Raw genomic sequence first — 113463 nt, forward strand, 5'->3', positions numbered from 1 at the left:
CGAGCTTCCGCAGCTCGGCAAGGACCTCAACCTCACTGAGGGCGTCCTTGAGGGCCAGCGGCTTGGCCTGGCGGATGGAGTCGGGGACGGCAACGTCCACGAGGCCGTCAACGCTGTCATAGCCAACGGCCTTGAGCATGGAGTCGATATCGGCCTGGCGGCGGGCACCAATATGCCGATCGGCAAAGGTGGAAGGGGACGACTGGATGGTCATGAAGGAACTCCATAATTCAGGTGGCGCGCTGGGTACGCCACATTGATTCGGGTTCCTCCCCGCTCTGTATTGGACCTGAGAGTTTCCGCGCCCACCTGCTTGCCGCAGGGTGACGCTTGCACCGTCGGTGAGCCCGTTGCCGGACTACTTTCCAGAGTTGCCTAACCGCGGCGGTACGTGGGCCTGAGAGATTCCCGGAGAGGATTTGCTCCTACGGCGCCTGCTGAACGTACCGGCAGGACTCTCCCGCCGCAGATCAAAAGCATGTGCCATTTTGTCCGTGACACGTCTCACAGGTTAGCCGGATTTCAGGCCGCGTGCAAGGCAGCGAGCGTGGATGCCAGTGCTACGTGCGCTTCCGGGGATGCGGTCAGAGCCCAGGCCTCGTCGGTCAGCGTAAACGTGCTGTACACCTTGGCGCCGCGGCCATGGACCCTATGCAGCGGGAAGGAGAGCGGATAGAAGACGTGCCGGAAGTTCACCAAGAATGCTGTGGCCGCGATGGACGCCAACGGCCCGACGGGGACCACCATTCCAAGGATGAGGAATTCCAGGGAGCCAGCGAAAATGACGGTCGCGAACACCGGCGCCCACCACCAGGCCAGCGGCGACTGTGCCACCACCACACCTAAAGCAATTCCCATCGGCACGGCGCCCAGGACCGCGGGCAAGGATTGGCGGATGGCCAGGCGGATGTCCCCGGCCGCGCCCTGCGAACCGACTCCGGGGCGGCCGCAGCCGTGGCGCTGGGCGCACTTTGTTATATTTCAACTTTCCCAGGACGGCCGGCTGAGCACCCTTGAGCTGGGCCGACGGGTAGGCCTGACTCCTGCACCGTGCCTGCGCCGGGTCCAGCGCCTCGAAGACGATGGCGTCATCGCCGGATACCGGGCAGTCATCAACCCGGGCGCCGCGGGGCGGGGGTTCTGCGTCATCATGTCCGTGGAGATCACCATGACAAACAGTGAGACAGTGCAGGAATTCGAAAAAGCCGTGGCAGCACTTACAGAAGTCACCGAAGTCCGCAGGGTCTACGGCGTCCCCGATTACATCGTCAGGGTGGACGTCGCGGACGGCAACGAATATGAACGCTTCCAGACGCAGAAGATGACAAAGTTGCCGGGGATCCACCGCATCATTTCGCATCCGATGATGAAACTGATCAAGAGCCTGACGTAAGCCTTGATGAGCTGGCTGAAGTTTCACTGCTTTCACTGGGCCGTGATCTCCCGGACAGCCAATCCGATGCGGGCCCGCATGGAACGGATTGATCGGCAGTTGCGGGCGTAAATTCGGCGCCGCCCTGCTACCGGACGGCGTCGTCGAGCAGCTGCCGGAACTGGGCTTCGGTGTTAAGGGTGAGTTTTTCGCCGTTGAGGAAGAACGTCGGGGTGCCGGTAACACCCAGGGCTTTCCCGTCCGCGATGTCCCGGCGGATCCGTTCCTTGGTGTCCTCGGCAACAACATCCTGATCGAACCGGGCCATGTCGAGGCCGAGGCCTTCAGCGTAGGTCCTGAAGAGGGCCGCCTGGGAGTCCTGCTTTTCGCCCCATTCGGCCTGGGTCGCGAAAAGCTTCGTGACCATCGGTTCGTAGTGCCCCTGGCGCGCGGCGGCTTCGACAGCGAGCGCTGCGGTGCCGGAGTTCAGGTGTCCGGGCAGGGGGAAGTAGCGGTGGGTGAACGTGATCCTGTCCCCGTACTCCTCCTTCAGCTCCGCCACCAGGGGCTCAGCGGCGCGGCAGGCCTCGCATTCGAAGTCCAGAAACTCGACCAGCTGGGCTTTTTCGGCCGGTGGGCTGGTGAGCCGGTGACTGTCGTCCCTCGCCACCTGGGAATCCGCGGGCGCCGGCGGCGCGGGCGTGGCAGGTTTGTTTGCGGTAAACACGGCAAACCAGATCACGCCCCCAGCCACTAGGACCGCCATGATAGTCCAGATAGCGACGCGGACGTTGCGCGCGACAGTAACGGCACTCATCAGCCAGTGTTCCCCCTCAGCTCAGAACCCAGTACCTCGATCATAGCCAGAGCGCAACCGCGCCGGAGTCTTTGACCTGCGGCTACTCCGATTCGCGCGACGCGTCGCCGAGGCATGGCTCGAGTGACCCGGCCGTAGACACCAATGCCGGTCCGGGCATGATCCGCTTCGCACATCACGCCCGGACCGTCTGGGTTGAGCCGTCAGAGAACTTTGGAGAGGAACTCCTGGGTGCGGGCCTGCTGCGGGTTGGCGATGATGTCACGCGGGTTGCCGCTTTCGACGACGACGCCGCCGTCCATGAACGTCAGGGTGTCTCCGACCTCGCGCGCGAAGCCGATCTCGTGGGTCACCACGATCATGGTCATGCCGGACTTGGCCAGGTCCTTCATCACGCTGAGCACTTCGCCCACGAGTTCCGGGTCCAGGGCCGAGGTCGGCTCGTCGAAGAGCATTAGTTCCGGTTCCATGGCCAGGGCACGGGCGATGGCCACGCGCTGCTGCTGGCCGCCCGAGAGCTGCGCGGGATAGTGGTTGGCATGGTTGCCGAGACCGACACGGTCCAGAAGTTCCATCGCGCGTGATCTGGCCTTCACCTTGGATTGCCGCTTGACCTGGGTGGGCGCCTCGATGATGTTCTGCAGCGCCGTCCGGTGCGGGAAGAGGTTGAAGCGCTGGAAGACCATACCGATCTCCCTGCGCTGGGCGGCGATCTCTTTGACGGTCAGGTCATGCAGGCGGCCGCGGGTCTCGCGGTAGCCGATCAGTTCTTCGCGGACGTGGATCCGGCCGGCGCTGATGGTTTCCAGCATGTTGATGCAGCGCAGCAACGTGGACTTCCCGGACCCGGACGGCCCGATCAGCACCGAAACCTCACCCTGCCGGACCGTCATGTCGATCCCGCGGAGCACGTGGTGCTCTCCGAAGTACTTATGGACCCCGTCAATCCGGACGAGGGTCTCCTTCGTCATGACGTCGTTGGTGATGGTCACGGTAGCTCATCCTCTTGTTTGGGTGCTTTGGCTGCGGCGGCCGCAGGGGTCGGCTTGACCGGGGCAGGGACGATGTTGTCCACGCCCTTTCCGAAGTGGCGCTCAACGTAGTACTGGCCCACCATCAGGATGCTGGTGATCACCAGGTACCAGAGGGCGGCCACAATCAGCAGCGGAATGGGCAGGTAGCTGCGGTTGGCGATGCCGTTGGTTGCGAATGTCAGGTCCAGGGTGAACGGCACCGCGAGCACCAGCGACGTGGTCTTGAGCATCCCGATGGTCTCATTGCCGGTGGGTGGCACGATGACGCGCATGGCCTGGGGCAGAATGATCCGCCACATGATTTTGGACTTGCGCATCCCCAGGGCCTCGGCGGCTTCCATCTGGCCGGAGTCGACGGACTTCAGGCCGGCACGGAAAATTTCGGCCAGATACGCTGACTCGTTCAGCCCCAGTCCCAGGATTGCTGCCATAAAGGCGGTGATCACGTCCTGGGTGCTGAAGCTGAACAGTTCCGGTCCGAACGGAATCCCCAGGGCGATCTTGGGATAAAGAACGGAAATGAGGCCCCAGAACACGAGCTGGGTGTAGACCGGTGTGCCGCGGAAGAACCAGACCCAGGTCCAGCTCACGCCGCGGAACAGGGGATTGTCCGACTGGCGCATGAAGGCCAGGAGAATGGCCAGCATGATGGCGATCGCCATCGAGAGGACTGTCAGCAGCAACGTCCAGCCGATGCCCTGGATGACGAGCACGTCCATGAAATAGGTGCCGACGATGTCCCAGCGGAAATTGGTATTGGTGACCAGGCTCTGGCCCAGCAAAGCGGCGAACAGCAGGATGAGGACGGCGCCGGCCCAGCGGCCGGGATGACGGACCGGAACGGCGTCGATCAGTTCCGGTTTCCGGTGCGCGGCACCGGTCCTGCGGTCGCTGGTATCGGTGGGTGCGAGGGTGCTCAATTGCCTACCGCCGGGTTCACTTCAGACTTCGTGACGGCGCCCTTGGTGTTGCTCCAGGTGTCCAGGATCTTCCCGTAGGTCCCGTCGCTGATGAGTTTGTTCATGACGTTTTTCATGAGCTCGGACAGGGCGGTGTCGCTCTTGGCGACCGCGATACCTTGCGGTGCCGCAGCGTAAACATCGCCCAGGGCCTCCAGCTTGCCGCCGGTCTGCGAGAGGGCATAGCCGATGATGGGGGAATCAGCGGCCATGGCGTCGATGCTGCCGTTCACCAGACGGGTGGTCACATCTGTCTGCGTTTTCAAAGTGACGACATTGACGCCCGGTTTTCCGGCATCCGTGCATGCCTTGGACCGGCCGGAGACGTCGGGGTCCTCCTGGGTGGTGCCGGTCTGCACCCCTACGGTTTTGCCGCAGATGTCATCGACGCTGAAATTCTTCGGGTTGCCCTTCTGGACGGCCCACAACGTGCCGGCATTGAAGTAGCTGACCATGTTGACGGCCTTCAGACGCTCCGCGTTGATTGTGAAGGAGGAGATTCCCAGATCGTACTTGGCACCGAGAGCGGGCAGGATTCCCGTGAATTCCGACGTCTGGACCTTGACCTTCAGGCCGAGGGTCGCACCGATGGCCTTGGCGAAATCCACGTTGTAGCCCACCGGGGTCTGGCCATCGGCGCCCCCCAGGGATTCGGCAGGTGCGTACGTCGTGTCGGCACCCACTGTGAGGGTGCCCTTGCTCCTGATGGCCTCAGGTACCCTCGCGGCGAGGGCATCGTCCCTGGCCACAGAGGCGGGATCAAAGCCAGTGGAACCCGGGGCAGCTCCCCCCGAGGTCTGTGATGCATTGGTGCAACCGGTCAGAGCAAGAAGGCCGATGGCGAGACTCGCCAGTGCCTTCGTCCTCTTGGACGGAGAAAACGACATTGTTTACCTCTTGGTTGGTGTGGCCCATGAATGGGATTGTTTTCTGACTGACTGACTGACTGACTGACTGCCTGCACGCAGGTCGGCGTGCAGGCAGGCCTGTACTGGCGTTTGGTCGATCTCCCTACCTGATTCCCTGTCGGGATGGGTGAAAGATCAGGCCAGGGGTAGGCGGGAACCGTTGAGTTCGGCGGCGGACCTGCTGAACAGGGCGGCCGAAGCGGCTCCGAGATCCTTCACATGGGTGAATCCCGGGAATTTCCGGTCGGGCTGGGAAGCCTTCATCTTGTCGTCGACGAGGGCCTTGACGACGAACACGACGGCAGCTGACCGCTGCGGTTGCCGGTGGTTCGTGCTGCCGGATTGTGAGCTGCGGAAGCCGTCGGCCACCGCCAGCGTCCAGGCCTCGGAAGCGGCCTTGATCGCCGCGTAGGCGGCCCCGCCTGCTGAGGGATTGGCGGCTGTCTGGGCAGACACGATGGCCAGTCGTCCCGCCGGGGACTTTTCAAGGTCGTCGTAGAAGGCGCGGCTGGTGTTTCGCAGTGTCGTCAGGACGCTGGTGTGCAGGAAGTCCCAGTCGGAGTCCTCCTGCCCCGGTATGCCGTCGCCGCCGCGCCAGCCGCCCACCAGGTGGATCAGGCCATCGAGGGGTCCAAGGTCGCGGCGGACCGTGGATGCCAGTTCCCGGACGGCCGCGGGTTCTGCGAGGTTGCAGGTGTAGCCGGTGACGTTGGGCCAGGACTGTGCGAGGTTCTGCACGCGTTCAGTGTCCAGGTCCACGGCGGCGACGCGGAATCCGGCGCCGCTGAGGGCCGATACGACGGCGGTCCCGGCCTCGCTGGTGGAGCCGGCCACCATCACGGTCCTGGGTCCGTCGGGAGCCATCATGCCGCGTCCTTGCAGCTGCTGCCGCCGTTGGGCTCGCCGGTGATTCCGGCCGTGGATTCGATGACGCTTCTCATCTTTTTCTCCAGTGCTTCGTAGAACATTGAAAGTGGGAACTCGTCATCAAGCACCTGGTCGGTCAGGCCCCGAGGAGGGCCGTCAAGGGCCAGCGACTCGGGCCCCTTGGCCCAGAGGGATGCGGGGTTCGGGGTGACTGTGGCGCTGATGAATTCATAGGCCGCAAGCCAGTGAGCGGTTTTCGGGCGGTCAATTGAACGCCAGTACAGCTCCTCGATCCGCCTCCCGAGTTCGATAACGACCTCGGGCGCTTCCGACCAGTCGATGGACAGTTTCGAGTCCGTCCAATGAAGCACCTTGTGCTGGTGCATCCAGGCGAAAAGGAGCTGACCGCCAAGGCCGTCGTAATTGCGGACCCGGTTTCCTGTCATCGCGAACCGGAAAATCCGGTCGAAGATGACGGCATACTGGACGAGTTTGGCGTGGTTTCGCGTCTCCGGCGGAGCGTTCTCATCCCTCTCGATCCGAACGGATTCACGGAATGCCGTCAGATCACACCGCAGCTCTTCCAGGGTGTAGAGAAAGTACGGCATCCTCTGCTTGATCATGAACGGATCAAACGGCAGATCCCCGCGCATGTGCGTCCTGTCATGGATCAGATCCCACATCACGAAGGTTTCCATGGCCAGCTGAGGGTCTTCAAGCAGCCGCCGCGCTCCGTCGGGGAGAGTGAGGGACGTGATGTCGCTGGCTGCGGCCACCACCCTCCGGAACCGCTCAGCCTCGCGATCCGCGAAAATACCGCCCCAGGTGAACTGCGGCGTTTCACGGACGGCTACGCTCTCAGGAAACAACACCGCCGAGTTCGTGTCATAGCCGGGTGTGAAGTCGATGAAGCGGATGGGTACGAACAGCGGGTTCGAATACTCCGCACCTTCGAGATCAGCGATGAACTCCGGCCACACTACTTCGAACAGCACGGCCTCCACGAAGCGGTTCGGGCTGCCGTTCTGCGTATACATAGGGAAGACCACCAGATGCGGCAGTCCGTCGATTCGGTGCTGCTGTGGCTGGAATGCGAGCAGGGAATCCAGGAAGTCCGGGACCCCGAACGAGGAGGCAGCCCACCGCTCGAAGTCAACTTCTAGCCGGGCCAGATACTCCGCATCGTGCGGGAACGAAGGGGCCAAATCCCTGAGTGAAGCCGTGATGGTGGCGACCTTGTACAGGGCTCGGTCATGGTCCCCCGGATCAGGTATGGAGCCGTCCTTCACCTGGATCTGCTGCAGTTCTCCGGCGGCCCGTTTCAGCTCGGTCCAGGACGAATTTGAGGCAAGCAGGGCACCTGTTGAGGAGCGGGATACGTGTTGTGCTTTTGTTGCAGTCATTGCTACGGCGTCCTTCCTTCTCTGTGACCCGCGTAACACTAGTGAACAGAAAGACATCTTTATCTAAAAACAATGGCACCGTAAGCAAGTCTTAGTCTAGATTCGGGAAATAGAGCTGGTGACCAAGAGTTTCCTGTGCCCCCGTTCGAGGCTGGCCCTGCATGACACTGCGGTTTAGCCGTCTACAATAGGTGCATAAGTACGCACACATTGTTTCGATTGGGGGATCCTCATGATCGAAGTTCTGTCCGTCCGCGCCTACCGGAAGCTCTTCTCAGCCCAGATTGTTGCGTTGCTGGGGACCGGTTTGCTGACCGTGGCCCTCGGACTGCTGGCGTTCGACCTTGCAGGAGGGCAGGCCGGGGCCGTGCTCGGGACGGCGCTGACCATAAAGATGCTGGCCTACGTCTTCGTCGCGCCAGTCATGGCGGCACTGGTGGAAAAGCTGCCAAAAAAGCCGGTCCTGGTTGCAGCGGACCTGATCCGTGGCGGAATCGCCCTACTACTGCCCGCGGTGGATCAGGCCTGGCAAATCTACGTGCTGGTATTTGTCCTTCAGAGCGCCTCGGCTACGTTCACGCCGGCCTTCCAGTCCCTGATCCCCGTGGTGCTGCCCGACGAACGGCAGTACACGCGGGCCTTGTCACTCTCCCGTCTCGCGTATGACCTGGAATCCCTGGTCAGCCCGGTCCTGGCCGCAGTACTCCTGTCCGTGCTTACATTCCACGAACTTTTTCTCGGCACCGTGGCGGGCTTTGTGTTCTCTGCGGCATTGGTGGTGACCACCAGACTGCCTGCAGCACCAGCGGCCCGTCAGGAAGGATCACTCTGGCACCGCACCACCCTCGGCGCGCGGATCTTCGCGGGAACGCCGGAACTGCGCGGCCTCCTGGCTTTGAACCTGGCCGTGGCGGCCGCTACATCCCTCGTGCTGGTCAACACGGTGGTCTATACCCGGGACCTGTTCGCAGGATCCAACGCCGACGTCGCCATTGCCCTGGCCTGTTACGGCGCCGGTTCGATGGCCGTCGCGCTCAGCGCACCCTGGGCGCTGGACCGGTTGGCCGACCGTTCGTTGATGATGTCCGGAGCTGCGCTTCTTGGCCTTGGCCTCGCCGGCACGTTTGTCCTGCTGGCGACAGCGGGTCCGTGGCTGATGCTGCTGGGGCTCTGGGCGGCACTCGGCGCCGGGACCTCGCTGATCAGCACCCCTTCGGCCCGGCTACTGCGCCGCTCCGCAACGGAAAGCACGCGGGCCTACATCTTCACCGCCCAGTTCTCCCTCTCCCACGCGTGCTTCATCATCACCTACCCGGTAGCCGGCTGGATCGGCGCGTCCGCCGGCCAGCCGGCAGCCGCCGCCGTCCTGGCAGTGGTGGCTATGATCAGTACAGCAGCGGCCGTGAACTTCTGGCCGGTTGCCTCCAAGACCGGCCCAGAACAGGCCATCATGAAAGGGTGATTTGGTGGAAGAGGCCCAAATCGTCACCACACCGAGCCTTCACCATTCCCGGCTCCCTGATGCCCGCCGACTGGATGCCGCCACGGCCACGTTCCGGATGCTCTCCGATCCCACCCGCCTGCACGTTCTCTGGCTCCTGACCCAGGAACCGGCCGACGTCACCACTCTGGTGGAACGCACCGGAGCCTCCCGGACCTCAGTCAGCCAGCATCTGGCCAAGCTCCGCTTCAGCGGCCTCGTCAGCACGCAGAAGATCAGTCGCAGGGTGGTCTACAGCATCGCGGACGGCCATCTGGCCCGACTTGTCCTGGAAGGCCTGAACCACGCCGACCACACCGTCACCGGGGAACCCAGCCACGGCTGACTTTCCTGGCGGTATGGCGAGCGCGCAGCCGCCCGCTCCCCCCGGAGCTGTGGGCGTCGGCACGTTGCAAGATATACCCCATGGGGGTATTCTTTGGGTGTTGCCAGTGAAGTGGTTTGTCCGGGCCCGTGCAATTCCGGCCCTTACAGCCGTTCAACCCCAGCACCTCATCACACCTCTCTTGCAAAAGGACAGAACTGATATGAGTGCACCCCAGGTCCGGACCGAACTGCCCATCGTTGCAGCTGAAACTGCAGGGTGCAGTTGCTGCTCCACCCCTTCAGCGAAGCAGCTGTCACCCCAGGCAGAAGGCACGGACTACTCCGTCACCGGCCTGACGTGCGGTCACTGTGTCCAGACTGTTGAAAAGGCCGTCACCGCGCTCGACGGCGTGACATCAGCCGCCGTGGAACTCGTCGCCGGCGGGACCTCACGCCTAAGCGTCTCGGGGCCGCACACGGAGGCATCCGTCCGCGACGCCGTCGCCGCCGCCGGGTACAGCCTCAGCAGCAGGTAGTCCGCCTCCCGCCCTGAGGACAGTCCTGCTGACGCCGTCAGGGAACACCCCCCAACAGGAGGGCACCAATGGAAAACCACCACAATCACGACGGCGGCGTGGACCACGCCGGCCACCAGGCCCCACGGCCCGTACCGGGCCAGGCAACGGCGGTGGCAAGCCCGCCCGTAGATCACGCCGGCCACGTCCACGAGCAGCATGGTGCCGCCGATGACCACGCGGTCCACAGCCATGGGCAGCACGCAGGGCACAGTACTGCCATGTTCAAGAACAGGTTCTGGCTCACCCTGGTCCTGTCCGTGCCGGTGGTCTACTTCAGCCCGATGGTCGGCCACCTCCTGGGCTATGAGCCCCTGAAATTCCCCGGCTCAACCTGGACCCCGGCTGTGCTGGGAACAGTGATTTTCCTCTACGGAGGACAGCCGTTCCTCAAAGGCGGCGTCCAGGAGTTGAAGAACCGTCAGCCGGGGATGATGCTGCTGATCGCCATGGCCATCACCGTCGCGTTTGCCGCGTCCTGGGTCACTAGCCTGGGCATCGGCGGGTTCGACCTGGACTTCTGGTGGGAACTGGCGCTGCTGGTCGCGATCATGCTGCTGGGCCACTGGCTTGAGATGCGGGCCCTCGGTTCCGCGCAGGGCGCGCTGGACGCCCTCGCGGCCCTGCTCCCGGATGAAGCAGACCGCATCACCAGCGCTGGCACGGAGACCATACCCGTCTCCGAACTTCGTGAAGGCGACATCGTCCTGGTCCGATCCGGCGCCCGTATGCCCGCCGACGGCACCGTCGTGGATGGGCAGGCTGAGTTCGACGAGTCCATGATCACCGGCGAATCCAAAACCGTGCCCCGCGCTCCAGGAGACAAAGTGGTGGCCGGGACCGTCGCCACGGACAACACTGTCCGGGTCCGGGTGACCGCCGTCGGGGAGAACACCGCGCTGGCCGGCATCCAGCGCCTGGTGGCCGAGGCGCAGGCATCCTCGTCCAGGGCCCAGGCGCTGGCCGACCGTGCCGCCGCGTTCCTGTTCTACTTCGCGGCCGGCGCGGGCATCATCACCTTCATCGTCTGGACCCTGCTGGGCAGCGTCCCGGAGGCGGTCACCCGCACCGTCACTGTGCTTGTGATCGCGTGCCCACATGCACTGGGCCTGGCCATCCCGTTGGTCATCGCCATCTCCACCGAACAGGCAGCGCGCGCCGGAGTGCTGATCAAGAACCGGATGGCCCTGGAACGCATGCGGACCATCGACGTTGTCCTCTTCGACAAGACCGGGACCCTGACCACGGGCGAACCGGATCTGAAGGACATCGCAGCCGTTGCGGGCGGGGATACTGACCGCCTGCTGGCCATGGCCGCTGCGGTGGAATCCGATAGCGAACACCCCGTCGCACGGGCCATCGTCCGTGCCGCACGCCAGCGGAACCTGACCATCCCGGATGCCACCGGCTTCTCGTCCCTCACCGGCCGCGGCGTCCGCGCCACCGTGGACGGACGGACAGTTCATGTTGGCGGGCCCGCCCTCCTGCGCGAGCTCGGCGCCGTCGAGCCTGAACCGCTGGCCCGCTCCACCCGCGCCTGGATGGACCGTGGCGCCGCCGTGCTGCACGTAATCGACGGGAACAGTGTCCTGGGCGCCGTCAGCCTCGAAGACGCCGTCCGCCCGGAATCCCGGCAGGCAGTGGCGGCTCTGCAGAACCGGGGCATCAAGGTTGCCATGATCACCGGTGACGCCCGGCGGGTGGCCCTGGCCGTCGCCGAAGAGCTGCACATTGACGAAGTCTTCGCCGAAGTCCTCCCGCCGGACAAGGACAAAAAGGTCGCCGAGCTCCAGGGCCGCGGGCTGAAAGTGGCGATGGTGGGCGACGGCGTCAACGACTCCCCGGCCCTGGCCAGGGCCGAGGTCGGCATCGCGATCGGCACGGACGTGGCGATGGAATCGGCCGGCGTGGTGCTGGCCGGCAATGACCCCCGCGCGGTGCTGTCCATGGTGGACCTGTCCCGCGCCAGCTACCGGAAGATGTGGCAGAACCTGATCTGGGCGACCGGTTACAACGTCCTGTCCGTCCCGTTGGCCGCGGGCGTCCTGGCCTTCGCCGGGGTGGTGCTGTCCCCCGCGGCCGGCGCTGTGCTGATGTCAGTGTCCACCATCGTGGTGGCGTTGAACGCCCAGCTGCTGCGCCGCGTGAAACTAAATCCCGCGCAGGTACGTTGAACCAGCGAACCACCCGGCAAAGGTCAACCCGGTACGGTTAAAACAATAAGGCCCGCCCACACGAGCAGGAGGAACGCCATGGCAGCAACAGCACCCGGCCCCTTCATGGCGCTCCTCCGGCGTGCAGGGCTGCTGACCGGGCTGCTCGCTGTCATCGCCGGGATTTTCGGGATGCACATTATGTCCGGCGCCCACACCATGCCCACGGCGGCCTCTGCCGGCACGGACATGACCCTGACGCAGATCCAAGGCTCCCATGCTGTACACGGGGGCCACCCGGCAGCCCAGTCCTCCACTGCCGACGCTCTGGTGGCACCGCTGGATCCGGCGGCACCGGTGTCCGGGACGGCGTCTCCCTGCACGTCTCCCGGCGGCTGCCCGGCGATGGCCGCCGGGGACGCTGCCTGCGTCCTGTCCCCGGCGAACACTTCCCTGTCGGCGCCGCTGCCCGGCACCACGCCGTTCCCGGCCTTCAACGTCACCGGCGCCGTCCTGGTGGCCACCAGCTATTCCTACCTACCGGGCAGTCCGTCCCCCGGCGACCTCTGCATCAGCCGGACGTAATACTGCCCTGCGCCGTGTCCTGTCCGGCGCACCCTGCGCAGCCACTGACGCTGCCCAGCCACCCCGCATACGCCGGGGCCGGCCACCCGGCCCCACCACCGCACGCATCCGCAACGGCGCCTGACGCCGGCTGATACTTCGAAGGACCCTGATTTTGATGAAAAAGACCCTGACTATTTCCACTCTTGCCATCGCCGCAGCGATTGCCCTGGCCGGCTGCTCCACCGGCTCTCCCGGTTCCGACGGAGGTAGCGTGCCGGGCATGAACCACGGCAGCTCCGGAATGTCCTCCAGCTCTGTCCCGGCAGCTGCCGACTTCAACGCAGCCGACGCCGTGTTCGCCCAGATGATGATCCCGCACCACGCCCAGGCCGTGGAAATGTCGGACCTGATGCTGAAGAAGGAAGGCATCCCGGCGACGGTGTCCGACCTGGCCACCAGAATTAAAGCTGCCCAGGGGCCCGAAATCGAGAAAATGACGAGCTGGCTTAAGAGCTGGAACCAGCCCACGGAAGTGCCATCTGCGATGGCTGGCGGACACAGCATGTCCGGCATGATGGGCGACGAGGACATGACCGCCCTCGGTGCAGCCCAGGGCACCGAGGCAGCCAGGCTGTTCCTGACCCAGATGATCGCCCACCACGAGGGAGCCGTCGTGATGGCCAAGACCGAGGGCACCGACGGGAAGAACCCCGAGGCGGTCCAGTTAGCCAACGACATCGTGACCGCCCAGGAAACTGAAATCCAGGAAATGAAGGACCTGCTGGCCACCCTGTAGCCAGCAACCCCCAGGCACCGGCCCGGCCACGGGCCGGTGCCTGACCACCCATACTTTTCGTTCCGCCACCTGGAGAATCCCATGCCCGCGCGCACATTCAACCGTTACCGTCCCGCTTCGGCCGCCGCCGCGACCGCACTTCTGCTCACTGTTGCCGCCTGCACGCCCGCTTCGTCGCCGGCCGCGAGCACCGCTGCCCCGACCAACTCCGCGTCCGGCCTGCCCAGCAGCCACATCCACGGCCTCACTGTGAACCGCGAAACGGACCAGGTTCTCCTGGCCACCCACGATGGTCTCTACGACGTCACCGCACATCCCGCCACCAAAATCGGCAGCACCAACGACCTGATGGGGTTCACTGCGGGCCCTGACCAGGGCGTGTTTTACGCCTCGGGCCATCCCGGGCCAGGCTCAGAACTGCCTAACCCAATGGGCCTGATCAAATCCACCGACGGCGGCAAGACCTGGGAGCAGCTTTCCCGCCAGGGTGAATCCGACTTCCACGCACTCACCTCGACCAAGTCCGGCATCGTGGCCTTCGACGGGACCCTGCGCACCAGCCCTGACGGGAAGACCTGGTCTGTTCAGGCCGCCGGGTTCAGCCCGGCGGCATTGGCCGCGGACCCAGACAGCGACACCGTCCTTGCGACCACCCGCGACGGGCTCCAGCGCTCCACCGACGGCGGCAAGACCTGGTCACTGATCCCGGCCGCACCGGTGATCCAGTTCGTGACCTTCGCCAGCCCCACCGAAGCGGTCGGCGTGGAACCGGACGGTTCCGTCCATTATTCGGCCGACGGCGGGGCCACCTGGTCCCGGACAGGACGGATCAAAGGGGCGGTGCAAGCGATAGCGGCGGTGGTAGGTCCAGGCGCGAACCCCTGGGTCTGGGCCGCCACCTCTGCCGGGCTGGTCGTATCCACGGACGGCGGAGCCACCTTCCGCGCCTCGGACGCCGTCTGACCCGGTCATGGGAAGGCAGCAGGTAGGGCCGGCCCGCACTCCGCGGATCGGCCCTATCTGTTGCCATTCATTGCCACGTTCAAGCCAAGCACGGCACTGGGGTTCAGCCTTGCTGGGCCCTAAGGGCGGGGAAGTGCTCCCTTAGTGCAGGAGGCCGCAGGCGGCAGGGTCGGTGGCCTCTGCCGGCAGGTTCGGGTCAAGCTCGCTGGCGCCTTCCGGATCGCTGAAGTTGTAGGTTCCGTTGGCGTCGTAGTCCTGCCCGTGAATCACCAGCACGCCCTCGCCGTCGCGGATGGCGTCAGCGATCTGCTTGGCGGTACCGAGCCCGCCGGCACCGGGGTAGCCGGTCCCGGCCACATCCGTGAATTCGATGTTGTCCCGGCTGTAGTCATAGCTGCCGTCATGGGAGACGGGGAACCGGGAAACGTCCAGGAAACTGGCCGGCGTGGTGTCGCCGGTGGTGTTGAGCGAGACCACAACAGGGCCGTAGGCCGGAACACCCTCGACAGTATTCAGCCGTCCGTCACCGTTGCTGTCCAGCGCCAGCGTGGGGCATTCGTTCAGGGCCTGCTCACCGTATTGGATGTGCTGGGCGTGCGGGGCATCGGGCGTCAACCCGGTGGCGTGGACCTCGATGTGCCGGATCTTCTGGTTGCGGACAACAGTGGTGGCTGTGCCCGAAGCCCCGGAGCCATTAAGCTCTGTGAGGTTGGCTCTCAGCGTGACTGTCTTCTCCTCCGACTTTGGGCTCTGAGCCATCACCGGTAGGGCACCCAGCGACGCAGCCGCCAGCAGTGCCACACCGGCACCACCAAAAACCAACTTTGTATTCCGTTTCACGATTCACTCCTTGGTCAGCGCCCGCGGGGGAATCCCGGTGGTCGAGTGTGATTCGTACCACCATGCCTTCACGGATGGGTCGTCACCCGAAAAAGCACGACGGCGGCATCCGGTGCTCAGCGGCGGCGGCACCGGCACGTGTTAAGTTGAAAGGTACGACGGGCCGCACCGGGTCCGGCGCATCGGCTGGAAAGAGAAGTTCCGTGGAATCCCCCGCATCTGCCCCCGCACCCGTGAGGATCCTGACGGTCTGCACCGGCAACATCTGCCGTTCCCCCGTGGCTGAGCGACTGTTGCAGGCCGGGCTGGACCAGGTGATGCCGGGCGGATTCGAGGTCACCAGCGCCGGAACCCGGGCCATGGTGGGCGACCCCATGCAGCCGCTGTCCGGCGACATTGTGCGCACCTTCGGCGGGAACCCGGACGGTTTCGTCTCGCGGCAGCTGACCGGCAAGATCCTGCGCGGCGTGGACCTGGTCCTCACAATGACCTCGGGTCACCGCGGCGAAGTGCTCCAGCTGGACGCCTCCCTGCTCAAGCGCACCTTCACCATCCGCGAGTTTGCCCGCATGCTCGACGTCCTGGACGAGCGTGCGGACAGTGCCGCAAACGTTCCGGTAGCGGACGACGGCGGCAGTCCCCTCAGTGCCAACACCGCCTTCTGGCGGGGGCTGCCCGTGCGCGCCGCGTCCGTCCGGCACCTGTCACTGCCCGCGGATTCTTCCGAAAACGACATCATCGACCCCTACCGGCGCAGCCCCGAGATCTACCACCAGATGGAGGACGAACTGGCCCCGGCCATCGTTTCCATTCTGCGGCACGCGCGCCTGAACGTTCCCGCCTAAACGCTCCCGGGCAAGCCGGCATCAGCGAGGGGCAGACCAAGAGCCTAGTCCGCCCCGCACTGCGGGGCATTCCACTGAACCCGGCCAGCCGCCGTCGTACGTTACAGCATGGAAACGACACGCTCCGCGTTGTAGCCGGAACCGGGTCGGAGGGCGGACACTAAGTCATGGCGAGCACCCCAAGCGGTCCTGATCCGATCGGCCCCGGCAATTCCGGCCCCGAGCCTGCTGCGCCTGCCGCACTGAAACGGCGCCGCTTGATCGCGGCGGTGCTGTCGCTGGTACTGGTTGCGGTCGTCGCCGTGTCCGTCCTGCTGTTCACCAAGCCTGCCGCGGAAGTTGCGGCCCCGGCGCCCACCATCACTGACACCGCCACCTCCACTCCGTCGGAGACGACACCGCCCCCGCCCCCGGCACCGGCCCCTCCCCCGCCGCCCGAACCCATCGCGGAACTCCCCGCGGCGCCCATGAACATCCTGGTGATCGGCAGCGACAGCCGCGCGAACGCCCGGGAGCAGGCAGCCCACACTGCAGCCACGGGCGAATCGCAGGACCACCGCGCCGACACGCTCATGCTGGTCCACATCCCGGCCGACCGCCGCAGCGTGCACGTGGTCTCCCTCATGCGGGACCTCTACATAAACATCCCAGACTACGGTTATGCCAAGATCAACACCAGCCTGCAGGTGGGCGGCATACCGCTCGCGACCCGCACGGTGGAGTCCCTGATGGGGACCCACATCGACCATACGGTGATGCTGGACTTCCACGGTTTCAAGACGCTCACCGACGGGCTGGGCGGAATCGACGTGAACGTCACCGTGCCGTTCCAGTCCACTCACGAAACGCAGCACGTCTTCACACCGGGGGTGAACCACCTCGACGGCCAGGCGGCACTGGAATTCGTCCGCGAGCGCTACGCCTTCGTAGACGGCGACTTCCAGCGGGTCCGGAACCAGCAGACGTTCCTCCGCGCCATCCTCGCCCGGCTCACCAGCGACGGCGCCTTGCGCGACGTGACTGCGGTGCGGGCCCTGGTGAATTTCGCATCCGGCTACCTCACGGTGGACCAGGGCTTTGACCCCGTGGGCGTCGCGATCCTGGCCTACGGCATGCGCGACATCGACTCCAACGCCATTGTTTCGCTCACGCTTCCGACAGCCGGGGTGGGCACGGCACCAGGAGGGGCGTCGGTGGTGTTCCCGGACTATGGCGGGATCGCCCAGGTGGCGGCTGCCATGCGCGAAGGCCGGCTGCCCGAGTACGCGGGCGGGTAGTACGCCGGGGGTGATTGCTTGGCACCAGCTGGCGGGCACCAAGTGAAACGGCCCCCGGCTGTGCCGTGGGCCGTTTCATCGGTGACTTAACTCCGAGTGGGGTCCGGGCGTAGCGGTGCAGGCCCCGGATCCGGGACGGGCAGCGGTCCGGGAGGTTCCGGCGTCGGGATGGGGCTGGGCCTGTCCGGTCCCGGGTGGCCGGGCTCCGGACTGAAGGGGTCCGGGCCTGGTTCCGGCGGGAACGGCTCTGGTTCGTGCACTGGCGGGATGGTCATGGAACTTCCCCTCTCACGCTGGGCGGGTACGCCTTTGCGTGATCAGGATACGCCTGCCCGCCATCAACGCTCTCTCACATCCTGCAGAAATTTCCCGAACGCTCTCTCACTCCGGCTGTGAGTGCGTTCTAGTCCGACCTGTTTCTAGGCCGGACGGCGCAGTCGGACCGGGCGGGAAACCGGCGCATTGGCTGCTTCGCCAGCTTCCCTCATCAGCGGGACGGCGAAGCTCACCACCAGGCGGGCGTTGGCGTCGTCCGTGGACCTGATGGTCAGGCTTCTGGTGCCGGGCGGCAGGGACGGAGTGAATACCTGCAGATTGCGGGAGCCGAGGCTGGCCGAGTCCCGGAACATGTATTGCGTGCCCCAATGGTCTTCGATGGCAATCTCCGGGATGGCTCTCCCGGCAGCGGACTCCACGTGGATGTTGACCACCAGGCACGTGCTCCAGACTTCGACGGAGAGCACCGTGAACTCTGCGCCGGGCGTCAGGTGCAGGCCGTACGTGGGCGGCAGGAGCATCTTCCGGAGGATGCCTTTCGGAATCAGGTTTCGCATCTTCGCCCCCAATATCACTAAGAGTGCTTCCAATTAGCCCGCGATTAGGACGCCCTGTCAAGGTCCCTGCTCAGCCTCCTGCGGCAACCCGCACCAGCATGGCCAGGGACGCAGAGAAGTGGTCCCCGGCAGGGCCGGGGACCACCGTATCGGAAGGGTCGCCCGCAGACTGCCGATGCGCTGTCTGGCGCTGTGGCGTGCCGAAACGGCTAACCGCCCTAAGAGGCAGATGAAAAAGAACGCGTCCGGATCCTCCCGGTAATGCCGTTTTAGCACCTGGCGGAGGGCGGTTCAAGGGGTTCCGGCCGGTAACTTAGCTACTTGTCCGACTGGCGGCTCCGTTGATCTATCACTTACAGTCGCCTTGCCCCCGGCTTAGGGACCAAAAGTGATAGATCAACGTGGCAGGAGGGCGCTACCCCGGTAGCGAACGGCGGCTATTTTGTCCGCCCGGCTCTATATATTGAAGGCATGACCCAGACTCCGCTGCAGGATTCCGCCACTTCGTCCGCCGCCTCCTCCCCCGCGCCCCCAGTGGCCAAGAAGGTGCCGCACGAGCGGACGCACCACGGCGACACATTCGTGGACAACTACGAGTGGCTGCGTGAGAAGGAATCTGCCGAAGTGGTTGAGCACCTGAAGGCCGAGAACGCCTACCAGGAGGCCGTCACCGCCCACCAGGAGCCGTTGCGCGAGGCCATCTTCCAGGAAATCAAGGGCCGCACCCAGGAGACAGACCTGTCTGTCCCAAACCGCAAGGACGACTGGTGGTACTTCAGCCGCTCGGTTGAGGGCAAGGAGTACGGCATCCAGTGCCGCGTCCGCGCCCAGGACACCGGCAACCCGGTGGCCGACTGGACTCCCCCCGCAGTGGAGGCCGGCGTCGAAATCCCCGGCGAGGAAGTGCTGCTGGACGGCAACATCGAAGCCGAAGGCAAGCCGTTCTTCTCGGTGGGCGGATCGGCCGTCACGGTGGACGGTAACCTTTACGCCTACGCCGTGGACAACGCCGGCGACGAACGTTTCACCCTCCACATCAAGGACCTCCGCACCGGGGAACTCCTCCCGGACGTCATCGAGAACATCTTCTACGGCGTCAGCTTCTCCCCCGACGGCACCCGCATTTTCTACACCGTGGTGGACGATTCGTGGCGCCCGTACCAGGTCAAGTCCCACGTCCTGGGCACGCCGGTCACCGACGATGAGGTGATTTACCAGGAGGACGACGTCGCCATGTGGCTGGGCTTTGAGCTCTCCGCTGACAGGCGCCACCTCGTGCTGGGCATCGGCTGCTCCGAGTACAGCGAGACCCGCCTGCTGCGTTTCGATGACCCGACGGCGGCCCTCACCACCGTGATTTCGCGGGACGAGCGCGTCCTCTACGAGGCCGAGCCGTTCCTGCTCACCGGTCCTGACGGCGAAAAATCAGAACGCATCCTGCTCACCCACAACCGCGGTGCCATCAACTCCATGGTCTCCCTGGCGGACCCCGCCGAACTCGCCAAGCCGCTGGCCGAGCAGCACTGGAGTACTGTCGTCGAGCATTCCGACGACGTCCGCGTCAACGGTGCCGGCGTCACCTCCACGCACCTGATTGTGTCCGTCCGCAAAGACACCATCGAACGCGTCCAGGTGATGGGACTGGCCGGCCTCGGTACGCCCGCTCAGGAAGCTCCGGTGGAACCGGCGTTCGACGAGGAGCTGTACACGGCCGGCGTCGGCGGTTCGGACTACGAGGCACCGGTGATCCGGCTGGGCTACACGTCCTACTTCACGCCGTCGCGCGTCTACGATTTTGTGTTGCCCACCCCGGCGCACCCCGCCGGCGAGCTGCTGCTCCGCAAGGAAAGCCCGGTGCTGGGCGGCTACGTCGGCAGCGACTACGTGGCCACCCGCGAATGGGCCGACGCCGCGGACGGCACCAGGATCCCCTTGTCAGTGCTGCGCCACAGGAGCGTCAAACAGGATTCGACGGCGGCGGGCCTGGTCTACGGGTACGGCTCCTACGAGCTGAGCATGGACCCCGGTTTCGGCATCGCCCGGCTGTCGCTGTTGGACCGCGGCGTGGTGTTTGTGATCGCGCACATCCGCGGCGGCGGCGAGCTGGGCCGGCACTGGTATGAGGACGGCAAGAAGCTCGCCAAGAAGAACACCTTCACCGACTTTGTGGACGCCACGGACTGGCTGGCCAAGTCCGGGTGGGTGGATCCGTCCCGGATTGCGGCGCTCGGCGGTTCCGCAGGCGGTCTGCTGATGGGCGTAGTGGCCAACCTGGCACCGGAAAAGTACGCAGCGGTGGTGGCGCAGGTGCCGTTCGTGGACGCCCTCACCACCATCCTGGACCCGGAGCTTCCGCTGTCCGCCCTGGAGTGGGAGGAGTGGGGCAACCCCATCACGGACCCCGAGGTGTACGCCTACATGAAGTCCTATTCACCGTACGAGAATGTGCGTTCCGTTGCGTACCCCAAGGTGGCCGCGGTGACGTCCTTTAACGACACCCGCGTCCTGTACGTGGAGCCGGCCAAGTGGGTCCAGGAGCTGCGGAACAAGACCACCGGCGCGGAGCCTGTGGTGATGAAGATCGAAATGGACGGCGGCCACGGCGGCGCGTCCGGGCGCTATGTCCAGTGGCGCGAGCGGGCGTGGGACTACGCGTTCATCGCCGATTCCCTCGGCGCCAAGGACCTGCTGCCCGGGGCCGGCCTCAAATAGCCATCGATTGCGACTCAGCCGTCATCCCTGCCGTATTCGGGGTGCTCGGCCAGCAGTTCCGCCAACGTCTCGAGGTTGGCGCGGACCGTCCTGGCCTGGGCTTGTTCCACGAACCGGTCGGCCAGTTTGCCGAACACCCCGCCCAGGCCAGACGCCGCATCGATCCGGAAGTTCAGGCGGGTCCCATCACCTTCAGGTTCCAAGACATTGGTGACAGTGAATTCCAGCTTTCCTTCCACAGAGCGGGACACAAAGCGGGTTGGAGGCTGGAATTCGATGACCTCCGTTGTCCAGTCGAATTTCCTGCCCACCACCTTGCTGGCGCCCTTGACCCGGGTGCCGACTGCAACAGGCTCGGTCCCGACCGTTTCGGCATGGACCGCCGAGGAGTCCCAGACTGGAATGTTTTCGCCCTTTGACAGGAAATTGAAGACTTCCTGTGGCGGGCGGGCAATGTAGACGTTTTCTTCCACGGTGGGCATCGGATTCTCCTTGGACACGCCTGTTGCCAGCGCGGCATGGCCGGCAGCTAGGCACAGGAAAAGTCTGTCCCCGGCGCTTGAGGCCGTCAATGGCCATTCGTTTCCCTCACTGGGACCGGGCGCGCCATTCGTCCTCGAGGATCGCGTAGCCCAGCTCGGTGGCCCACTGGCCTTTGTAGTGCCATTTGTTCACCAGCCGGGCTTCCAACCGCATGCCAAGCCGTTCGCATAGAGCGGCGGAGGCGGTGTTCAGGGCGTCGAGCTTTGCCTCGATCCGGTGCATCCCCAGTTCCTCGAACCCCAGTTTCAGCACCGCATCCGCGGCCTCTGCCCCGTAGCCCTTGCCCCGCGCGGCCGGCGCCAGGGTCCATCCGACTTCGCCCTGCCCGCGCCCCGGAAGCCACTTCAGCACCACTTCACCCAGCAGCCCCGGCGATCCCTTCGCCTCGATGGCCAGGCATACCCAGTCGTTCTCCTTCTCGAAGACGAAGTTGGCGTACTTCCCCACGGATTCCATGCACTTTGTGTAGCTCTTGGCTTCCCCCGGCAGGAAGCGGGCCGTTTCGGGCAGCGAATGGTAAGCGTGGAAGGCGTCCAGGTCCGCAGCGTCGAACTGGCGCAGGATCAGCCGCTCGGTGCGGATGGGCAAAGTGATCTCAGGCATGAACTGAGGCTACCCCGCAGCCCGGTGACCGAGCTTTTCGAGATCCGGGTTTCGACAAGCTCAACCACCGGGGCGGCCAAGCTCGATCACCGGGTTTCGACAGGCTCAACCACCAACGACGGCCGCAGTTGCCTCTGCGATGGCGCGCTCTTCGTCGGTGGGCACCACCAACACCGGGATTGCGGACGCTGCCGTGGAAATCACCCGCGGTTCCCTGGACCGCTGACTGTTCAGGCCGGTGTCGAGCTCTATGCCCAGCGCATGCAGCCTGTCAGTCACGAGGGCGCGGAACTGGTACGAGTTTTCGCCGATCCCCGCCGTGAACACGAGTGCCTTGGCACCACCGACGGCCACGTGGTATCCGCCGATGTACTTGGCCAGCCGGTAGGACGTGACGGCGAGCGCCATCGAAGCCTTGGCGTCGCCGGACTCTGACGCCTCCACCACCGAGCGCATGTCGTTGTTCCCGGCGAGCCCCTTCAGCCCCGATTCGCGGTTGAGCATGGCGTCGATGTCGTCCGGCGTCCACCCGATCCGGCCGAGAAAGACCAGAATGGAGGGATCGAGGTCGCCCGAGCGGGTGCCCATCACCAGGCCCTCCAACGGCGTGAAGCCCATAGACGTGTCCACCGATTGACCACGGCGGATGGCCGTGACGGAAGCGCCGTTCCCCAGGTGGGCGATCACGCCGTCGAACTCGTCCACGGGCAGATCCAGCAGCACCGCGGCGCGGTGCGTGACGTACTCGTGCGAGGTGCCGTGGAAGCCGTAGCGGCGGATGCCGTGGTTCGTGTAGAGCTCATCGGGGACGGCGTAGCGCCAGGCGTGCTCGGGCAGGGTGCGGTGGAAAGCGGTGTCGAACACGGCCACCTGCGGCAGGTCCGGCCACTTCCTGCTGATGGCGCGGATGCCCAGGACGTTGGCGGGGTTGTGCAGCGGCGCCAGTGGGTTGAGGCGCTCGATGGCGCGGGTGATCTCGTTGTCGATCAGCACCGGCTCGGCGAAGCGCTCACCGCCGTGCACCACACGGTGGCCCACCGCCGCCAGGTCCAGGTCCCCGAGCTCGGCATGGATAGCGGCATCTACCAGTTCCAGCGCCTCCGCATGATCTCGGGGGCCCTCGATTTCGCCGTCGCCATCACCGCCGTTGCCCATGCCGATCTTCTCGATCAGCCCTTCGGTCAGCACAATGCCGGCGGCCACGTCCCGGACCTGGTACTTGAGCGAGGACGAACCGGAATTGATAACGAGCACAAGCATGGGGCCTCCTGAAGCCTCGGTGCCGCGGGGCACAGCTGACGAGGGGTGGTGCCGGAGCCTGGTGCAGCGCTCCCTGGGATCCACTCTATAAGTTGCCCCCTGGGCACGTTGACTTGTAAATGATAATGATTCTCATTAGAGTGATCGGCATGCATATCACTGTGATCAGCTCCCTGGACGCCCTGTGCCGCCAGCAATCCTGCCAAGACGCGGCCGCGGCCAATCCCGGCGCCGCGGTGGTCCTGCACGACCTGTTGGAGAACGGCGTGGTCATCCGCAGGATCTCCAGCCAGTCCGGGCTTGTGGAGCGCACCGAGACGCAGCTGGAACACGGCTGCCTGAGCTGCACGGTACGGCTGGACCTCGTGCCCACCATCGAGCGGCTGCTGGAACGCGGGGAGACCCAGGCCATCATCGGGCTCCCTCCGGCCGTGTCCGCGGAGGCAGCGATCGGCGCCCTGCGGCGTGGCCTTTCCCGCCCGGTGACGATTGACTCCGCTGTCCTTGCCTGCGCCCCTGACACGCTGGAGGACCACATTTGGGACCACCACACCCTGTTTGAGTCCGGGTTCACGCCGGTCCCGGAGGACCAGCGCACTGCGGGTGAATTCCTCATCGGCGAGCTGTCGTTCAATGACACCGTCCTGCTGGCGGAGGTGGACCTGTTTCCGGCCGACCCCGCCCTGCGTGTTCGCGGCGTGCAACTGGTCAGGGAACTGGCCCCTCACGCTGACGTGGCCGAAAACGCCCGCCTCATCCGCCCGGGCCGCCACAACTACCACGACGCCCTGAGCCGGACGGTCCCCGGTTCGGTGCGGATCCCGGCGTCGTCCTCCACGTCACCGTTCACTACCGTCACCCACCGGGCCCAACGACCGCTGCACCCTGAGCGGTTCCGGCACGCCCTGGCGTCCCTCGCGGAAGGGTGCTGCTGGTTGCGGGGACGCCTGTGGATCGCCGCCGCACCGCAGTGCCGGATCGCCATCCAGGGCATCGGCCCGCGTGTCTGGCTCGAAAATACCGGACCGTGGCTGGCAGACCAGGACGCCGGTGCGGCGCCCGATCCCCTCAACCATGTGGACGCCCACCTGGACTGGCATCCGGAACACGGGGACCGCGGAAGCGTGCTGGCCGCGACCGGAGAGGGCATGGACCCGGCGGAAATTGCGCAGCTGCTCTCCGCCTGCGAACTCACCGACGCGGAAATGGAGGCCGGGTTCGCCGGACTGACCGACCCGTTCCAGCTCGACCCCGCCCCGTCCTGAACGGGCCCGGCTTCACGCTGCGCCAGCGGCCAAAACGCCACCCACCAACCGCCACCAACAACAAGGAGCAAGCCCATGAAAGTCAGAAACTCCCTCCGCGCCCTGAAGAAGGTTCCCGGCGCCCAGATCGTCCGACGCCGGGGCCGCACCTTTGTCATCAACAAAAAGAACCCGAGGATGAAGGCCCGTCAGGGCTGAGGCTGCGGACCGGCTCACCCCGCGTCTGCCGTTGCGTCAGCGGCCCGTTGCGTCAGCCGCGGCAGGCGCCTAGAGTCGGCGGACACGTTGCACTACCCAGAGAGGGACTTTCATGCCGAACGACACCACTCAGTCCGACAACACCGAGCCCGGGACAGCAGAACCCGCCTCCGGCACCAAGGACCCTACCGGCGTCGAGGGTTCCAACCCGGCCCTGGACGACACCGGAAGCCCCAAGGTGGACGAAGTGGGCGAGGCTGCTGAGCAGCCCAAGGATCCGCAAAACCTGGATCTCACGCCCGAAGGACTCTCCGACGAGCCCGCCAAGGAAGAAGACCCGGACAGCCTGGCCAAGCCGGAAAACAGCTAACCAGCGCGGCTCCGGCACCGGTGGTTGAGCCTGTCGAAACCGGGTCGAGGGGTTTCGACAGGCTCAACCACCGGTATTAGACCGCTGCCGGGGACGGCACCTGCGCCTGGATGGCCGTGATGGCCACCGTGTTCACGATGTCCTCCACGGTGCAGCCGCGCGAGAGGTCGTTGACCGGCTTGCGCAGACCCTGCAGGACGGGCCCGACGGCGACCGCCCCCGAGCTTTGCTGCACCGCCTTGTACGTGTTGTTGCCGGTGTTCAGGTCCGGGAAGATGAACACGGTCGCCTGGCCTGCCACCGACGAGCCGGGCATTTTGGAGGCCGCGATGGAAGCGTCCACGGCGGCGTCGTACTGGATGGGGCCTTCGACGGCGAGATCCGGGCGGCGTTCACGCACCAGTTCGGTGGCCTGCCGGACTTCGTCCACGGCCTCGCCGGAACCCGAGCCGCCGGTGGAGTAGGACAGCATGGCCACCCGCGGCTCCACCCCGAACTGCACCGCGGTTTCGGCCGAGGCGAGGGCGATGTCCGCGAGCTGCTCCACGTTGGGATCGGGGTTCACGGCGCAGTCGCCATAGACCAGCACCCGGTCCGGCATGAGCATCAGGAACACAGAGGACACGATCTTCACGCCGTCGCGCGTTTTGACGAACTCCAGCGCCGGGCGGATGGTGTGCGCGGTGGTGTGCGCGGCGCCGGACACCATGCCGTCCACCACGCCCAGCTGGACCATCATGGTGCCGAAGTAGCTGCCGTCCTGCATGATCTCCAGCGCCTTGGGCAGGTCCACGCCCTTGTGCGCGCGCAGCTCGGCGTACTTCTCCGCGAACCCCTGCCGCAGTTCCGAGGTAGCCGGGTCCACGATGTTGATCCCCGCTAGGTCGATACCGTTGGCCGCGGCCAGCTCGCGGACGTCGCTTTCCCGGCCCAGCAGGGTCAGATCGCAGACGTCGCGGCGGTGCAGGATTTCGGCGGCCTGCAGGATCCGGACGTCCGTTCCCTCCGGCAGCACCACGTGCCGGCGCTGCCCCCTGGCCCGTTCGATGAGGTCGTGCAGGAACCGCAGCGGGGTCATCCGCTCCAGTCGCGGCAGGTGGAGGCGTTCCACAAGTTCGGCCTCGTCCACCCGCCTGGACCACAGTCCCAGGGCGGAGGCCACCTTGCGGCGGTGCCCGGACCAGATCTCGCTGCGGACCTCGGAGACCCGCTTGGCGGTGGTGTAGGTGTCCTGGCTGGCGGCAAACACGGGGAACGGCGCCTGCGCCAGGAGCGGGTAGATGTTGGCGTCGGGGGACAGCCCGCCGGTCAGGATCAGCGCAGACGGCACCGGGAATTCCGGCGAGAACGACGACGCCAGGCAGGCCACCATCACGTCCGCCCGGTCGCCCGGAACGATCACCAGGGCGCCCTCTTCCAGCACGTTCAGGAAGTTGCCCACGTTCATGGCCGCCACCTTGATGTCCCGGACGTCGCGTTCCATGTCCGCGAGGCCGGCGATCTGGCGTACACCCAGCGCCGTGGCAACCTCGCCGGTGGTGGGCCGGGCGATCTCCTCCAGCTCCGGCAGGACGTACACGGGCCGGTTGGATGCGCCCGGTTTGATGGCGGCCGCGATTTCCTCCATCAGGTCCGGGTCCGCGCGGTTCACCATGATGGCCAGCAGCGTGCACTTTTCCGCTACCAGTTCCTTGCGGGCAACCTCGACGGCGGCCGCGGCCTCCGCGACGCTGAGCCCCTTGGCGCCCACCACCGCAACCACCGGCGCGGCCAGGTTGTTGGCCAGCCGGGCGTTGAGGTCAAACTCGACGGCGGCGTCCTGGCCGGTGAGGTCCGTCCCCTCCACGATCACCACGTCGCAATGCTTGGCAATCTCGGCGAAGATCTCCACGCAGCGCGCATCGATCTCGGCGCGTTTTCCGTCTGCCAGGAGGGCACGCACTTCGGTGGACGTCAGGCCGCCACGGCAACGGTCGTCGTCGAGCGCGAAGCGTGATTTCATCAGCGCCACCATGGGGTCGCTGGCGGCGTCCGGGCCGTGGACCACCGGTTTGAAGAAGCCGATCCGGTCCGCGTGCCGGTGGAGCGTGTCCGCGAGGCCCAGGGCCACGAGCGATTTGCCCGACCCCGGGGTGGTCGCGCTGACGTAGATGCCTTTGGCCATGGTCCGCCCTTTGCTGTGCGTGGTGCCGGTCCCTCCATCCTTGCACTTCCGTGCCGGGGGTCCCACCGATGAGGGGTACCCAAAGACCGGTCTGCCCTTGACACCGGACCTGCATATGGGATTACCTAATGAACATTCGGTATATAAAGCTGGAGGCAATGACGCATGGCTGAAGCAGCACTCTCCGGGGCCACCCACCCCATCCTGGAAAACGACTACGCCTCCGAATGGATGGGCATCGAAGTCCTCGCCGTCAGCGACGGGCACGCCACCATCCGAATGACACTCCGGCAGGAAATGCTCAACGGGTTCGGTATGGCCCACGGCGGAATGATCTTCGCCTTCGCCGATTCCGCGTTCGCCCTTGCCTGCAATCCGGTCAATCCCACCCCGGAAGAGGCCGACAGCATCACAGTTGCCGCCGGCGTCGACATCAACTTCCTCAAGCCGGCCTACCGCGGCCAGGTGATCACCGCCGTCGCGAACCGCCGGTCTAGCTCAGGGCGCAGCGGGCTGTACGACATCCAGATTTTCGCGGCCGACGCCGATACGCAGCACGGTGCCCAGCCCGATTCGATTCCCAGCTCCGGCAACCCGGGGGAACTCATTGCCGAGTTCCGCGGACGCAGCCGCACCATCCCCAAGAAGTAGGAAACCATGACCCTCCACGCCCCCGAAACCCCCATGCCGCAGTCCACGTCCCAGGGCACAGATCCCATCCTGGACCGCGAGGAAACCATCTCCCGCGACGAACTCGAGGCCCTCCAGCTCACCCGCCTCCAGCACACCGTGGCCTACGCCTACGACCGCGTGCCGCTCTACAAGCGCAAATTCGACGACGCCGGCATCCACCCCGCCGACCTCCGCGAACTGAGCGACCTCGGCAACTTCCCCTTCACCACCAAGGAAGACCTGCGCGCCGAATACCCGTTCGGCATGTTCGCCGTGCCCCAGAGAGAGGTAGCCCGAATCCACGCAAGCTCGGGCACCACAGGCCGGCCCACCGTCGTCGGGTACACCAAGCAGGACCTGGCCGACTGGGCCAAACTGGTGGCGCGCTGCCTCCGCGCGTCAGGCGTCCGGCCCGGAATGAAGGTCCACAACGCCTACGGTTACGGCCTGTTTACGGGCGGTTTGGGCGCGCACGCCGGCGCTGAAGCGCTGGGCTGCACCGTCATCCCGATGTCCGGCGGGCAGACCGAACGCCAGATCCAGCTCATCCAGGACTTCCAGCCGGACGCCATCCTGGCCACGCCCACGTACCTGCTCACCATCGCTGACGCCATGGCCCACATGGGCATCGACCCGACGTCGACCTCGCTCAAGTACGCAGTCCTGGGCGCCGAGCCCTGGACGCAGGAGATGCGGCACGAACTCGAAGTCACCATGAACATCAAGGCCTGCGACATCTACGGCCTGTCCGAAGTGATGGGCCCGGGCGTCGCCGGCGAGGCCGTGGAAACCCAGGACGGCAGCCACATCTGGGAGGACCACTTCCGCCCCGAAATCATCGACGCCTTCAACCCCGAAGTGGGCAAGGAAAACGTCCTGCGCGACGGCGAACACGGCGAACTCGTTTTCACCTCGCTCACCAAGGAAGCCCTGCCGATCATCCGCTACCGCACCAAGGACCTCACCCGCCTCCTGCCCGGCACCGCCCGCCCCGCACACCGCAGGATGGGCCGCATCACCGGCCGCAGCGACGACATGATCATCCTCCGCGGCGTGAACCTTTTCCCGTCCCAGATCGAGGAAATCGCACTGCGCATCCCCGAACTCAGCCCCCACTTCCAGCTCGAACTCACCCGCCCCGAAGGCCAGCGGATGGACCAGCTGACCGTCAAGATCGAACGCCGGGACACGGTGACAGCAGAGCAGAGTACGACGGCGGCACGCACCTTACAGGAACAGATCAAGATCCACGTGGGTTCCTCGTGCGCCGTTGACGTGGTGGAGCCGGGTTCACTGGAGCGGTCAAACGGCAAGCTGCGCCGGATCTACGACCTCCGTCCCAAGGCGTAGCGCGAACGGACACTTAAGGCCCCCGCTGCGCCGCTGCAGGGATTACCGAACGTTCATGGGAAAATAGCCGGTATGCCCACTACAGCAGCCCCCAGCAAGCGCGGCCGTCCCGGTTACGACCAGCAGTCGGTGCTGCTCATCGCCGTCGACGTCTTCAACCGGCACGGCTATGACGCCACGTCCATGGGCATCCTGGCCGAGAACCTGGGCATCTCGAAATCGGCCATCTACCACCACGTGCCGTCCAAGGGCGACCTCCTGAAGCTCGCCCTGGACCATGCGCTCGGTGGCCTGGAATCAATCCTCGAACAGCCCGGGGCGCAAAGCGGCGCGGCGGACGCACGGCTGGAATTTGTCCTGCGTCAGACCGTGGCCGTTCTGGTGGAGCGGCTGCCGTTTGTCACGCTGCTCCTACGGTTGCGGGGCAACACTGACATTGAGCGCGACGCCCTGGAACGCCGTCGCGCGTTTGATCACGAGGTGGCCGCCCTGATTTCCGCAGCCCGCGACGAAGGCTCGCTGCGCCAGGACATCGATCCGCGCACCGTCACGCGACTGCTGTTCGGCACCATCAACTCAATCGTGGAATGGTACAAACCGGGCGGCTCCCTCACGCCGGAAAAACTGGCCGACGACGTCATCACCATCGCGTTCGACGGGCTCCACGCGCAGCACTAGCATGAATTACGGCCATCCCCGGACCCCTCCACCGTGTGGATATCCGGGCGCGACGGTACTGGCCTGCCGGTCCTGTGCACCGCTACGGTAGATGGAAGAGCCAGCGTCCGCGGGGAGGTTGTCCATGAAGCCGTCAACCAGTCGAACACGCCGTTCAGCCAGATTCCGGACAGCGACATGGTGCGTCCTGACGGCCGCCCTCCTGGCAGTTACGGCCTGCACGGGCTCACCCGTTCCGCCGGGCCCCACCGAACCGACCCCGGGCGCCACATCCGCCATGGCCACCCCGGGCAGCAGCGGCCCTGCCAGCGCCGAGGCCCCCGCAGCCCCCGCAGCCCCCGACGCAGCGGGCGGCATCACCGCGATTGTGGAAAACCTGTCCCCCCCGTGGTTACCATCTTCACCGACGGCGGGCTCGGCAGCGGCGTGGTCTACTCTGAGGACGGCCTGATCCTCACCAATGAGCATGTCATCCGCGGCCAAACTGACGTGGAGGTGGCCTTCGCGGATGGCCAGCGCGTTTCCGGCACGGTCAAGGCAACCGACCCCGTGACTGACCTTGCGCTCGTCCAGGCTAACCGGACGGGCCTGCCTAAACCGGTGTACCAGACCTCGCTGCCCAAGGTAGGCGAAGGGGCCGTGGTCCTGGGTTCGCCGCTTGGATTCGAGAACACGGCCACCGCGGGGATCATCTCAGGCCTGCACCGCTCCATTCCCGGCTCGGCACAGAACAGCCTTTCGCTGGTGGACCTGATCCAGACTGATGCGCCCATCAGCCCCGGCAATTCCGGCGGCGCCCTGATCAACATGCGCGGCGAGGTGGTGGGCATCAGCGAGGCCTACATTCCGCCGTCGTCCGGCGCTGTGGCGCTGGGCTTCGCCATTCCGGCGGCCACCGCCGTCGAGGTGGCCGAGGAGTTGCTGGCGGATGGCTCGGCGGAGCATGCCTACGTGGGGCTCACTCCCGGCGAACTGACCCGGCAGATCGCCGAACAGCTGGGCATCGACGCGAGCACCGGCGTCGTGGTTTTGTCCGTTGACGACCACGGCCCGGCCGGCACTGCGGGGATCCGTCCAGGTGATGTGCTGGAGTCGATGGAAGGCGTGGACCTCGCTGCGCCGGAGAAGCTGCTGGCCGAGCTCAGGAACCGCAACCCGGGCGACACGGTGGGATTCAAAGTCAAGCGGGGCGACGAGAGCCTGGACATCAAGGTGGAACTCATCGAATGGCCGTTGGTCCCGTAAGCCCAATCCAACGTGGGCCTAGACGAGGCAGGAGGGGAGCCCCCGTTCGCTGGGACGCCCCTCCTGCGGTCTGCAAGCGGCTGGCAGTGCCGCCTACGGGTCAGAGCTGGTATTCGGCTTGCATGCCCAACGTCTCGTGAACGCAGAGGATGTTGTGCTCCGTGTCCATGAACCAGGCGCACTTCTCGGAGTCCTTGGTGCAGATATGGTTCTCGGTCTTGAGGTTGGGCAGGTCATAATCCTGGAACCGGACGCCCTTGGCCTCCATGTCCTGCACGATCCGCTCAATGTCTCGCACCTCGAAACTGAGGGCAGTGTGCTCGGAGTGTTTCCCGTCCGAGACCGGCAACAACTGCAGCATCGGGCCGCCGTCGCTACCCAGTAATTCGCTTCCATCGTCTGTCATTCCGCGGTGCGGGAGTCCCAGTTTTTCGGTGTAGAAACTGTGGGCGCGCGCTGCGTCATCGACGGGCAGGATGGTTGTGGCTGTGTTCAGGGCTAGGTTCATTTGGCCACCTCCTACGGTGGAAATTTTACGCCGCGGCAACCCGGAAAGATCCAAACGCTCTCTCACATAATGCGGGAAAAACCCCCGACGCTCTCTCACTTTCCTCAAGAAAGTGCGAGAGCGTCGCCGGAAACCTTACGTTTAGGTGAGAGAGCGTCCGGGGTGGGGCTACTTTTCGACGAGGGTGAGGACGTCGTAGGTGGCCACGATGTCGTCGTTCTGGTTGGTCAGGAGCGCGTCCCAGGCCACCTCGCCGTACTCGTCGGTTTCGCGCGGCGTGATCTTCTTGGCCGTCAGGGTGACCCGGATGGAATCCCCGGCAGCCACAGGTGTGATGAAGCGGAGGTTCTCCAGGCCGTAGTTGGCCAGGACCGGGCCCGGCGCCGGTTCCACAAACAGCCCGGCGGCCCAGCTCAGGAGCAGGTATCCGTGTGCCACGATGCCCGGGAAGAACGGGTTGGCTTCGGCCGCTTCCTGGTTGGTGTGGGCATAGAAGGTGTCGCCGGTGGAGTTGGCGAACGCGGTGATGTCCGCCAGGGACACTTGACGCAGCTCCGAGCGGATGGCGTCGCCAATGTGCAGCGTGGCCAGGGATTTCCGGAACGGGTGCGTTCCCTCGGTCTCCACGGTAAAGTTCCGGTCCGCCCCGGTGTGCCAGAGGCCGGTGACGGCGGTGAGCATGTTGGGCGAGCCCTGGATGGCGGTGCGCTGCATGTGGTGCATGACCGAGCGGATGCCGCCCAGCTCCTCGCCGCCACCGGCACGGCCTGGCCCGCCGTGGACCAGGTGAGGGACGGGCGAACCGTGGCCGGTGGAGCTGCGGGCGTCCTCGCGGTTGAGCATCAGGACACGGCCGTGGTGGGCGGCGATCCCGGTGACGAGTTCGCGGGCTACGGCCGGATCGTTGGTGCACACCGATGCCACGAGGGAGCCGCCGCCCCGGGCGGCGAGGCGGACGGCGTCGGGCAGGTCCTTGTATCCGATCACGGAGGCTACCGGGCCGAACGCCTCCAGCGAGTGGATCGCGTCAGTTTCCGCGTCAGCCCAGCTCAGCACCACCGGCGACATAAAGGCGCCCGCGTCGACCACGCCCGTGGCGCCGCCGGCAGAGGTGACCGACGGCGAATCCAGCGTCCCGTACGCAAGCTCACCGCCGGCGTCGAGCATTGACTGCACCGCGGCGCGGACGTCGGTGAGCTGCTCGAGCGACGCCAAAGCGCCCATGGTGACGCCGTCCGCGCGGGGATCCCCCAGCACAACACGCTCGTCCACGCGCCTGCCGATCGCGGCGATCACTGCCGGCACCAGCTCCTGCGGGACGATGGCGCGGCGGATGGACGTGCACTTCTGGCCCGCCTTGACCGTCATTTCGGTGACCACTGACTTGATGAACGCGTCGAATTCCGGCGTGCCCTCCACCGCGTCGGGACCAAGGATGGCGGCGTTGAGGGAGTCCGTTTCGGACGTGAACCGGACGCCGCCCTGCACCACGTTGGGATGCGATTTCAGGGACAGCGCGGTGGACGCGGAGCCGGTGAAAGCCACCAGGTCGCGGTAGTCCAGCACGTTCAGGACGCCGCGGACAGAGCCGGAAATCAGCTGCAGCGAGCCCTTCGGCAGGATGTTGGATTCGATGATCGCCTTCACCACGGCCGCGGCCACATACCCGGTGGGGGTGGCTGGCTTGACGATGGTGGGGACCCCGGCAAGGAAAGCGGGCGCGAGTTTCTCCAGCATGCCCCAGACGGGGAAGTTGAACGCGTTGATCTGCACGGCGACGCCGGGGATGCGCGTGTAGATGTGCTCGGCCACGAACGAACCGTCCTTGGACAGCACCTCCATGGGACCGTCCACCACTACCTGCGAATTGGGCAGCTCGCGCCGGCCCTTGGAGCCGAACGTGAAGAGGACGCCGATGCCGCCGTCGATGTCGATCATCGAGTCGACCTTTGTGGCACCGGTCTGGGCCGAAAAAGTATAGAAGTGCTCGCGCCGGGCGTTCAGGTACTGCGCCAGCTCCTTGAGCTTGAGGGCGCGCTGGTGGAAGGTCAGCTTGCCCAGTTCCGCCTGTCCCGTGGTGCGGCCGTAATCCACGACGGCGGCAAGGTCCAGGCCGTCGGTGCTCACCCTGGCCAGGACTTCTCCGGTGCTCGCATCCCGCACGGGGACAGCGGACGCTGCCGAACCGGCGTCGGGAGTCCACCAGGAATCCTGCACAAAACTGGGAACGGTCTGGACGGTGTCGACTGTGGTTTCTGCAGTGGTGGTCATCGTTGACGGGTCCTTCCAAGGCGGGGACAAAACGCGGCCAGGGCTTTACTGACCGTCCGTTCGGTAATATGTCTACAGTACATGACTGTGCCGTGCCGCACACTGGAAGTTCAGCCTCGCCAAAGGAGACCCATGACCGCCCTATCCCCCGACGCCGCTGCGCCGGACACCACCACGGGCGCCACGCCGGACACCACCCCGTGGAAGATCGTTCTCGGGGAGCTCGACGAGAAGATGGGCGTGAAAATCCTGGAGGAATCGGTCGAGCGCGTGGTGGCGACGATGCCTGTGGAGGGCAACAGGCAGTCGTTCGGGTTGCTGCACGGCGGCGCGTCCCTGGCGGTGGGCGAGGCTGTGGGTTCCTGGGCGGCCGTGATCCACGCCAGCACGTTGGGGAAAACTGCTGTGGGGGTGGACGTCTCCGCGACCCACCACCGCTCCGCGCGCGAGGGCAAGATCACCATCACCGCCACGCCCATCTACCTCGGCGGCACCCTGACCACGCACGAGGTCCTCATCACCAACGACGCCGGCCAGCGCCTCTGCACGCTACGCATCACCAACCTACTGATGAAGCCGAAGAAGTAGCCGCCGCCTCCTCCGGTTGATCTATCACTTAGCGTCGCCATTCCAGGCTGATGACGACGTTTAGTGATAGATCATCGGGGGGTGGGGCGTTGCCGCTTCCGCCGCCGCTTCGCCAGCACCAGGAACACACCGCCGACGGCGAGCGCACCAACCGCCAGGCCGGCGAACAGAAGCAGCCCGGATGCGCCGGTGTTGGCCAGGTGAGCGGCCCGGTTGTCACCCAGCGGACGTACGACGGCGGCGCTGTCACGTTTTGGGGGCAGCGCAGCGTTCGTGGCTGGCACCGCGGCCGGGGGCGAGGATTGCGGGGCTGGCTGGGAGGGCTGGGAGGGCTGGTTGACCGGTGCGAAGTCGAAGGCCGCGGCACCGGATGTGCTGAATCCGTTGACCGTTTCGGCCGTGAAACGCAGCGGGCCGGCCACCGCGGGGGCAGTGAAGGACCACGCAGCGCCAGGATCCACGGGAACCTCAATGGGCGCCTGCCCACTCACGGTGATCCTGACCTTCGAACCCGCCGCGACAGCCGACGCCGGAGCCGCGGCCACCATGCCGGTGACGGTCTGGCCGACGTCGAACGTTGCTCCCGGCGCGGGCGACGTCACCGTCGGCTTGTTGAGGAAGAGTTCTAGCTGGTAGCCGGGCAACACCGCCAATGAGTCCTGCAGCGTGGCGGCCACGGCGAAGTTTACCGGCGGCGCTTCGTTGGGTTTGGGCGCCTCTTCACCGGCCGAGTGTGTGCCTACGGCGTAGTTGCCGCTGACCCAGGGCCCGCCGGAATCGCCGCCGCTGGACTGGACCTCGAAGGACAGGAAACCGTTGAAGGCCCGCAGGTCTGTCGGATCCGTCGCATAGTTGAGTCCGCCTGCCACGTAGATCCCCACTTCGTCGATGGTTCCGCAGGACCACGCTGAGGTTCGGCCGGAGCGACAGACCGGCATGCCGATTACCGGGCCGGCCGTTCCGATGATCTTGACGTCCCTGCCGGCCTGCGAGGGATCGTTCCATGTGCTGGCGGCCGGGAGCGGGTCCAGGCCGGCGCGAAGTTGGCCAAGAACGGCGATGTCCGTGCCGACGTTGCCGGGGTCATCATCGTTGCCGGGGCGCAGGACTGTGGTGTTTCCGGGTCCGCCGAACTGGCTGAACCCGAAGGTCCCCAACAGGTCGCCACGGTTCCATTGCGGAAATTCCACTGTGGCCGTTGCCGCGGCGCCGTCATCAGTGCAATGTCCGGCGGTGAGGACGCCCGGCAGGCCTGCCGGGTCAAACACTGAAAAGCCAGCGGAGCAGATTTCTCCGATGTCGGTGAAGTAGCCCTGGCCGCCGGAAAGGTCGGCCTGCGGCGCGAGCGGTGCCCCGGAGTCGAGCTGCACGTTGGCGTAGCGGGCCACAAACTCGGCGGGCGAGATCTTGCCGACCGAGTTTGGGCTGGTGAGGCTCGAATTTCCGGCGGCGTCGGCCGAATCAGGCACTGTGGCCTCGGACCCGTTGATTCCGCCGGTACGGACTACGAACCTGCTCCCGGTGTACGCCACGGCCTGTAACCCGGCCGCGCCCACGTCGCGGAGGTACGCCTGGTACAGCTCCTGGGTGCTCCGGGCCAGTTGGGTGCCGGTCGCCGGAGAGCCGGTCGCCTGAGTGCCTGTCGCCTGAGTGCCTGTCGCGGCCGGCGCGTCAGTTCCCCCAGCAGGAGCGTCCGACGGCGGCGCGTCGAGTGCGGTTTCAAGGGTCACGGCCGGGATAGTCGCGCTGAGCCGTGCCACCTCCGCTTCCAGCTCGGCCCCGGTGCCGGCAACCAGAATGCGGCCATCGTGGATCCGTGTTCCGAGGTAGCCGGGGCTATCCTGCAGGGCCGCCACAACGTCCGCGGCCTGTTTGCCCAGCTGGCCCGCGGCCGCGAACTCGTCGGCGGTCAGGCCAAGATCGCGGAGGGCAGCTTCCCGAAGGCCAGCCTCGCCGGGGTGCGCGTCGCTGGGGTACGCGTCACCACCTCCGGATCCACCCGCTGTCGGGCGTTCTGCAGCGTCCGGCGAAGAAGGGGCCGGCGACGCAACGGCCGGCGAAGCAGCCGGCGGCGGCTCAACGGCCGGCTGCTCAACGGCCGGCTGCTCAACAGCCCAGGCCGGCACGGCCCCGAGCCCCACGGAAAGTGCCACTCCGGCAGCCGCTGCCGCTGCAAATACGCGTTTCAAACTATGTGCCACCGCTTTCGTTCTATTCATCTGTATCTCTCCGCCGTGCCATGTACGCGGCCGCCACCGCAGCCAGGCACAAGACTGCCCCGCCCAGCATGAGGAAGATTTGGCCCGGGAGCCACTCGCCGTCGACGGTCCCGTCGCCGAGCCCGAAGTTCTCCTCCGTGGTCCCGAAATCTGAAGCGAGGACGGCCCAGAACGGCCCGGCGACAAGCATCACCACTCCCGCCACCGCGAGCGAGGCCGCCACATACTTCACGGAACTCATGGCGCCACCCGGCTGCCGAGCAGGCTCAGGACGGCGCCCAGTTCGGCCTCGGACAGGCCGTTGCGCAGCAGGAAGGTGCGCGTGTCCAGCTCCCGGACAAACTCCACCACCGCCCGGCCGCGCCGCTCCAGCAGGCGTGTCAGTTCGGCGTCGTCAATGTGGCGTTCGCCAGCATGGGGCGGGCCGTGCGTCCGGAAGCGTTCGTTGATGCCTCGGGCGGCTTTGGCGTAGCCGTCCGCAATGAGCTGGTCCGGGTCGCCGGCGAGGTCCTGCAGCATGGCCGCCACCATGCCGCTCCGGTCCCGTCCCGCCGCGCAGTGAATGACGACGGCACCGGCCTCGGCTGCCGCGACACCGCGGAACACCGTCACGAACTTCTCCGGGTAGAGCCGGACGTTGTGCAGATAATGGGCGGGATCATTGAGGTACGGTCCGCAGACGGCGGAGAACCGCGGATCATCGGGTTCTTCAGTGGGTGCGGCGACGATCGTGACGCCGGACCAGGCCGCTTCGGTCACCGCAGGGTCGGTGTCCCGGCGCTGCGCTTCACGGGAGTTACGGAGATCAATCACCGTGCGGACGCCGTCGTCGTACGCCTGCCGCCAACCTGCCTCGGTGAGCCATTCGCGGCGCCCCATCCGGTAAACGCGGCCGGCAACGTGCCAGGCATTCACGGCTCCGTCCCAGCTCACGGCTCCCCCTGTCGTCTCCACCCGGACAGCTAACCACACAGCCGCCACCGCCCGCACGCGATGGGCAGGTACCGGACAGTGTAGCGGCGCAGAAAATCGAGTACTCCGGGCCCGTGACGGGCCTGTGCTTGAGGCGTAGGTTGACTGTTACATGTCTGTGTTAATTATTCAATTAGATAGTCAAAAGGGGAAAATCGATGACGGCTTCAGCAGTACGACGACGACGCTCGGCTTTTGCAGCAGGCCTCGCCACCATAGCAATGGCTCTGGGGTTCGCGGCCATCCCAGCCGAAGCTGCGCCGCAGGCGAAGACCGACTATGTGGCGCTGGGCGATTCCTATACGGCGGGGACCGGGGCTGGAGCAGCGTACCGGCCCGATGGCGTTGCATGCTGGCAGAGCACGCCCGGCTATGTCAACGTGGTCGGTAGGACGGGTCGGGTAAATCCTGTGGCCAACGCAGCTTGCCACGGCGCCGTACTTTCCACGCTCAGTCCGGCGTACGACCACGTCATCTTTACTCCCACCGTCGAGCAGCAACTCGCCGGCTTGGTTTTCTCACAAAAAATCTCGCCGGACACCGAACTGGTCAGTATCACGGCAGGGGCCAACGACCTTGGGTTCTCCTTGGTGCTCGGCGGCTGCGCAGCTTCCATTGAGCCGGTCTGCGCCGGCTACATAGGCCAGGCAACCTCACCTACCGCATTAGGCATGTTGAGCACGGGACTGGTCCAAACCTACGCCGCCATCCATGCCGTGGCCCCCAACGCCAAAATCGCAGTGATGGGCTATCCCCTGCTCTTCGAACCGACGAGCCAGTTTGCTCCCATTCCTGCAACCAACCAGGTTCTGATGAATCAAGCCACGGTGACGGTCAACGCAACCATTGCATCAGCGGTGATCGCCGCAAATACGGCCCACCACGTCAACGCCCAGTACGTCGATGTGACAGCCGTATTCACTGGTCACGCGGTTAATTCGGAGGTTCCCTGGCTCGTCCTGGACGCTGCCCAGCCGACGCCGGACTACAACTTCCACCCCAACAAGGCAGGGCATTCCCAGGGTTACGCCGCCGCCCTGATGAGTGCGGTGAAGCCGGCGCAGCTCGCCCGGCAGTAACGCGCCTTCGCTCTGAGCTACCCCCTCCCGAGTTCTTGCAGATAACGCCACTTCGCCGGTCGATTGAGGCGTTTATCTGGACAAAAACTCGGAGGTACCGCCGCTAAAAGCGCGTGGCGAGTCTGTGCTCCAGCCCGTTCCGGACCATGGGCCACTCGTGCTCCAGAATTGAAAACACCACGGTGTCGCGGAGGACGCCGTCGCTGGTCCGCCGGTGGCTGCGCAGCACGCCGTCCTGCTTCGCACCCAGCCTGGCGATGGCTTCCCTGGATTGGTGGTTCAACCAGTGCGTACAAAACTCCACGGCCACGCAGCCCAGGGTTTCGAACGCGTGCCGCAACAGCAGCAGCTTGGAGTCAGGGTTGGTGCCGGTGCCGTGGACCGACGCGGCGTTCCACGTGTAGCCGACCTCCACACGGGGCGTGCCGGCGTCGATATTGCAGTAAGTGGTCATACCGATGATCCGGCCAGGGCCGCCGGTGGCATGATCGATCAGCCGCGTGGTGAAGGGCAGCATGGACCCATGCTCCTGCATGGCCAGCCTGCGGTCGATCTCAGCGGCCATCCCCTCCGGCGCGGGCACGGACGTGTACCAGAGCTTCCACAGCTCGCCATCCTGTGCGGCCACCACCAGGCCGTCATGGTGATCTCGCTGCAGCGGCTCAAGAATCACGTGCCGGCCGGTCAGGGTGATGGGTTCAAAGAGGGTCACCCGGAAATCCTACTCAGCCCAGTCGAAGAATCCCTTGCCGGTCTTCCGTCCAAGCTCTCCGCGGGCCACCTTGTCCTTGAGGATCTGCGGCGGCGCGAACCGCTCCCCCAGCGTAGAATGCAGGTACTCGGCGATGCCCAGCCGCACGTCCAGGCCCACAATGTCCGTGGTTCGCAGCGGGCCCGTGGGGTGCTTGTAGCCCAGCACCATGGCGTTGTCGATATCCTCTGCGGACGCGACCCCTTCCTCCACCATGCGCATGGCTTCCAGGGCAATGGCCACGCCCAGGCGCGACGAGGCAAATCCGGGAGCGTCATTGACGACGACGGCGGTCTTGCCGAGCGCCTCCACCCACCTTTTCGCCGCGGCGGCCAGGTCCGGGGACGTCTGCTCGCCGAGCACCACCTCGATGAGCGTGGACGCCGGAACCGGGTTGAAGAAGTGCAGGCCCAGGAAGTTCCCCGGACGCTTGAGTTCGCGGGCCAGGCCGTTGACAGACAGCGAGGACGTGTTGGAGGCGAGGTAGGCGTCGTCGGCGAGGCGCTCCTCGATTCCGCGGAGGGAGGAGACCTTCAGGTCCCAGTCCTCCGGAACGGCCTCCACTACCAGCTCGCGGTCCTTGAAGTCGTCATAGTCGACCGTCATGGAGAGCCGCGACACCATTTCGTCCAGGTTGCCGTCCGTGGCGCCGCGTTCGATGCTCTTGGCCGCGGCGGACTCCACGCGTTCCCGGGCGGCTTCGGCCGAGGCTTCGTCCCGCTCCACCACCAGGACGTGTGCTCCGTTGATCAGGAAGGCATGGGCGATGCCAGCGCCCATGCGGCCGCCGCCGAGGACGCCGACAGTTGCGGGAAGGCCCGCCGGAAGTACGGAATTGCCCATGGTTACTTCGTCCCGTCTGATTGGTCTGAATTCTTGGCTGTTTTCTTATCTGTTTTCTTATCCAGGAAAGCCTGCATCCGGTCGAACTTGGCCTGGGATTCAAAAAGGATCCCCTGTGCCAGCTGGTCAATCAGCGGGTGGGCTTCGGCGGGGGCATGGAACACAGACTTGGTGATCCGCACGGCCAGCGGATCCTGCCGCGCAATCCGGTCCGCCAGGTTGTGCGCGGCATCCATCAGGTCCGGTGCCTCGTGGATTTCGGTGATGAGGCTGGCAGCCAGGGCCTCCTCGGCGCGGAGGACCAGGCCCGCGAGCAGGATCTGCTTGGCCAGCGGCTCCCCCACCAGCTCCTTGAGGCGCCAGCTGGCCCCGGCCGCAGCGAGGATCCCCAGCCCTGTTTCCGGGTTGCCGATCCGGACACTGGGCGTTCCGATCCGGAAGTCTGCGGCGTAGGCGAGCTCGGCGCCGCCGCCCAGGCAGTACCCGTCCAGGGCGGCAATCACCGGCATGGGCAGCTTCGCGATCCGCACGAAAATAGTGGAATTGATGCCCTGCAACGCATCATCGCGGCGCCGCTCGCGCAGCTGGGCGATGTCCGCACCCGAGGCAAAGACGCCGTCGACCCCTGAGATGATCAGGACTTTGGGATTCTGCTCCAGCGCAGCGCAGACCACGTGCAGTTCGTCCACCATCTGCTGGTCGATGGCGTTCCGGACCTCCGGGCGGTTGAGGAGGACCACCACTCGGTCCTCGCGCTCCTCGACCAGAAGGGTGCGGAAGTCGCGGGGGCTCAAGTGTCCGTTCGCGCTTTCCGGGGAGGGGCTTAAGTGTCGGTTCGCGCTTTCCGGGGCGGGCATCAGACACGCTCCAGCAGCATCGCGGTGCCCTGGCCCACGCCGACGCACATCGTAGCCAGGCCGATTTTGGCGTCCTCGCGTTCCATCCGGCCCAGCAGGGTGATGGCGAGCCGCGATCCGCTGGAACCGAGCGGATGCCCCAGGCTGATGGCGCCGCCGTCGTTATTCACCGTGTCCGGGTCCAGCCCGAGCCGGCGCATGCTCGCGAGCGACTGCGTGGCGAACGCTTCGTTAAGCTCGACGGCGCCCAGGTCACCAGCGCTGAGGCCGCTCCGTGCGAGCACTTTCTGCGTCGCCGGGACCGGGCCGATGCCCATGATTTCGGGTTCGCAGCCGGCGGAGGCGCCGTCGATGATCCGGGCCCTCGGCGTCAGGCCCAGCCGTGCGATGGCGGCCTCGGACGCAACGATGATGGCCGAAGCGCCGTCGTTCAGCGTGGACGAGTTCCCGGCCGTGACCACGGAACCGCCCGGAACCACGGGGCGCAGCCCGGCAAGGACCTCCAGGGTGGTGCCCGCCCGCGGTCCTTCATCGGTGTCCACCACCGTTTCGGCCTTGCGGGACTTGACCGTCACCGGGACGATCTCGTCCCTGAAGCGCCCCGCGGCAATGGCGGCGAGGGAACGCTCGTGGGAGCGGACCGCGAAGGCGTCGGCGTCCTCGCGGGTGATGCCGTCAACGCGTGCCACTTCCTCCGCGGTTTCCGGCATGGAGTAGGTCATCTTGCCGTCCCGCGCCAGCTGGCCCTTCTGGAACAGCGGGTTGACGAAGCGCCAGCCGATGGACGTATCGAAGATCTGGCCCGGCTTCGCGAACGCCGTGGCGGGCTTCTCCTGGGCCCACGGCGCGCGGCTCATGGACTCGACGCCGCCGGCGATCACCACGTCCGCGGCGCCGGACTTGATCATGTGGCTGGCCTGGATGATGGCGCTCAGCCCGGACGCGCACAGCCGGTTGACCGTGATTCCCGGGATGTGGAGGGGAAGCCCGGCCAGCAGGACTGCCATCCGGGCCACGTTGCGGTTCTCCTCGCCAGCGCCGTTTGCGTTGCCCAGGATGACTTCCTCGATACTGTCCGAGTCCAGGCCCGCACGGGACACGGCCTCCCGGATCACCAGTGCAGCCAGATCATCAGGACGGACCGCCGATAACGCACCGCCGTACCTGCCCACGGGAGTGCGGACGCCGCCAACAAGAAAAGCCTCGACCATAAGAACAAATCCTTTACGCCAGGGAGCCGGAATCTTCGGGGCCGTCCAGTGACCGCCCTATTTACCGACCGTTCGTTCTATAAAGACTACACTCACAGGACAAGGACGCCGAGGTGCCCGGCCAGGAGCGGCGCCAGCAGGCTCAGCTGATAGTCGTCGATCACCACGCCGGCCAGGCTGCCGAGGCCGCTGATGGTCCGGAAATCCGTGCCGCGAAGATCAAAATCCTTCAGCCGCGAGCCCGTCAGATCCAGGGTTCCGATGGTGCAGTTCTTCAGCGCCACGCGCGTCCCGGAGGCGGAACCGAGGTCCAGTTCGTTGATGATGCAGTCGCTGATGACAACGTCCGTCAGCTTGGACCCGCGCAGATTCAGGAAGTCCAGCTTGCCGCCGTCGATCCGGACCGACTGCCAGCCCGTCTCATATAGCTCAGCCGAGCCCAGCCGCGGATTGTTCAGCTGCACGTCCCGCCACGTGGAGCGGGCGGCCCGGAACACCGGCGCGTACAGCTCGGACAGGATGCAGTCCCGGAACGTGGACCCGCGGAGCTGGGTGTCATTGAAGGAGACGCCCTGGAACTCACACTCGGCAAAATCCGTGCCGCTCAGCTCCAGACCGTCGGCGACCGCCCGGCTGTACCGGACGCCGTCGTACCTTTCACCACGCCGGAAGTCCGGGGCCGGATCATCCGTGACATCCTCCAGGCTGACCGGCGAGAGCCGGGGAGCCGATACCTTGGGGGCCTTTGCCGCCACTAGAGCGATTCCGCTTTGGCGGCGATTTCCGCCAGGTCTTTCGTGAGCGCCTTGCGTGTCATGCTCATGCCCAGCTTGCCGAAGAGGGTCATGCTGACCTTGCTGAGCAGGGTGGGTTTGACGACGTCGGCGCCGAAGGTCAGCGTCAGGTCCGTCCCGCCGTCGCGCTCGGCCAGGCTGAAGCGGGAGGTGTAATCGGCGCCGCCCTGGAGGGCCTTGACCGTGGTGCTGCGGGGAGGATCGGCCTGCGTCACCCACATCTCCACAGTTTCCGAGCGGCCCATCATGGTCCGCGTTTCCTTCCAGCGCGTCCCCTCGCCATAGGGCCCGTCGCTGAGCATCTGCACGGCGTCGATGCCGGACAGGGTGGAGGCGGAACCCGGGATGTCCGAGATGACCGCCCAGACCTTTTCCGGCGTGGCATGAATGTGCTGGGTCAGGCTTGTGCTGTGTTCCATGCATCGAGCCTAGTCGGGGGCGCTGACATTCGACAGGCCGCTGATATCGGGGCCCCTTGAAATGGTAAGCATGCTTTGTGTTATTCTGAAACGGCATTGTTTGATCCCCTGAAAACGAAAGGCGGCCAGACTCATGGGCCTCGGAGACAAGATCAGTAACGAAGCAGAGCACCTGGGCGGCAAGGCCAAGGAAGCGACCGGCAACGCCACGGACAACGACAAACTCAAAGCCGAAGGCCAGGCGGACCAGGTCAAGGCTGACGCCAAGAAGGTCGGCGAAAACGTCAAGGACACCTTCAAGAACTAGTCCTTCCACATTCGAACGGCGGCGGATTCCCATGGGGGGTCCGCCGCCGTTCTCGTGTCCGCCGACCGCGTCGACGGAGGGGATCGACGGCGGCGGCTACCCTTGGCCCATGACTTATGTGGACCTGAGTGCGCAGAGTGCCGCTGCCGGCGGTTCGCCTTCGCTCGGCGGATATCTCGCCACGCCATCCGGACCAGGTCCGTTTCCCGCGGTCCTGATGATCCACGAAGCCTTCGGCCTGAACGAACTCGTTCGCGGGCATGCAGACCGGATGGCCCGAGCCGGGTACCTGACGCTGGCGGTGGACCTGTTCAGCGACGGCGGCCCGCGCCGCTGCCTGGTCAGCACCATGCGGAGCATGCTCAGGGGAAGCGGCCGCGCGTTCACCGACCTCGCCACCGCCCGCTCCTGGCTGGCCACTTCGCCGCTGTCCACCGGCAAGACCGGGGTGATCGGGTTCTGCATGGGCGGAGGATTCGCGCTGCTGGTGGCCCGCGACGGCTTCGACGCGGCCTCGGTCAACTACGGCCGCCTGCCCGGCAATCTCGAGGAAAGCCTCCGCGGCGCCTGCCCCATCGTGGCCAACTTCGGCGGCCGGGACCTCACCCTTAAGGGCGCGGCCGGCAAGCTTGAGACCGCCCTGGACAACCTCGGCATCGAAAACAGCGTCAAGGAATTTCCCACTGCAGGCCACGCGTTCCTCAACGAAATCGACCTGGGCCCGGCGGTTTTCCGGCCGCTGATGCGGGTCATGGGCATCGGCCCTGACCCGGAGTCCTCCCCCGAAGCCTGGCAGCGGATCGAAGACCACTTCGCCCGGCACCTCAAGAGCGTGGACGCCAACCGACCCCCATCGGTTGCTCCGTAGGCGCCCTTTTGAGCGCTCAAAAGGGCGGTCACGGAGCAACCGATGGGGGTTTCGACAGGCTCCACCAACGACGACGGCGGGCCGCCCCCGAAAGGGTGACCCGCCGACGTCGGACTTCTTAGCGTCCGACTTCTTAGCGTCCGTCCGCAGAGCGTCCGGCTGCTGAGGCGAAAAGACCTAGCAGAAGAGCTCGCTCTTGGGCTCGTTGTGCTTGACCTTCTGCCAGCCCAGCCACAGGACCAGGGCGAAGAACGGGATGGTGGCCAGTGTCCAGAGACCGAGGTGGAATACCTCGCCGGTCTTGCTGGTCATGGTGTCGAAGCCGATGAGCACGGCGATGGCCAGCAGCGCAATGAGTCCGGCCCAGCTGCTCCAGGTTCCGCCGGGCGCGGGCAGGGAGGAGACCTTGCCCTTCTTGTGGCGCAGCGCGATCTGGCTGGCGAAGATGGCGCCCCAGGTGAAGATCACGCCGATCGACGCGGAGTTGAGCGCGAGGTCGAAGGCGTGTGAGCCGCCCAGCCAGATGTTCAGCAGGATGCCAACGAGGTAGACGGCGCCGATTGCCAGGATGGCGGCGTACGGCACGTGGCTCTTGGACATCCTGGTCAGCCACTCCGGGGCGTGCCCGTTGTTGGCCATGGTCCGGAAGATCCGGCCGATCGAGTACAGGCCCGAGTTGCAGGAGGACAGCGCGGCGGTGATGACGATCATGTTCATAACATCACCCATCCAGCCGAGGCCCATCTGGCCGAAAACGGTGACGAACGGCGAGGTACCGGCCACGTACTGGTCCGAGGGCAACAGCATCGCCAGGAGCGTCACGGAACCGACGTAGAACACCACGATGCGGAAGACGACGGCGCGGATCGCTTTGGGAACTTCCTTGGCGGGGTCCTGCATTTCACCGGCCGTGATGCCGACGAGTTCAATGCCGTTGTAGGCGAAAATCACGGCGTTCAGGACCAGGATCATCACCAGCGCACCCTTGGGGAACATTCCGCCTTCGGCTGCGAAGAGGTTGTTCACCGAGGCGTTGCCGTCGCCCACCTGGGCGTTGGTGACCACCATGAAAGTGCCCACGGCCAGGAAGATCACGATGGCGCCGACCTTGAGGCAGGAGGCCCAGAATTCAAATTCGCCGAACGCCTTGACGCTCATGAGGTTGACGCCCACGAGCAGCAGCAGCGCGGCGATGGCGCTGAGTTCGACCGGCACGTTGGGGAAGAAGAACTGGAAGTACAGTCCGATCGCGATGAGTTCAGCGATGCCGGTCATGGCCCAGTTGATGAAATACATCCAGCCGGACAGGTACGCGCCCTTTTTGCCGAACATTTCGCCGGCGTAGCTGACGAAGGAACCCGACGTCTGGCGGTACATGATGAGTTCGCCCAGGGCCCGCATCAGCAGGTAGGCGATGACGCCGGCAATGGCGTAGGAGAAGATGAGCGCAGGGCCAGTGGAGGCCAGGCGTCCGCCTGCACCCATGAAGAGGCCGACGCCGATGGCGCCGCCCATGGCAATCATGGTGACCTGGCGTCCGCTCAGGGATTTTTTGTAGCCCTCGGCGCTGAGGGTGGAGTCGACGACGGCGGATTGCGCCGTCGGGCTCACGAGTTCTGTGGGGGTACTTTGAGGCACAACAATTCCTTGTGGGTAGGGGATTGGCCGGCACCCTTGGCAGGGACTTCTCCATCCCGAAAATTCGGTTTCTTGATGCTTCAAGGAATTTTCTGTATGGAAAGTCACAGTACGTCGAAGTTCGCGCGGCCTGTCTATCCTACAAGACTCAAACCGCAGCAAGTGACGCGGGCTACACCCTGACCCGGTTAAGCCAAACTATTGCCACGCATGTGGGGATACTTCAGAACAATGTTCTGTTCGGCATCCTCCTGGACGCTGTACGTGCGCAAAGGTTCGGCGCCGGTGCTGGAGCAGCCCGTTTCCAGGCTGAACGCGTGCTGGTGCAGCGGGCAGATCACCACCTCCCGGTCGATGGTGCCGTCCGCAATGGGGCCGCCGCGGTGGGGGCAGACCGCGGACAGGGCGCGCAGGGTCCCGTCCCGCAGCCGGAAGACCGCCACCTGCTCGGCGTCCACCCCGAAGGCCCGGCCCTCACCGAACGGGATCTGGTCCACGGGGCCCAGGATGTGGCTGGTGGTGGTGACGGGCTCGGGACTGACGGGCTCCGTGCTGATCGGGTCGGCGCTCATCGGACCGGCACCTGGGGCAGGACCGTGAGCGGCAGGGACGTGCGGAACTGGCCCGGCGTAAGCGGATCGTCGCGTTCGCTCCACGGGTCCACGTAGCTGTCCACGGATGCCTGCATGGCGGCGTCCAGTTGCGCGGCGACACCTTCGGAATCCTCGACGATGACGGCGCGGAGATGCTCGATGCCCACCCGCGGCACAAAGGAGTAGGTCCGTTCCAGCCAGTTGGCCTGCTCGCGGTAGTACTGCATGAACCGGCCGGCCAGCAGCTTGACCTCCTCGGGGTCATCCACGGTGGCCAGCAGGTCGCCTTTGCGGATGTGGGCGCCCGCCGCTCCCCCGACGTAAAGCTCCCACCGTCCGCCCTCCACAGCCACCACACCCACGTCCTTGACCAGCGATTCCGCGCAGTTCCGTGGGCAACCGGACACAGCCAGCTTCAGCTTGGCCGGCGACTCGATGCCCTGGAACCGGGACTCGATCTCGATGCCCAGCTTGGTGGAGTCACCCGTGCCATAACGGCAGAAGTCCTTGCCCACGCAGGTCTTCACGGTGCGGAAGCTCTTGCCGTAGGCGTACCCGGAGGGCATGTCCAGGTCGGCCCAGACCTGCGGGAGGTCCTCCTTGGGGATCCCCAGGAGGTCGATCCGCTGCCCGCCGGTCAGTTTGATCAGCGGAACGTTGTGCTTCTCGGCGACGTCGGCGATGCGGCGCAGCTGCTGCACGGACGTCACGCCGCCCTTCATCTGCGGGACCACGGAGAACGTGCCGTCGCGCTGGATGTTGGCGTGCACGCGGTCGTTGATGAAGCGGGCGTCGCGTTCGTCGATGTACTGGTCCGCGAGCATCATTTTCAGCAGTGATGCGAGGCCCATTTTGGATTTCGCGTCCTCGGCGCTGCCGGGAGCCAGTGCCATGAACACCTGGGAGACGGAGCGCAGGCCCTGTTTCCGGATGGCGGCCATCAGGGCCGGCTTGTCCAGCGGGATCCCGGGCACGTAGTAGCTGGCCGCTGGGTCCTCCTCCACCGCGCCGTCCGCGGCCCATTCCACCACCTGTTTGACCAGCAGCTTGCAGGAACCGCAGCCCTTGCCCGCCCGGGTGGCGTCCATGGCGTCGGAAACAGTGGTGCAGCCGCCCTTCACGGCGTCCACCAGGGCCTTCTTGCTGACGCCGTTGCAGTTGCAGACCTGGGCGCCGTCGTCGAGCTCGGCCACGCCCACCGCCTCACCCGGCCCGCCGACGTCGAACATCAGCGCGATCCGTTCGTCGGGCAACGGCAGCCCGCGGTCGTAGGCCTGCGTCAGGTAGGCCACCTTCCGGCTGTCGCCCAGGAGCGTGGCACCCACCATCTTGTTGTCGCGGACCACGATGGACTTGAAAATGCCGCGGCTGGGCTCCGAGAAGACGATGTGCTCGTCGGTGTCGAGTTCGGGGCCGTGCAGTCCCATGGATGCGACGTCGACGCCGGCAACCTTCAGCTTGGTGGCGGTCCGCGAGCCGAGGTAGGCCGACGACGTATCGGCGCCGGTCACGTGGTTGGCAAGCACCACGGCCTGTTCCCACAGCGGCGCCACCAGCCCGTAGACCTCGCCGCGGTGCTGGACGCACTCCCCCACGGCGTAGATATCGTCTTCGTCCTGGACCCGCAGCCGGTCATCCACCACAATGGCCCGCTCCACCGGGAGCCCGCTCAGCACAGCCACGTCCACGTTGGGCCGGATGCCCGCGGCCACCACCACCATGTCGCAGGCGATGTCCTCCCGGTCCCGGAGGCTGACGCCGCTGACCATGTCCCTCCCGAGGACGGCTGTGGTGCGGCTGGACGTGTGCACCCGGATGCCCAGGGCCTCCACGCTCCTGCGCAGCACCGCGCCGCCGTCGGGCCCCATCTGCGCATTCATGAGGTGCCCGCCCGAGTGCACCACCTCCACCTCGATGCCGTGGCTTTTCAGGCCATAGGCCGCCTCCAAACCAAGCAGGCCGCCGCCGATCACCACGGCCCGCCGGTGATGCTCCTGCTGCGCATGCTGGACCATCCGTCGGGTGTCATCGATGGTGCGGAACCCGAACACACCGTGCTTCACGGACCCGCCGGGTGTGTACAGCCCGTCCATCGGCGGCATGTGGGAGCGGCTCCCGGTGGCGATGATGAGGGTGTCGTACGGTGTAACGCGGCCATCATTGGAAAAGACGTGCTTCGTGAACTTGTCGATCCGGTCAACACGGACCCCGGCGTGCAACGTGATGCTGTTCTCGCGGTACCAGGACAGCGCGTTCAGGAAGATGTCGGCGTCGCTTTCCTCGCCGGAGAGGACGTGGCTGAGCATGATCCGGTTGTAGTTGCCGTAGGGCTCGTCGCCGAACATGGTGATGGTGAACTGCTCGGCGCCGCCGCGGGCCAGGATCTCCTCCACGGCCCGGGCGCCCGCCATCCCGTTTCCCACCACCAGCAGCCGACGGCGTGGCGCGGCGCCTGTGTGCCTCCCCTGCGGCCGGTCCAGCACGCTGGTCATCAGTGCTCCACCATGCCCAGGTCCACCACCACGGATCCCCCAACGCCATCCGGAGCGGCGAGATAGAGCTCCACCACTGAGCCGCCGTCGATGTCCTCCACCACCCGCAGCGGCACATGGACATCGCTTTTGGCGCCGATGGGGAAGTACCGCATGGGCACACCGTTCCGCATCAGGACCACCGTGATGAGTTCACTGCTGGAATTGCCGCCCCGGAAGTAGAGCGTCTGGTTGATGACGCCGTCCGGAACGTAGTGCGAGAGTTCGCGGTGGATGGGGACGGGTTTCTCCAGCCCGGTGCCCACAAACGGGAAGATGCCCTGCAGGAAAAGGTTCTTGGTGATCACGGACAGATCCTTTCGGCCGGCGGGAGACTGGCATAGGCCTATCTTCCGCCGCCGATGTTTCCGCCTACCGGTCGGTGCGTAACTTTTCGTTTGCGCAAATCTCACCGATTGCTGGGCGTCAGGCCGGGCGCGCGGGGCGTCAGGCCGGGGCGAGCACGCCCTTGTCCATCGAGTACCGGATCCAGCGGCCGGCGTCGTCCGTCCGCGAGGTGTCGCTCTTCTTCGCGCACCGGGCAAACCACTCCCGGAGGGCGCGGTCGTGGCTGACCATGACCAGGGTCCCCGTGAAGCCGGCGAGCGCCTCTTCGAGCTGCTCCACCAGGACCGGCGCCAGATGGTTGGTGGGTTCATCCACAATCAGTGTGCCGTAGCCGCCCAGCAGCAGGCGGGCCAGGGCAAGCCTGCGCTGCTGTCCCGCGGACAGGCTGCCCACCGGGACGTGGAACTCGCTGGTGCGGAACAGCCCCAGGCGCAGGAGCGCCTCGGCGTGCTCATCAATGTTGCCGCCAAGACCCGCCGCGAAGGCCGGCAGCAGGCGGAGCGCGGGCCGTTGCGGCAGTTCGAGTTCCTGCTGCAAGTAGCCGATCCGCGCAGGCCGCTGGACCAACCCTTCGACGGGCTCCAGGGTTCCCGCCAGCACGGAGAGCAGCGTGGATTTGCCGGCGCCGTTCGGGCCGGTGATGAGGATCTTCTCACCCGTTCGGGCAGCGAAATCAGTGACGCCCAGGCGGCCGGGAACCGCGACGCCGCGGGCAACGAGGACCGCCGACGCGGTCAAGAGGGAGTCCCCGGATGCGGTGGTCGCCACGGAGGCACCCGAAGGAGCCTCCGGTTCCACGGCGAGCTCCGCCGCCAGCCGCAGCGGCACCGGCGGGCGGTCGATGGGGCTCGCTTCCAGCCGGCGGAGCCGTTCCTGCGCGTTGCGGACCTTGCTGGTGGCCGCTTTCTGCCAGGTGCCGGCCTTGAAGTCGAAGCCCATCTTGTCGTTGTCGCGCTTGCGGGCATAGCCCATCTTGTCGGTCACGGTGTCCGCCTGCCGCTGCTCCGCCTCCATCGCGACGATCCACTCGTGGTACTGCTGAACCCAGCGCTGGCGTTCGGCGGCCTTCTCGCGGAGGTAGCCGTCGTAGCCGTTGCCGTAGCGGGTCACGGTACGGCGCTCGGCATCAACCTCAATCACGGTGCTGGCCACCTTGCGGAGCAGCACGCGGTCGTGGGACACCACCACCACTGTCCCGCGATGGGCGGCCAGCCGGTCCTCCAGCCAGGCGGTTCCGCGGGCATCGAGGTGGTTGGTGGGTTCGTCCAGGAGCAGGATGTCCGCCGGATCGGCCAGGACACAGGCCAGCGCCACGCGTTCCTGCTCGCCGCCGGAGAGCGATCCCAGCGTCCGCTTCCGGTCCAGGCCGCCCAGGCCCAGCCGGTCGAGCGCCGCCTCCACACGGGATTCCGCGGCGTAGCCCTCGCGCAGCTGGTACTCGGTCTGCAGCCGGCCGTAGGTTTCCAGCTCATCATCCTCGGCATCGGCGAGGCCGGCCTCCAGCTGGTCAAGCTCGGCTTCGAGGGCGCGCAGCGATGCCAGGGATGCGTCGACGGCGGCTCCCACGGTGAAGGATTCGGGCAGGCCGTGCGTCTGGGCAAGGTAGCCCACGCGGCCGTGGCTGACCGCACTTCCTTCGTCGGGCGCTTCCAGCCCGGCCAGAATCCGGAGCAGCGTTGATTTGCCGGCGCCGTTTTCGCCGACGATGGCAACATGCTCGCCGGCCGTGATGACCAGGCCGATTCCGTCCAGCAGCTGCCGGTCGCCATAGCCATGGGAGACGCCGGAAAGGTTCAGGTGTTCAGTCAAGACAAGTCCTCGCAAGATTCCGCAGTGTGGCCGCCGGAACTGGTGCTCGACGGCGGCCCTGGATTCGGGGAAACAGCCCGGCATTGCCGGGCTGCTGCTCAGGACTTCATCGCTCCAGCTTCCCCGCCGGAAGCCGCAGCGTCAAGCCGGGACACCACCGGTGACACCATAATCTGCCAGAAGATATTGACGTGACACCATTGTGGCGTCAGGATGGTGTCATGCAACTCAACCAGTACGTATCAGCCGTCCAGCACCAGCTGGGCGTCGCCGCCGAAGCGGGTGGCCCTGAAGCCCGGGAACTCAGCGACCGCCTCACGGCCGCGCTGGAGTCCACCGTCCGGCTCGTCCTCCTCGAAGCCCTCTCCGACGCCGCCAGCGAGATCACCCTCGAGCTGGCCCCGGCGTCTGTGGAGGTACGGCTTCGGGGCCGCGATCCGGAGTTTGTGGTCACCAGCCCGCCCGCCGCCAGCGACTTCGAAGCGGTGACGGAACGGTCCACCCAGCCGGCCCGGCAGGCCCCGGAAGAGTTCGACGGCGCCAGCACCTCGCGCACGACGCTCCGCCTTCCCGATCACCTCAAGCAGCAGGTTGAAGAGGCCGCGGGCTTTGAAGGCCTGTCCGTGAACTCCTGGCTGATCCGGGCCGTCGCGGACGCCCTCAACGGGAGCCAAACCACGCACCGCACCATTCGCCGCGAACCCGGCGAGCAGAACTTCACAGGATGGGCACGCTGATGACAACCTTCGAGACCCCCCAGCCAATCGCCGTCGTGGTGGACGTGTCCGTCCGTGCCGACATTCTTGTTGTCGCCGGCAACCGCACCGACACCGTAGTCAACGTCCGGCCCCGCGAGGCAACCCGGGCCCTGGACATCAAGGCGGCGGAACAGACCACCGTGGACTACACGGATGGACGCCTGCAGGTACGGCTGCATCCCCAGCGCCGCCACACCTGGTTCAGCGACGGCGGCGCCGTGGACATCGCGGTTGAAGTGCCCATCGGCTGCAGCCTGGAGTTGAAGTCCGGAATGGGCGACCTCCGCTGCGAGGGCGAATTCGGCTCCGCCGAACTGAAGACGGACATGGGCCACGTCCACCTCGACCACTGCACGGAACTCCGGGTTCACACGGGCATGGGCGACGTGACCGTGGAACGCGTCGCGGGGCGGGCCGAGATCAAGACCGGCTCGGGCAAGATCCGGATCCGGGAAATCGACGGTACCGCCAGCGTCAAGAACGGCAACGGCAGCACGTACATCGTGGATGCCGCCGGTGAACTCAAGGTCAGTGCCGCCAACGGCGATGTCTCCCTGGAACGCGCCGGCGACACCACCACCATCAAGGCCTCCAACGGCGACATCACCGTAGGCGAGGTGGCCCGCGGAACCCTCACCCTCCAGACCGCCGCAGGCTCGTTGGCCATCGGCGTCCGCGAAGGCAGCGCCGCATGGCTGGACCTCAGCACCAAGTACGGTCGCGTCCGCAACGGACTCGACGCCACCACCGGGCCAAACGAGACGGACGCCAAAGTGGAGATCCGCGCCCGCAGCGCCTACGGCGACATCACCGTGCGGCGCTCCCCTGTTCCCACGCGGTAAAACCCCACCAGGTCAGACCTCTGCAAAGGAACAACGCGGGGTCACTTAACGCCCATGTTTCCCCTCGAATTGGGCAGTAAGTGACCCCGCGTTGCTGTGGACTCCCGGGCCTAGGCAACCAGAAGTGCGGCGGCCTTCCTGCGGCGGGCCTTCGCCAGCCGGGTGCCGATCAGTCCCTGCCGGGGGCTGAACAGGTAGACGGCGGCGAACACCACACCCTGCGTGAGCACCACCATGGCGCCCGAAGCCGTGTCCAGGTAGTAGCTGAAGTAGATGCCGGCGATGGAGCACACCGCTGAAATCACCGGTGCGATAACCAGCATCCGGTTGAAGCGGTCCGTGAGCAGGTAGGCGGTGGCACCGGGGATGATGAGCATGGCCACCACCAGCACCACACCCACAGTCTGCAGCGCCACCACCGACGTCAGCGCCAGTAGCCCCATAAGCAGCGCCCCCAACCGTTTCGGGGAGAGCCCGATCGCGTGGGCGTGCGTGGGATCGAACGCGTAGAGGGTCAGGTCGCGGCGCTTCAGGATCAGGATGACGAAGGCGACGACGCCGAGCACCAGCACCTGGATGAGGTCAGGGATGCTGACGCCCAGGAGGTTGCCGAAAATGATGTGGTTCAGGTCAGTCTGGCTGGGCGTGACGGAGATCAGCACCAGGCCCAAGGCAAACAGCGAGGTGAACACAATGCCGATGGCGGCGTCCTCCTTCACGCGGCTGGTGTTGCGGACGACGCCGATCAGGGTCACCGCGATCAGCGCGAACACCAGGGCACCGAGCGCAAACGGGGCGCCCACAATGTAGGCCAGCACAACGCCGGGCAGCACGGCGTGGGAGACGGCGTCGCCCATCAGAGACCAGCCGATCAGCACAAGCCAACAGCTGAGGACAGCACAGACGACGGCGGCGAGCGCGGTGGTGACGATGGCGCGGACCATAAAGTCGTAGCTGAGCGGTTCGAGCAGAATGTCGAAGATTTCCACGGGTCAGCCCCTGCTCTTGGTGGTGGCGGAGGCGCCGGCGGCTGCGGGGTGGACGACGGCGGCCGTGGCGGCAGGGTGGGGAGGTTCCGGAAGGTCGCGGTTCAGCACATCCAGGCCGAACGCCATGGCGAGGTTCTCCGGCTGGAGCACCAGTTCCGGGGCGCCGTGCATCAGGACCCGGCGCATAAGGAGCACGGCTTCGTCGCACAGGTTGGGCAACGCGTGCAGGTCGTGGGTGGAGATCAGGATGGTGCAGCCGTCTGAGGCGAGCTCGCGCAGCAGCCTGGTGATGGTGGCCTCGGAGCGCTTGTCCACGCCGGCGAACGGTTCGTCCAGGAGCATCATGGTGGCACCCTGGGCAATGCCGCGGGCCACAAAGGCGCGCTTCTTCTGCCCGCCGGACAGCTGCCCGATCTGCCGGTCCGCGTACTCGCCCAGTTCCACGCGGTCCAGCGCCAGATCGACGGCGGCACGGTCGGCCTTGGAGGGCCGCCGGGTGAAGCCCTGGTGCCCGTAGCGTCCCATCATCACCACATCGCGGACGGACAGCGGGAACTGCCAGTCCACATCCTCGCTCTGCGGCACGTAGCCGATCCCGCCCTCCTTGCGCGCCCTGGTAGGTGACTGTCCGCCGATCAGCACGCGGCCGGCGTCGGGCTTGATCATTCCCATGATCACCTTGAACAGGGTGGATTTCCCGGACCCGTTCATGCCGATCAGGCCGCAGATCCGGGCGGCGTCCACGGTGAGCGAGGCGGAATCGAGCGCCAGGACCTCGCCGTAGTGGACGGTGACGTTTTCAACGAGGATGGCCGGGTAGCTCATTACTTCGCCCCTGCTGCGGAGCCGGTGGAGGTGCCGGCCAGGGCTTTGGTGATGACATCGGCATCGTGCCTGATCAGATCCAGGTAAGTGGGGACGGGCCCGTCGGCTTCGGACAGCGAATCCACATAAAGTGTGCCGCCGAACTTCGCGCCGGTGGCGCCCACCACCTGCTGCATGGGCGCATCGGACACCGTGGATTCACAGAACACGGCAGGAACCTGGTTGGACTTGACGTACTCGATGGCGCGGGTGATCTGTTGCGGCGTGGCCTGCTGTTCGGCGTTGACGGCCCAGATGTAGACCTCTTTGAGCCCGGCATCACGGGCCAGGTAGGAGAAGGCGCCTTCGCAGGTCACCAAGGCGCGCTGGTTCTCCGGGAGGCCTGCGAGGCTTGCCTTCATCTCGTCCTGCACACCCTGCAGTTCGGCCTTGTACGCGTCACCGTTGGCTTCGAATACCGCGGCGTTCTCCGGGTCAAGCTTGCTGAACGCCGTCACCATGTTGTCCACATAGATCTGCACGTTCACGGGCGACATCCACGCATGCGGGTTCGGTTTGCCCTGGTAGGAGTCCTCGCTGATGGACATGACCTCCACACCGTCACTGACCACGGCGTGCGGCACGTCCAGGCCCTCTACGAACTGCCCGAACCAGGCCTCGAGGTTCAGGCCGTTGTCCAGGATCAGGTCCGCCTTGGCTGCCTTGCGGATGTCGCCGGGGGTGGGTTCGTAGCCGTGGATCTCGGCGCCCGCCTTGGTGATGGACTCCACCGTGAGCTTGTCCCCCGCAACGTTCCGGGCGACGTCGGCGAGCACCGTGAAGGTGGTCAGGACAACGGGCTTGTCACTGTCACTGCTGCCCGACGCGTCACCCCCGCACGCGGTAACGGAGAGGGAAAGGAGGACGACAGCGGCGGCGCCGGCAGCGCGGAACGCCGCCGTTCCCCGGGCGAGGGTTCGGGCGGCGACTTTGGCGCGCCGAAACAAAAATTTAGGCATACCGAACATTCTACGCGACGGCGATCCGGCCCCGCAAGGTGACGCCCACCCGAACGCAGCCCACGCCCGTTGCTCTATCACTTTTGGTCGCTCTGGCCCCGGGTTGGGGACCAAAAGTGATAGAGCAACGGGCGGGAAGGGGGGAGCTAGGCTGAAGACATGGCCACCACACACCGGAATCCACCCGCGCCGCAGCCCGAGCTGTACGGGTTTTCCGCCCTTGATTTCACCGCCGTCGGCCTCTACGTGGCCGCGGCCGGGCTCTTCGCCGTGGCAGGGGAACTGCTGGTCCCGTTCATAAGCCAGTTTGCCCCCAGCCCGGCCGCGGCGTCGTACGCCGTGAACCTCATCTTCTATGGCTCGATCGGGATCCTGGCGCTGGCCGCCGCCCGCCGGGTGGTGGCCCGGGACCTGCGCGTGCTGGCCACCCGTCCGTGGTTCACGCTGCTGATGGTGCCCGCGGCGGTGGTGGCCATGATGATCCTCACGGCCGTGGTGGTGTCGGCCGCTGGCGGAGTCGAGACGTCGGCAAACCAAGCCGGACTGCAGGCGCTGATGCAACAGGTCCCTGCCTGGCTGATGGTGCCGGTCCTGGTGGTGGTGGGCCCGTTTGTGGAGGAGTACATCTTCCGGCACCTGCTGATCGGCAAGCTCAGCCGCCGGCTCAACATCTGGCTGTGCTGTGCCCTCTCTGTGGTCCTCTTTGCCGGCATCCATATCGCAGGCCAGGAAGCCATCACGCTCAGTGCTTTGCTCCCCTATCTGGCCATGGGCGCCACGCTGGTATTTGTCTACGTGTGGACCGGGAAGAACCTGATGTTCTCCTACTTTGTGCACGCGGCGAAGAACCTGCTGGCGGTCATCTTCATCTACGCCATCCCGCCCGAGCTATTCGAGCAGTTGCAGCAGGTCCAGCCCTGACAGCTGCCGTTCCCGAGGGCAACGAGTTCTGCATCAGCTGCGCCGATTACTAGACTTGTCCGGTGAGCAACCAACTTCCCGCCAAGGTGTCCGATGTCTTTGACCCCACCCGCTGGCGCACCGTGTCCGGTTTTGACGACTTCCAGGACATGACGTACCACCGGCAGGTTGAGCGTGTTTCGACGGGCTCAACAACCGGAACGGAAACCAGGGACCTGCCCACCGTCCGCATCGCCTTCAACCGCCCGGAAGTCCGCAACGCCTTCCGCCCCGGCACCGTGGACGAGCTCTACCGCGCCATGGACCACGCCCGCATGACCCCGGACGTCGCCACCGTCCTGCTCACCGGCAACGGCCCCTCCCCCAAGGACGGCGGCCACAGCTTCTGCTCCGGCGGGGACCAGCGCATCCGCGGCCGCGACGGCTACCGCTATGCCGACGGCGAGACCACGGAAACCATCGACCCCGCCCGCGCCGGACGGCTCCACATCCTCGAGGTCCAGCGGCTCATGCGGACCATGCCCAAGGTGGTCATCGCCGTCGTGAACGGCTGGGCTGCCGGCGGCGGACACTCCCTGCACGTGGTCTCGGACCTCACCATCGCCTCCCGCCAGCACGGCAAGTTCAAGCAGACGGACGCCACCGTGGGAAGTTTCGACGCCGGGTACGGCTCGGCGCTGCTGGCCCGCCAGATCGGCCAGAAGTCCGCCCGCGAGATCTTCTTCCTGGCCCGCGAGTACTCCGCGGACGACATGGTCCGCATGGGCGCCGTGAACGAGGCCGTGGACCACGAACGCCTCGAAGAGGTGGCCCTGGAATACGCCGCGGACATCGCCCGGCAGTCACCGCAGGCCATCCGGATGCTGAAATTCGCCTTCAACCTTGCCGACGACGGCCTGGCCGGCCAGCAGGTCTTCGCCGGCGAAGCCACCCGCCTGGCCTATATGACGGACGAGGCGGTGGAAGGAAAGGAAGCCTTCCTGGAGAAACGAGACCCGGACTGGTCCCGCTTCCCGCACTACTTCTAGGCACCTTCTAGGCACAAACTTCCAAGCCGGCCGGCCCAGGCCCCGGCTGACTTCAAAGGCAGGACGGCACATGAATCTCGGAACCCAGACCATCGGTCCCACGGACATCGACCCGGTGCTCAAAGCCCTGGCCGCCGCCCTCCACGGTGAGGGACCCGCCGTCGAACTTTCCGCGGGCCCCAGCGGCAAACTGGTGGTGGGACACACCGAGACGCCCGGCTGCGATGACGCCGTGGCGGTGGTCCGCACGTCCGGCTCGACGGGCGCGCCGAAGGCCACCATCCTGACCGTCGAGGCGCTGGCGGCATCGTCCATGGCCACCGCCCTGGCGCTCAAGGGCGAGGGCCAGTGGCTCCTGGCCCTTCCAGTGCAGTACGTGGCAGGCGTGCAGGTCCTGGTGCGGTCACTGTTCGCCGGCACCCGCCCGTGGGTGATGGACATGTCCGGCGGTTTCACCCCCGAGGCGTTCACGGCCGGCGCCCTGGAGCTGACCGACAAGTTCCGCTTCACCTCCCTGGTCCCCACCCAGCTCCAACGCCTCCTGGATGCGCCGTCACCGGAGACCCTGGCGGTCCTGCGGCGGTTCAACGCCATCCTGCTGGGCGGCTCACCGGCGTCGGCTGAACTGCTGGACGCGGCCCGCCAGGCCGGCGTCAGGGTGGTCGCCACGTACGGGTCCGCCGAAACCTGCGGCGGCTGTGTGTACGACGGCGTGCCGCTGGAAGGTGTCCAGGTCCGGGTGGCCGAGGACGGCCGCATCCTGCTGGGCGGCGACACCGTGGCCGCCGGGTACGTGGATGCGCCCGAAGCGACGGACACGTTTTTCGAGGAGGACGGCGTCCGCTGGTACCGCACCAATGACCTCGGCACGCTGGACGCGGACGGCCGGCTCACCGTGCTGGGCCGCGCCGACGACGTCATCATCACCGGCGGCGTCAAAGTCTCGGCCGCGCATGTGCAGGAAGAGCTGGAAAAGTCCGACGGCGTCGTGGCGGCTTTTGTGGCCGGCGTCCCGTCAACGGAATGGGGCCAGGCCGTGGCCGCGTTTGTTGCGCTTGCCGCCGCTGCCTCCGGCGCCGCCGCGGACTCTGGCGCCACCGCGGACTCAGGTGCGGACTCAGGTGCGGACTCAGGTGCCGCGGGCACGCCCACCGGGGATCACGCCGTCGTGCTTAAGGAGGAATGGCACCGGCGGCTGGGCCTCCTGGCGCCGAAAACCGTGCTGGCTGCCCGGGAACTGCTGATGCTTCCCAACGGCAAGCCGGACCGCCTGGCGATGATTGAACGGCTCAACGCGCTGCATCAGGGAAAGTAGAGTAGACCTGCACCGGCGGCCCGTTCGCGGGCGCCACCACCGTTTCACCGTTCTCCCGACCCAACACGAGGTACTGACCGTGGCCACAGCCGCACAATGGATCCAAGGCGCCCGCCTCCGCACGTTGCCGGCCGCCATCGCCCCGGTACTGATCGGCACCGCCGCAGCCTACGAGCTGGATTCGTTCCGCCCCGTTAATGCCGTGCTGGCCGCCCTGGTGGCGGTGCTGCTGCAGATCGGCGTCAACTACGCCAACGATTATTCCGACGGCGTCCGCGGCACCGACGAGGACCGCGTGGGACCGCTGCGGCTGGTGGGTTCCGGCGCCGCCCAGCCGGAACACGTCAAATATGCAGCGTTCGGGGCCTTTGCCGTGGCCATGTTGTTCGGCCTGGCGCTGGTGTTGATCACCCAGAGCTGGTGGCTGATCCTAGTGGGAGTCGGCTGCGTCATGGCCGCCTGGGGCTACACCGGCGGCAAGAACCCCTACGGCTACATGGGCCTGGGCGACGTTTTTGTGTTCGTCTTCTTCGGCCTGGTGGCAACACTCGGCACCACCTACACCCAGGCCGGCCAGGTCAACCTGCCGGCCGTTATCGGCGCGATCGGCACCGGCCTCATTGCGTGCGCCCTGCTGATGGCCAACAACGTCCGCGACATCCCCACCGACATCCAGGCCGGCAAAAAGACGCTGGCCGTGCGCCTGGGCGACAAGCACGCCCGCGAAAGCTACGTGCTGATGCTGGCCGTGGCCATCCTGCTGGTGGTCATCCTGGCTCCCGGGCGGCCGTGGATGCTGATCGTGCTGCTGCTCATCCCGGCCTGCCTGATGCCCGCCTGGCTGATGATCAACGGCCGCAAGCGCAAAAGCCTCATTCCCGTGCTGCAGCAGACCGGCCTGATCAACCTCGGCTACAGCCTGCTGTTCTCACTGGGACTGGTGCTCAGCCACGGATTCTAGGCCGAATCGGGGCGGGGTCAAGGACTCGGGCTCTAGGACTCGGGGGCCTTCGGGGCCGGCGTTCCGGTTTCGGGGGCCTTCGGGCCGCTGTTCCGGATGGTGACATCCGGGTTGGCGTCCAGGAGTCTGTCCTCGGCTTCGGCGTCGGCCACTTCGCTTTCACTGCGCAGCGGCTTGGCCTTGCCGGAGAGCCGGCCGTGAATGGCGGCAGCGGCGGCGTCGCGCTGTTTCTGGAAGAAAAGGTAGCTGACCGCAAACGCGATCAGCGCTGCGCAGATGACTGACAGCACCGCCCCCAGCTCCAGGAACATAAAAAGCACAAAGAGCGGCGCAAACAGCGCCAGCCGGATCAGGGAGTATTTCAGAAAAGCCACGGTTCAAGTTTAGCCGCCCTGCCTGAACGCCCCCGGCCTGCGGACGATAGACTTAATGCCATGCTCTTCCGTGTGGTTCTCGCTGTCGCAGTTCTCGTCATCTTTGTGTATGGCCTGGTGGACGTGATCCGCACTGACGGCCGCCTCACTCGCGGGATCTCCAAGCCGGCCTGGATCGTGGTGATGATTGTCCTTCCGGTGCTCGGCGCCATCTTGTGGCTGCTGATCGGCCGTCCGCGTGACTCAGCCCCGGTCCGCCAACCACGCAGCCATCCCACCGCCCCGGATGATGATCCCGATTTCCTCCGCAACTTGGAAACGCGCCGCCGCAACCAGGCCGAGGCTGCCCGCCTCAAGAAGCTCAAGGATGACCTTGAGGCGAACGCCAAGGCCGACGGGGGTCCCGCTGGCACGGGACAGGACAACGCCGGTACGCGGGGCAAGGATGGGATCGGCCACGACGAAGCCGGCGGTGCCAGTACGGGAGACGCGGACACCCACGATACCGGCGACGTAAAGTAGGTAAAACGTGGCCCAGCACCCCGACGGAGAATCCCAACAGCCGGTTGCACCCGCCGGGGCTGCCACGCCCCCTCTGCCGCCGCCGCGGCCCGGGCTATCCTACGCCGCGCCGGCGCCCATCGTTGTCATTCCGCCGACACCGCGGAGCGTCCGCCTGGTGCGGACCTTCTGGCTGTTCAGCTTCGTGGCAGGCCTGGCCGTGCTTGTCGGTTCATTCCTGACCCGCGACTCACACCTGGAGCGGCTCCGCACTGTGGTGGACCAGATGTCCCCCGGCGGCGGGCCTGACGCTGTGACCACGTCCGCGGCCATTGTTTTCTGGGGCAGCCTGGGCGCCCTGCTGCTGGTGATGCTGTTTGAAGCGGCGGCGCTGGCTATTTTCTCAGCGCGCCGCGGCTGGTCCCGCTGGCTCCTGATCCCGCTGCTGGCCGGGCAGGTGGTGGTCATGGTGGTGGCCGCAGCTTTCCTCGTACCCGACGGCGACGCCGGCAGTTACGTTGTGATGCTCTGGGGAGCCCAGCTACTCCTTGCGTTCTTCGGCCTGGTGGCGGTTTTTGTGCCGTCGGCGGGCAGGTGGCTCAAGGCAGCGCGGATCCAGTCGGCGCAGGTCAGGCCGGCGCGGACGCGGCAATAAGGGCTGACCTCAGGCGGACTGCGGGTGGAGCTGCAGGGCCGAGCATTCAGCCACGACGCCCTCACAGCTGCGCATCACCACGCGGCAGGCCTCAACGGCTGAGCGCTCCGTCAGCGGGTTTTCCGATACCGTCCGCCACCGGTTTAGGAAGCGGCGGGCTTCGGCCAGGACTACGTCAGGTCCGGCATCCGGAGCCAGCCCCATCCTCAGGGCGGGCGCCGCACCCCAGCCGCCGACCAGCATTTCAGCCTCCGCCGCCAATTCATCGCTGAGGGATACCCCCGTGGTACGGATCGTGGCGAGCAGGCGGAGCTCACGGAACTCATGGGCGTTGGCCTGAAGGCGTTCCAAGGCTGCGGCCAGGCGGCCAGCCCCCTCCCTGGGCGCGGTGCGCAGCAAGCTTTCCACTCCCACCAAGGCAGTACGGGCTTTGAGGGCATCCCCGCGGGCCTGGAACTGCCGGGCCACAAGGTGCAGCAACGGGTCCAACCCGCTGCGCCGGGCCAGTTCATGCGCCAGTGGCGTGGGTTCCGTGAAGCCACTCCGAATCAGCACCACGCCCAGGCGTATCCCGAACAGCCCGAACCGCTCAAGGAGGGAGGCCCGGGCTTCGGCGCCCAGGCTTTGCGGGACACTGGCCCTGATGAACCTGTCCGCCGAGAGCAGCATCCGCTCCCGGGCCGACCGCTCCATGCCGGCCAGGACCTGCATGGACTCGAAATCCGACTGGCGCATGCTGCGTGCGCTTTGCGCCAGCAGCCCGGCCACCGGGACCACCCCCAACGCCAGCTTCCGCAGGCTGTGGTCCCGGCGGTACCGGTCAGCGATGTCACCCGCGGAGAGCAGCGAATCAATGCGGCCCGCACCGATCTCGTCGGCCCGGGACAGCACGGCAAGGGCGTTCACGGTTCCCGACCTACCCGCCTCGGTATCCCTGAAGGATTCGAGGAACCGCAGGTCCGAGGCGTGCATGTGGCGCATGAGGTAAATGATGGCATCAGCCTCGGAGGGCGCGTCCACGGGGATGAGGAAATCGGTGGACCGGGCAGAGACGTCTTCGGACAACGAGGCAATTCCCGGGGTGTCTATCAGGGTGAGCTCGCGCAGGGCCGGCGAGGGCCACTCCACCACCAGCCGTTCCATGTCCTCGGCGCGGGCGTTGCCCAGGACAAACACCAGGCGGCCGTCCACGCGCTTCAGCGGCAGGATATGCGGTTCACCGGCAATAGGGTAGGCCGTGATCCGCGGCGTGTGCCCGTAGCGGTACCAGGTCACAATCTTTGTGCATTCCCCTGTGTCGGTCGGGGCGATCTCCTCCCCGATGATGGCGTTCAGCAGCGTGGATTTTCCCGCCTTGACCATGCCTGCCACAGCGAGCCTGAGGGGCTCGGACAGCCGCCGGGCATAAGTCTCCAATGCCGCAGCCGCAGCGGGGTCGTCCGCATACACAAGCAGGGCGTCCTGGATCAGGTCCGCCACTCCCGCGCTGATGGACTCCTTCATCTGCCCGCCGCACCCACCGGCGCCGTGCCCACCGACTGGCTGCCCGTCGTCGGACTTCCCGACGCCGGGTTTCCCGACGCCGGACTTCCCGACGCCGGGTTTCCCATCGCCGTGCCGCGCCCGGCCGAAGACTGCGCGGCCTGCGGCCCCGGGGATTGGGCCACTTCGGCGGCCACCAGGCCGGCGGCATGGTGCAGGGCGTCCACCTTCTTGAGCTCGGCCTTGATCTCGCGGATGCGGATGTCCTTTTCCAGCGTGTAGGTGGTGGCTGCCTTCTGGGCCGCCGCCACCGAATCCGCCAGGGAGCGATGGTTTTCGTCCGCGATTTCCGTGAAGTGGTCCCGGGTGGAGCGCTGCACCAGCCGGAGCCGGTCCTTGAGCTGCTTGCCCACCTGGAACGTGACATCGTCCAGCTGCCGGCGGACCAGCGTCTTGGCTTCGGCCTGCCGGCGCTTCAGCCGTGCTTCCTTGTCCTCGCGGTACGCCTTGCGGCCCAGCAGCAGGCCCGCGCCCACTGACAGGGGATTGATCAGTGCCATGCCAAAAATCCCGGTCAGGAGCCCGAACATCAGCACGCCGCCGTAGGATCCGCGCATGCCGATCAGGACCTTCTGCAGGGGGTTGATGTGCCCGTCGTCGAGCCTTGGCATGGTGTCCACCGGGTCCAACGCGTCGTCAGTGTCCGAGACCTGAAGCACCGGCAGGGCCACTTCGTCCTCTGAAAAATGCTCCGCCACCTGTGCGGCCAGCCACTGCGCGCGTTCGCTGGTCCACACAAACGTGTCCGAGATCGCGGCGGCGGCGCACTCCTCGAGCCACGCGGAAAACTGGGTCCAGGTGGGGCCGGGATCGCCCTGGTCAATAGCGGCCTCGGCTTCGCGCTGGATGCGCCGCAGGCGGTCCCGGAGGTCGTATTCCATATCCGCGATCAGGTCGCCGATGCCGTCGTTGAGCGTAATCTGCCACCGGGCGGAACGCTTGCGCAGCTCATCGGCCTGTGACTTCGCCTCCTCCAGCCCTGCAATCATCCGCGGCGTCCCTTCAGGATCCTCAAGCGCTCCCAGCTCGGACCGCAGGGACAGGCGCAGGTTCTCCGTCACGGAGAGCAGGTCCTGGCTGACGGAGCGCCGTTGCAGCCGTTCCGCCTTGCCCACAATTTCATTCCGGAGGTGGCCGATCAGCACGGGGAAGCCCGACTCGGCGTTGAGTTCGCTGTCCTGCAGGCGTGCAGCCTCCAGCCGGAGATCCGAGGAAACTGCGAACAGCGGGATGTCCGGCGCCACCTGCGCGAGCTGGGCACGGTCCATGGCCTCCACACGCCGCCAGTCCGGATACAGGTCCGTTTTGGACAGGATGCCCGCAACGCTCGGGGTGATCCGCATGGCCTGGCGCAGGAACCGCATTTCGGGCTCGGTGTATTCCTGCGAGGCATCTGAAACCAGCAGCATGGCGTCCGCTGTGGGCAAGGCTGTGAGGGTGGTCAATGTGTGCGAGGAGCCCAGTCCCCCTACACCCGGGGAATCGATGACCGTCAGACCGCCGGCCAGGACCTTGCGGGGCAGGAAAACTTCGGCCGCCACCAGCTTCTTGACGTTTCCGGGGTTGCCCCGCTCGGAAACGTAAGCCGCCAGGTCCGCTATGTTGATGGGCTGCCGCTCGATTGCGGCGTCGTCGCCGGGCTCTGTGCCGGCTTTGGGCAGCAGGATGGCGGCGGACGCGGGTTCCCCGTGGCGGACCACGGTGGGCACCGAGGTGGCGATGTCGTCGTCGACAGGGCACACCGGGGCGTTCACCAGGGCGTTGATAAGTTTGCTTTTTCCTTGCTTGAATTCCCCCACCACGATCACGCGGATACTCGGATCCTTCAGCCGTCGCAGGGTCTGGTCCAGGCGTTTCCGCAGGTCCGCGCGGTCCCCTGTCCCTACCAGCTCGATGCCCTGCTCCACCAGCAACGCCAGCTGGCCGGCGTTCATCGGCACCGGCGCATGTCCAGGGCCTCCCGGTCGTTGCGATTCAGCCATAATCTGTCCTTTGCAGCAGGGGTGCGGGTGGGGCCGGGGATAATCCGCGAAGAGCCCGGCAGGAGGTCGATGGCCTCCTGCCGGGCGCTCCCGGTACCCGGAACTTGATGTTTATAGGCTGATCTCCGAATCTTCGACCGCGACGTCGGTGTCCACAGCCACGTCAGTGTTCGTCGAGTTGTCCTCGGTGGAGTTGTCCTGGAAAGAATCCTCAACCACAACCTCAACCGGGTTGAAGGAATCAACCACCTCCACCTCGGTGGTCTCCGCCTGCGAGTTGTCGTTGAAGGAGTCCTCAACCGCAACCTCGGTGTTGGTGGTGTTATCCGAGTTGTCCTGGAAGGAATCCTCAATCGCAACATCGGTGGTGGTGGAGTTGTCGGTGGTGGAGTTGTCTTCGATGGAGTTGTCCGAGTTGTCGTTGATTACGATGGAGTTGTCCTCGGTGGAGTTGTCTTCGAGGGAGTTGTCCTGGAAGGAATCCTCAATCTTCACCGAGTTGTCCTCCGAGTTATCCACGGAGTTATCCGAGTTGTCCGAGTTATCGGAATTATCGGAGTTATCCGAGTTGTCGTTGAACGAATCAGCGACATCAATGTCAACGTCGGTGTTGAACGAATCGGCCACATCCAGATCGCGGTTGCCGATGTTGACGTCGCCTCCGGCGGTGATCGAGTTGTCCGTGGAATTGTCCGTGGTGTTGTCCGTGTTGTAGGAGTCGGTGGTGTTGTAGGAGTCCCGGACGTTGTTGTCGTCGCCGGCAGCCAGGGCCTGATCGCCGGATGCGATGACAGCCTCGTTGTCGAACCACTGGTTCACGTCGCCGTCGGCCCAGATGTTCTGGTTGACCGACTGGTCCGTGATCGTGTCCCGGTCATCCACCGTTGAGGTGTAGGAGTAGTTGTTCACCACGTGGTGCAGCTGCTGGACGGCATGGGCGTGATCGTCATGGTGGTCGTGCCCCGGAGTGTGTCCAGAACCGCCGCCTCCAGGAGGCGGGGTGTGGCTGGCGCCGCCGATGCCTCCGGTCCACGAGGTGTTCCCGCCGGTGTTGTACTCCCGGTCGAAGGAAGAAGCGTTGACAGTGATGGGTGCGTAGTCCAGGACAACCGGCATAGCGGCGTCAACATCGGCGGAGCAGACTTCGCGCAGGCCGGCACCCTCAAGTGAACGCTCCGGATCGTTCAGGAACTCCTGGGCAGCGGCGGGGTTGTTGAACAGGCCCATCAGGAACTGGACGAGCTGGTTTGCGAGTGTAGGCATTGGATGGTCCTCAAATCTTCTCGGAGTTGTGGATCGCCAGGCCTCGGTGCCGGGCTTAAATCAAACCTAAGGTCCTTCGTAGGGGCCAGGCATCGGGTTGTGTCCCCGTACCCGGATGCCCCGCATTAGGGGTTTGCCCGTTTCGTGGCTAGGGGCAGCAGTGGCTCCGTCCTGGCCGGGATGATCTGCAGTTAGCGCCAGCCTCAGGCGCACCAGCAGATCGGAGCGGTTTTCGGCCCCAAGCCTCCGCCGCATCCTGGCAATGTGATGTTCAGCGGTCCGGGGGGAAATGTAGATGGCTTCGCCGATTTCCCGGTACGTCTTCCCTTCCAGGACCAACCGCGCCACTTCCTTTTCGCGTTCGCTGAGGCCCGAGGCGTCAGGATGCGCGCCATGGTTGTTCTCGGCGGCGCCGCGGCGTACTTCCGGTGACGGCCCGGCGGGTGGCCCGGCGGTTCCGCCCTGCGGGTGGAGGTCCCTGGCACAGGCAAGGAGCCGCATCATGTCCCTGCGCTCGTCTGCCTGCGCGGCCGCATGTCCTGCCAGCCGGGCCCCTTCCCATGGCATGCCCACCACTTTCAGTCCCCGGGCTGCGTTCTCCACATCCGTCGCCTGGAACCGTCCGGCCAGGACGCTGACCCAGGCCTTGCCTGCGGCGGCGAACACAGCGGCCATGTGACTGTATTCCGAGGCCCGCACCAGCGCTGCTGCGTGCGGGGCAAGGTCGGCCGGGCTCTTGTTCAGCAGGGCAGCCTGGACCGCCGCCCAGTGAAGCGGGACGGCCCACAGGGGCGGCTCCCCCAGCTTGGTCAGCAGGACCCACGCTTCATCCAGATAATGCGCGACGCGCCGTGTCTCCCGCAACCGGGCGGCAGCAATCATCAGTTCGCCCCACGGCAGCAGGCTGTAAAGGTCGACGGCGGTGTGCAGCATCGCTTCGCGGGCGCGCTCCCAGGCCATCACCAGGTCATGGACGTCGCCGCTGCGCCGCGCAAGGCCCACTTCCAGGGCCGCGCACAGGAACTCGTCCCTGGGCACCAGCGGCCAGTGGTTGGCTTTGGAGGCTTCGTTGATGGCCAGCCGTGCTTCGCCAGCATCGTCCCGCTGCATGGCCGACCACGCCTGCAAGAGGTGGAGCCGTGGCTTGGCGGCGTCACCGCCCTGCCTGGCTGCGACGGCGGAGCGGATGATGGTGTCCGCTACGTGGGATTCACCGCTGTGGAGGGCCACTAACGCGGCCAACGCTCCAGGGGTATCCGGAAGGGGCAGCGCTGAACCGGACGCGTTGAGCATGTCTGAAGCATGGATCAGCAGGGGAAGGCCCTTGTGTGGATCCCGCTCCATCGACTCCATCACGCCCTTGCCCGTTTGCGAAAGCGCCACCGCCAGTAATGTGGGCGACACCGGTGCCGACCCGGCGGGAAAGGCCTCTTCCGCACCTGCCCGGTCGCCGCTGCCGATCATGGCCACCGCGGCAAGCGGGGCGGATCGGCCCATGTTCGCCGGACCAAGCCAGGCATAGAGGTCGGCACTGCGGACCAGCAGCCCGCGCTGTGCCCAGACGGAAGCAGCAACATCCACGCCAAGTCTGACATCCGGCGGATCAGAGCTCACCAGGAGCCCGTCAATAATCCGGCCAGCGGCGTCAAGGTCACCCGTAGCGGCTGCGGCCTGGGCGCGGCGGGCAGCGATGCGCAGTTCGTTCGCCCCTGCCAGCAGCGCTTCGCCGTACAGCTGGGCGGCCAGACCGGGGTTGTGCTGCAGCGCTTTGTCCGCTGCGGCTTCGAGTTCGGCGGCGACCCTCGGGTCCGCCAGTCCGCCCCTCGCCAGCTCGCGGGCAAGGTCGCCGAAGGGCTGGCCCTCGGCCGAAACAAAACCGACGAGTTCCCGCTGCAATGCATGCACACGGGCTGTGGGCGTGCCGTTCAGGAGCGCGTGTTGCGCGGGGCCGACGACTGTCCCGTCAGTAAGCAGCAGGCCGGAGGCCTCGGCGCGGTTTACCACGGCGTCCAGGCCCGGACTGTCAGGGCTTTCCAGCTTGTGCGCCAGCTCACCGGGCAGCGGACCGGGCAAGGTGAACCCCACGGACAGCGCCAGCAGGAGTTCACGGACTGCCGCATTCTCGCCCCGCAACTGCTGTGCCATGTCAGCGGCTCCGGCGGGAGCCGACGTCCCTGCCTCGTGCAGTTCCCGTTCGGGCTGCGTATGATTGGCGGCCATGCCTCAGACCGCCGGCTCGGTAGTTGGGACAGGATCCGTGGTGGGGGACGGTTCCGCGAACGGGTCGGGCTCCGGCGCAGGGTCCGTCGTCGGATCCGGCGCCGACGCAGGTGCCGACGACGGCTCTGGAGCCGGGCCGATGGTCGGCTCTGGAGCCGGGTCAGTAGTCGGATCCGGCGCAGGGTCAGTGGTCGGATCCGGCGCGGGGTCAGTGGTCGGATTGGTGGTCGGATCCGGCGTAGGGTCAGTGGCCGGATCCGGCGCCGGATCGGTCGTAGGACCCGGGGCCGGGTCAGTGGTAGGACCCGGGGCCGGGTCAGTGGTCGGATCAGGTACAGGATCGACGGGCAATGGGACCACGTCCGGCGGCGGATCCGTCGTCGGGGTGGTCACCGGACCCGGGGTGGAGCCTCCGGAACCCTGTGCAGGCTCACCAGAAGTGCCCGTCCCGGAAGCGGCCCCGCCGGCTGCTGGTTGGCCTGCTTCGGTAGGTGGCCTGCTGGTGGACGAGGCAGCAATGTCCAGTCCCGTGGAACTGGCCGGCGCGCCGCTGTCCTGCAGCTGGGCGCTGGCTTCAATCCCCTGCACGGGGAGCTGCGCCGCGACTGCTCCTGCCGCGGGGCCACCGGAGCCAGGTCCGCCGGTTCCGTCAGGAGGAGCAGCGCTTGGCGTGTCCTTCGCCGCATCTGCCGACGGGGCGAACATCGCCGAGAGGCTGCCGAGTCCGTCCGGGCCCTGGGCTGCCGTCGCCGTCAGCCCAGTAAAGAGCGCCGCTACCGCTGCTACCGCAGTCAGCCGCACGGTCGGACGTGGCCCGTGCGCGCCGCCCTTGCGCCCGCCAGCATGGGCACCGGCGGCATGGGCACCCGCGGCGAGTGCTGCAGCACCGGCGTCGGCATGCCGGGACCAGCTGGCTCGTCGGCCGACAGTTCCATGATGCCCGTCAGCATGCGTGAGCACGACGGCGTCGGCCAGCTCTGCGGTCATGGCAGCGGGCTGCGCGGCCCCCTCCGGCTGAGCGCGAAGGGCGGCAACCGCCGCGCCGAGGCAGATGGATGACTTCGGATCGGCGTCCACGGCGATCGGCCGGTCCAGCTGCTCCGAAATCAGCTGTGCCACCAGGGGAATGCGCGATGAGCCACCGATGAGAAGCACCGCGGACAGGTCGTCCGGGGTGAGCCCCAGGTCCTGCAGGGAACGCTCCAGGGCGTCCACTGTTTCCCGGATGGGCTCGCTGATCATCGCCTCGAAGTCGGACCGGACCAGCCGCACCTGCTGCTGGAATCCCGGCAGGAGAACCGAAATGCTCGCCTCGCTGTCCGCGGACAACGCCTCCTTGGCTTCCACACACTCCCGCCGCAGGCGCGACAGGGCCGCCAGCGCGCCGGGCGCCGACGGGTCAAGATTGGCCAGGCCCTGCCCGGCGTGATCGGCAACGTACCGCAGGACGGCTGCGTCGAAGTCGGCTCCGCCAAGCCCCTCGATCCCTTCGGGCCGGCCCAGCAGTTCAAAGTGGCCGGCGTCCGTTTTCTTCAGGACGGCGGTGTCAAAGGTCCCGCCACCGAGGTCGTAGACGGCGATGGTACTGCCAGCCTCCACCCGCACCTGGGCGGCGTAGTGCAGCGCCGCCGCTTCCGGTTCGGTGATCAGCGTGACCTTGGTCAGGTCTTTTGAGGCCAGGGCAGCGAGGATGAGCTGCGTTCGGTGCGCACCCCAGGAGGCAGGGTGGGAAAGGATAATGTCCGACGGCGGCGCTCCCTCGCGTTCTTCAGCCCGGTCTGCGACCCATCGGGCCATAGTGGCGAAGACGTCCTCAGCAGGGAGGGAAAGCGTGCCGACGGCAATGGGGACGTCGTCTCCGACTCGCCTTTTGAACTCCCGCACCACGCGCTCCGGGGAGTCAAGGCCGCGGCGCTCGGCCGCCTCCCCCACCAGGATGGGGCCTTCCTCGGGGTAGTAAACCACCGAAGGCACAGCCGTTCCGCGGAGCCCCAGCGGCAGGCTCTCCGGAACACGTGAAGCGTCGTGATTAATTCGAACTATGGCGGCGGCGGTGAAACTGGTCCCGACGTCAAGGGCGAGAACATAGTTCATGGGCACCTCGGCAAAAAACGCAGCTAGCTGTCTGCGAGCTTCATCACTGACAACTCCCACCAAGGTAGCATCACCGTCTGCGGGGCAACACCCTTATTCATACATCGATTGGCGTATCAGTCGACCGCTGCCAAGGACAGCTGGAGAAACCCCAGTTCAGAGGCCCGAATAGGAGTGCAGACCGTTAAAGAACTGGTTGACGATGGTGAAATTGAAGACCACGCAGAGGTAGCCGACGATCGACAGCCACGCGGCGCGGGTGCCGGTCCAGCCACGCGTGGCGCGGGCGTGCAGGTAGCCCGCGTAGACCACCCAGATCACGAAGGTCCAGACTTCCTTAGTGTCCCAGCCCCAGAACCGGCCCCAGGCTTTTTCAGCCCAGATGGCGCCGAACATGAGGGTGAAGGTCCAGCCGATGAAGGCGATGGCGTTGATCCGGTAGGACAGGTTTTCCAGGCTCAGTGCCGAGGGAACCAGCCGCATAAAACCAAGCTTGTCAGCACCGCCGGCAGCCACCGTCTTTTGCCGGTGGGACTGGACCAGCTGCAGGGCGGACATGGCGAACGTGAGGGTGAAGAGTGCGGAGGAGAGTACCGCGATGGAGACGTGGATGATCAGCCAGTAGCTCTGCAGCGCAGGGACCAGGTGGCCCACGGGGGTCCAGTAAGCCACCGAGGCGGCCACCAGCATGATGATGGCCAGGCCCACCACAAACGTGCCCAGGAACCGCAGGTCGCGGCGGATCAGCACCAGCAGGAAAACCGCCACGGCCACAAAGGCGCCAGTGGTCAGGAATTCGTACATGTTGCCCCACGGCACCCGGCCTGCACCCACGGCACGCGTGATGACGCCGGCAGCATGGATCAGCACGCCGAGAACTGTGAGGGCAACGGCGACCCGCGCCGGAACGCGGCGTTCCGCCGCATAGCGCATATCGGCGTCGGCGGTCTGCCCTGCCCCGGAAGCGTCGCCGCCCCGCTTGGCCACGGACGACGACGGCCGCTCGGCCCGGCCCACCGGTCCGGCCAGGTGCGAGTCCACCCTGTCCGTTGCCACGCTGTCGGCTGCCGCGGCTGAACCAGCAGCAGAACCAGCAGACGCACCGGCGCCGGCCATCGCGGGCACCCTGGTCCCGGCAGCCCCGGCCGCCTTCAGGTCTATGGCGCGCAGCGCCCTGCTGCTCTTCGCGAGGTCCCAAGCGAAGGCGATGAAGGCCACGGTGTACGTGCCGGCTGCGAGCAGCATAAACAGCTCGCTGTACTGGCCCATGGTTTCGTTGATGGCGAACGGCATTACTGGTCCTTTTTCGGCCCGGTGGGGCCCGCTGGGGTGGTGACAGAGTCTGCGCCATTATCGCCCTGGCGGCTGGGAGTTTGCTGGGTGACGCTGGAATCGGAATCGTCAGCAGATTCGCCGGAATCGGAATCCGCAAGCTGCCACTCTTCGGACAGCAGCTTCCTGACGGCAACCGCTTCCGCGGCGAGCCGGTGGTCCTCACCGCGGGCAAGCAGGCCATACTCCACCATGGTGCGGCCGTCCTCGTGCGTCCCGGTCCGCACCCAGACGCGGCGCCGGTTCACGTAGAGCGAGACGATCAGGCCGCCCACGGCCAGCAGAGCGAAAATGAGGGCGTAGAGCTGGCCCGGGTTGTGGTGGATGTCCACGCCCACGTACCGCTTCACGCTGTCAAAGCTGATGCTGCCCTTGCCGTCCGGCAGGGTGTAGGTGCTGCCCGGAGCCAGGGTGATGCCGCCGGCGTCCAGGTTGCGGGCGTTCAGCGGCGTGAGGTCACTGACGTCGAGTTCAAAGACGTTCTGCGGCGAGCCGGCGTCCAGGCCAAGGTCCCCGAAGTACGAGTTCAGCGTCAGCTGCGGGTTGAACAGGTCCGGATCGCCGCTGAAGGACACCCCCTCCTCGGTGATAAACGCCGTGGGCAGGAAGAACCCCACGAAGCCCAGCTGTTCGGGCCGTGCGTCGGGGACCTTGATCACCAGGGACGAGTAGTAGTTGTCACCCTGGAGCTTGGCCACCACGGGACCCTGCATGGCCACGTTGCCGGCGCCGTCGCGGATGGTCACCACGGGTGCGTAACCGTTGCCGGTGAGGTAGATGCTGGTGCCGCCCAGGGTCACGGGCTCGTTGACCTTCAGGACTTCCTGCTTGGCGGGCGAGTCCGGGGTTTCCCGCGTGGTGACTTCGGCGTTGAAGTCGATGGGCTGGCCGATTTTGCCTGGTGATTCGCGGTCAAACAAGACGTCGAATTTGTCCAGCTGGATGGAGTACGGCTGCAGCTGGCTGGACTGGAAGTTGGTGCCGGGGGTGAACTGGTCGTAGCCCACCAGGGTGTTCACGAAGGTGTCGCCCTCCACCAGGATGCGCTGGCCGCTGTAGCCGAACAGGCCGCCCACGGCCACCGAAACCAGCACGCCGATCAGCGACGTGTGGAACACCAGGTTCCCCACTTCCTTGGCAAAGCCGCGCTCGGCACCCAAAGACGGCCGCGCGCCGTCGTCGTCCCTCACCTCAACGCGGTAGCCGCGCTTTTTCAGCACCCCGGCGGCGCTGCGGATGGCGTCCGACGCCGGGAGGCCGGCGTCGGCGGGAACCACCAGGGTGCCGTACTCGGGAAGGCGGGAGAGACGCTTGGGGGTCCGCGGCGGCTGGGAGCGCATGGCCCTGTAGTGGGCGATGGCGCGCGGGACCACGCAGCCGATCAGGGAGATGAACAGCAGGATGTAGATGGCCGAGAACCAGGCCGACGAGTAGACGTCGTAGAGCTGCAGGGTGTCCAGCAGCTTCCCGTAGTCCGGGTTGTCCTTGATGTACTGCGTCACGATGGACGGGTTTGCCGGGCGCTGCGGGAACAGCGAACCGGGCACCGCGGCGACCGCCAGGAGCAGCAGCAGGAACAGCGCCGTGCGCATGCTGGTCAGCTGGGTCCAGGCCCAACGCAGCATCTCCACCGGCCCCAGGACTGGCAGCGCCGCCTCAGTTTTGGCGGCGGCAACGGGTGCCGAGGACTTCTTGTTTGCTTTCACGCGCTCGCTCATCAGATCGGCAACTTCACATCGGTTTGGAACCAGTACTGCAACTCGGTGACCCAGGTGCCCCAGACGCCGCTGGCCATCAGCAGGCCCAGCACCACCAGGATCCCCCCGCCGATCCGCTGGATGGCCAGGCGGTGCGTGCGGAAGAAGGACATCACGCCCATGCCGCGTCGCACCGCCAGGGCGATCAGCAGGAACGGGATGCCCAGGCCCAGGCTGTAGACAAATGCCAGAAAGGCACCCTTGGCAGCGGAGGAACCGCCGGACAGGCTCAGGAGCTGGACGGCGGAGTAGGTGGGCCCGATGCACGGGGCCCAGCCCAGGCCGAACGTGAGGCCCAGCAACGGCGCGCCCCACAGGCCGGCCGGCGGCTTGGCATGGATCTTCGCATCACGCTGCAGCCAGCCGAAACCGCCCATAAACACCACACCCATGAGGATGACCAGGAGCCCCAGGAGCTGGGTGATCCAGGCATTCTGCGAGCCGGTGATCAGGGTGCCGAGCTGGCCGAACGCGCCGCCCAGAAGCACGAAAATCACCGAGAACCCCAGCACAAAAAGCCCGATGCCCGCCAGCATCCGGCCGCGCTTCTGCTTCTCCAGGTCCACGCCGCTCAGGCCGGTGACGTAGCCAAGGTAGCCGGGCACCAGGGGCAGCACGCACGGCGACAGGAAGGACACCAGGCCGGCGAGCAGCGCCACCGGGATGGCAAGCAGGAGCGAGCCGTTCAGGATGGTTTCGGCGAAGGGGCTGTTCACGGTCCGGGGCCGCCGCTACTCTGCCACGGCGGCGGTGATGAGGGCTTTGAGGGTGCCCTTCTGGATTTCGCCCAGCACGCGCGAGGCCACTCGGCCCTGCTTGTCCAGGACCAGCGTGGTGGGGACTGCCCCCGGCGGAACCAGCCCGGAGACGGCCAGGAGCACGCCGCCGTTCTTGTCATCGAAGCTGGGGTAGGTCAGGTTGAAGGTCTTGTCGAAGGCCTCTGCGGTGCCTTTTTCATCGCGGAGGTTGACGCCAAAGAACTGCACGCCCTGGTCCTTGAAGTCCTGGTGCAGCTCTTCCAGGATGGGTGCTTCAACGCGGCAGGGTGCGCAGGCGGCGAACCAGAAGTTCAGGACCGTCACCTTGCCCTGGAAGTCCGCTGGGGCTATCTGGGTGCCGTTGAACAGCGTGCCGTTAATGGCGACGGCGGCCTTTCGGTCCGCGGCGGTGAACTCGGTCACCGAGCCGTCCCCGGCCACGTAGTTCTTGTTGTCGCCGGCTTTGGCCTGCTTGGCAAGGGCGTCTTCCTGCGCACAGGCGGACAGGCCCAGGGTCAGGACGGTCAGGGCGGCGCCGCCGGCAGCGAGTACGGCACGGCGGGATGTCGTGCTTGAAACAGCACGGGATGTTGTGCGGTTGTTCGTCATGTCAGGCTCCGGGGGTGCTGGCGGCACCGGGAAGAAGTGCGGCAGCGGGCTCACTGTACTCAACGCGCAGGAGCGAACCGTCGTCGTCGAACACCAGGGAGGTGATGGACGTCAGCGTGCACTCGCGTTTGCGCGGGTCATGCCACAGCGGCCTGCCTTCGGCGCTGAGGCGGGTGGCCCAGATGGGGAGTTGGTGGCTGACCATGATGGCTTCCGGCCCGTCGGTTCCGTGGTCGCCGGCGGCCAGTTCGATGGCCCGGAGCCGGGCGTCCTCAACAGCTGACATGACGCGTGCGGCCTGGGCCTTGTACGGTTCGCCCCAGGACGGCCGGAACGGGTTGACCAGGTGCGGCCAGTGCTTGGGCTTCCGGAGCTCGGCCTTGGTGACCTTCATGCCCTGGAAGTAGTTTTCCGCTTCAATGATACGGCTGTCCGTGTGGAGTTCCAGGCCAAGCGCCTCAGCCGTGGGGGCCGCTGTTTCCTGCGCCCTTACCAGCGGCGACGCCGCGAGGTAGACGATCCTGGCCCCGCGCGCGGCACGCTCGGCGAAGTGGTCGGCGAGCATCTGCGCCATTTCCCGGCCCAGCTCGGAGAGGTGGAATTCGGGCAGCCTGCCGTACAGAACGCGGTCAGGATTGTGGACCTCGCCGTGGCGGAGCAGATGGACAGTGGATTGGGGCATGTTTACCAGTTTCTCAAAGATGGCGTGCTATCCGAAATCTTCTACATCCAGTAGAACTCAAACTTTTGGAAAAATGTTCCGGAACCGGGAACAAAACATGCAAACGCATGTTTATACTGGATGCAGCGGATAGTTGAGGATTCAACAGATGAAGCGTCAAGCTATCCGGAAGTACCACCCGACAAACCAAGGAGAAACACCATGACTCTTCCCGCAGACGTCACCACCGGCACCTGGACCCTCGACAACTCGCACAGCGAGATCGCCTTCACTGTTCGGCACGCAGGCATCAGCAAGGTCCGCGGCCAGTTCAAGGATGCCGTGGCAACCCTGGACCTCGCCGACAACGTGGCCGATTCCAAGATCAGCGCCACCATCCAGACCGCCAGCTTCGACTCCGGCGATGTCAACCGCGACGGCCACGTCCGCGGCGAAGACTTCTTCGACGTCGAGACCTTCCCGGAAATCTCCTTCGTCTCCAACAGCCTCGTGGCCAAAGGCAACAGCTACGAGCTGACCGGGGACCTCACCATCAAGGGCGTCACCCGCCCCGTTGCCCTTGAGACCGAATTCAACGGCGTGGCCGTGGACCCGTTCGGCATGACCCGCGCCGGCGTCTCCGCTGAAACCACCATCAGCCGCAAGGACTTCGGCCTGACCTGGAACGCTGTGCTGGAAGCCGGCGGCGTGCTGGTCAGCGACAAGGTTGCCATCAACCTGGAGCTCGCGTTCATCGCACCCGCAGCATAGGTTTCTTCCTGAAGCACCCCGGCCGCCAATTCCCCGGAATCTGGCGGCCGGGGTGCTTTGTTTTTATCCCCTAGATACCGGCGGATACGCGGTCTACAGTGAGACCCATGAGCAACAGTGAAGTACCGCAGCCACAGCAGCCCCAGCAGCCCGGCGCCGAGCAACCGGGCGCCCAGCCGCCCGTCACTCAGCCGCCGGCCGGCAACGTTCCTCCGGCCGGCTACGAGCCGCCACCGGCCTACCCGCAGCAGGGCCAGGCTTATCCCGCGCCGGGACAGGCCTACCCTCAGCCCGGCCAGCCATACAACCAGCCGGGCCAGCCGGGCGGCTTCCGTTTTGAGATGCCAACCGACGGCCCCCGCAACTTCAACGACGTTATGCCCAAGGCCGGGTTCTCCGGCATGTTCAGCGTGACCGGGCTGCCCACCGAGCTCAAGGTCTCGTACTGGATCTGGCTCATCGGCGGCATGCTGGGAGTCCTTGGCGGCCTGTTCGGCGTGTTGGGTTCGCTGGCGTTGTTCGTCGTGGCACCCGGGCTGGCCGTTGTGGTCCTCCTGCTCGTCCTGGTGGCACTGGCCCTGGCGGCGGCCCAGATTGTCCTGGTCCTGAAGATGAAGGAGGGCAAGGAATGGGCAAGACTTGCGCTCACCATCGTGGCCGGTGTTTCGCTGGTGCTCGCCGTGCTTGGCGGCAGCGTGGGCGGCGGCGGCATGGGCCAAGGCATCGGCAACAACTGGCTGGGCTTCCTCATCAGCGCCGCGGCAACGGTGCTCATGTGGCTGCCGAACTCGCAGGCCTGGTTCAACGCCGCCAAGGGCCGCGCGTAGACCGGATCCAGTAGAAACACAGCCTTGCGCGACGCCCGCTGAGTTCTGTGGGAATACCTCTCCGGAATGATCCCCCGCGGCACCCGCCGGGGGTACGGTGGGAAGTAAGCCGTACTGGGGGCAGGCCAGTTGGACTGCACCCAGCAGCCGAACTGACATCCGACCTGCAAAGGACCGCTCATGAGCACGCCTGTCCCGCCTCCCGTCCCGAACGAGCCCGAGCCCGGCAACCAGCCGCCAGCGCCCCGATACGGCGAGAACAGCCCGCAGTTCGGGCAGCCCACACCGCCGGCGCCACAGTACGGGCAAAACGCCCCGCAGTATGGCCAGCAGACTCCCCCGGTACCCCAGTACGGGCAAAACGCACCGCAGTATGGCCAGAACAACCCGCCGCAGTTCGGCCAGCCCACGCCTCCGCCCTATGGCCAGCAGCCGTACGGGCAGTCCCCCTATGCGCAGTACCCGTCCGAGCAGCCGCAGGCCACGGGATCCAACGGGGTTCCCCAGCTGGTCAACATCTCGTTCTGGCTGCTGATTGGCGCGGGTGTTGTGTATGTCATCAGCCTGCTGATGGGCATTGGCATGCTTGACGATCCGTTGTTCCGGAATGCGTTCGACGACGCCATGCGCAGCAGCGGTGCCACTGGTGCGGAATTCGCGTTCGACGACTTCAAGGGTGTCATTGCCGGATCGCTCGTGGTCTTCGCGATCATCGGTGCGGGGTTGTACGCGCTCGTGGCGTTCTTCGTCCGCAAGGGCAAGAACTGGGCCCGCATCCTCGGTACGGTTTTCGCGGCACTGTCCATTTTCGGCCTCTTCGGACCACCGAGCCTCGGAACTGTGGGAACGCTGGCCGGGATCGCAGCGATCGTGCTGCTCTACCTGCCGGCCGCGGCACCGTACTTCCGCAAGCAGCAGCCGTTCGCTAACCCGTATGGCGCCCCGGGCACCACGCCTGGCAACCCCTACGGGCAGTAGTACCAACGAGTCGCATCCACACCCTAACGGGCGTGGGCCCCATCAGCCGCCGACGAACTAGGTGGTCTGGTCCGGGGTCTGCGCCCGTTGTGCGTGATAGGCGAGGATCTGCAGTTCGGTGGCCATATCCACCTTGCGGAGGTTGACGCCCTCGGGGACCTGCAGCATAACGGGGGCGAAGCTCAGGATGCTGTGGACGCCGGCCGCCACCACGCGGTCGCACACGGCCTGCGCCGCATGAGCCGGAAGTGCCAGGACCACCATGTTGGCGCCCGTCCGCTGCAACACGACCTCCATGTCCGCAGCGTCGCTGACGCGCAGCCAGCCCACTTCATTGCCCACCACCATCTGGTCGGCGTCGAAAATTGCCACGACGTCAAACCCGCGGGACTCGAAGCCGCCGTAACGGGCCAGGGCCTTGCCGAGGTTACCCGCGCCAACAATGGCGACCTTCCAGTCGTGGGTCAGCCCCAGGGCCGCGGAGATGTGACGGCTAAGGTACTGCACTTCGTAGCCCACTCCGCGCGTGCCGTAGGAACCCACATAGGAAAGGTCCTTGCGAAGGGTTGACGAGCTCACTCCTGACGCTTCCGCCAGCGATTCCGAAGATACCCGTTCGACGCCGTCGGACAGCAGCGTGTTAAGGGCGCGCAGGTAGATGGTCAGCCGGGCCACTGCTGCGGGCGGTATTTGCTTGGTGGACTCGGCGCCGTGGACGGTCGGTGCGCTGTGGCCAGCCTCTGTACCTTGGACAGCATGGGGAGATGGATCCAGTGAAGTCACTATCCCCTCCATCCCATCGCGTCGTGACTCCACTCTAGAGCCCCGCAGCTGGTGCCAACAAAGCCGGTGTCATTCTGCGGGCCGCTTTCCTATTGGGCCATGGCGCGTTTGAGGACGCGCTCCAGCCGGGCTTCGTCGATCTTCCAGAAATCGCGTTGGATTCCATCCACCAGGACTACGGGGATTTCCTCCGCGTACCGCTCACGCAGTTCCGGCAGCTCGTCCACCTGCTGTTCCGTCCACCCGAGTCCCAGCGAGGCAGTAACGCGTCCGACGGCGTCGCGCGCTCCTGCACACAGGTGACAGTCTGCCTTGGTTATGAGGACTACCTCGGGTTTTGCCATGCATTAACCGTATCGCCCTTCAGGGCAGAGAGCTGGGCAGAGGACAGCGGCCGACGGCGGGTCGTACGGCGGGTCGTACGGCGACGCGGGTCTCCGGGCGAGCGCTGGCACTCGCGCTGGCACTGAAATCTTGGTCACCGAGTATTGACTAGACTCGTGGACATGCCCGAGGAGAAGTACGTCGCTGTGGTGACCCAGCCGGATGCGTTGATGCAGACCGGCGAAGCCGCCTTCTTCGACGTCGATAACACCCTCATGAAGGGCGCCAGCCTCTTCCATGTTGCCCGCAAGATGCACCAACGCGGCGCCTTCACCCTGACGCAGGCTGCGGGGTTCGCGTGGAAGCAGTTCAAATTTGTGGCGCGCGGCGAGAACATGGACGATGTCCACGCTGTCCGCGACTCCGCCCTCACCCTCGCCGAGGGCATCACCGTGGAAGACGTCAAGGCCCTGGGCGAAGAGGTCTACGACGAAATGATCGCGTCCCGGATCTGGCCCGGCGCCAAGGCACTGGCGCAGCAGCACCTGCGCGTGGGCCGGCGGGTCTGGCTGGTTACCGCAACCCCCATCGAGGTTGCCGCGGTCATTTCCACCAGGCTCGGCCTGACCGGAGCCTTGGGCACCGTGGGCGAGGTTGCCGATGGCATGTACACCGGCCGGCTGGTGGGCGACATCCTGCACGGTTCCGCCAAGGCAGTGGCAGTGCAGGCCCTGGCCCACGCCGAAGGCCTGGACCTTAAGCGGTGCTGGGCCTACAGCGACTCATACAATGACATCCCGCTGCTGACCCTGGTGGGGCACCCGGTAGCCATCAACCCTGATGCCAGGCTCCGCCGCCACGCGCGGGACAATAACTGGCCGGTCTACGACTTCCGTTCCGGCCGCCGCGCCGCCACCCTGGGGCTCAAGGCAGCAACGGCCGGCGGCGTAATTTACGGACTGTGGAAAGGCTTCGCCCGCATCCGCGGCCCGCGGGCATAACCGCCGCCGCAACTGTCGACGTCGACGTTTCGCGTAGGAGCGCATCGCCGCCGATCGCGGGACAGAGGTCGCCCAGCGACCGCCGGACCCCCTATCGGCGGAAGTGAAGGCCCGCGGGCCCCGGCCCGAGCTTGCGAGGGTGGGCAGGGCTAAACGCTAAGCGACGGTGAAACGTCGATGGCGACCTCACCCGACGCAAAAAAATGCCCGCTGCCGAGAAGGCAACGGGCATTTTACGCTTGTCGAAGTATCTCTACTTCTTATTGCGGCGCTGGTGACGGGTCTTACGAAGCAACTTGCGGTGCTTCTTCTTGGCCATACGCTTGCGACGCTTCTTAATAACTGAACCCACGAAAGTTCCTCACAAACTAGATGCAGTACCTGTCTGATGGAAATGGTCCGTGGACAGAGCTACAGACTGAAACAACTGACAGATTCTTACAATGACGTAAAACGTTCCTTAACAGGGTACCGCTTCTTGGCGATGCCCACTGACCGCAGGTAATGCTCAGGCGGTTTCGGAGTGCCCGTCCACCACAGCACCCTTGAGGTACTGCTCGACGGCGCTCTCCGGCACCCGGTACGACCGGCCGAAACGCACCGCGGGCATTTCGCCTGAGTGGACCAACCGATAGACGGTCATTTTGGAGACGCGCATGACCTCGGCCACTTCGGCCACGGTCAGGAACTTCGCGTTCGAGAAGTTCTGTTCTGCGGACATTTCCCTATTCCTTTGCTGATGGATGACGACAATACCCCAGCTTTGATTCATATTCGGTGTGCCGATGCTGAGCCATCCACCAACCATGTGTTAGATACTCTAGAGGTTCATGGGGCTGTAGTGAAAGTCATCCGGGCAATCATTAAGCGGTCCGGCGCTTCCTGGCGGACGCCGCGAGCTGATCGAGGACCGAAACGGAGACGTCCCAATCCATGCACGCGTCCGTGACACTCTGCCCGTAGACCAGTTCCGCCCGGCCCGCCGCATGCTCGGAGACATCCAGGTTCTGGGCTCCGCCCACCAGGAAGCTCTCCAGCATGACACCTGCGATGGCCTGTGCCGCCTCGCCGCCGTCCTCCAGTTGCGCGCCGATTTCCAACGCCACTTCCGCCTGCCGGTGGTGGCTCTTGCCACTGTTGGCGTGGCTGGCGTCCACGATCAGCCGGGGATTGAGCCCCTTGCCGGCGAGCTTAGCGGAGGCGCTTTCGACGTCGGACGCTGAGTAGTTAGGCCCCTTCCGTCCACCCCGGAGGATGACGTGCGTGTCCGGGTTCCCGGCGGTGGCCACCAGCGCGGCCCGGCCGTCGCCGTCGATCCCCAGGAATGCCTGCGCGGCAGCGGCGGCGCCGCACGCGTCGAGCGCGACCTGGAGGTCGCCGTCGGTCCCGTTCTTGAAGCCGATGGGCATGGAGAGACCGGAGGCAAGCTGGCGGTGGATCTGGCTCTCGGTGGTGCGCGCCCCGATGGCTCCCCACGAGATCAGGTCCGCCATGTACTGGGGGCTGATGGGTTCCAGGAATTCGGTGGCCGTGGGCAGACCCAGCGCGGTGACCTGCTGCAGGAATTCCCGGGCGGTCCGGAGCCCGGTGACCATGTCATGGCTGCCGTCCAGGCGAGGATCGTTGATCAGGCCCTTCCAGCCCACCGTCGTGCGGGGCTTTTCGAAGTACGTGCGCATCACGATCAGGAGGTCGTCACGGTGCTTCTCGGCCTGGCTGACCAGCCGGCGGGCGTATTCCAGTCCAGCCTTGGGATCGTGGATGGAGCAGGGGCCCACGATGACCAGCAGCCTGTCGTCCACCCCGTCCATGATGGCCCGGACTTCGTCGCGGCCACGCTCGACGACGTCCGTCACCCGGGCGTCCAGGGGCAGCTCGGCGATGAGCTCCTGGGGCGAGGGCAGCGGCGTGAATTCGCTGACGCGCAGATTGGACGTGGATTTTGCGGGGGTGGCTGTCGCGGTGCTCATGTTCGGGTCCTGTTCCAGATAGGAAGCGGGCCCAGATCAGAACCCGCCGGAGAAATGGCGAAGGGCAGAGAATGATCTCTGCCCTGTTGGCTCTGAAGGAAGATGGATGCGTGTCAGTTAGACGCGGGCTCCTCCAGAGCCAACGAAAAATACGCATACCAACGGTTTGTCATAGGCAAACCATAACCGCGCGCTGTGACGGCCGCAAAATCACGGCCGTCACACATGGAAATCCGGGTCCGGCTAGCCACCCACTCCCCCAACTGGGTAGCAGTAGATGTCGTTTTGAGGCCTCATTACGACATCTACTGCTACCTACTTGGGCGGGGCGGGCGCCTTGTGTCAGCCCAGGAGCTCGCGGAGGTACTGCAGTTGCCTGATCCAGTGGTGTTCCTGGCCGCCCTCGTGGTTGTTGAACCGGTAGACCTCGATGTCCTTTTGTGCCGCGGAGCCGCTGCCGTAGGCGTTGAAGCTGGCGAACACGGTGGATGGCGGGCAGACATCGTCCATCTGCGCCACCGAGTACAGGGCCGGTGCGGTGGCCGCCCGCGCAAGGTTGACGCCGTCGAAATAGTTCAGGACCGCGAGCATCGGCTCATACCGGTCCCGGTGCCTGCCCAGGAAGGCCGCGATTTCGGGATAGGGGCCGCGGGCCGCGATGTCGATGGACCTGGGGAAGTCCTGCAGGAAGGGGACATCGGGCAGCGCGGCGATGACGCCGTCGAGCCTTCCGGCCACCAGCCCCGCAACCGCCACCACAATGCCGCCGCCCTGGCTGATTCCGGCCAGGACCACGCGCGCAGGATCCACCTCCGGGTGGGACTGCGCCGCTTCCACCGCGCGGAACGCGTCCACATACACGCGGCGGTAGTAGTAGTCCTCGCGGCTGCCGGCGCCCCTGGTCATCAGCCCCGCGTAGGCCACCTCGCCCGCGGACGGGTGGGGATCCGCCGTCTGGCCGAGGATCCCGCCATAGCCCTGGCCGCGGGTGTCCATGATGAAATGCGCATAGCCGGCCTGCGCCCATTTGGTGTCCTGGTTCACGAGGCCGCGGCCGCCCGAGTAGCCGATGTACTGCACGACGACAGGCAGCCGGCTTCCGGCGCGCCGATTCACCGGGAGGTGCAGCCAGCCCTTGATGGGTGCGCCGTCGTAGCCGGCGAACGTCACGTCAAAGGTGTCGATGACCGACAGGTGGTTCTCGACCGGCCCGAACGTGGCGTTGAGCGGGAACGTCCGGGCCTCGTCGAGCGTGGCGTCCCAGAAGTCCTGCAGGTCGGCCGGCGGCGTGACCCGCGATGCGTAGCCGCGGAGCTGGTCAAGGGGAAGGTCGAAGAGGGGCATGCTGCTGTCCGGTCCTGTCTCGTCGGGTTGCTATCGGAGATCCTACGTCACGCAACCCTCCCGGCGGCGCCTTCTTTGAGCGCGAAACGACACTTTGGGCCCTGCGATTAGGGCCCCACGTGTCCCCTCGCGCTGGGTTGTTCGCGCTGGATGGTTGCTGCTGGGTGGCGGGCGGTTACAGGCGGGAGAGCTGCGGCGTGAACGCCTGCAGCTCGTGCGAAGACACCACCAGTCGGCGCAGTTCCGTGAGCCCCCCGCTGACGTGCCCGGCGGCACGGGCCTGGACCAGGACATTCCCGACGGCGGTCGCTTCCACGGGCCCGGCCACCACCTTTTTGCCGGTGGTGTCGGCCGTGAGCTGGCAGAGGAGCCTGTTCTGGGAGCCGCCCCCCACGATGTGGACCACATCCACGGTGCGGTCTGCCAGGCGTTCTGCGTCCGCGATGGCCCGCGCGTAGCCCGTGGCCAGGCTGTCCATGATGCACCGGGTGATGGCCGCGGGGTCATCAGGCAGGAGGTCCCCGGTGTGGCGGACCGTGGCACGGATGCGGTGGGGCATGTTGTCCGGGGCGATGAACGCTGAATCGTCCGGGTTGATCTGCGGGCCGCCCGGGGGCAGCGCCGCTGCGGCGGCCAGCAGGTCAGCGAGTTCCGGGGTGTGGCCTTCGGCGGCCCAGGTCCGCTGGCATTCGCTGAGCAGCCAGAGCCCGCCCATGTTGCGCAGGTAGCGGATGGTGCCGTCCACGCCGCGTTCGTTGGTGAAGTTCGCTGCCCTGCTGGCCTCGGTCAGGACCGGCTGATCCAGTTCCAGCCCCACCAGGGACCAGGTGCCCGAGGAGATGTACGCGAAGTCCCCCTCCAGGGCGGGGACCGCGGCGACGGCGGAGGCGGTGTCGTGCGAGCCGACGGCCACCACCGTGGTGCCGGCCGGCAGTCCCACCCTGGACGCGATCTCCGGCAGCAGGGTGCCAACAGTTTCGCCGGGCTCGATCAGCGGCGGAAACAGGTCTTTCCGCAGGCCCAGGGCGGTGAGGAATTCAGTGGCCCACTCCCCCGCGACGGCGTCGAACAGACCTGTGGTGGAGGCATTGGTCGATTCCGTGCGGCGGACTCCCGTCAGGAGGAATGCGATGAGGTCCGGGATCAGCAGCGCCTGCAGACCGTCCAGGTCCCGCTCCGTGGCCAGCTGGTACAGGGTGTTGAACTGCAGGAACTGCAGGCCGGTGGTGCCGTAAAGCCGGGCAGGGTCCAGTTTCCGGTGCACGGGCGCGACGGCGGCTCGGCTGCGGTCATCGCGGTAGCTGTAGGGCTGGGCCGTGAGCTCCCCCGCCTTGTTGACCAGGCCGTAGTCCACCGCCCAGGTGTCGATCCCGATGCTGGTGATCGTTTCGCCCTGCAGCGCCGCCACGGTGGCGGCGGCGCTCAGGCCCGCAAGGACCTCGGTGAACAGGGCGTCGAAATCCCAGCGGAGGCCGCCGTCGAGCTCCACCACACCGTTGGGAAACCGGTGCACCGTTTCCAGCTCCACGCTTCCGGCCGCACCGGCGCCGGCGTCCCTGACCCGGCCCAGGATGACCCGGCCGGAGGAGGCGCCGATGTCGACGGCGGCGAACACGCTGCGGGCGGAAGTACCGCCGCCGTCGACACCGCCCTGTGCATGGGATGCGGTTCTGCTCATCGCAGGAAGTGCGGTGGCGTTCATCGGAGGAAGGCTGCTGCCACTCCGGCGTCCACGGGGATGTGGAGTCCGGTGGTGTGGGACAGTTCGTTGCTGGTGAGGACGGCGGCGGCGTTGGCCACGTGCTCGGGCAGGACTTCGCGCTTGAGCAGGGTCCGCTGGGCGTAGTACTTGCCCAATTCCTGCTCGTCCACGCCGTAGACCGCGGCGCGCTTGGCGCCCCAGCCACCGGCAAAGATCCCGGAGCCACGGACCACGCCATCGGGGTTGATGCCGTTGACACGGATGCCGTATTCGCCGAGCTCGGCCGCGAGGAGCCGGACCTGGTGCGCCTGGTCAGCCTTCGTGGCCGAGTACGCGATGTTGTTCGGGCCCGCGAACACGGAGTTCTTGGAGGAGATGTAGATGATGTCCCCGCCCATGTCCTGGTCGATCATGACCTTCGCCGCGGCCTTCGAGACCAGGAAGGAGCCCTTGGCCATCACGTTGTGCTGGATGTCCCAGTCCTTCTCGGTGGTTTCGAGCAGCGGCTTGGAGATGGACAGGCCGGCGTTGTTGACCACCAGGTCCAGGCCGCCGAATGCCAGCACCGCCTCCTGGACGGCTGCGGCGATCTGCGCCTCGTCGGTCACGTCCGCCTGGACACCGATGGCGACGTCGGCGCCTCCCAGCTCCGCGGCGACGGCCTGGGCGCTCTCCAGGTTCAGGTCGGCAATAACTACGCACGCGCCGTCGGACGCCAACCGGGCGGCGATGGCCTTGCCGATGCCCGACGCCGCGCCGGTGACCAGCGCGATGCGGGAGGCATGCGACTTCGGCTTCGGGAGGCGCGCGAGCTTGGCTTCCTCGAGGGTCCAGTATTCGATCCGGAACTTCTCGGATTCCTCGATCGGGGCGTAGGTGGAGATCGCCTCGGCGCCGCGCATGACGTTGACCGCGTTGAGGTAGAACTCCCCGGCCACCCGTGCGGTCTGCTTGTTTGCTCCGTAGGAGAACATGCCCACACCCGGGACCAGCACAATGGCCGGGTCCGCGCCGCGCAGCGCCGGGGAATCCGGTACCGCGTGGCGGTCGTAGTAGGCCTGGTAGTCCTCGCGGTAGGCGGTGTGGAGTTCCTTCAGCCGGTTGACGGAGTCCTCGATCGAGGCATCGGCGGGCAGGTCCAGGATCAGCGGCTTGACCTTGGTGCGCAGGAAGTGGTCCGGGCAGGACGTGCCCAGCGCGCCCAGGCGCGGGTGCTCGGCGGATTCCAGGAAGTCAAGGACGACGGCGTCATCACTGAAGTGCCCCAGCTGCGGTTTGTCCGTGGAGGCCAGGCCGCGGATCACCGGGGCGAGCGCGGCGGCCTTGGCGCGGCGCTCGGCTTCCGGGAGCGCGCCATAGCCGGCCAGCTTGGCACCGAAAGGTTCGGCTTTGCCGTTGTCGGTGATGTAGTTCTCGGCCTGCTCGATGATCCACAGCGAGTTGGCCTCTGCTTCTTCGCTGGTGGCGCCCCAGGCGGTGATGCCGTGTCCGCCCAGGATGGTGCCGATGGCCTGCGGGTTGGCGTCCTTGATCGCGGCAATGTCCAGGCCCAGCTGGAAACCGGGCCGGCGCCACGGAACCCAGAGGACCTTGTCGCCGAAGATCTTGGTGGTCAGGGCCTCGCCGTCCATGGCGGTGGCAATGGCGATCCCGGAGTCCGGGTGCAGGTGGTCCACGTGTGCGGCATCCACCAGGCCGTGCATGGCGGTGTCGATCGACGGCGCGGCGCCGCCTTTCCCGTGCAGGCAGTAATCAAAAGCGGCCACCATCTCGTCTTCGCGTTCGACGCCCGGGTACACATTCTTCAGCGCGTTCAGCCTGTCCAGGCGCAGCACCGCGAGGTTCCCCGCTTTGAGTGTGCCGAGGTCCCCGCCGGAGCCCTTGACCCACAGCAGCTGGACATCCTCACCCGTGACCGGGTCCTTCTCCGTGCCCTTGGCCGAGGTGTTGCCGCCGGCGAAGTTGGTGTTCCGCTTGTCCGCACCCAGGCGGTTGGAACGGGAAATCAGGTCTTCAACAGTCGTGTTGTCTGTGTTATGCGTAGCTGTGTTCGGCGTAGTCATTGTTATGCGCCCCATCCGGCTTGCTGGCCGCCGACGCGGTCGGCGTTGATCTGTTTCTGGTAACCGCTGGCCCTGAACGCGGCCATCGGGTCCGCGGGCAGGCCGCGGGATTCACGCCATTCGGCCAGAATGGGCCGGACGTCGGTGTAGAAAGCGTCGTTGAACACGCCGTTGGCGGCCAGGACGTCCCCGGACCGCTGGGCCTCGCCCAGGGCGGCGGTGTCCACCAGCAGGGCCCGGGCCGTCATTTCCTGGACATTCAGGACCGAGCGGATCTGGCCCGGGATCTTCTCCTCCAGGTTGTGGCACTGATCCAGCATCAGGGCCACTCCGGATTCCTTCCCGAAGCCACCGCCGCGGATGACCTCGTACATGATGCGGAAGAGCTGGAACGGGTCCGCTGCGCCCACGATCAGGTCATCGTCCGCGTAGAAGCGGGAGTTGAAGTCAAAGGAACCGAGCTTGCCCAGCCGCAGCAGCTGCATCACGATGAACTCGATGTTGGTGCCCGGCGCGTGGTGGCCGGTGTCCAGGCAGACCATGGCCTTATCGCCCAGCGCCAGGGTCTGCGCGTAGGAAGTGCCCCAGTCCGGAACATCGGTGTGGTAAAAAGCCGGCTCGAAGAACTTGTACTCCAGCACCAGGCGCTGGTTCTCGCCCAGACCCGCGTAGATCTCCTGCAGCGACTCGGCCAAACGGTCCTGGCGGCCACGCATATCGTCCTGGCCCGGGTAGTTCGTGCCATCCGCCAGCCAGACCTTCAAATCCTGCGAGCCCGTGGCATGCATGATCTCGATGCACTCCAGGTGGTGCGCGATGGCCCGGCGCCGCACCGACCCGTTCGAGGACGTCAGGGAACCGAACTTGTACTCGTCATCCTGGAACGTGTTTGAGTTGACGGTGCCCAGGCCCACTCCGAGACCGGCCGCGTACTCCTTGAGCGCGGCGTAGTCATCCACCTTGTCCCACGGGATATGCAGGGCCACCGTCGGGGCCAGGCCGGTGAGCTCGTGCACCTTGGCGGCGTCCGCGATCTTCTCCTGCACCGTCCGCGGGGTACCCGGCGTGCCGAACACCTTAAAGCGCGTGCCTGAGTTTCCATAAGCCCACGAAGGGACCTCGATGGCAAGCTCCCCGAGGCTGCCAAGCGCCGTTGCTACGTCATTCATGTTGGTTCTTCCCGGTCTTAGTGATGTGGTCTGTTGTGCTGTGGTCTTTAGTGATCTGGTCCGTTGTGCTGTGGTTCCTGCGGCCCGCCAACGGGGCCAGTGCCTCAGCTGCTAGTGGACTCCGCCGCCGCGAGCTGATCGTCAAGATTGAAGACTTCCTCGAGGACCTGGAACCCTTCGTCGGGCGCCTGGTCCGGATTGTCTGGCTTATCAAAAAGCGTGGCCATCTCGGCCTGCCAGCGGGCATTGACCTCGGTCAAGGCCATCCGCGCCCGGACGGCGTCGAAGTCGTCGCATTCGAGATATCCGATGAGGAGCCCGTCCGCACCCAGGAACAGCGAGTAGTTGTTCCAGCCGGCGTCATTCAACGCACGGAGCATTTCCGGCCACACAGCCGCGTGCCGCCGTCGGTATTCGTCGATCAGCTGTGGCTGGACCGAAGAGCGGAAACACACCCTCATCTGCAACTCCCCTGAACTTTCCAAGCTTTGAATCGTTTCATTGTTACGATTCAAAGTACTCTTGAAGTCAAGTAGGTGTCAAGCAATTTCCAGACCACATCCGGAACTACGGGAAAAGTGCCGCACACGGCATATCAGCACGGAGAAACATGAATCGCTCAGCCAGCATCAAGGACGTCGCCAACCACGCCAGCGTGGCAGTGGGCACTGTCTCCAATGTCCTGAACTACCCGGACAGGGTTTCCCAGCGGACCAAGGAGCGCGTGCAGCGGGCCATCGATGAGCTGGGCTTCGTCCGCAATGACGCCGCCCGCCAGCTGCGCGCCGGCCACAGCAGGACCATCGGGCTGATTGTGCTCGACGTCGGCAACCCCTTCTTCACGTCGGTGGTCCGGGCCGCGGAGGATGCCGCAGCCCTCCAGGGCAGTGCCGTGCTGCTGGGCGACAGCGGCCACGATGCCAGCCGGGAATCCAACTATATTGACCTGTTCCAGGAGCAGCGCGTGCAGGGCCTCCTCATCTCGCCCGTGGGTGACGTGACGGCGCGTATCGACCAGCTCCGTGAGCGCGGCGTCCCCACCGTCCTGGTGGACCGGCTCGCCGATGAGAGCAAGTACAGCTCCGTTTCGGTGGACGACGACGCCGGCGGTTACCTCGCCGCCCGGCACCTCCTGGACACCGGCCGCCGTCGGCTCGCCTTTGTGGGCGGCCCCACCTCCATCCGCCAGGTGGCGGACCGACTCCAGGGCGCAGAACGTGCCGTGAAGGAGGAAGCCGATGCCACGCTGGAGGTCCTCGATTCCGACGGACAAACGGTGCTGGCAGGCCGCAGTGTTGGCAACCTGCTGGTGGAGCGGGGGCCCGGCGAGCTGCCGGACGGCATCTTCTGCGCCAACGATCTGCTTGCCCTGGGTGTGATGCAGTCACTGACCATGACGCACGCGTTGCGGATCCCGGAGGACATTGCGCTGATTGGGTACGACGACATCGACTTCGCCGTCTCCGCCGTCGTCCCCCTCTCCTCCATCCGGCAGCCAACCGAAGCCCTGGGGCGCACAGCCATCGAGCTGCTGGCCGAGGAACTCGAGTCCGACACTCCAAAGCACCGGGCCGTCATCTTCACCCCCGAACTGGTGGTGCGCCAGAGCACCGCCCCGGCCAAGGGATCCTCCGCCGGCTAGGGATTTCCGGTTCGAGCAGTTGTGTATTCGAGCAGTTCTGGAGAAGCGTCCTCGGCGCCCGGACACTAGCGTGGACGCCAAGAGACCGCCAAGGAAGGAACCCGCAATGACGGACATGAACAAGACCGGCACGAGCGCCAAGTCGTATGACGGCTTCGATGCGGACGAACGGGCCGCAATGAAGGAACGGGCCCAGGAGCTCAAGGCTGCATCGCGAAAAGGGGCCCGCGCCGCTAAGCCGGATGGCGAAAGTGATGTGCTCGGGAAGATCGCCGAGATGTCGGACCCGGACCGCGCCATCGCCGAACGGCTGCATGCCATCATTACGGACAACGCCCCGGAACTCGCGCCGAAGACCTGGTACGGAATGCCTGCCTACGCCAAGGACGGCAAGGTGGTCTGTTTCTTCCAGCCCGCGGACAAATTCAAGGCACGGTACGCGACGCTCGGATTCAGCGACCCCGCAAACCTCGACGACGGCAACATGTGGCCCACCTCCTATGCCCTGACCAAGCTCACTGCCGCAGACGAAGCAAGAATCGTCGAGCTCGTGAAGAAGGCGGTCAGCTAGCGGCTCAGCCTGCTCCGGACAGGGGCGCCCGAGCTGCCGCAATTTCCTCTTGCCAGTTCGTGCCAACGGTGGGACTCTTCTGGAAGAGCGAGAGGTCCGTGAGTCCCATGGCACAAAGCACGGAGATCGACGGCGTTGCGGTCGATGAATTACAGACATCCTTTCGGGGCGACCTCGTCCTTCCGGTTGACGCTGGTTACGATGAGCATCGCAGGGTGTGGAACGGGTCGATTGACCGCCGGCCCGCACTGATAGCCCGCTGTACCGGCGTCGCAGACGTGCGAGCTGCCATCCGGTTCGCCCGCTCGCACAATCTGCTGGCCGCTGTGCGCGGAGGCGGACACAGCTTTCCCGGGCTGTCAGTGTGCGACGACGGAATGCTCATCGATCTCGGGCCCATGAAGGGCATCCGTGTGGACCCCGAGGCGAGAACGGTCCGCGTCCAGGCCGGCGTACTGCTCGGCGAGCTCGATCGCGAGACGCAGGAGTTCGGTCTCGCTGTCCCGTCTGGAGTCGTGACCCACACCGGGGTGGCGGGCCTCACGCTGGGCGGCGGTATCGGCTGGGTCATGCGCAAGCACGGACTCACCATTGACCAGCTGCTGTCCGTGGACGTGGTCACCGCCGACGGCGAGCTGGTCAAGGCAAGCGAGAACGAGAACGCCGACCTCTTCTGGGGCCTCCGGGGTGGAGGCGGAAACTTCGGCATCGTCACCGACTTCGAGTTCCGGCTTGTCTCTGTGGGTCCGTACGTTATGGCCGGGCCCGTCTTTTGGCCGATGGAGGATGCGCCGGAGGTGCTGCGGTTTTACCGTGACTGGATCGCAGACTGCCCCGACGAGCTTATGACCATCGCCGTGCAGCGAAGGGCACCAGCGCTGCCGATCGTACCGCCCGAGCTGGTGGGCAAGCTCGTCCTTGGGGTAACCGCCTGCTACGCGGGCCCGATTGAGGAGGGCGAACAGGTCCTGCGTCCGCTCAAGGAGTTCGGCTCACCCGTGCTCGATCTTTGCCAGCCCAAGCCCTTCCTGGAGCATCAGAGGACCTTTGATCCGTCCTTCCCGCACGGCTGGCATTACTACGTCAGGTCCTGTGACGTCGCGGCCCTCAGCGATGACGTCATCAACATCGTGGTGGAGCACGGCAGGCGCATCACCTCGCCGGTCACGAGCGTCGCCCTGTGGCAGATGGGCGGTGCGGTGGGCAGGATCGACGACGGTGCTACCGCCTTCAACGGCCGCCAGGCCGGGTTCACATTCAACATTAACGGCAACAGCAAGACCGCCGATGGTTTCGCCGCCGAGCGCCAGTGGGCCCGCGACTATTGGTCTGCCCTGGCGCCCCACCACACCAGCGTCTACGTGAACTTCCTGATGGAAGAGGGCGAGGAACGTGTCAGGCACGCGTACGGCGCCGCCAAGTACGACCGGCTCAAGGCACTCAAGCGCACGTACGACCCCACCAACTTCTTCAGCCTCAACCAGAACATCAAACCCGGCTGAACATTTAGCCATGGATCGGAGAACGTCATGCTCCAAAACCTGTTGTGCAAGATGAATCTGCGCCACGATTGGCACATCCAAAGCACGGAAGACGGCGGCCGCTACCGGCGCTGCCAAAACTGCGGCAAATACCAGGAGGGTGGCTCCGGCGGCAGGAACGGCAACTGGGCAGCGCCGTTGGGCATGTAACCACAGCCTGCAACACGCACTGGACTATCACCATGGTTATGCCGCACACTGGATTCGGGAAAGCGCTTACCCAACCTTAGTGTCCCCCGGGGCAGGAACGGAGCCCCATGGCCATATCACCTTCCGCCGCGTCACAGTCCGGCCATCGCGGACACGCCGGACACTCGGCGTCCCCGGCGAGGATGGCGCTGGTAGGCGTCCACGGCTTCGGCACACACCACCTGCGCAACCTTGAACGCCTGCAGGCTGCCGGCGTCGTCGAACTCATTGCCGTGGCCGATCCCCAGCCGCCGGCCCCGGGGTCCGTGCCCGATACAGCCGCCGTTTTCCCGGGACTCACCGAACTGCTGGCTGCCACTCCGGACCTGGACGTGATCATCGTGGCCACCCCCATCCAGACCCACGCCCCGCTGGGCCTCGCCGCCCTGGCCACAACAGCGGACCTCTATCTGGAGAAGCCCCCGGTCGCTTCCCTGGCCGATTTCAACATTCTGTGTGAGGCCGCTAATACATCGGGCCGGAGCGTGCAGATCGGCTTCCAGAGCCTGGGCTCGCACGCGCTGGCGGCCATCGAGGATCTGCTGGCCAGCGGAGCCATCGGCACGCTGCAGGGCATCTCAGCCACCGGCCGTTGGGTCCGCGACAGGGCCTACTACAAGCGCTCCCGCTGGGCCGGAAAGCGGAGCATTGACGGCGTCGACGTGGTTGACGGCGTAGCCACCAACCCGCTGGCCCATGCCGTGGCAACCGCCCTCCGGATCGCCGGCGCCCGCACCATTGAAGATGTCGCCTCGGTGGAAACCGATCTCTACCGGGCCAATGACATCGAATCCGACGACACCTCCGTCATCCGGATCCGCACCGCCAAGGGACTTCCCGTCACCTGCGCACTCACCATCTGCGCCACCGAATCCGCGGAACCTTACGTCACACTGCAGGGCGCGCGGGGCAAGGCCGTGTTTCACTACACCGAAGACCGCCTCACCGTGACCACCCCTGCCGGGCAGACCGAGCAGGTCTTCGGCCGGGACGACCTCACGGAGAACCTGCTGGCCCACCGCCACGAAGGCAGGGAACTCATCAGCCCGCTCCTGGACAGCGGAGCCTTCATGCTGGTGCTCGAAGCCATCCGGACCGCACCGGCGCCGGCCCTCATCGAGGGCGCCTACGTCCATTGGGCAGGCGACGGCGATGCTGCGCACGCCGTCGTCGTTGGGATCGAGGAAGCCCTGGAGCGCGCAACGCACGAGCACGCGACCTTCAGCGAACTTGGACTGCCATGGGCCCTGCCAGCACGCGGAACTGCTTCCTGATGGGCGTCTCCCGCAACCAGGAAGCAACCCCCACACTGACTCGACAAGGCCAGCTGCAGGCAGCCGGCCTGCTGACCGACGGCTTGGCGCACTGCCTCACTACGTCACTGCGCCCCGTGTTTGGCTGGACACTGGCCCAGCCGGAGGACGCCGACCCCGCCGCGGCACGGCAGACAGGCTACGAGATCGCCGTCGAGGATTCGTCCGGAGCGGAGGTCTGGCACTCCGGACCCATCCCCTCATCCCGCCAATCCGGGATCCCCTACGGCGGTCCGGAACTGGCCGAGGACGCGGACTACAGCTGGCGGGTCCGGGTGAGCGACGCCGCCGGAAACTCCGGCACCTGGTCCGAAGCCGCGTCATTCAGCACCGGGCTCTCGGACAGCGGATGGGATGCCGACTGGATCCACCGGGCCCCGGGCGGGCGGGCTCCGCTGGACGTCCTCGAAGGCGCCCTTCGCGTCGCGGGCTCCCCGTTCCTGCCCATTCCCTGCCCTCCCATCCGCCGCTTCTTGCTGGAATCACGTCTCCGGCCGGTGATGGGGTGGGCCGGCCTGCTCCTTCGCAGCAGCGGACCGGGCACTGGATTGCTGTTGGAACTGAACACGGCAGGCAATGTGGTGCTCCGCCGCGCCCCGGAATGGGACATCCCCGCCCCTGCCACTCCGGACACCGAGGTGCTGGCCAGCGCCCAGCTGCAACGCAACGCCGTTGCCAGCCAGGAACGGCTGCCCGGCAAGGACCTGGTCCCCGGCACTTGGCAGGATCTGAGCGTTTCCGACGACGGGGCCACCGTCACCGTTAGCCTCGACGGCGTTGAACTGCTCACCGTCAACGAGCCGCTCCCCACGGGGTTCGAGGGTCGGTTCGCGCTGCATCAGGGTCCCCGCAGCCAGGCCGAGTACGCCTCGATTCGGATCACTGACCGCGCGCCAGCTGACACGACTCAAGCCGTCGGCAAGGTGCTGCTCGACCACCGGTTCAGCGCCGGCCCGGAAGAGGCCCGCGCGTTCCTGGGCCACTGGGCACAAACCACGGCGCACCGGCAGCCCGACGAGTGGACACTTTTCCGCAGCACCGTCTTGCTCACGGGAACTGTGGCCCGCGCACGCCTCTTTGTGGCTGCGAACCATCATGCGCAGGTGGCGTTGGACGGCACCGCTTGCCTCAGCACCACGTCCTTCGGCTACCCCGGCGAGGGATATTACGACGCCGCCGACGTCACCGCGCTGCTCGCGGCGCACTCCCCCGGAGTGCCGAATCAGTCGGGCCATCGGGGCCAGCCCACTCCGCAGCAGCCCGCGGAGGTCCAGCTGACCGCCCTGCTGCACTGGTACGGCCCCGGCCAGGGCAGAGCTGCCGGCGTTCCCGGGCTGTTGGTCCGCCTCAGCGTGGACTACACCGACGGCCGCCGCGAGGTCTTCGGCTCCGGTCCGGACTGGACCGCCACCGAGGCCCCGTACCGGCAAGCGGGCTACCGGAACGATGAGGGCGATCCCGTGGAGCACCTCGACGGCCAGGCGGCGGCCGCCCTGGATGCCGGCCAGGACATGCCGCCGGCACTGAGCTACGGCCCCCACCCCGCCCCGGAGTTCCCGGCCCTTCACCCGCGGCGCACGTCCCTGTCCGAGGAGTTTGTTGCCCCGGAAGCCTTCCTGACCGCCGCGGATGGAACCCTCGTGGCGGACTTCGGCCGGGTCATCCCGGCACGCCCGGAGGTGGACTTCCGCACCGGCGTGGCCGGGCGGACCCTGATGATCCGGGCCGGCTACTCCCTGGACGCGGCCGGCCGGGTGGACCGGAGCAAAACGGCCAGCCAGAACACCGACATGTCCTTCCCTTACACCCAGGCCGAGGGTCCGCAGCAGTTCCGCGCCACCGTGCACCTGGGCTTCCGCTACCTGGAACTCCTCGGAGTGGAGGCATCGGACCTGACCCGGGTCGGCGCCGTCGTCATTCACGGGCAGCACCCGCAGGAGGGGAGCTTCAGCAGCTCCGACGCCACGCTGGACGCGGTGTTCCGGTTGCTGCGCGATTCAGCACTGTACGGGGTCCAGGAGCAGTTCGTGGACACACCCACCCGGGAGAAAGGCCAGTTCCTGGCCGACGCCGTCAACATTTCCTACGCCACCATGGCCCTGTTCGGCGAGCACGCCTACACGGCGCAGGCACTACGGGAATTCGGCTGGTCGGCCGGCCGCTACTGGACCGCCGGTGAGGACCTGGGACGCTACAACGCGGTCTACCCCAACGGCGACGGGAAGCGGGACATCCCCGACTTTTCGCTCATGATGCCGGAGTGGGCCGAGGAGTACCACCTGCGGACCGGCGACCTCGCCCTGGTGGAAGAATTGCTCCCGCACCTCTGCACTACCGCCGACTATGCGCTGCGGTACCTTGCCACGGAAGGCCCGACGGCGGGACTGGTCACCGAACTCGGCGGCGGCTCCGGCCCCTACGTCCATGGCATTGTGGACTGGCCCGCGCCCGGCCGGTTCGGCTACGACATGGACTGCACTGCCAAGACCACCGTTAACGCGCAGGCGTACTCGGCTCTGATGTCCACGGCCCGGTTGTGCAGCCTGGCCAGCCAGGAGGACGCGGCTGTCCGGTACGCCGGCCATGCCGGGGCTCTCGCGGAAACCATCCGCACGCGCCTGCGGGTGAACGGCGTGATGGTGGACGGCCTGCACGCCGACGGCACACCCAGCTCCCACGCGTCCCAGCACGCCACTTCCTTCCCGCTGTCCCTGGGGATCACCGATCCTGCGTCTTCAGCGGCAGATGCGCAGCGGATCGCCGGCCAGGGCATGCGACAGGGGCCCATGACCGTGCATCGGCTGGTGCGGGCACTGCTGTCGGAGGGGCTGACAGACGCCGTCCTTGATCTGCTGACAAACCCAAACCAGCCCGGCTGGGCGCGGCTCCTGGAGGCCGGCGCCAGCTTCACCTGGGAAGCCTGGGAACTTGTGGACGGCACGGATTACAGCCAGTCGCACGCCTGGTCCGCCTCAGTTGTGAAGGAAATCCTGGAGTTCCTGCTCGGGGTCCGCGTGAGTGTTCCGGGCGGCAGCGAAGTGGTCATCGAACCGCCGGTGTGCAGCCTCGAACATGCCAAAGGAAGCGTCCCGCTGCCCAACGGCGCCGTCGAAGTCGCCTGGCGGCGGACCGCCACCGGAATGCAGCTGCAGTGCACGGTTCCCGCGGGCGTCACCGCCACCGTCAGGCTCCCCGCCGGCACTTACGGAATCCAGGGGCCGACGGCGGACCCCGCCGTCGTTCGTTCGCGTGACTTCAGGATCCATGCAGGCACCTGGACCTTTACGCCGTCCGACGCATCCTGAAGACAACGGATTCGACCAGGCCCCAACTAGGTCGCACTTAACGTCGCCATTCGCGTTTTTCACGACGTTAAGTGCCAGTCAGTTGGGGCGGGGCGCACCAAACGGAAACGACGCCGGGTGCGGTTCGCATCCGGCGTCGTCCGTTTCTGGTTCGTCCGTTTCCGGAGTGCCCTGCCTCGACTAGTTGAGCGAGCTCTTGATCTCCTCGATCGACTTCTTCGCCGCCTCCTGCGGGGAAATCCTGCTGAAGTGGACTTCGGTGGCGTACCGGGTCAGGACTTCGGAAACCGCACTTGATCCGGCGGGAGGCACGGCCGGGGCCTCGCCCACTTCATCGGCAATGTCATCGATGAATTTTGCCGTCAGCGCGTCGGTGGGCGTCAGCTTCGGGGCCACGGCTTTGCGCACGTCCGAATTGCCCGGGATGCCGCGGTCTGCCAGTCCGATCTCGCCGGCTTCAACGCTGTTGGCCAGGAAGTCGATGAACTTCTGGGTCTCTGCGGGATGCTTGGTCCGTGAACTGGCGGACCAGAACTGCGAAGCCTTATAGAACTGCTCGGCTTTCTTGGCGTCGCCCTCCACACTCGGCGGACGGTGGATTTCCAGTGCCTGCCCTGAGGCTGTGCTCAGTGCAGCAAGCTGGTTGGACCACACCCAGCCCATGGCGAAGCGGTTCGTTGCCAGGCCCTGCTGGTCCAGCGGTGCGCTGGCCTCTTCGGTCAAGAGGGACGCACGCGGAACGGCCTTGGCGTCCCGCAGACCGGCCTGCATCTCGAAGTACTTCGTGGCATCGGCCTCGTCAAAGCCCAGTCCGCCGTCGTTGGTGAACAGGGACTTCCCGTGCTGGCGCATCCAGAGGTTGAAGGAGGCATCACCCACCACGCCCCCTGAACCGTAGATGCCTTCCTTGCTCTTGCTCGTGATGTCCGCTGCGGTTTCCTTGTAGTCATCCCAGGTCCAGCTCGAGTCATCAGGCAGCGACACTCCGCTGGCGGACAGCAGCGCGGGATTGGCCAGGACCACCAGTGCATTCATGCCCGCCGTGACGGCGAACTGCCCGCCGTCCGTCTTGCCGGCATCCGCGGCGGCCTGGTCGAACTTGGACAGATCCACGTCCTTGAGTTCCAGCAGGGCCCCGCGTTCGGCGTATTCACCGAGGTACTGGGCATCCATCTGGATGATGTCCGGGGCGTCCTGGGAGGCCACCTGGGTGGCCAGTTTGTCCCAATATCCGGACCAGTCGCCGTACTCCCCTTCGATCTTGATGTTCGGGTTCTTCGCTTCAAAGGCCGCAATCAGTTTTTCCGTCATCTTGTGCCGCACATCGGAGCCCCACCAGCTGAAACGCAGGGTGACCGGTCCGTCGGAGGCAGCCGGCGAGCTCCCGGCGCAGCCCGAAAGGGCCAGCGCCAGGACGGCCATGGCAGCCGCAACTTTGGGAATTCTGGATTTTCGGGCGCGTGAAAGCATTCGTTGGTCCTTTGATCTGGCAGTCGGGAGCGTCTCAGAAACCGCTTTCTCACAGACTAGGTGTGAGCCGCACCACGCGTCAAGAACTCACACAAAGTTACTTTTCCTCACAGGACTGCCAGTTCCGCACCCGCCGCGAATTCAGCCACAACAGAAGACCGACGACGGCCGCGGACAGCATGGCCAGCGCACCAGTGACTACCAGGCCTGTCCGCACACCAAATTCCTCCGTCAGCCAGCCCGCCAGCAGGCCACCCAAAGCATGCCCTCCCAGCAGCAGCGGCAGGTAGAGCGCCATCACCCTCCCGCGGACTTCGGGGCCAGCCTCCACCTGCACGGCCGTGGCGGCGCTCGTGAGGAAGACCAAGGTCATCAAGCCCACCACAGCAAGCATCACAGTGAAAGCCAGCAGGTTGGGCATCAGCGCGGCAACCAGCTGCGAAAGCCCAAAGAGTCCGGCTGCGGCCACGATTCCCTTGCGGCCCATGGTCCTCAGCCGCGCGGCGAGCAGCGCACCGGCCAGGGCGCCGACGGCACCCACGGTGTTGAACAGGCCGAACCCCGCCGCACCGTTGTGCCACACCCGCTCGGCGAAGGCCGTCAGCACCACCGGACCATTCATGCCAAAGGCCCCCAGCAGGCCGGCAAGGACGATGATCAGCAGCAGCGAGGGCCGTTCCCGGACGTACCCGAAGCCGGCCAGCAGCTGGCCGCGTCCCCGGGACGCAGGCGTTGTGAGGTGCAGGAGTGCCGGCCGGACGGCGGCGATCAAGACCAGCACAAGCACGGAAAGCACGGCGTTCGCGGCGAAGGCGGCGGCGGATCCGGCCTGGGCGATCACCACTCCGCCGACGGCCGGTCCCACCATGGCGCCAAACTGGCCGATCGCGTTGTTGACGCCGATGGCCGGCCTCAGCCCGGCGTCGCCCACCACTTCGTTGATGAAAACCTGGCGCGCCGGACCGTCGACGGCCGACGTCACTCCCAGCGCAATGCAGCTTCCGTACACCGCCCACACGGTGATGTTTCCGCCGGCGTCCCAGACCGCCAGCCCCAGGGCCAGCAACGCAATCACGGACTGGCACACCATCATGACGCTGCGCTTGGGAAACATGTCCACCAGCAGGCCGCTGAGCGGACCGATGACCAGCATCGGCAGGAACTGCAGCGCCACAGCGATCCCGACGGCGGCCGGACTCCCTGTGAGCTGCAGCACCAGCCAGTCCTGGGCGAGCCTCTGCATCCACACGCCCATGCTGCCGGCGAAGGTCATGCCCATGTACAGGCGGTAGTTGTGCTGCGTCAGCGGCTGGTACCAGCGGACCGGAGTTTGGGAGGCGTGAAGGGATTCTGCGGACTTCGGGCTGTCGGAAGACACGTCTGGCTCAACTCGGTAGTAAATGGGAAATGCAGAGAAAGGCTAGGCGCGGCTGGACCGCATCTTGACGGCGGCGGAGGCCAGGATCAGCATGCCGGGCACCACCACAAACAGGGCCACGAGCATCCAGACAAAAACCACGGCCGCGAACAGCGCCGCCGCAAGGAGGAGCGAGCCTGTCCAGTCACGCAGCGAGAGTGCCTTGGCGGTGCCGAGGGCGGCAGACCAGGTTCCCGGCGCGGAGGCTTCCTCGCCGGCCACGTCGGACCAGGCAACACCGGACCAGGCAGCGGCGGTGCGCAGGAGCAGGACTGCTCCGGCTGCCGCCAGGATCAGCGTGGCCGGAAGGACAACCGAGCTGCCCGGCAGCTGACCCACTGTTGCGAGCAACAGATTAAGGACAATCACGACGCCGGCTCCCGCCGTCGTGATTCCCAGCTTCCAGCTGCCCGGGAGGGCGGCCCGGAACGTGCCCCAGAGGCCGCGCAGGGAATCGTCGCGGCCGGCGAGATGCCGTTCCAGATGGGCGATCCCGGCTGCGTACGCGGCGGGGATGGTGACCAGCGGGATGGACAGCACCAGCACCAGCAGCCCGGCCAGCAGGGTCTCGGAAAACAGGGCAAAGCGGTTTACCGGGATGGGTTCATTGCGGCCGGATGCGGGTGTGGTGCTGTCCATGATGCTCATTTTCTGTATCCGTCAGCCCTTGAGGCCCTGGGTGGAGACGCCTTCAACAATGTAGCGCTGGAACACCAGGAAGAAGATCAGTACCGGGAGCAGGGCCAGGACGGACATGGCGATCATGGCGCCGTAGTCCGAGCTCTGGGTCTGGTCCACGAATAGGCGCAGGGCCAGCGGCAGCGGGTACTTTTCGGGGGTGTTCAGGTACAGCAACGGCCCCAGGAAGTCGTTCCAGCTCCAGATGAAGGAGAAGATCGAGGTTGAGATGAGCGCCGGCTTCATCAGCGGCAGCATGATGGAGCAGAAGATCCGCACGTGGCCGGCGCCGTCGATGCGGGCCGCCTCGTCCAGTTCGGCCGGGAGGTTGCGCATGAACTGGACCATCAGGAAGACGAAGAAGGCATCCGCCGCCAGAAACTTGCCGATCAGCAGCGGGATGTAGGTGTCCACCAGGCCGAGCTGGTTGAAGATGATGTACTGCGGGATGATCACCACGTGGAAGGGCAGGAGCAAGGTGGCGATCATCATGCCGAAGAAGATGCTGCGGCCGGGGAACTTGATCCGGGCGAAGGCATAGGCCGAGACGGACGCGGAGAGAACGGTTCCCACCACAGCGCCGATGGCCAGGATCAGCGAGTTGGTGAAGAACTGCAGGGTGGTCACCCCGCCGATCCCGTCCATCGCCGTGACGAAGTTATCGAAGCTGAAATTGCTGGACCACAGCGAGGTGTTGGTGCCGCCGATTTCGGAGTTCGGTTTGAAGGACGAGGCGATCATCCACAGCGCCGGGTAGAGCACCACGCCGGTCAGGGCCAGGGCTACCGCATGGAATGCCACGCTCTTGGCCCGCTTGGTGCCCGTGGATTCCGACGTCGGGTTGTAGTCCTGCGTCTGGAGCATCGGGGCCGACTGCTTGGGGGTTGCCATAGTTGTCATTTCGAATCACCGCTGTAGTGGACCCAGGACTTGGACGTGCGGAAGATGACCAGGGTAATAAGGCCGACGACGATCAGGAGCAGCCAGGCCATCGCTGAGGCGTAACCCATCCGGAAGTCGCTGAAGCCGCGCAGGTACAGGTAGAGGGTGTAGAAGAGGGTGGAGCCGGCCGGGCCGCCTTCACCGTTGGAGATGATGTAGGCCGAGCTGAAGATCTGGAACGCGTGGATGGTTTCCATCAGCAGGTTGAAGAAGACCACCGGGGAGAGCATGGGCCACGTGATGTTGAAGAACTTCCGCACCGGGCCGGCACCATCCATCGACGCCGCTTCATAGAGCTCGTTCGGGATCTGCTTGAGGCCGGCAAGGAAGATCACCATCGGGGCGCCGAACTGCCACACGGTCAGCAGGATGAACATCGGCATGGTCATGGCCGGGTTGCCTACCCAGCCGCCGAGGTTGATCCCGAAGAAGGACAGGCCCTGGTCCACCGGACCGGAATCGCCGAACATCGCCTTCCAGACGATCGCGATGGACACGGACGCGCCGATCAGGGACGGGGCGTAGAACGCGGATCGGTAGAACCCCTGCCCCTTGCGCTTGCTGTTCAGCAGCATCGCCACTGCGAGGGCGGCGGCGAGCTTCAGCGGGGTACCGAAAACCACATAGCCCACGGTCACGCCCACCGACTGCAGGAACCGCTCGTCCTGGAACATGGTGGCGTAGTTGTCCAGCCCGATCCATTTGGGCGGATCGAAAAGGTTGTAGTTGGTGAAGGACAGGTACAGCGAGGAAACCATCGGACCTAGGGTCAGGACGATGAATCCCAGCAGCCAGGGCAACAGGAAGGTGTAACCGGCGCGGGCATCCGCCCCCTGCCGCCGCGACTTGCGCGGCAGCGAGGGAGCGGACTGCGTCGAACGCCTGCTCAGGGTTGGGCTTTGAGTCACGAGTTCAATCCGTCAGTTGGGAACGTCGGGCAGACAATACGCTGCTCAGGCGTTCTGCTTGATGAGGTCTTCGGCTTCCTTGAACCACGCGTCAGCCGCGCCGTCAATGGTGAGCTTGCCGTAGTTGAGGTCGGAGCTGACACGCTTGAAGGAGGCTTCCAGCGTGCCGAAACCGACGATGGGCGGTTCCGGAGCGTCCTTGAGGTATTTCTCAATGGACTTCTCGTAATCAACAACCAGCTTGTCCGTGCCTTCAAACGTGGTGCCGTCGCGCTGGGTCTTGGAGGCCGGAACGCCGCGGGAGGTCTTGAAGATCTGGCCTACTTCGGGGTCGTTGACCATAAAGTCGATGAACCGGGCGGCGGCATCCTTGTTTTTGGTCTTGGCGCTGGCCACCATCAGCATGGACGGCTTGAGGAACAGGCCCAGGTTGTCCTTGTCATCGGAGGGAACCGGAACGAGCTTGAGCTCCTTGGCGCCGCTGTCACCGAGGTAACCGGCCATGAAGTTATCCCAGGTGACTTCCGTGGCGGTCACGTTCGAGCCAAAGGGTGACTTGGGGGCGAGCTGGGTGACGCGCTCTTCGGAAACGATGGCAGGGGTGCCGCGGAGAGCTGCTGCCTGGTTCCACCATTTCTTAAGGTCTTCCTTGCTGAAGCCGAGCTTGCCGTCCTCGGTAAAGGCCTCGATGTTGTTCTGGCGCAGCCAGATGTTGAACATCCACCAGACGCCGGTGTAGTCCGTGCCGCCGAAGAGCGCGCCGTTGCCCTTGGCTCCGACCTCGGCCAGGAAGTCGTTGTATTCCTTGTAGGTCCAGGTGCCGTCCGGCTCGGCGATTCCAAGTGAGGCGAGCTTCGCGGGGTCGTAGTAGACGGCGAAGGCGTTGGTGCTGGTGGGGATGCCGTAGGTCTTGCCCCGGATCTGGCCGGATGGCAGGAGTGACTTGTCGAAGGCGTCCGTGTTGATCTTGACCGTGCCCAGGTCCAGGAGCTGGTTACGCTGGCCGTAATCCCGCATGTAGGACAGGTCCCACTGCATCACGTCGGGGAGGCCGCCACCGGCAGCTTCCGTGGCCCGCTTCTGCCAGTAACCGGCGAAGTCCGTGAAGTTGCCGTTGACCTTGATGTCCTTGTTTTTTTCTTCGAACAGCGCGATCGCCTTGCGGGTGCGCTCGGCGCGGTCATCGTTGCCCCACCAGGTGTAGTTGATGGTGACAGGGTTCTCCGCCGAACCCGTCTGGCTGGGGGCCGGTGAGCCACACGCAGCCAGTGCTGCAGCGGATGCCGTGCCGATGGCTACGGTGGTGAGGAAATTCCTTCTGTTGATCATGAGAGCCTCCTTGCTCGAGTTGTGCAGGCCCGTGGCTTCTGTGATTACAACGTGAGTTGTGAGCTGGCTTACACACTTTCTGAAACGATACAATACCGGCATTCCGAGGTTTGGGCAAGCGTTTTCCCAAACCTCGCGATTCAGGTACGTTTAGTCCATTCCCGTAGACGAAGGAGTCCCATGAGCTTGCAGCAAACTTCCGGTCCGGCCAGCGTCTGGAACAACGTGGAAGGAATCGCGTACGGCGGCGATTACAACCCCGAGCAGTGGCCGGCCGACGTCCGGCTGGAGGACCTGGAGCTCATGAAGGAAGCCGGCGTCAGTTTCCTTAGCGTGGGCATTTTCGCCTGGGCCCTGCTTGAACCGGCTGAGGGCGAATACACTTTCGGCTGGCTCGATGAGGTGCTGGACAATCTCGCCGCCAACGGGATCAAGGTTGCCCTGGCGACTGCCACCGCTGCTCCCCCGGCCTGGCTGGTCCGCAAACACCCGGAAATCCTGCCGGTCACGGCTGACGGAACCGTGCTGGGACCGGGCTCCCGGCGGCACTACACACCGTCGTCGGCCGTTTACCGCCGGTACGCCACTAGCATCACCCGGGTGATCGCCGAGCGGTACAAGGACCACGCGGCGCTGGCGCTATGGCACGTGGACAACGAGCTCGGGTGCCACGTCTCCGAGTTCTACGGGGCGGAAGACGCCGCGGCCTTCCGCACGTGGCTGGAGCGCCGGTACGGCAGCATCGAGGCGCTGAACGCGGCCTGGGGCACGGCGTTCTGGTCCCAGCACTACGGTTCCTTCGAGGAGATCCTGCCGCCCGGCGTCGCGCCTTCCACGCTGAATCCGGGCCAGCAGCTGGACTTCCAACGGTTCAATTCGTGGGCCCTGATGGACTACTACCGGGAGCTGCTGGCGGTCCTGCGGGAGGTCACCCCTGGGGTCCCCTGCACCACCAACCTGATGGCGTCCAGCGCCACGAAGGCACTGGACTACTTCGAGTGGGCCAAGGACGTGGATGTCATCGCCAACGACCACTACCTCGTGGCTGCGGATCCCGAGCGTCAGATCGAACTCGCGTTCAGCGCGGACCTGACCCGGGGAATCGCGGGCGGCGAGCCGTGGATCCTGATGGAACATTCGACGTCGGCCGTCAACTGGCAGCCGCGCAACCAGCCCAAGATGCCCGGCGAAATGCTGCGCAACTCCCTGGCCCATGTGGCCCGTGGAGCGGATGCAGTGATGTTTTTCCAGTGGCGGCAGAGCTTCGCCGGGTCCGAGAAATTCCACTCCGCAATGGTCCCGCACGGCGGCCGCGACACACGGGTGTGGCGCGAGGTGGTGGAGCTCGGGTCTGCCCTGAAGCGGCTCGCACCGGTGCGCGGCTCCCGGGTGGAATCCCGCGTGGCGATCGTGTTCGACTACGAAGCCTGGTGGGCCAGCGAAATCGACTCCAAACCGAGCGAGGACGTGAAGTACTTGGACGTGCTGCGGGCGTTCCACCGGTCGCTGTTCCTGCGCGGGATCGCGGTGGATATGGTCCATCCTTCTTCGTCCTTGGAGGGCTACGGCCTGGTCCTGGTGTGCACGCTCTATTCGGTGACGGACGCAGCCGCTGCCAACATCGCTGCTGCCGCGCGGGCCGGAGCCACGATGCTGGTCACGTATTTCAGCGGGATTGTGGACGAGCAGGACCACGTCCGGCTGGGCGGCTATCCCGGCGCTTTCCGGAGGCTGCTGGGGATCCGCGTGGAGGAATTCCACCCGCTGCTGGCCGGCGAGCAGTTGAACCTGAGCGACGACGGGGTCTCGTCCGTGTGGAGCGAGCACGTCCACCTCGCCGGCGCTGAGGCCGTGCAGACTTTCACCGAGTATCCGTTGGAGGACGTGCCGTCGCTGACGCGGCATGCGGTTGGTGCCGGTGCTGCCTGGTACCTGGCGACGTTCCCGGACCGCGACGGCATTGAAGCGGTCGTGGACCGGCTGCTGGCCGAATCCGGCGTCGCTCCCGTTGCCGCCGCCGACCGCGGAGTGGAGCTCGTGCGTCGACGTGCTGACGACGGCGGCAGCTTCCTGTTCGCCATCAACCACTCCCGCTCAGCCGCGGCGGTGGAGGCCACCGGCGTTGACCTGCTGACGGGCGGGGCGTTTGAGGGGACCGTTGCGGCCGGTTCCGTTGCGGTGATCGCGGAGGACTGACACGAGGTTTTTCGGGCACATTGGGCGTGCTTCCGGGTGGGAAGTCCCGACGCCGAGCAAAATGTCGTACCCCCTTGGCAGAGTGTTCCTATGGAAGCTTTGACGGAGCGGCTTGCGAGGAACGACGGCGGTACCACCGCCGTTCTGACGCGCGCCTGCTCTCCTGTTGAGGGAGCCTTCAACACTGAGAGATTCGGCCGCGGCATAAATGTCGTACCCTCACGGCAGAGTGTTCCTATGGAAGCTTTGACGGAGCGGCTTGCGAGGAACGACGGCGATTCCGCCGTGCCTGCGCCGGCGAGCCTGGAGGCGGCGATCGCGATGGTCCGCGCCGTAGTTGCTGCCGCTCCTGCCCAACTGGCCATGGCTGGCTACGTGGACGCATCAGATTTCGCCGGACAAGCCGAAGAGCTCTCCCGAGACGTTGACTACCTCCAGATCCTCTCCGCAGGAGCCGTGAACCGCACCCGCACCCAGGCCATCACCAACGCCACGGCCACTCGGGCCACCAGATCCTGGACCACGGGCTGGGACAACGGCATCGAAACCGTGAACGAAACCGACGCGGCCTGGCCCGCCGGCACCACCACCGAAACCACCACTGACCTTGTGCCACGTTCCCCGGCGGACGACGGCTGCAAGACCACGGCCGAATTCCTGCGCCTAAGGCTCCGGATCGGGCTCGGTGAAGCCAAACGCCGCCTCCACCTCGCCCACGCCATCCTGCCCGAAACCACCCTCACCGGCGACTCCATACCGCCGGTGAGGGAACACCTCGCCGCAGCGTTCTCCCCAGCCACCACCCCGGCAGACCCCGGCACCGGCACCGGCATCCCATTTGAGTTCCCGGCAGGATCCGGGCCCGTGGTCTCCTCCCGCGCCGGCACCATCATCAGCGCCACCCTGGACCGCCTCAAACACCACACCACCCCGGAGAACCTGGACCGGATCGAACACGACCTCACCCACACTGCCGCCACCGCGGACCCCGACTTCCTGACCCGCGTCGCCCGCCGCTGGGCCGACACCCTCGACGCCGACGGCACCGAACCCACCGAAGAAGCACTCCGCCACACCCAAGGCGCGTTCATCCGCAAACCCCGCCACGGCCTCCACCACCTCGAAATCTTCGCCACCACCGACCAATACGAACACTTTGCCACCATCATGAACGCCGCCACCAACCCCCGCACACACCAACCCGGCCTCGCAGCCAGCAGCAGCACCGGCACAGGCGCCGGCGAACACGACAGCAGCCGGGACCCGGGCCAAGGCACCGGCGTGTGGCAAAGCAATGACGTGGACCTGGACCGGCGCACCCGGCCCCAGAAACAACTCGACGGCATAATCACTGCCTTCAAAGCAGCCCTCACCACCAACAAGCTCCCCACCGCCGGCGGAAACCGCCCCCAAATCCTCGCCACCATCAACTACCACGACCTCCTCCCCCACCTCGGCGCAGCCGCCGAAACGGACACCGGAACCGGCGCAGGCACAGGCACAGGCACAGGCACAGGCACAGGCACAGGGAACTACACGTTCACCGGGCCCGTCGCAGCCACTACCGTCCGCAAACTCGCCTGCGACGCCGACATCATCCCCGTCCTCCTCGGCACCCACGGCGAAATCCTGGACCAAGGCCGCAAAACCCGGCTCTTCACCCCCGCCCAACGCCTCGCCCTCACCGCCCGCGACCAAGGCTGCACCTTCCCCAACTGCACCATCCCAGCCCCCTGGTGCGAAGCCCACCACATCACCTACTGGTCACACCACGGCCCCACCAACGTCGGCAACGGCGCCCTGCTCTGCTCCCATCACCACCACGTCATCCACAAAGAACAATGGACCATCCACACCCGCCACGGCGTCCCGTGGTTCACACCCCCACGCCACATCGACCCCACCCAAAAACCCCAAGAAAACCACTACTTCAAACCACCACCCCCACCGCCCAAACGCGAATAGACGCCGCAGCAACGTTAATGAAAAGCCACGGACAAGCCTGCGAGGTCTGAACGAAGGTGTATCCCGGGATTGGCCTGCAGTCCGCAGCGTTCCCCAGTGATTTCGACTGCCGTGCTGCTTTCGGCTCAGCTGGCTCATCTGCTCTCTCGCTCAAGACCGCGGATTGGCCGCTCCCGCTTCCCTGGCTTGCAACCGGCCGCTAAAGCACAAGCATCACGGCAGCGCGTGGAAAACCAGCGTCAATAGGAATCAAGGGAAGCAGAACTACTGCTCGCCCGCGGCCAAGACTGCGCCCGCGCGTTCACCCATAGCGCCGCCGGCTGTGAAGCCAATGACCTCTATCAGGACTTCTTCTTCGTGGTGCACATCTGTGACGTTCACGGAGCGGACCGATCCCTCACGCATGCCTGCCGGGATACCGTCAACAGCTACTACCCATCTGTCAACCGCGGGGTCACTGGATTCCCAAGTGACTCTGATCTCACTGATCGTCCCCACCGTAGAGAGAACCTCGATACGAACGTTTGAGGCCGCTGCCAGATACAGGGGCGTTGTGCTGATGCGAACAGGCGTCTCCAACGTGTCAGTGCCACCCGCGATCCCTGTCACCCGCAGGATCATGACTCCTTCAAACTGCCTCGTAAGTGTGTTTGAGGACGGGATCAGTGGTGATCCGGTCGTAGCTTCCGTCCCCATCCAAGTCCCATTCGTACTTCACAACAACACCCACGGACTCTGAGGCATCGTAAGTAACTTGCGAACCCGGAGGCCCGGAAAAGCCGCTGATTGTCAGCCATGCCTCGACACCAGTCTGCTTCTGCTTGCCCAGCGGGATGGTGATCGCTTGAACCGGCGCCCCTGAGGCCTGAGCGGATGAAGTCGAACCGACAGTGGGGACGGCACTGGGCGGACTAACTTCCAGTGTGTTCGGGGTCGGATGCCCGCTGGGCACACCATCTGCGCAACCGGTCAATATCAGTAGTGCTGCCGCCGCGGCGGTCCAACCGGATGCCTTCATGTTCTCCCCCATGAATTGAAATGCTCCTAGTGGACCATGAGGACCCGCACCCGTCTAGCACTCATGGCTGCCGGGAAAGCAGGACCCAGGACACAGACCTTAACACCACAGTCCCGGCCGGAACCAAAGGTTCCAGCCGGGACTGTGGTGGCCACTCGCCGTCGTACGCTTCCTGCTGAAGCTTCCTTCAGAAGCTGCATCCGGAAGAGCCCGACGGCGGCGCGGGACTTAGCTGATGGCGGACTTCATCTCGTCCACGGCCTTCTTGCCGGCTTCTTCTGTGGACAGGCGGTTGAAGAGGACCTCGGAGGTGTAGCGCTTGACGATTTCCTGGATGGCGCCGGCGCCCTTCGGCGGCGGGGCCGGAGCCTCGCCGAGCTCGCCCTTGATCTGGTCGATGAACTTGACCACCTTGATATCGGCGGGGGTCAGCTTTGGCTCGATGGCGGTGCGGACGTCGGAGTTCGGGTAGACGCCGCGGTCGGCAAGCAGGGCCTCGCCTGCCTTGGTGTTGTTGGCCAGGAAGTTGATGAACTTGGCCGTTTCCACGGGGTGCTTGGTGCGCGATGAAGCCGACCAGAACTGGGATGCCTTGTACCAGAGCTTGGCGTCGGCAGCCTTGCCGGTGGTGGACGGGAACCGCAGGATCTGCAGGTCGGTTCCGGCAGCCTTCTCCAGCGCCGGCAGCTGGTTGGACCACCAGAAGGCGAGCCCGTTCTTGCCCGTGGCCAGGCCACTCTGGTCCAGCGCTGCGGCCTCAGCTTCCACAACTTCCGATGCAGACGGCACAGCCTTCTTCTCGCTGAGCTCCTTCAGGAAAGCCCACCAGTCGGCGATGTCCGAGGGCTCGAATCCCAGCTTGCCGTCGGAGGTGTACAGGGTCTTGCCGTTCTGCCGGAGCCAGACTCCCAGCGAGGCCTCGTCCGTTCCGTAGGCGGCAGAGCCGTACGTACCCTTCGGGGACTTCTCAGTGAGTTCGGCGGAGATGCGGCCGAAGTCTTCCCAGGTCCAGGTCTTGTCGTCGGGAAGCTCAACGCCTGCAGCCTTGAAGACGGCCGGGTTGGCCAGGATGGTGGCCGCGTTGATGCCGGCGGCGATGCCGGTCAGGCCGTCTTCGCTTTTGCCGGCATTGAGGGCTGCTTTGTCCAGCTTTGACGTGTCGACCTCGTACTTGGAGAGGTCCAGCAGCGCGCCGCGGGTTGAGTACTCCGTGATGTATTTTTCGTCCATCTGGATGATGTCCGGGGCGTCGTTGGCGGCGACCTGGGTGGCCAGCTTGTCCCAGTATCCGCTCCAGTCGCCGTACTCCGGCTTGATCTTGATGTTGGGGTTCTCGGCCTCGAACGCCGCGATGGCCGCCTGCGTCAGCTGGGCGCGCTTGTCGCTGCCCCACCAGGAGAAGCGCAGCTCAACGGGCCCGCCGTCGCTCTGCGGGGAGGCTCCCCCGCCGCAGGCACTCAGGGCAAGCACGACGGCGGCTGCCGCGGCAACCACGCCCGTCTTGCGGAAACGGCGGGGTGCGCCGGTGGATGGCGTCTCTGCCGTACGGTTTTTGGCATCTGACTCAGTGCGGTGAAAAAGCGCCACTGGGTACTCCGATCTTCATTGATCTGGCTAGGGGGAAAGTAAAACGAGAAAGCGTTTTCTTAACTCTCATACTACAAGTACCTGACTTGTATTACAAGATGTTTTTCTTGCCTTGGCCTCGGCGGATCATCCACGCGACCCGGCCCGGCGGGATACGCCAAGTGACCCGTCCTCGAGGGGCGGGCCATTGGCTGGAGCAAGGTGTTTCGCTGAATCTACTTGATACCCGTGGTGGCGATGCCCTTGATGAGGAACCGCTGGCCAAACAGGAATACCAGGAACACCGGCAGGAGGGACACGATGGACATCGCGAAAAGCGATCCCCAGCTGGTGGCGGACTGCGAATCCACGAAGGCGCGCAGCGCAACCGGAACGGTGAACATGTCCGGGTCGGTCAGGTAGATCAGGGCCCCGAAGAAGTCGTTCCACGTCCAGATGAAGGTGAAGATGGTGGTGGTGGCCAGGGCCGGCACCATCAGGGGCAGGATGACCCTCAGGAAGATGCGCGGGTGGCCGGCGCCGTCGATCCTTGCCGCTTCATCCAGGTCCTTCGGGATGCCGCGGATGAACTGCACCATCAGGAACACGAAGAACGCATCGGTGGCCAGCAGCTTGGGCACAATGAGCGGCCAGAACGTGTTCACCCAGCCGATCTGCGAGAACAGGATGTACTGCGGCACAATCACCACGTGGAACGGGAGCATGATGGTCAGCAGCATGATGCCGAAGAACAGCTTCTTACCGGTGAACTGGAGCCGCGCGAAGGCGTAGGCGGCCATGGAGCAGGAGATCAGGTTTCCCAGGATGGAGCCAATCACCACGATGGCCGAGTTGAGCATGTAGTGCCCGAACGGGTGCGTCAGCGCGGACCAGCCGTCGGTGTAGTTGCTCATCTCCAGGCTATTGAGCCACAGGCCAGGCTCCCGGAAGATCAGCTCATTGGCCCGGAGCGATGAGACAACCATCCACAGCAGCGGGTAGATCATGAGGCCGCCGGCGAGGATCAGGATGCCGTGTTTGATCAAGGCCCTGGTGCGGGCAGCCCTGCTGAAGGCGAGCGTGCCGCGGGATTCGCGGCGTTTCGCGGGCTTGCGGTGATTCGTTGGCTTACCGGCGCCGGCGGTGTTTTTGTCCGGGGCGGGCAGCGTCTCAAGCTTAGTCGTCATAGAAAACCCAATACTTTGCAGCGATAAAGTTGATGGCGGTGAACACACCGATGATGACCAGCAGGAACCACGCCATTGCGGAGGCGTAGCCCATGTCGAACTGGCCAAAGCCCTTCTGGTACAAGTACAGCGTGAAGAACATCGTGGAGTCCGACGGGCCGCCATTGCCGCCGGAAACGATGAACGCCTGCGTGAAGGACTGGAAGGATCCAATGATCTGGAGCACCAGGTTGAAGAAAATGATGGGGCTGAGCATGGGAAGCGTGATCCGCCAGAACTGTTGGAGTGTGCTGGCGCCGTCCACCTTCGCTGCTTCGTAGTACATCACTGGAATCTGGCGGAGGCCGGCCAGGAAGATGATCATGGGGGCGCCAAACGTCCACACGTGCAGCAGCACAATGGAGCCCAGCGCGGTGCTCGGATCGGAAATCCAGCCGGGACCCTGGATGCCAAACATGGCCAGGGCCTGGTTGACCAGGCCGGTGGTGCCGAAGATCTGCTTCCACAGGATGGCAACCGCCACGGAACCGCCCAGCAGGGACGGCAGGTAGAAGACGGAACGGTAGAACGGCAGTCCGCGCAGGCCCTTGTCCAGCACAAGCGCAATCAGCAGCGCAACACCGAGCTGCAGCGGGACGCCTACAAAGACGTAGGTGAACGTCACGCCCAGCGAGTTGTGCAGCCGGGCGTCGGCGAACATGCGGATGAAGTTGTCCAGCCCGACCCATTCCGGCGGCTGGAGCAGGTTGTAATCCGTGAAGGACAGGTACAGGGACATCAGCATCGGGCCGACGGTGATGGCAACAAGGCCCACCAGCCACGGCAGCAAGAAGATGTAGGCGGCCTTGTTATCCCGGCCGTTCGCTTTTTTCTCCGCTGCCGTCATGGGGCCTTTGCGGCGCTTGAGGGTGCTCAGTTCACTGATGGCACTCATTGCGGCAACTCCGTTTCACGCAGCAGACCCGCTGCAGCCGGCATTCCTGCCGGGCACGGCGTCCTGGGTATGTGTCTAGCGGCCATGTGGCCTCCTTTGGTCATCGTGGCCCTCCACGTCTGGGTTGATCGCACCGGGCGATCCATATTTGCACCGTCTCCGGCGGCGGACTCACTTGGGGTGCAGCTGTCCGGATCCGGCCTCCGTCACGCGGGACGTTGAAAGCGGCTCCGTACCAAAGTAAACGGTTTCTTGACTCCTGTATAGCCCTTTGTTAGTTTTTGAGAAAGCGT

106 protein-coding genes and 1 riboswitch are annotated in these 113463 nt (G+C 65.7%); of the genes, 41 read left to right on the forward strand and 65 right to left on the reverse strand.

What is annotated here, in order from left to right:
- Nucleotides 1-214, reverse strand: a 214-nt coding sequence (locus tag CXR02_RS01510; RefSeq protein WP_146072459.1) for a hypothetical protein, incomplete at its 3' end; no start/stop codon positions are given.
- A 161-nt stretch (nucleotides 215-375) separates the two neighbouring features.
- Nucleotides 376-473, reverse strand: a riboswitch (glycine riboswitch).
- A gap of 49 nt (nucleotides 474-522) precedes the next feature.
- A complete protein-coding gene (locus tag CXR02_RS01515) occupies nucleotides 523-885 on the reverse strand; it encodes an AzlC family ABC transporter permease (RefSeq protein WP_258060658.1) in 363 nt (120 codons plus the stop codon).
- A 10-nt stretch (nucleotides 886-895) separates the two neighbouring features.
- Between CXR02_RS01515 and CXR02_RS01520 the strand changes: the two genes are divergently transcribed.
- Complete coding sequence (locus tag CXR02_RS01520; RefSeq protein ID WP_258060659.1) at nucleotides 896-1393, forward strand: Lrp/AsnC family transcriptional regulator; 498 nt, start codon at nucleotides 896-898, stop codon at nucleotides 1391-1393.
- A gap of 127 nt (nucleotides 1394-1520) precedes the next feature.
- On the opposite strand, the gene CXR02_RS01525 is transcribed toward CXR02_RS01520, so the two are convergent.
- The 6 genes from CXR02_RS01525 to CXR02_RS01550 form a co-directional block, all read right to left on the reverse strand.
- Nucleotides 1521-2189 (reverse strand): thioredoxin domain-containing protein, encoded by a 669-nt coding sequence (locus CXR02_RS01525; protein WP_104060392.1) that lies wholly within the window; start codon nucleotides 2187-2189, stop codon nucleotides 1521-1523.
- A gap of 203 nt (nucleotides 2190-2392) precedes the next feature.
- Complete coding sequence (locus CXR02_RS01530) at nucleotides 2393-3160, reverse strand: amino acid ABC transporter ATP-binding protein (protein ID WP_181037103.1); 768 nt, start codon at nucleotides 3158-3160, stop codon at nucleotides 2393-2395.
- 17 nt (nucleotides 3161-3177) lie between these two features.
- A complete protein-coding gene (locus CXR02_RS01535; RefSeq protein ID WP_058932984.1) occupies nucleotides 3178-4077 on the reverse strand; it encodes an amino acid ABC transporter permease in 900 nt (299 codons plus the stop codon).
- A gap of 62 nt (nucleotides 4078-4139) precedes the next feature.
- Nucleotides 4140-5069 carry an ABC transporter substrate-binding protein gene (locus tag CXR02_RS01540; protein WP_104060394.1) on the reverse strand — a complete coding sequence of 310 codons (930 nt, stop codon included), beginning with the start codon at nucleotides 5067-5069 and terminating at the stop codon, nucleotides 4140-4142.
- 156 nt (nucleotides 5070-5225) lie between these two features.
- Nucleotides 5226-5957: an SDR family NAD(P)-dependent oxidoreductase gene (locus tag CXR02_RS01545; RefSeq protein ID WP_308470655.1), complete on the reverse strand. Its 732-nt coding sequence runs from the start codon at nucleotides 5955-5957 to the stop codon at nucleotides 5226-5228.
- Nucleotides 5954-7360: a DUF6421 family protein gene (locus CXR02_RS01550; protein WP_104060395.1), complete on the reverse strand. Its 1407-nt coding sequence runs from the start codon at nucleotides 7358-7360 to the stop codon at nucleotides 5954-5956. Before CXR02_RS01550 ends, CXR02_RS01545 begins: the two co-directional genes overlap by 4 nt.
- A 232-nt stretch (nucleotides 7361-7592) precedes the next feature.
- Between CXR02_RS01550 and CXR02_RS01555 the strand changes: the two genes are divergently transcribed.
- The 7 genes from CXR02_RS01555 to CXR02_RS01585 all read left to right on the forward strand — a co-directional run bounded on the left by CXR02_RS01555 (nucleotide 7593) and on the right by CXR02_RS01585 (nucleotide 14221).
- The gene (locus tag CXR02_RS01555) at nucleotides 7593-8822 is read left to right on the forward strand and encodes an MFS transporter (RefSeq protein ID WP_104060396.1); all 1230 of its coding nucleotides are present in this window, start codon (nucleotides 7593-7595) and stop codon (nucleotides 8820-8822) included.
- A 4-nt stretch (nucleotides 8823-8826) separates the two neighbouring features.
- Nucleotides 8827-9186: a metalloregulator ArsR/SmtB family transcription factor gene (locus CXR02_RS01560; protein ID WP_181037097.1), complete on the forward strand. Its 360-nt coding sequence runs from the start codon at nucleotides 8827-8829 to the stop codon at nucleotides 9184-9186.
- 202 nt (nucleotides 9187-9388) lie between these two features.
- Nucleotides 9389-9703 carry a heavy-metal-associated domain-containing protein gene (locus CXR02_RS22255; protein ID WP_181037098.1) on the forward strand — a complete coding sequence of 105 codons (315 nt, stop codon included), beginning with the start codon at nucleotides 9389-9391 and terminating at the stop codon, nucleotides 9701-9703.
- A gap of 68 nt (nucleotides 9704-9771) precedes the next feature.
- The gene (locus CXR02_RS01570) at nucleotides 9772-11916 is read left to right on the forward strand and encodes a heavy metal translocating P-type ATPase (protein WP_104060398.1); all 2145 of its coding nucleotides are present in this window, start codon (nucleotides 9772-9774) and stop codon (nucleotides 11914-11916) included.
- Nucleotides 11917-11994: 78 nt separating this feature from the next.
- Nucleotides 11995-12480, forward strand: a complete 486-nt coding sequence (locus tag CXR02_RS01575) for a hypothetical protein (protein ID WP_104060399.1) — start codon at nucleotides 11995-11997, stop codon at nucleotides 12478-12480.
- A 157-nt stretch (nucleotides 12481-12637) separates the two neighbouring features.
- On the forward strand, nucleotides 12638-13258 hold the full coding sequence (locus tag CXR02_RS01580; protein ID WP_104060400.1) for a DUF305 domain-containing protein: 621 nt from the start codon (nucleotides 12638-12640) through the stop codon (nucleotides 13256-13258).
- 81 nt (nucleotides 13259-13339) lie between these two features.
- Nucleotides 13340-14221, forward strand: coding sequence for a F510_1955 family glycosylhydrolase (locus CXR02_RS01585; protein WP_104060401.1), 882 nt, complete (start codon nucleotides 13340-13342; stop codon nucleotides 14219-14221).
- A 141-nt stretch (nucleotides 14222-14362) separates the two neighbouring features.
- Here the strand turns inward: CXR02_RS01585 and CXR02_RS01590 are convergent, their stop codons facing one another.
- The gene (locus CXR02_RS01590) at nucleotides 14363-15061 is read right to left on the reverse strand and encodes a hypothetical protein (protein ID WP_104060402.1); all 699 of its coding nucleotides are present in this window, start codon (nucleotides 15059-15061) and stop codon (nucleotides 14363-14365) included.
- Nucleotides 15062-15264: 203 nt separating this feature from the next.
- Between CXR02_RS01590 and CXR02_RS01595 the strand changes: the two genes are divergently transcribed.
- Both CXR02_RS01595 and CXR02_RS01600 read left to right on the forward strand, forming a co-directional pair.
- Nucleotides 15265-15906 (forward strand): low molecular weight phosphatase family protein, encoded by a 642-nt coding sequence (locus tag CXR02_RS01595; protein WP_258060660.1) that lies wholly within the window; start codon nucleotides 15265-15267, stop codon nucleotides 15904-15906.
- Between the two features lie 167 nt (nucleotides 15907-16073).
- A complete protein-coding gene (locus CXR02_RS01600) occupies nucleotides 16074-17183 on the forward strand; it encodes an LCP family protein (RefSeq protein ID WP_104060404.1) in 1110 nt (369 codons plus the stop codon).
- A gap of 419 nt (nucleotides 17184-17602) precedes the next feature.
- Here CXR02_RS01600 and CXR02_RS01610 read toward each other — a convergent pair whose 3' ends face one another.
- Nucleotides 17603-18016 carry a hypothetical protein gene (locus CXR02_RS01610; protein WP_104060405.1) on the reverse strand — a complete coding sequence of 138 codons (414 nt, stop codon included), beginning with the start codon at nucleotides 18014-18016 and terminating at the stop codon, nucleotides 17603-17605.
- A gap of 471 nt (nucleotides 18017-18487) precedes the next feature.
- Between CXR02_RS01610 and CXR02_RS01615 the strand changes: the two genes are divergently transcribed.
- Entirely contained in the window at nucleotides 18488-20728 is a 2241-nt protein-coding gene (locus tag CXR02_RS01615) for a S9 family peptidase (RefSeq protein WP_104060406.1), read from the forward strand.
- Between the two features lie 14 nt (nucleotides 20729-20742).
- On the opposite strand, the gene CXR02_RS01620 is transcribed toward CXR02_RS01615, so the two are convergent.
- The 3 genes from CXR02_RS01620 to CXR02_RS01630 all read right to left on the reverse strand — a co-directional run bounded on the left by CXR02_RS01620 (nucleotide 20743) and on the right by CXR02_RS01630 (nucleotide 23134).
- The gene (locus CXR02_RS01620) at nucleotides 20743-21210 is read right to left on the reverse strand and encodes an SRPBCC family protein (protein ID WP_248758970.1); all 468 of its coding nucleotides are present in this window, start codon (nucleotides 21208-21210) and stop codon (nucleotides 20743-20745) included.
- A gap of 106 nt (nucleotides 21211-21316) precedes the next feature.
- Nucleotides 21317-21874 carry a GNAT family N-acetyltransferase gene (locus CXR02_RS01625; protein ID WP_104060407.1) on the reverse strand — a complete coding sequence of 186 codons (558 nt, stop codon included), beginning with the start codon at nucleotides 21872-21874 and terminating at the stop codon, nucleotides 21317-21319.
- A 105-nt stretch (nucleotides 21875-21979) separates the two neighbouring features.
- Nucleotides 21980-23134, reverse strand: coding sequence for an acetate kinase (locus CXR02_RS01630; RefSeq protein WP_104060408.1), 1155 nt, complete (start codon nucleotides 23132-23134; stop codon nucleotides 21980-21982).
- Between the two features lie 149 nt (nucleotides 23135-23283).
- On the opposite strand from CXR02_RS01630, the gene CXR02_RS01635 reads away from it, so the two are divergent.
- The 3 genes from CXR02_RS01635 (at nucleotide 23284) to CXR02_RS01645 (ending at nucleotide 24967) form a co-directional block, all read left to right on the forward strand.
- Nucleotides 23284-24399: a GTP-binding protein gene (locus CXR02_RS01635; RefSeq protein WP_104060634.1), complete on the forward strand. Its 1116-nt coding sequence runs from the start codon at nucleotides 23284-23286 to the stop codon at nucleotides 24397-24399.
- Nucleotides 24400-24474: 75 nt separating this feature from the next.
- Nucleotides 24475-24597 (forward strand): type B 50S ribosomal protein L36, encoded by a 123-nt coding sequence (ykgO, locus tag CXR02_RS01640; RefSeq protein WP_058931424.1) that lies wholly within the window; start codon nucleotides 24475-24477, stop codon nucleotides 24595-24597.
- 112 nt (nucleotides 24598-24709) lie between these two features.
- Complete coding sequence (locus CXR02_RS01645; RefSeq protein WP_104060409.1) at nucleotides 24710-24967, forward strand: hypothetical protein; 258 nt, start codon at nucleotides 24710-24712, stop codon at nucleotides 24965-24967.
- 76 nt (nucleotides 24968-25043) lie between these two features.
- Here CXR02_RS01645 and pta read toward each other — a convergent pair whose 3' ends face one another.
- Nucleotides 25044-27131, reverse strand: a complete 2088-nt coding sequence (gene pta / locus CXR02_RS01650) for a phosphate acetyltransferase (RefSeq protein WP_104060410.1) — start codon at nucleotides 27129-27131, stop codon at nucleotides 25044-25046.
- A gap of 165 nt (nucleotides 27132-27296) precedes the next feature.
- On the opposite strand from pta, the gene CXR02_RS01655 reads away from it, so the two are divergent.
- The 4 genes from CXR02_RS01655 to CXR02_RS01670 all read left to right on the forward strand — a co-directional run bounded on the left by CXR02_RS01655 (nucleotide 27297) and on the right by CXR02_RS01670 (nucleotide 31076).
- Nucleotides 27297-27782: a hotdog fold thioesterase gene (locus tag CXR02_RS01655; RefSeq protein WP_104060411.1), complete on the forward strand. Its 486-nt coding sequence runs from the start codon at nucleotides 27297-27299 to the stop codon at nucleotides 27780-27782.
- A 6-nt stretch (nucleotides 27783-27788) separates the two neighbouring features.
- The gene (paaK, locus tag CXR02_RS01660) at nucleotides 27789-29153 is read left to right on the forward strand and encodes a phenylacetate--CoA ligase PaaK (RefSeq protein WP_104060412.1); all 1365 of its coding nucleotides are present in this window, start codon (nucleotides 27789-27791) and stop codon (nucleotides 29151-29153) included.
- A gap of 72 nt (nucleotides 29154-29225) precedes the next feature.
- Nucleotides 29226-29831 (forward strand): TetR/AcrR family transcriptional regulator, encoded by a 606-nt coding sequence (locus CXR02_RS01665; protein ID WP_104060413.1) that lies wholly within the window; start codon nucleotides 29226-29228, stop codon nucleotides 29829-29831.
- 387 nt (nucleotides 29832-30218) lie between these two features.
- Entirely contained in the window at nucleotides 30219-31076 is an 858-nt protein-coding gene (locus CXR02_RS01670; protein WP_258060661.1) for a S1C family serine protease, read from the forward strand.
- A 100-nt stretch (nucleotides 31077-31176) separates the two neighbouring features.
- Here the strand turns inward: CXR02_RS01670 and CXR02_RS01675 are convergent, their stop codons facing one another.
- Both CXR02_RS01675 and paaZ read right to left on the reverse strand, forming a co-directional pair.
- The gene (locus CXR02_RS01675; protein WP_104060414.1) at nucleotides 31177-31584 is read right to left on the reverse strand and encodes a VOC family protein; all 408 of its coding nucleotides are present in this window, start codon (nucleotides 31582-31584) and stop codon (nucleotides 31177-31179) included.
- 168 nt (nucleotides 31585-31752) lie between these two features.
- Nucleotides 31753-33855, reverse strand: a complete 2103-nt coding sequence (gene paaZ / locus CXR02_RS01680) for a phenylacetic acid degradation bifunctional protein PaaZ (RefSeq protein ID WP_104060415.1) — start codon at nucleotides 33853-33855, stop codon at nucleotides 31753-31755.
- Between the two features lie 234 nt (nucleotides 33856-34089).
- Between paaZ and CXR02_RS01685 the strand changes: the two genes are divergently transcribed.
- Nucleotides 34090-34443, forward strand: a complete 354-nt coding sequence (locus tag CXR02_RS01685) for a PaaI family thioesterase (protein WP_258060707.1) — start codon at nucleotides 34090-34092, stop codon at nucleotides 34441-34443.
- Between the two features lie 71 nt (nucleotides 34444-34514).
- On the opposite strand, the gene CXR02_RS01690 is transcribed toward CXR02_RS01685, so the two are convergent.
- From CXR02_RS01690 to CXR02_RS01700, 3 genes are read right to left on the reverse strand one after another with little or no spacing between them, the layout of a single operon-like run.
- Nucleotides 34515-36632, reverse strand: coding sequence for a S1 family peptidase (locus CXR02_RS01690; protein ID WP_258060662.1), 2118 nt, complete (start codon nucleotides 36630-36632; stop codon nucleotides 34515-34517).
- Nucleotides 36633-36654: 22 nt separating this feature from the next.
- On the reverse strand, nucleotides 36655-36903 hold the full coding sequence (locus CXR02_RS01695; protein WP_104060417.1) for a hypothetical protein: 249 nt from the start codon (nucleotides 36901-36903) through the stop codon (nucleotides 36655-36657).
- Nucleotides 36900-37595 (reverse strand): tyrosine-protein phosphatase, encoded by a 696-nt coding sequence (locus tag CXR02_RS01700; RefSeq protein WP_104060418.1) that lies wholly within the window; start codon nucleotides 37593-37595, stop codon nucleotides 36900-36902. Before CXR02_RS01700 ends, CXR02_RS01695 begins: the two co-directional genes overlap by 4 nt.
- Before the next feature lie 197 nt (nucleotides 37596-37792).
- On the opposite strand from CXR02_RS01700, the gene CXR02_RS01705 reads away from it, so the two are divergent.
- Nucleotides 37793-38713, forward strand: a complete 921-nt coding sequence (locus tag CXR02_RS01705; protein WP_104060419.1) for an SGNH/GDSL hydrolase family protein — start codon at nucleotides 37793-37795, stop codon at nucleotides 38711-38713.
- A gap of 103 nt (nucleotides 38714-38816) precedes the next feature.
- Here CXR02_RS01705 and CXR02_RS01710 read toward each other — a convergent pair whose 3' ends face one another.
- From CXR02_RS01710 to CXR02_RS01735, 6 genes are all read right to left on the reverse strand, one after another.
- The gene (locus tag CXR02_RS01710) at nucleotides 38817-39425 is read right to left on the reverse strand and encodes a GNAT family N-acetyltransferase (RefSeq protein ID WP_104060420.1); all 609 of its coding nucleotides are present in this window, start codon (nucleotides 39423-39425) and stop codon (nucleotides 38817-38819) included.
- A gap of 9 nt (nucleotides 39426-39434) precedes the next feature.
- On the reverse strand, nucleotides 39435-40307 hold the full coding sequence (locus CXR02_RS01715) for a 3-hydroxyacyl-CoA dehydrogenase family protein (protein ID WP_104060421.1): 873 nt from the start codon (nucleotides 40305-40307) through the stop codon (nucleotides 39435-39437).
- Between the two features lie 2 nt (nucleotides 40308-40309).
- Nucleotides 40310-41164 (reverse strand): enoyl-CoA hydratase/isomerase family protein, encoded by an 855-nt coding sequence (locus CXR02_RS01720; protein ID WP_258060663.1) that lies wholly within the window; start codon nucleotides 41162-41164, stop codon nucleotides 40310-40312.
- Nucleotides 41164-42375, reverse strand: coding sequence for an acetyl-CoA C-acyltransferase (locus CXR02_RS01725; RefSeq protein ID WP_104060423.1), 1212 nt, complete (start codon nucleotides 42373-42375; stop codon nucleotides 41164-41166). Before CXR02_RS01725 ends, CXR02_RS01720 begins: the two co-directional genes overlap by 1 nt.
- Nucleotides 42376-42467: 92 nt before the next feature.
- Nucleotides 42468-43130: a pentapeptide repeat-containing protein gene (locus tag CXR02_RS01730; protein ID WP_104060424.1), complete on the reverse strand. Its 663-nt coding sequence runs from the start codon at nucleotides 43128-43130 to the stop codon at nucleotides 42468-42470.
- Nucleotides 43130-43588, reverse strand: coding sequence for an SRPBCC family protein (locus CXR02_RS01735; protein ID WP_104060425.1), 459 nt, complete (start codon nucleotides 43586-43588; stop codon nucleotides 43130-43132). Before CXR02_RS01735 ends, CXR02_RS01730 begins: the two co-directional genes overlap by 1 nt.
- Before the next feature lie 133 nt (nucleotides 43589-43721).
- On the opposite strand from CXR02_RS01735, the gene CXR02_RS01740 reads away from it, so the two are divergent.
- Entirely contained in the window at nucleotides 43722-43895 is a 174-nt protein-coding gene (locus CXR02_RS01740) for a CsbD family protein (RefSeq protein WP_104060426.1), read from the forward strand.
- A 109-nt stretch (nucleotides 43896-44004) separates the two neighbouring features.
- On the forward strand, nucleotides 44005-44763 hold the full coding sequence (locus tag CXR02_RS01745) for a dienelactone hydrolase family protein (RefSeq protein WP_104060427.1): 759 nt from the start codon (nucleotides 44005-44007) through the stop codon (nucleotides 44761-44763).
- Between the two features lie 177 nt (nucleotides 44764-44940).
- Here CXR02_RS01745 and CXR02_RS01750 read toward each other — a convergent pair whose 3' ends face one another.
- The 5 genes from CXR02_RS01750 to CXR02_RS01770 all read right to left on the reverse strand — a co-directional run bounded on the left by CXR02_RS01750 (nucleotide 44941) and on the right by CXR02_RS01770 (nucleotide 51682).
- Nucleotides 44941-46401, reverse strand: a complete 1461-nt coding sequence (locus CXR02_RS01750; RefSeq protein WP_104060428.1) for an amino acid permease — start codon at nucleotides 46399-46401, stop codon at nucleotides 44941-44943.
- A 188-nt stretch (nucleotides 46402-46589) separates the two neighbouring features.
- The gene (locus CXR02_RS01755) at nucleotides 46590-46973 is read right to left on the reverse strand and encodes a Rieske (2Fe-2S) protein (protein WP_104060429.1); all 384 of its coding nucleotides are present in this window, start codon (nucleotides 46971-46973) and stop codon (nucleotides 46590-46592) included.
- Complete coding sequence (gene nirB, locus CXR02_RS01760) at nucleotides 46970-49486, reverse strand: nitrite reductase large subunit NirB (protein ID WP_104060430.1); 2517 nt, start codon at nucleotides 49484-49486, stop codon at nucleotides 46970-46972. The genes CXR02_RS01755 and nirB overlap by 4 nt, the downstream gene beginning before the upstream one ends.
- Entirely contained in the window at nucleotides 49486-49833 is a 348-nt protein-coding gene (locus CXR02_RS01765) for a molybdopterin oxidoreductase (protein WP_104060431.1), read from the reverse strand. The genes nirB and CXR02_RS01765 overlap by 1 nt, the downstream gene beginning before the upstream one ends.
- A 139-nt stretch (nucleotides 49834-49972) precedes the next feature.
- The gene (locus tag CXR02_RS01770) at nucleotides 49973-51682 is read right to left on the reverse strand and encodes an ABC-F family ATP-binding cassette domain-containing protein (RefSeq protein WP_104060432.1); all 1710 of its coding nucleotides are present in this window, start codon (nucleotides 51680-51682) and stop codon (nucleotides 49973-49975) included.
- A gap of 221 nt (nucleotides 51683-51903) precedes the next feature.
- Between CXR02_RS01770 and CXR02_RS01775 the strand changes: the two genes are divergently transcribed.
- Together CXR02_RS01775 and CXR02_RS01780 are read left to right on the forward strand one after the other, a co-directional pair.
- Nucleotides 51904-52419 (forward strand): histidine kinase, encoded by a 516-nt coding sequence (locus CXR02_RS01775; protein ID WP_104060433.1) that lies wholly within the window; start codon nucleotides 51904-51906, stop codon nucleotides 52417-52419.
- The gene (locus CXR02_RS01780) at nucleotides 52419-53282 is read left to right on the forward strand and encodes a DUF4097 family beta strand repeat-containing protein (RefSeq protein WP_104060637.1); all 864 of its coding nucleotides are present in this window, start codon (nucleotides 52419-52421) and stop codon (nucleotides 53280-53282) included. Before CXR02_RS01775 ends, CXR02_RS01780 begins: the two co-directional genes overlap by 1 nt.
- 110 nt (nucleotides 53283-53392) lie before the next feature.
- Here CXR02_RS01780 and CXR02_RS01785 read toward each other — a convergent pair whose 3' ends face one another.
- From CXR02_RS01785 to CXR02_RS01795, 3 genes are read right to left on the reverse strand one after another with little or no spacing between them, the layout of a single operon-like run.
- On the reverse strand, nucleotides 53393-54226 hold the full coding sequence (locus CXR02_RS01785; protein WP_104060638.1) for a metal ABC transporter permease: 834 nt from the start codon (nucleotides 54224-54226) through the stop codon (nucleotides 53393-53395).
- Nucleotides 54227-54274: 48 nt separating this feature from the next.
- A complete protein-coding gene (locus CXR02_RS01790) occupies nucleotides 54275-55096 on the reverse strand; it encodes a metal ABC transporter ATP-binding protein (protein WP_258060664.1) in 822 nt (273 codons plus the stop codon).
- The gene (locus tag CXR02_RS01795; RefSeq protein WP_104060434.1) at nucleotides 55096-56094 is read right to left on the reverse strand and encodes a metal ABC transporter substrate-binding protein; all 999 of its coding nucleotides are present in this window, start codon (nucleotides 56092-56094) and stop codon (nucleotides 55096-55098) included. The genes CXR02_RS01790 and CXR02_RS01795 overlap by 1 nt, the downstream gene beginning before the upstream one ends.
- Nucleotides 56095-56253: 159 nt before the next feature.
- Here CXR02_RS01795 and CXR02_RS01800 point away from each other — a divergent pair, with 159 nt between their 5' ends.
- The 4 genes from CXR02_RS01800 to CXR02_RS01815 all read left to right on the forward strand — a co-directional run bounded on the left by CXR02_RS01800 (nucleotide 56254) and on the right by CXR02_RS01815 (nucleotide 60319).
- Nucleotides 56254-57015, forward strand: a complete 762-nt coding sequence (locus tag CXR02_RS01800) for a CPBP family intramembrane glutamic endopeptidase (RefSeq protein ID WP_104060435.1) — start codon at nucleotides 56254-56256, stop codon at nucleotides 57013-57015.
- Nucleotides 57016-57077: 62 nt separating this feature from the next.
- The gene (locus CXR02_RS01805; RefSeq protein ID WP_104060436.1) at nucleotides 57078-58043 is read left to right on the forward strand and encodes a 1,4-dihydroxy-2-naphthoyl-CoA synthase; all 966 of its coding nucleotides are present in this window, start codon (nucleotides 57078-57080) and stop codon (nucleotides 58041-58043) included.
- Nucleotides 58044-58113: 70 nt separating this feature from the next.
- Nucleotides 58114-59358 (forward strand): AMP-binding protein, encoded by a 1245-nt coding sequence (locus tag CXR02_RS01810; protein ID WP_104060437.1) that lies wholly within the window; start codon nucleotides 58114-58116, stop codon nucleotides 59356-59358.
- Nucleotides 59359-59437: 79 nt separating this feature from the next.
- On the forward strand, nucleotides 59438-60319 hold the full coding sequence (locus tag CXR02_RS01815; RefSeq protein ID WP_104060438.1) for a 1,4-dihydroxy-2-naphthoate polyprenyltransferase: 882 nt from the start codon (nucleotides 59438-59440) through the stop codon (nucleotides 60317-60319).
- A gap of 32 nt (nucleotides 60320-60351) precedes the next feature.
- Here CXR02_RS01815 and CXR02_RS01820 read toward each other — a convergent pair whose 3' ends face one another.
- On the reverse strand, nucleotides 60352-60693 hold the full coding sequence (locus CXR02_RS01820) for a DUF4229 domain-containing protein (protein WP_104060439.1): 342 nt from the start codon (nucleotides 60691-60693) through the stop codon (nucleotides 60352-60354).
- A 60-nt stretch (nucleotides 60694-60753) separates the two neighbouring features.
- Between CXR02_RS01820 and CXR02_RS01825 the strand changes: the two genes are divergently transcribed.
- Both CXR02_RS01825 and CXR02_RS01830 read left to right on the forward strand, forming a co-directional pair.
- Nucleotides 60754-61215 carry a PLD nuclease N-terminal domain-containing protein gene (locus tag CXR02_RS01825; RefSeq protein WP_104060440.1) on the forward strand — a complete coding sequence of 154 codons (462 nt, stop codon included), beginning with the start codon at nucleotides 60754-60756 and terminating at the stop codon, nucleotides 61213-61215.
- A gap of 7 nt (nucleotides 61216-61222) precedes the next feature.
- Complete coding sequence (locus CXR02_RS01830) at nucleotides 61223-61849, forward strand: DUF6264 family protein (protein WP_258060665.1); 627 nt, start codon at nucleotides 61223-61225, stop codon at nucleotides 61847-61849.
- A gap of 9 nt (nucleotides 61850-61858) precedes the next feature.
- Here CXR02_RS01830 and CXR02_RS01835 read toward each other — a convergent pair whose 3' ends face one another.
- The 10 genes from CXR02_RS01835 to CXR02_RS01880 form a co-directional block, all read right to left on the reverse strand.
- Nucleotides 61859-63352 carry a dynamin family protein gene (locus CXR02_RS01835; RefSeq protein WP_104060441.1) on the reverse strand — a complete coding sequence of 498 codons (1494 nt, stop codon included), beginning with the start codon at nucleotides 63350-63352 and terminating at the stop codon, nucleotides 61859-61861.
- Complete coding sequence (locus CXR02_RS01840; protein WP_104060442.1) at nucleotides 63349-65325, reverse strand: dynamin family protein; 1977 nt, start codon at nucleotides 65323-65325, stop codon at nucleotides 63349-63351. The genes CXR02_RS01835 and CXR02_RS01840 overlap by 4 nt, the downstream gene beginning before the upstream one ends.
- 159 nt (nucleotides 65326-65484) lie before the next feature.
- Nucleotides 65485-66636, reverse strand: a complete 1152-nt coding sequence (locus tag CXR02_RS01845; protein ID WP_104060443.1) for an IniB N-terminal domain-containing protein — start codon at nucleotides 66634-66636, stop codon at nucleotides 65485-65487.
- 66 nt (nucleotides 66637-66702) lie between these two features.
- On the reverse strand, nucleotides 66703-68856 hold the full coding sequence (locus CXR02_RS01850) for a LuxR C-terminal-related transcriptional regulator (protein ID WP_104060444.1): 2154 nt from the start codon (nucleotides 68854-68856) through the stop codon (nucleotides 66703-66705).
- 3 nt (nucleotides 68857-68859) lie between these two features.
- On the reverse strand, nucleotides 68860-70950 hold the full coding sequence (locus tag CXR02_RS01855) for an Hsp70 family protein (RefSeq protein WP_104060445.1): 2091 nt from the start codon (nucleotides 70948-70950) through the stop codon (nucleotides 68860-68862).
- A gap of 156 nt (nucleotides 70951-71106) precedes the next feature.
- Nucleotides 71107-72243, reverse strand: a complete 1137-nt coding sequence (ccsB, locus tag CXR02_RS01860; RefSeq protein WP_104060446.1) for a c-type cytochrome biogenesis protein CcsB — start codon at nucleotides 72241-72243, stop codon at nucleotides 71107-71109.
- Complete coding sequence (locus CXR02_RS01865; protein ID WP_104060447.1) at nucleotides 72243-74000, reverse strand: cytochrome c biogenesis protein ResB; 1758 nt, start codon at nucleotides 73998-74000, stop codon at nucleotides 72243-72245. Before CXR02_RS01865 ends, ccsB begins: the two co-directional genes overlap by 1 nt.
- Nucleotides 74000-74755 (reverse strand): cytochrome c biogenesis CcdA family protein, encoded by a 756-nt coding sequence (locus tag CXR02_RS01870; RefSeq protein WP_104060448.1) that lies wholly within the window; start codon nucleotides 74753-74755, stop codon nucleotides 74000-74002. Before CXR02_RS01870 ends, CXR02_RS01865 begins: the two co-directional genes overlap by 1 nt.
- A gap of 15 nt (nucleotides 74756-74770) precedes the next feature.
- Nucleotides 74771-75406 (reverse strand): TlpA disulfide reductase family protein, encoded by a 636-nt coding sequence (locus tag CXR02_RS01875; RefSeq protein ID WP_104060449.1) that lies wholly within the window; start codon nucleotides 75404-75406, stop codon nucleotides 74771-74773.
- Between the two features lies 1 nt (nucleotide 75407).
- A complete protein-coding gene (locus tag CXR02_RS01880; RefSeq protein ID WP_104060450.1) occupies nucleotides 75408-76088 on the reverse strand; it encodes a histidine phosphatase family protein in 681 nt (226 codons plus the stop codon).
- A gap of 201 nt (nucleotides 76089-76289) precedes the next feature.
- Between CXR02_RS01880 and CXR02_RS01885 the strand changes: the two genes are divergently transcribed.
- The 3 genes from CXR02_RS01885 (at nucleotide 76290) to CXR02_RS01895 (ending at nucleotide 78643) form a co-directional block, all read left to right on the forward strand.
- Nucleotides 76290-76838 (forward strand): YceI family protein, encoded by a 549-nt coding sequence (locus CXR02_RS01885; protein WP_104060451.1) that lies wholly within the window; start codon nucleotides 76290-76292, stop codon nucleotides 76836-76838.
- Nucleotides 76839-76945: 107 nt separating this feature from the next.
- Nucleotides 76946-77665, forward strand: coding sequence for a hypothetical protein (locus CXR02_RS22745; protein WP_104060452.1), 720 nt, complete (start codon nucleotides 76946-76948; stop codon nucleotides 77663-77665).
- Between the two features lie 180 nt (nucleotides 77666-77845).
- Nucleotides 77846-78643 (forward strand): hypothetical protein, encoded by a 798-nt coding sequence (locus CXR02_RS01895; RefSeq protein ID WP_104060453.1) that lies wholly within the window; start codon nucleotides 77846-77848, stop codon nucleotides 78641-78643.
- Between the two features lie 57 nt (nucleotides 78644-78700).
- On the opposite strand, the gene CXR02_RS01900 is transcribed toward CXR02_RS01895, so the two are convergent.
- Together CXR02_RS01900 and CXR02_RS01905 are read right to left on the reverse strand one after the other, a co-directional pair.
- Entirely contained in the window at nucleotides 78701-79438 is a 738-nt protein-coding gene (locus CXR02_RS01900; RefSeq protein ID WP_104060454.1) for a redox-sensing transcriptional repressor Rex, read from the reverse strand.
- 77 nt (nucleotides 79439-79515) lie between these two features.
- Nucleotides 79516-79770, reverse strand: coding sequence for a glutaredoxin family protein (locus tag CXR02_RS01905; protein WP_104060455.1), 255 nt, complete (start codon nucleotides 79768-79770; stop codon nucleotides 79516-79518).
- A gap of 162 nt (nucleotides 79771-79932) precedes the next feature.
- Between CXR02_RS01905 and CXR02_RS01910 the strand changes: the two genes are divergently transcribed.
- Nucleotides 79933-80751 (forward strand): HAD family phosphatase, encoded by an 819-nt coding sequence (locus tag CXR02_RS01910; protein WP_104060456.1) that lies wholly within the window; start codon nucleotides 79933-79935, stop codon nucleotides 80749-80751.
- A gap of 253 nt (nucleotides 80752-81004) precedes the next feature.
- On the opposite strand, the gene CXR02_RS01915 is transcribed toward CXR02_RS01910, so the two are convergent.
- From CXR02_RS01915 to CXR02_RS01950, 8 genes are all read right to left on the reverse strand, one after another.
- On the reverse strand, nucleotides 81005-81103 hold the full coding sequence (locus CXR02_RS01915) for an AURKAIP1/COX24 domain-containing protein (protein ID WP_003792170.1): 99 nt from the start codon (nucleotides 81101-81103) through the stop codon (nucleotides 81005-81007).
- A gap of 156 nt (nucleotides 81104-81259) precedes the next feature.
- Nucleotides 81260-81472: a helix-turn-helix domain-containing protein gene (locus CXR02_RS01920; protein ID WP_058931377.1), complete on the reverse strand. Its 213-nt coding sequence runs from the start codon at nucleotides 81470-81472 to the stop codon at nucleotides 81260-81262.
- A 142-nt stretch (nucleotides 81473-81614) separates the two neighbouring features.
- On the reverse strand, nucleotides 81615-82721 hold the full coding sequence (locus CXR02_RS01925; RefSeq protein WP_104060457.1) for a 3-deoxy-7-phosphoheptulonate synthase: 1107 nt from the start codon (nucleotides 82719-82721) through the stop codon (nucleotides 81615-81617).
- A gap of 342 nt (nucleotides 82722-83063) precedes the next feature.
- Nucleotides 83064-84065 (reverse strand): acetylxylan esterase, encoded by a 1002-nt coding sequence (locus CXR02_RS01930; RefSeq protein WP_104060458.1) that lies wholly within the window; start codon nucleotides 84063-84065, stop codon nucleotides 83064-83066.
- Between the two features lie 175 nt (nucleotides 84066-84240).
- Nucleotides 84241-85743, reverse strand: coding sequence for a rhamnulokinase family protein (locus tag CXR02_RS01935; RefSeq protein ID WP_104060640.1), 1503 nt, complete (start codon nucleotides 85741-85743; stop codon nucleotides 84241-84243).
- Between the two features lie 20 nt (nucleotides 85744-85763).
- Nucleotides 85764-87830 (reverse strand): bifunctional aldolase/short-chain dehydrogenase, encoded by a 2067-nt coding sequence (locus tag CXR02_RS01940; protein ID WP_104060459.1) that lies wholly within the window; start codon nucleotides 87828-87830, stop codon nucleotides 85764-85766.
- A gap of 2 nt (nucleotides 87831-87832) precedes the next feature.
- Complete coding sequence (gene rhaI, locus CXR02_RS01945) at nucleotides 87833-88999, reverse strand: L-rhamnose isomerase (protein WP_104060460.1); 1167 nt, start codon at nucleotides 88997-88999, stop codon at nucleotides 87833-87835.
- 104 nt (nucleotides 89000-89103) lie between these two features.
- Complete coding sequence (locus tag CXR02_RS01950) at nucleotides 89104-89460, reverse strand: L-rhamnose mutarotase (RefSeq protein WP_104060461.1); 357 nt, start codon at nucleotides 89458-89460, stop codon at nucleotides 89104-89106.
- Nucleotides 89461-89609: 149 nt separating this feature from the next.
- Here CXR02_RS01950 and CXR02_RS01955 point away from each other — a divergent pair, with 149 nt between their 5' ends.
- The 5 genes from CXR02_RS01955 (at nucleotide 89610) to CXR02_RS01975 (ending at nucleotide 97560) form a co-directional block, all read left to right on the forward strand.
- The gene (locus CXR02_RS01955) at nucleotides 89610-90641 is read left to right on the forward strand and encodes a LacI family DNA-binding transcriptional regulator (RefSeq protein WP_104060462.1); all 1032 of its coding nucleotides are present in this window, start codon (nucleotides 89610-89612) and stop codon (nucleotides 90639-90641) included.
- A gap of 106 nt (nucleotides 90642-90747) precedes the next feature.
- Nucleotides 90748-91212 (forward strand): iron chaperone, encoded by a 465-nt coding sequence (locus CXR02_RS01960; RefSeq protein ID WP_104060463.1) that lies wholly within the window; start codon nucleotides 90748-90750, stop codon nucleotides 91210-91212.
- A 107-nt stretch (nucleotides 91213-91319) separates the two neighbouring features.
- Nucleotides 91320-92714 (forward strand): FAD-binding oxidoreductase, encoded by a 1395-nt coding sequence (locus tag CXR02_RS01965; protein WP_104060464.1) that lies wholly within the window; start codon nucleotides 91320-91322, stop codon nucleotides 92712-92714.
- 296 nt (nucleotides 92715-93010) lie between these two features.
- Nucleotides 93011-94216 (forward strand): Gfo/Idh/MocA family protein, encoded by a 1206-nt coding sequence (locus CXR02_RS01970; protein WP_104060465.1) that lies wholly within the window; start codon nucleotides 93011-93013, stop codon nucleotides 94214-94216.
- Nucleotides 94183-97560: a glycoside hydrolase family 78 protein gene (locus tag CXR02_RS01975; RefSeq protein ID WP_258060666.1), complete on the forward strand. Its 3378-nt coding sequence runs from the start codon at nucleotides 94183-94185 to the stop codon at nucleotides 97558-97560. Before CXR02_RS01970 ends, CXR02_RS01975 begins: the two co-directional genes overlap by 34 nt.
- 180 nt (nucleotides 97561-97740) lie before the next feature.
- On the opposite strand, the gene CXR02_RS01980 is transcribed toward CXR02_RS01975, so the two are convergent.
- From CXR02_RS01980 to CXR02_RS02005, 6 genes are all read right to left on the reverse strand, one after another.
- The gene (locus tag CXR02_RS01980) at nucleotides 97741-99030 is read right to left on the reverse strand and encodes an ABC transporter substrate-binding protein (protein ID WP_104060466.1); all 1290 of its coding nucleotides are present in this window, start codon (nucleotides 99028-99030) and stop codon (nucleotides 97741-97743) included.
- Nucleotides 99031-99127: 97 nt separating this feature from the next.
- Nucleotides 99128-100408, reverse strand: a complete 1281-nt coding sequence (locus CXR02_RS01985; RefSeq protein WP_104060467.1) for an MFS transporter — start codon at nucleotides 100406-100408, stop codon at nucleotides 99128-99130.
- 42 nt (nucleotides 100409-100450) lie between these two features.
- Nucleotides 100451-101095, reverse strand: a complete 645-nt coding sequence (locus tag CXR02_RS01990) for a Poxvirus protein I5 (RefSeq protein WP_104060468.1) — start codon at nucleotides 101093-101095, stop codon at nucleotides 100451-100453.
- 12 nt (nucleotides 101096-101107) lie between these two features.
- Nucleotides 101108-102025, reverse strand: coding sequence for a carbohydrate ABC transporter permease (locus CXR02_RS01995; RefSeq protein ID WP_104060469.1), 918 nt, complete (start codon nucleotides 102023-102025; stop codon nucleotides 101108-101110).
- Nucleotides 102022-102975: a carbohydrate ABC transporter permease gene (locus CXR02_RS02000; RefSeq protein WP_104060470.1), complete on the reverse strand. Its 954-nt coding sequence runs from the start codon at nucleotides 102973-102975 to the stop codon at nucleotides 102022-102024. Before CXR02_RS02000 ends, CXR02_RS01995 begins: the two co-directional genes overlap by 4 nt.
- A gap of 45 nt (nucleotides 102976-103020) precedes the next feature.
- Complete coding sequence (locus CXR02_RS02005) at nucleotides 103021-104304, reverse strand: ABC transporter substrate-binding protein (protein ID WP_104060471.1); 1284 nt, start codon at nucleotides 104302-104304, stop codon at nucleotides 103021-103023.
- A gap of 180 nt (nucleotides 104305-104484) precedes the next feature.
- On the opposite strand from CXR02_RS02005, the gene CXR02_RS02010 reads away from it, so the two are divergent.
- Nucleotides 104485-106500, forward strand: coding sequence for a beta-galactosidase (locus tag CXR02_RS02010; RefSeq protein ID WP_104060472.1), 2016 nt, complete (start codon nucleotides 104485-104487; stop codon nucleotides 106498-106500).
- Nucleotides 106501-106737: 237 nt separating this feature from the next.
- Nucleotides 106738-108465: an HNH endonuclease signature motif containing protein gene (locus tag CXR02_RS02015; RefSeq protein WP_258060667.1), complete on the forward strand. Its 1728-nt coding sequence runs from the start codon at nucleotides 106738-106740 to the stop codon at nucleotides 108463-108465.
- A gap of 264 nt (nucleotides 108466-108729) precedes the next feature.
- On the opposite strand, the gene CXR02_RS02020 is transcribed toward CXR02_RS02015, so the two are convergent.
- The 5 genes from CXR02_RS02020 to CXR02_RS02040 all read right to left on the reverse strand — a co-directional run bounded on the left by CXR02_RS02020 (nucleotide 108730) and on the right by CXR02_RS02040 (nucleotide 113170).
- Nucleotides 108730-109086 (reverse strand): hypothetical protein, encoded by a 357-nt coding sequence (locus CXR02_RS02020; RefSeq protein ID WP_104060474.1) that lies wholly within the window; start codon nucleotides 109084-109086, stop codon nucleotides 108730-108732.
- 7 nt (nucleotides 109087-109093) lie between these two features.
- Nucleotides 109094-109495 (reverse strand): hypothetical protein, encoded by a 402-nt coding sequence (locus CXR02_RS02025; protein ID WP_104060475.1) that lies wholly within the window; start codon nucleotides 109493-109495, stop codon nucleotides 109094-109096.
- A 216-nt stretch (nucleotides 109496-109711) separates the two neighbouring features.
- On the reverse strand, nucleotides 109712-110977 hold the full coding sequence (locus CXR02_RS02030; protein ID WP_258060710.1) for an ABC transporter substrate-binding protein: 1266 nt from the start codon (nucleotides 110975-110977) through the stop codon (nucleotides 109712-109714).
- Nucleotides 110978-111285: 308 nt separating this feature from the next.
- Complete coding sequence (locus CXR02_RS02035; RefSeq protein WP_056346296.1) at nucleotides 111286-112236, reverse strand: carbohydrate ABC transporter permease; 951 nt, start codon at nucleotides 112234-112236, stop codon at nucleotides 111286-111288.
- Nucleotides 112226-113170 (reverse strand): carbohydrate ABC transporter permease, encoded by a 945-nt coding sequence (locus tag CXR02_RS02040; RefSeq protein ID WP_056346294.1) that lies wholly within the window; start codon nucleotides 113168-113170, stop codon nucleotides 112226-112228. The genes CXR02_RS02035 and CXR02_RS02040 overlap by 11 nt, the downstream gene beginning before the upstream one ends.
- Nucleotides 113171-113463: the final 293 nt, after the last annotated feature.

This window comes from Arthrobacter sp. 4R501 (genome assembly GCF_002929755.1).
Classification (GTDB): Bacteria; Actinomycetota; Actinomycetes; order Actinomycetales; family Micrococcaceae; genus Arthrobacter.

Coding starts and splice junctions, on each gene's coding strand:
- CXR02_RS01930 (WP_104060458.1), bottom strand. CDS start 84,065: ATGCCCCTCTTCGACCTTCCCCTTGACCAGCTCCGCGGCTACGCATCG.
- CXR02_RS01850 (WP_104060444.1), bottom strand. CDS start 68,856: ATGGCCGCCAATCATACGCAGCCCGAACGGGAACTGCACGAGGCAGGG.
- CXR02_RS01530 (WP_181037103.1), bottom strand. CDS start 3,160: ATGACGAAGGAGACCCTCGTCCGGATTGACGGGGTCCATAAGTACTTC.
- CXR02_RS01615 (WP_104060406.1), top strand. CDS start 18,488: ATGACCCAGACTCCGCTGCAGGATTCCGCCACTTCGTCCGCCGCCTCC.
- ccsB (WP_104060446.1), bottom strand. CDS start 72,243: ATGCCGTTCGCCATCAACGAAACCATGGGCCAGTACAGCGAGCTGTTT.
- rhaI (WP_104060460.1), bottom strand. CDS start 88,999: ATGAATGACGTAGCAACGGCGCTTGGCAGCCTCGGGGAGCTTGCCATC.
- CXR02_RS22255 (WP_181037098.1), top strand. CDS start 9,389: ATGAGTGCACCCCAGGTCCGGACCGAACTGCCCATCGTTGCAGCTGAA.
- CXR02_RS01620 (WP_248758970.1), bottom strand. CDS start 21,210: ATGCCCACCGTGGAAGAAAACGTCTACATTGCCCGCCCGCCACAGGAA.
- CXR02_RS01790 (WP_258060664.1), bottom strand. CDS start 55,096: ATGAGCTACCCGGCCATCCTCGTTGAAAACGTCACCGTCCACTACGGC.
- CXR02_RS01845 (WP_104060443.1), bottom strand. CDS start 66,636: ATGCCTACACTCGCAAACCAGCTCGTCCAGTTCCTGATGGGCCTGTTC.
- CXR02_RS01525 (WP_104060392.1), bottom strand. CDS start 2,189: ATGAGTGCCGTTACTGTCGCGCGCAACGTCCGCGTCGCTATCTGGACT.
- CXR02_RS01740 (WP_104060426.1), top strand. CDS start 43,722: ATGGGCCTCGGAGACAAGATCAGTAACGAAGCAGAGCACCTGGGCGGC.
- CXR02_RS01630 (WP_104060408.1), bottom strand. CDS start 23,134: ATGCTTGTGCTCGTTATCAATTCCGGTTCGTCCTCGCTCAAGTACCAG.
- CXR02_RS01960 (WP_104060463.1), top strand. CDS start 90,748: ATGACGGACATGAACAAGACCGGCACGAGCGCCAAGTCGTATGACGGC.
- CXR02_RS01925 (WP_104060457.1), bottom strand. CDS start 82,721: ATGAGCACCGCGACAGCCACCCCCGCAAAATCCACGTCCAATCTGCGC.
- CXR02_RS01825 (WP_104060440.1), top strand. CDS start 60,754: ATGCTCTTCCGTGTGGTTCTCGCTGTCGCAGTTCTCGTCATCTTTGTG.
- CXR02_RS01875 (WP_104060449.1), bottom strand. CDS start 75,406: ATGACGAACAACCGCACAACATCCCGTGCTGTTTCAAGCACGACATCC.
- CXR02_RS01800 (WP_104060435.1), top strand. CDS start 56,254: ATGGCCACCACACACCGGAATCCACCCGCGCCGCAGCCCGAGCTGTAC.
- CXR02_RS01980 (WP_104060466.1), bottom strand. CDS start 99,030: ATGCTTTCACGCGCCCGAAAATCCAGAATTCCCAAAGTTGCGGCTGCC.
- ykgO (WP_058931424.1), top strand. CDS start 24,475: ATGAAAGTCAGAAACTCCCTCCGCGCCCTGAAGAAGGTTCCCGGCGCC.
- CXR02_RS01635 (WP_104060634.1), top strand. CDS start 23,284: ATGCATATCACTGTGATCAGCTCCCTGGACGCCCTGTGCCGCCAGCAA.
- CXR02_RS01685 (WP_258060707.1), top strand. CDS start 34,090: ATGGGCGTGAAAATCCTGGAGGAATCGGTCGAGCGCGTGGTGGCGACG.
- CXR02_RS01855 (WP_104060445.1), bottom strand. CDS start 70,950: ATGAACTATGTTCTCGCCCTTGACGTCGGGACCAGTTTCACCGCCGCC.
- CXR02_RS01775 (WP_104060433.1), top strand. CDS start 51,904: ATGCAACTCAACCAGTACGTATCAGCCGTCCAGCACCAGCTGGGCGTC.
- CXR02_RS01940 (WP_104060459.1), bottom strand. CDS start 87,830: ATGACTACGCCGAACACAGCTACGCATAACACAGACAACACGACTGTT.
- CXR02_RS01540 (WP_104060394.1), bottom strand. CDS start 5,069: ATGTCGTTTTCTCCGTCCAAGAGGACGAAGGCACTGGCGAGTCTCGCC.
- CXR02_RS01715 (WP_104060421.1), bottom strand. CDS start 40,307: ATGGGCAATTCCGTACTTCCGGCGGGCCTTCCCGCAACTGTCGGCGTC.
- CXR02_RS01695 (WP_104060417.1), bottom strand. CDS start 36,903: ATGAGTTCCGTGAAGTATGTGGCGGCCTCGCTCGCGGTGGCGGGAGTG.
- CXR02_RS02010 (WP_104060472.1), top strand. CDS start 104,485: ATGAGCTTGCAGCAAACTTCCGGTCCGGCCAGCGTCTGGAACAACGTG.
- CXR02_RS01885 (WP_104060451.1), top strand. CDS start 76,290: ATGACTCTTCCCGCAGACGTCACCACCGGCACCTGGACCCTCGACAAC.
- CXR02_RS01520 (WP_258060659.1), top strand. CDS start 896: ATGGCCAGGCGGATGTCCCCGGCCGCGCCCTGCGAACCGACTCCGGGG.
- CXR02_RS02020 (WP_104060474.1), bottom strand. CDS start 109,086: ATGATCCTGCGGGTGACAGGGATCGCGGGTGGCACTGACACGTTGGAG.
- CXR02_RS01705 (WP_104060419.1), top strand. CDS start 37,793: ATGACGGCTTCAGCAGTACGACGACGACGCTCGGCTTTTGCAGCAGGC.
- CXR02_RS01920 (WP_058931377.1), bottom strand. CDS start 81,472: ATGTCCGCAGAACAGAACTTCTCGAACGCGAAGTTCCTGACCGTGGCC.
- CXR02_RS01935 (WP_104060640.1), bottom strand. CDS start 85,743: ATGAGCAGAACCGCATCCCATGCACAGGGCGGTGTCGACGGCGGCGGT.
- CXR02_RS01625 (WP_104060407.1), bottom strand. CDS start 21,874: ATGCCTGAGATCACTTTGCCCATCCGCACCGAGCGGCTGATCCTGCGC.
- CXR02_RS01795 (WP_104060434.1), bottom strand. CDS start 56,094: ATGCCTAAATTTTTGTTTCGGCGCGCCAAAGTCGCCGCCCGAACCCTC.
- CXR02_RS01745 (WP_104060427.1), top strand. CDS start 44,005: ATGACTTATGTGGACCTGAGTGCGCAGAGTGCCGCTGCCGGCGGTTCG.
- CXR02_RS01570 (WP_104060398.1), top strand. CDS start 9,772: ATGGAAAACCACCACAATCACGACGGCGGCGTGGACCACGCCGGCCAC.
- CXR02_RS01645 (WP_104060409.1), top strand. CDS start 24,710: ATGCCGAACGACACCACTCAGTCCGACAACACCGAGCCCGGGACAGCA.
- CXR02_RS01600 (WP_104060404.1), top strand. CDS start 16,074: ATGGCGAGCACCCCAAGCGGTCCTGATCCGATCGGCCCCGGCAATTCC.
- CXR02_RS02005 (WP_104060471.1), bottom strand. CDS start 104,304: ATGATCAACAGAAGGAATTTCCTCACCACCGTAGCCATCGGCACGGCA.
- CXR02_RS01835 (WP_104060441.1), bottom strand. CDS start 63,352: ATGAAGGAGTCCATCAGCGCGGGAGTGGCGGACCTGATCCAGGACGCC.
- CXR02_RS01675 (WP_104060414.1), bottom strand. CDS start 31,584: ATGAACCTAGCCCTGAACACAGCCACAACCATCCTGCCCGTCGATGAC.
- nirB (WP_104060430.1), bottom strand. CDS start 49,486: ATGACCAGCGTGCTGGACCGGCCGCAGGGGAGGCACACAGGCGCCGCG.
- CXR02_RS01880 (WP_104060450.1), bottom strand. CDS start 76,088: ATGCCCCAATCCACTGTCCATCTGCTCCGCCACGGCGAGGTCCACAAT.
- CXR02_RS01895 (WP_104060453.1), top strand. CDS start 77,846: ATGAGCACGCCTGTCCCGCCTCCCGTCCCGAACGAGCCCGAGCCCGGC.
- CXR02_RS01585 (WP_104060401.1), top strand. CDS start 13,340: ATGCCCGCGCGCACATTCAACCGTTACCGTCCCGCTTCGGCCGCCGCC.
- CXR02_RS01545 (WP_308470655.1), bottom strand. CDS start 5,957: ATGATGGCTCCCGACGGACCCAGGACCGTGATGGTGGCCGGCTCCACC.
- CXR02_RS01655 (WP_104060411.1), top strand. CDS start 27,297: ATGGCTGAAGCAGCACTCTCCGGGGCCACCCACCCCATCCTGGAAAAC.
- CXR02_RS01755 (WP_104060429.1), bottom strand. CDS start 46,973: ATGAGCGCCGACCCGATCAGCACGGAGCCCGTCAGTCCCGAGCCCGTC.
- paaK (WP_104060412.1), top strand. CDS start 27,789: ATGACCCTCCACGCCCCCGAAACCCCCATGCCGCAGTCCACGTCCCAG.
- CXR02_RS01910 (WP_104060456.1), top strand. CDS start 79,933: ATGCCCGAGGAGAAGTACGTCGCTGTGGTGACCCAGCCGGATGCGTTG.
- CXR02_RS01970 (WP_104060465.1), top strand. CDS start 93,011: ATGGCCATATCACCTTCCGCCGCGTCACAGTCCGGCCATCGCGGACAC.
- CXR02_RS01610 (WP_104060405.1), bottom strand. CDS start 18,016: ATGCGAAACCTGATTCCGAAAGGCATCCTCCGGAAGATGCTCCTGCCG.
- CXR02_RS01900 (WP_104060454.1), bottom strand. CDS start 79,438: ATGGAGGGGATAGTGACTTCACTGGATCCATCTCCCCATGCTGTCCAA.
- CXR02_RS01865 (WP_104060447.1), bottom strand. CDS start 74,000: ATGAGCGAGCGCGTGAAAGCAAACAAGAAGTCCTCGGCACCCGTTGCC.
- CXR02_RS01975 (WP_258060666.1), top strand. CDS start 94,183: ATGGGCCCTGCCAGCACGCGGAACTGCTTCCTGATGGGCGTCTCCCGC.
- CXR02_RS02040 (WP_056346294.1), bottom strand. CDS start 113,170: ATGAGTGCCATCAGTGAACTGAGCACCCTCAAGCGCCGCAAAGGCCCC.
- CXR02_RS01665 (WP_104060413.1), top strand. CDS start 29,226: ATGCCCACTACAGCAGCCCCCAGCAAGCGCGGCCGTCCCGGTTACGAC.
- CXR02_RS01965 (WP_104060464.1), top strand. CDS start 91,320: ATGGCACAAAGCACGGAGATCGACGGCGTTGCGGTCGATGAATTACAG.
- CXR02_RS01840 (WP_104060442.1), bottom strand. CDS start 65,325: ATGAACGCCGGCCAGCTGGCGTTGCTGGTGGAGCAGGGCATCGAGCTG.
- CXR02_RS01735 (WP_104060425.1), bottom strand. CDS start 43,588: ATGGAACACAGCACAAGCCTGACCCAGCACATTCATGCCACGCCGGAA.
- pta (WP_104060410.1), bottom strand. CDS start 27,131: ATGGCCAAAGGCATCTACGTCAGCGCGACCACCCCGGGGTCGGGCAAA.
- CXR02_RS01725 (WP_104060423.1), bottom strand. CDS start 42,375: ATGGTCGAGGCTTTTCTTGTTGGCGGCGTCCGCACTCCCGTGGGCAGG.
- CXR02_RS22745 (WP_104060452.1), top strand. CDS start 76,946: ATGAGCAACAGTGAAGTACCGCAGCCACAGCAGCCCCAGCAGCCCGGC.
- CXR02_RS01785 (WP_104060638.1), bottom strand. CDS start 54,226: ATGGTCCGCGCCATCGTCACCACCGCGCTCGCCGCCGTCGTCTGTGCT.
- paaZ (WP_104060415.1), bottom strand. CDS start 33,855: ATGACCACCACTGCAGAAACCACAGTCGACACCGTCCAGACCGTTCCC.
- CXR02_RS01575 (WP_104060399.1), top strand. CDS start 11,995: ATGGCAGCAACAGCACCCGGCCCCTTCATGGCGCTCCTCCGGCGTGCA.
- CXR02_RS02035 (WP_056346296.1), bottom strand. CDS start 112,236: ATGACGACTAAGCTTGAGACGCTGCCCGCCCCGGACAAAAACACCGCC.
- CXR02_RS01905 (WP_104060455.1), bottom strand. CDS start 79,770: ATGGCAAAACCCGAGGTAGTCCTCATAACCAAGGCAGACTGTCACCTG.
- CXR02_RS01720 (WP_258060663.1), bottom strand. CDS start 41,164: ATGCCCGCCCCGGAAAGCGCGAACCGACACTTAAGCCCCTCCCCGGAA.
- CXR02_RS02025 (WP_104060475.1), bottom strand. CDS start 109,495: ATGGGGGAGAACATGAAGGCATCCGGTTGGACCGCCGCGGCGGCAGCA.
- CXR02_RS01780 (WP_104060637.1), top strand. CDS start 52,419: ATGACAACCTTCGAGACCCCCCAGCCAATCGCCGTCGTGGTGGACGTG.
- CXR02_RS01810 (WP_104060437.1), top strand. CDS start 58,114: ATGAATCTCGGAACCCAGACCATCGGTCCCACGGACATCGACCCGGTG.
- CXR02_RS01550 (WP_104060395.1), bottom strand. CDS start 7,360: ATGACTGCAACAAAAGCACAACACGTATCCCGCTCCTCAACAGGTGCC.
- CXR02_RS01555 (WP_104060396.1), top strand. CDS start 7,593: ATGATCGAAGTTCTGTCCGTCCGCGCCTACCGGAAGCTCTTCTCAGCC.
- CXR02_RS02015 (WP_258060667.1), top strand. CDS start 106,738: ATGGAAGCTTTGACGGAGCGGCTTGCGAGGAACGACGGCGATTCCGCC.
- CXR02_RS01995 (WP_104060469.1), bottom strand. CDS start 102,025: ATGACAACTATGGCAACCCCCAAGCAGTCGGCCCCGATGCTCCAGACG.
- CXR02_RS01990 (WP_104060468.1), bottom strand. CDS start 101,095: ATGAGCATCATGGACAGCACCACACCCGCATCCGGCCGCAATGAACCC.
- CXR02_RS01580 (WP_104060400.1), top strand. CDS start 12,638: ATGAAAAAGACCCTGACTATTTCCACTCTTGCCATCGCCGCAGCGATT.
- CXR02_RS01950 (WP_104060461.1), bottom strand. CDS start 89,460: ATGAGGGTGTGTTTCCGCTCTTCGGTCCAGCCACAGCTGATCGACGAA.
- CXR02_RS01955 (WP_104060462.1), top strand. CDS start 89,610: ATGAATCGCTCAGCCAGCATCAAGGACGTCGCCAACCACGCCAGCGTG.